This is a genomic window from Maribacter orientalis (genome assembly GCF_900109345.1).
Taxonomy (GTDB): domain Bacteria; phylum Bacteroidota; class Bacteroidia; order Flavobacteriales; family Flavobacteriaceae; genus Maribacter; species Maribacter orientalis.
The window spans coordinates 584599-699941 of record NZ_FNZN01000001.1 but is presented as its reverse complement, the minus strand read 5'-3'; the positions used below and the strand labels follow the sequence as shown (position 1 = coordinate 699941).

Annotated in this window: 113 protein-coding genes and 1 other RNA gene (2 of these 114 only partly in view); 67 read left to right on the top strand and 47 right to left on the bottom strand. The window is 33.8% G+C overall.

Annotated features, from left to right (window positions below):
* Positions 1-85: the 3' portion of an endonuclease MutS2 gene (locus tag BMY56_RS03080; protein WP_091620073.1), read on the top strand. It extends 2087 nt beyond the left edge of the window; 85 of the gene's 2172 nt are visible here — the last part of the coding sequence; its start codon lies beyond the left edge, outside the window; its stop codon occupies positions 83-85.
* Positions 86-269: 184 nt separating this feature from the next.
* Here BMY56_RS03080 and BMY56_RS03075 read toward each other — a convergent pair whose 3' ends face one another.
* Positions 270-1823, bottom strand: coding sequence for a thiol-activated cytolysin family protein (locus BMY56_RS03075; protein ID WP_091619690.1), 1554 nt, complete (start codon positions 1821-1823; stop codon positions 270-272).
* A gap of 480 nt (positions 1824-2303) precedes the next feature.
* Here BMY56_RS03075 and BMY56_RS03070 point away from each other — a divergent pair, with 480 nt between their 5' ends.
* The 3 genes from BMY56_RS03070 (at position 2304) to BMY56_RS03060 (ending at position 5412) form a co-directional block, all read left to right on the top strand.
* Entirely contained in the window at positions 2304-4037 is a 1734-nt protein-coding gene (locus tag BMY56_RS03070) for a tetratricopeptide repeat protein (protein ID WP_177170912.1), read from the top strand.
* A gap of 40 nt (positions 4038-4077) precedes the next feature.
* Positions 4078-4482 (top strand): thiol-disulfide oxidoreductase DCC family protein, encoded by a 405-nt coding sequence (locus BMY56_RS03065; RefSeq protein ID WP_091619685.1) that lies wholly within the window; start codon positions 4078-4080, stop codon positions 4480-4482.
* Positions 4483-4617: 135 nt separating this feature from the next.
* On the top strand, positions 4618-5412 hold the full coding sequence (locus BMY56_RS03060; protein WP_177170911.1) for a DUF1206 domain-containing protein: 795 nt from the start codon (positions 4618-4620) through the stop codon (positions 5410-5412).
* An 84-nt stretch (positions 5413-5496) separates the two neighbouring features.
* Here the strand turns inward: BMY56_RS03060 and BMY56_RS03055 are convergent, their stop codons facing one another.
* Together BMY56_RS03055 and aroC are read right to left on the bottom strand one after the other, a co-directional pair.
* Entirely contained in the window at positions 5497-6804 is a 1308-nt protein-coding gene (locus BMY56_RS03055; protein ID WP_091619678.1) for a dicarboxylate/amino acid:cation symporter, read from the bottom strand.
* A gap of 61 nt (positions 6805-6865) precedes the next feature.
* Positions 6866-7930, bottom strand: coding sequence for a chorismate synthase (aroC, locus tag BMY56_RS03050; protein ID WP_091619675.1), 1065 nt, complete (start codon positions 7928-7930; stop codon positions 6866-6868).
* 228 nt (positions 7931-8158) lie between these two features.
* Here aroC and BMY56_RS03045 point away from each other — a divergent pair, with 228 nt between their 5' ends.
* Positions 8159-9031, top strand: coding sequence for a UDP-2,3-diacylglucosamine diphosphatase (locus tag BMY56_RS03045; RefSeq protein WP_091620070.1), 873 nt, complete (start codon positions 8159-8161; stop codon positions 9029-9031).
* Here BMY56_RS03045 and BMY56_RS03040 read toward each other — a convergent pair.
* Positions 9028-11946 carry an FAD-binding and (Fe-S)-binding domain-containing protein gene (locus tag BMY56_RS03040; RefSeq protein WP_091619672.1) on the bottom strand — a complete coding sequence of 973 codons (2919 nt, stop codon included), beginning with the start codon at positions 11944-11946 and terminating at the stop codon, positions 9028-9030. The two genes, BMY56_RS03045 and BMY56_RS03040, sit on opposite strands and share 4 nt — an antisense overlap.
* Positions 11947-12035: 89 nt before the next feature.
* Between BMY56_RS03040 and BMY56_RS03035 the strand changes: the two genes are divergently transcribed.
* Positions 12036-12530 carry a hypothetical protein gene (locus BMY56_RS03035; protein WP_091619669.1) on the top strand — a complete coding sequence of 165 codons (495 nt, stop codon included), beginning with the start codon at positions 12036-12038 and terminating at the stop codon, positions 12528-12530.
* A 103-nt stretch (positions 12531-12633) separates the two neighbouring features.
* A complete protein-coding gene (locus tag BMY56_RS03030; protein ID WP_091619665.1) occupies positions 12634-13752 on the top strand; it encodes a TlpA disulfide reductase family protein in 1119 nt (372 codons plus the stop codon).
* A 69-nt stretch (positions 13753-13821) separates the two neighbouring features.
* Here the strand turns inward: BMY56_RS03030 and BMY56_RS03025 are convergent, their stop codons facing one another.
* Both BMY56_RS03025 and BMY56_RS03020 read right to left on the bottom strand, forming a co-directional pair.
* A complete protein-coding gene (locus BMY56_RS03025) occupies positions 13822-15480 on the bottom strand; it encodes an LVIVD repeat-containing protein (protein ID WP_091619662.1) in 1659 nt (552 codons plus the stop codon).
* Between the two features lie 127 nt (positions 15481-15607).
* Positions 15608-16258, bottom strand: a complete 651-nt coding sequence (locus BMY56_RS03020; protein WP_091619660.1) for a rhomboid family intramembrane serine protease — start codon at positions 16256-16258, stop codon at positions 15608-15610.
* Between BMY56_RS03020 and BMY56_RS03015 the strand changes: the two genes are divergently transcribed.
* Positions 16201-17208, top strand: coding sequence for a lysophospholipid acyltransferase family protein (locus BMY56_RS03015; RefSeq protein WP_317040589.1), 1008 nt, complete (start codon positions 16201-16203; stop codon positions 17206-17208). The genes BMY56_RS03020 and BMY56_RS03015 overlap by 58 nt on opposite strands.
* Before the next feature lie 95 nt (positions 17209-17303).
* A complete protein-coding gene (locus BMY56_RS03010) occupies positions 17304-18293 on the top strand; it encodes a sterol desaturase family protein (RefSeq protein WP_091619654.1) in 990 nt (329 codons plus the stop codon).
* Here BMY56_RS03010 and glmM read toward each other — a convergent pair.
* Entirely contained in the window at positions 18290-19678 is a 1389-nt protein-coding gene (gene glmM, locus BMY56_RS03005) for a phosphoglucosamine mutase (RefSeq protein ID WP_091619651.1), read from the bottom strand. The two genes, BMY56_RS03010 and glmM, sit on opposite strands and share 4 nt — an antisense overlap.
* A gap of 94 nt (positions 19679-19772) precedes the next feature.
* Here glmM and BMY56_RS03000 point away from each other — a divergent pair, with 94 nt between their 5' ends.
* The 5 genes from BMY56_RS03000 (at position 19773) to BMY56_RS02980 (ending at position 24121) form a co-directional block, all read left to right on the top strand.
* A complete protein-coding gene (locus BMY56_RS03000; protein WP_091619648.1) occupies positions 19773-20369 on the top strand; it encodes an acyl carrier protein phosphodiesterase in 597 nt (198 codons plus the stop codon).
* Between the two features lie 62 nt (positions 20370-20431).
* Positions 20432-22123, top strand: coding sequence for a gamma-glutamyltransferase (gene ggt, locus BMY56_RS02995; RefSeq protein WP_091619645.1), 1692 nt, complete (start codon positions 20432-20434; stop codon positions 22121-22123).
* Between the two features lie 74 nt (positions 22124-22197).
* On the top strand, positions 22198-22899 hold the full coding sequence (locus tag BMY56_RS02990) for a hypothetical protein (protein ID WP_091619642.1): 702 nt from the start codon (positions 22198-22200) through the stop codon (positions 22897-22899).
* A gap of 157 nt (positions 22900-23056) precedes the next feature.
* Complete coding sequence (locus tag BMY56_RS02985) at positions 23057-23653, top strand: LURP-one-related family protein (RefSeq protein ID WP_091619639.1); 597 nt, start codon at positions 23057-23059, stop codon at positions 23651-23653.
* A gap of 39 nt (positions 23654-23692) precedes the next feature.
* Positions 23693-24121, top strand: a complete 429-nt coding sequence (locus BMY56_RS02980) for a GNAT family N-acetyltransferase (RefSeq protein ID WP_091619636.1) — start codon at positions 23693-23695, stop codon at positions 24119-24121.
* 4 nt (positions 24122-24125) lie between these two features.
* Here BMY56_RS02980 and BMY56_RS02975 read toward each other — a convergent pair whose 3' ends face one another.
* The gene (locus BMY56_RS02975) at positions 24126-24893 is read right to left on the bottom strand and encodes an XRE family transcriptional regulator (RefSeq protein ID WP_091619633.1); all 768 of its coding nucleotides are present in this window, start codon (positions 24891-24893) and stop codon (positions 24126-24128) included.
* A 140-nt stretch (positions 24894-25033) separates the two neighbouring features.
* Here BMY56_RS02975 and BMY56_RS02970 point away from each other — a divergent pair, with 140 nt between their 5' ends.
* Positions 25034-26293, top strand: coding sequence for a putative DNA modification/repair radical SAM protein (locus BMY56_RS02970; RefSeq protein ID WP_091619630.1), 1260 nt, complete (start codon positions 25034-25036; stop codon positions 26291-26293).
* 208 nt (positions 26294-26501) lie between these two features.
* On the top strand, positions 26502-27278 hold the full coding sequence (locus BMY56_RS02965) for a TIGR03915 family putative DNA repair protein (RefSeq protein WP_091619627.1): 777 nt from the start codon (positions 26502-26504) through the stop codon (positions 27276-27278).
* 301 nt (positions 27279-27579) lie between these two features.
* Here BMY56_RS02965 and BMY56_RS02960 read toward each other — a convergent pair whose 3' ends face one another.
* A complete protein-coding gene (locus BMY56_RS02960; RefSeq protein ID WP_091619624.1) occupies positions 27580-28227 on the bottom strand; it encodes a helix-hairpin-helix domain-containing protein in 648 nt (215 codons plus the stop codon).
* Positions 28228-28518: 291 nt separating this feature from the next.
* Between BMY56_RS02960 and BMY56_RS02955 the strand changes: the two genes are divergently transcribed.
* The gene (locus BMY56_RS02955; RefSeq protein ID WP_091619620.1) at positions 28519-29256 is read left to right on the top strand and encodes a YoaK family protein; all 738 of its coding nucleotides are present in this window, start codon (positions 28519-28521) and stop codon (positions 29254-29256) included.
* 218 nt (positions 29257-29474) lie between these two features.
* Complete coding sequence (locus BMY56_RS02950; protein ID WP_091619617.1) at positions 29475-30515, top strand: alpha/beta fold hydrolase; 1041 nt, start codon at positions 29475-29477, stop codon at positions 30513-30515.
* 34 nt (positions 30516-30549) lie between these two features.
* On the opposite strand, the gene BMY56_RS02945 is transcribed toward BMY56_RS02950, so the two are convergent.
* The gene (locus BMY56_RS02945) at positions 30550-31074 is read right to left on the bottom strand and encodes a hypothetical protein (RefSeq protein ID WP_091620069.1); all 525 of its coding nucleotides are present in this window, start codon (positions 31072-31074) and stop codon (positions 30550-30552) included.
* 169 nt (positions 31075-31243) lie between these two features.
* Here BMY56_RS02945 and BMY56_RS02940 point away from each other — a divergent pair, with 169 nt between their 5' ends.
* Positions 31244-32281: a ThuA domain-containing protein gene (locus BMY56_RS02940; RefSeq protein ID WP_177170910.1), complete on the top strand. Its 1038-nt coding sequence runs from the start codon at positions 31244-31246 to the stop codon at positions 32279-32281.
* 17 nt (positions 32282-32298) lie between these two features.
* On the opposite strand, the gene BMY56_RS02935 is transcribed toward BMY56_RS02940, so the two are convergent.
* Entirely contained in the window at positions 32299-32763 is a 465-nt protein-coding gene (locus tag BMY56_RS02935) for a 3-methyl-2-oxobutanoate hydroxymethyltransferase (RefSeq protein WP_091619614.1), read from the bottom strand.
* A 129-nt stretch (positions 32764-32892) separates the two neighbouring features.
* On the opposite strand from BMY56_RS02935, the gene panB reads away from it, so the two are divergent.
* Genes panB through BMY56_RS02915 form a run of 4 tightly spaced genes read left to right on the top strand, consistent with a single transcriptional unit; the run spans position 32893 to position 35527 of the window.
* Entirely contained in the window at positions 32893-33711 is an 819-nt protein-coding gene (gene panB / locus BMY56_RS02930) for a 3-methyl-2-oxobutanoate hydroxymethyltransferase (protein WP_091619610.1), read from the top strand.
* A gap of 11 nt (positions 33712-33722) precedes the next feature.
* On the top strand, positions 33723-34220 hold the full coding sequence (gene lspA / locus BMY56_RS02925) for a signal peptidase II (protein ID WP_091619607.1): 498 nt from the start codon (positions 33723-33725) through the stop codon (positions 34218-34220).
* 42 nt (positions 34221-34262) lie between these two features.
* Positions 34263-34961, top strand: a complete 699-nt coding sequence (locus BMY56_RS02920; protein WP_091619604.1) for an RluA family pseudouridine synthase — start codon at positions 34263-34265, stop codon at positions 34959-34961.
* A gap of 35 nt (positions 34962-34996) precedes the next feature.
* Entirely contained in the window at positions 34997-35527 is a 531-nt protein-coding gene (locus BMY56_RS02915; protein ID WP_245737124.1) for a DUF4252 domain-containing protein, read from the top strand.
* Here BMY56_RS02915 and BMY56_RS02910 read toward each other — a convergent pair whose 3' ends face one another.
* Positions 35528-36397, bottom strand: coding sequence for a DMT family transporter (locus tag BMY56_RS02910; RefSeq protein WP_245737123.1), 870 nt, complete (start codon positions 36395-36397; stop codon positions 35528-35530).
* A gap of 15 nt (positions 36398-36412) precedes the next feature.
* The gene (locus BMY56_RS02905) at positions 36413-37957 is read right to left on the bottom strand and encodes a hypothetical protein (RefSeq protein WP_091619600.1); all 1545 of its coding nucleotides are present in this window, start codon (positions 37955-37957) and stop codon (positions 36413-36415) included.
* A gap of 145 nt (positions 37958-38102) precedes the next feature.
* Here BMY56_RS02905 and BMY56_RS02900 point away from each other — a divergent pair, with 145 nt between their 5' ends.
* Together BMY56_RS02900 and leuB are read left to right on the top strand one after the other, a co-directional pair.
* The gene (locus BMY56_RS02900; RefSeq protein WP_394332492.1) at positions 38103-39272 is read left to right on the top strand and encodes a 2-isopropylmalate synthase; all 1170 of its coding nucleotides are present in this window, start codon (positions 38103-38105) and stop codon (positions 39270-39272) included.
* 7 nt (positions 39273-39279) lie between these two features.
* Complete coding sequence (gene leuB, locus BMY56_RS02895; RefSeq protein WP_091619594.1) at positions 39280-40398, top strand: 3-isopropylmalate dehydrogenase; 1119 nt, start codon at positions 39280-39282, stop codon at positions 40396-40398.
* A gap of 5 nt (positions 40399-40403) precedes the next feature.
* Here the strand turns inward: leuB and BMY56_RS02890 are convergent, their stop codons facing one another.
* A complete protein-coding gene (locus tag BMY56_RS02890; protein WP_394332491.1) occupies positions 40404-41636 on the bottom strand; it encodes a peroxiredoxin family protein in 1233 nt (410 codons plus the stop codon).
* 120 nt (positions 41637-41756) lie between these two features.
* Here BMY56_RS02890 and pheT point away from each other — a divergent pair, with 120 nt between their 5' ends.
* On the top strand, positions 41757-44186 hold the full coding sequence (gene pheT, locus BMY56_RS02885) for a phenylalanine--tRNA ligase subunit beta (protein ID WP_091619587.1): 2430 nt from the start codon (positions 41757-41759) through the stop codon (positions 44184-44186).
* On the opposite strand, the gene BMY56_RS02880 is transcribed toward pheT, so the two are convergent.
* Positions 44187-44759: a fasciclin domain-containing protein gene (locus tag BMY56_RS02880; protein WP_091619583.1), complete on the bottom strand. Its 573-nt coding sequence runs from the start codon at positions 44757-44759 to the stop codon at positions 44187-44189.
* Between the two features lie 205 nt (positions 44760-44964).
* On the opposite strand from BMY56_RS02880, the gene BMY56_RS02875 reads away from it, so the two are divergent.
* Positions 44965-45687 carry a hypothetical protein gene (locus BMY56_RS02875; RefSeq protein ID WP_091619581.1) on the top strand — a complete coding sequence of 241 codons (723 nt, stop codon included), beginning with the start codon at positions 44965-44967 and terminating at the stop codon, positions 45685-45687.
* 14 nt (positions 45688-45701) lie between these two features.
* Here BMY56_RS02875 and BMY56_RS02870 read toward each other — a convergent pair whose 3' ends face one another.
* Together BMY56_RS02870 and BMY56_RS02865 are read right to left on the bottom strand one after the other, a co-directional pair.
* The gene (locus tag BMY56_RS02870; RefSeq protein WP_091619578.1) at positions 45702-46826 is read right to left on the bottom strand and encodes a hypothetical protein; all 1125 of its coding nucleotides are present in this window, start codon (positions 46824-46826) and stop codon (positions 45702-45704) included.
* Between the two features lie 26 nt (positions 46827-46852).
* Positions 46853-48481: an ABC-F family ATP-binding cassette domain-containing protein gene (locus tag BMY56_RS02865; protein ID WP_091619575.1), complete on the bottom strand. Its 1629-nt coding sequence runs from the start codon at positions 48479-48481 to the stop codon at positions 46853-46855.
* Positions 48482-48660: 179 nt separating this feature from the next.
* Between BMY56_RS02865 and BMY56_RS02860 the strand changes: the two genes are divergently transcribed.
* Positions 48661-50043, top strand: coding sequence for a transaldolase (locus BMY56_RS02860; RefSeq protein WP_091619572.1), 1383 nt, complete (start codon positions 48661-48663; stop codon positions 50041-50043).
* 36 nt (positions 50044-50079) lie between these two features.
* Here BMY56_RS02860 and BMY56_RS02855 read toward each other — a convergent pair whose 3' ends face one another.
* Together BMY56_RS02855 and ffs are read right to left on the bottom strand one after the other, a co-directional pair.
* On the bottom strand, positions 50080-50886 hold the full coding sequence (locus BMY56_RS02855; RefSeq protein WP_091619570.1) for an SDR family oxidoreductase: 807 nt from the start codon (positions 50884-50886) through the stop codon (positions 50080-50082).
* Between the two features lie 90 nt (positions 50887-50976).
* An RNA gene (gene ffs, locus BMY56_RS02850) (signal recognition particle sRNA small type) lies at positions 50977-51075 on the bottom strand.
* Between the two features lie 133 nt (positions 51076-51208).
* On the opposite strand from ffs, the gene BMY56_RS02845 reads away from it, so the two are divergent.
* From BMY56_RS02845 to BMY56_RS02815, 8 genes are all read left to right on the top strand, one after another.
* A complete protein-coding gene (locus BMY56_RS02845; RefSeq protein WP_091619567.1) occupies positions 51209-52264 on the top strand; it encodes a glutaminyl-peptide cyclotransferase in 1056 nt (351 codons plus the stop codon).
* A 1-nt stretch (position 52265) separates the two neighbouring features.
* Complete coding sequence (locus BMY56_RS02840) at positions 52266-52655, top strand: acyl-CoA thioesterase (RefSeq protein WP_091619564.1); 390 nt, start codon at positions 52266-52268, stop codon at positions 52653-52655.
* A 25-nt stretch (positions 52656-52680) separates the two neighbouring features.
* Complete coding sequence (locus BMY56_RS02835) at positions 52681-54213, top strand: hypothetical protein (RefSeq protein ID WP_091619562.1); 1533 nt, start codon at positions 52681-52683, stop codon at positions 54211-54213.
* Positions 54214-54360: 147 nt separating this feature from the next.
* Complete coding sequence (locus tag BMY56_RS02830) at positions 54361-55092, top strand: LytR/AlgR family response regulator transcription factor (RefSeq protein ID WP_091619559.1); 732 nt, start codon at positions 54361-54363, stop codon at positions 55090-55092.
* Positions 55093-55230: 138 nt separating this feature from the next.
* Positions 55231-55398, top strand: coding sequence for a hypothetical protein (locus BMY56_RS18565; RefSeq protein ID WP_177170909.1), 168 nt, complete (start codon positions 55231-55233; stop codon positions 55396-55398).
* 92 nt (positions 55399-55490) lie between these two features.
* Entirely contained in the window at positions 55491-57581 is a 2091-nt protein-coding gene (locus BMY56_RS02825) for a tetratricopeptide repeat-containing sensor histidine kinase (RefSeq protein WP_091619557.1), read from the top strand.
* Between the two features lie 29 nt (positions 57582-57610).
* Entirely contained in the window at positions 57611-58279 is a 669-nt protein-coding gene (locus BMY56_RS02820) for a response regulator (protein ID WP_091619554.1), read from the top strand.
* A gap of 156 nt (positions 58280-58435) precedes the next feature.
* The gene (locus tag BMY56_RS02815) at positions 58436-59080 is read left to right on the top strand and encodes a hypothetical protein (protein WP_091619551.1); all 645 of its coding nucleotides are present in this window, start codon (positions 58436-58438) and stop codon (positions 59078-59080) included.
* A gap of 15 nt (positions 59081-59095) precedes the next feature.
* On the opposite strand, the gene glyA is transcribed toward BMY56_RS02815, so the two are convergent.
* Complete coding sequence (gene glyA, locus BMY56_RS02810) at positions 59096-60370, bottom strand: serine hydroxymethyltransferase (RefSeq protein WP_091619549.1); 1275 nt, start codon at positions 60368-60370, stop codon at positions 59096-59098.
* Positions 60371-60617: 247 nt separating this feature from the next.
* Between glyA and BMY56_RS02805 the strand changes: the two genes are divergently transcribed.
* Complete coding sequence (locus tag BMY56_RS02805; protein ID WP_091619546.1) at positions 60618-61802, top strand: hypothetical protein; 1185 nt, start codon at positions 60618-60620, stop codon at positions 61800-61802.
* A 30-nt stretch (positions 61803-61832) separates the two neighbouring features.
* On the opposite strand, the gene ytxJ is transcribed toward BMY56_RS02805, so the two are convergent.
* A complete protein-coding gene (ytxJ, locus tag BMY56_RS02800) occupies positions 61833-62228 on the bottom strand; it encodes a bacillithiol system redox-active protein YtxJ (RefSeq protein WP_091619543.1) in 396 nt (131 codons plus the stop codon).
* A gap of 159 nt (positions 62229-62387) precedes the next feature.
* Here ytxJ and clpB point away from each other — a divergent pair, with 159 nt between their 5' ends.
* Positions 62388-64988, top strand: a complete 2601-nt coding sequence (gene clpB, locus BMY56_RS02795) for an ATP-dependent chaperone ClpB (RefSeq protein WP_091619540.1) — start codon at positions 62388-62390, stop codon at positions 64986-64988.
* Between the two features lie 110 nt (positions 64989-65098).
* Complete coding sequence (locus tag BMY56_RS02790) at positions 65099-65692, top strand: TetR/AcrR family transcriptional regulator (protein ID WP_091619537.1); 594 nt, start codon at positions 65099-65101, stop codon at positions 65690-65692.
* A gap of 59 nt (positions 65693-65751) precedes the next feature.
* Here BMY56_RS02790 and BMY56_RS02785 read toward each other — a convergent pair whose 3' ends face one another.
* Entirely contained in the window at positions 65752-67428 is a 1677-nt protein-coding gene (locus BMY56_RS02785) for a PorP/SprF family type IX secretion system membrane protein (RefSeq protein ID WP_091619535.1), read from the bottom strand.
* A gap of 84 nt (positions 67429-67512) precedes the next feature.
* Here BMY56_RS02785 and BMY56_RS02780 point away from each other — a divergent pair, with 84 nt between their 5' ends.
* Both BMY56_RS02780 and smpB read left to right on the top strand, forming a co-directional pair.
* On the top strand, positions 67513-68055 hold the full coding sequence (locus BMY56_RS02780) for a SixA phosphatase family protein (RefSeq protein ID WP_091619532.1): 543 nt from the start codon (positions 67513-67515) through the stop codon (positions 68053-68055).
* Between the two features lie 80 nt (positions 68056-68135).
* The gene (smpB, locus tag BMY56_RS02775; protein ID WP_091619529.1) at positions 68136-68597 is read left to right on the top strand and encodes an SsrA-binding protein SmpB; all 462 of its coding nucleotides are present in this window, start codon (positions 68136-68138) and stop codon (positions 68595-68597) included.
* On the opposite strand, the gene BMY56_RS02770 is transcribed toward smpB, so the two are convergent.
* On the bottom strand, positions 68598-69239 hold the full coding sequence (locus BMY56_RS02770; RefSeq protein WP_091619526.1) for a protein-L-isoaspartate(D-aspartate) O-methyltransferase: 642 nt from the start codon (positions 69237-69239) through the stop codon (positions 68598-68600).
* 147 nt (positions 69240-69386) lie between these two features.
* Here BMY56_RS02770 and BMY56_RS02765 point away from each other — a divergent pair, with 147 nt between their 5' ends.
* Genes BMY56_RS02765 through BMY56_RS02735 form a run of 7 tightly spaced genes read left to right on the top strand, consistent with a single transcriptional unit; the run spans position 69387 to position 75592 of the window.
* Positions 69387-70361: a Gfo/Idh/MocA family protein gene (locus BMY56_RS02765; RefSeq protein WP_091619525.1), complete on the top strand. Its 975-nt coding sequence runs from the start codon at positions 69387-69389 to the stop codon at positions 70359-70361.
* Positions 70358-71248, top strand: a complete 891-nt coding sequence (locus BMY56_RS02760) for a 3-hydroxyacyl-CoA dehydrogenase family protein (RefSeq protein ID WP_091619522.1) — start codon at positions 70358-70360, stop codon at positions 71246-71248. The genes BMY56_RS02765 and BMY56_RS02760 overlap by 4 nt, the downstream gene beginning before the upstream one ends.
* 24 nt (positions 71249-71272) lie before the next feature.
* Positions 71273-71926: a YggS family pyridoxal phosphate-dependent enzyme gene (locus BMY56_RS02755; protein ID WP_091619520.1), complete on the top strand. Its 654-nt coding sequence runs from the start codon at positions 71273-71275 to the stop codon at positions 71924-71926.
* 42 nt (positions 71927-71968) lie between these two features.
* Positions 71969-73339, top strand: coding sequence for a 3'-5' exonuclease family protein (locus BMY56_RS02750; RefSeq protein ID WP_091619517.1), 1371 nt, complete (start codon positions 71969-71971; stop codon positions 73337-73339).
* A 1-nt stretch (position 73340) separates the two neighbouring features.
* The gene (locus tag BMY56_RS02745; protein WP_245737122.1) at positions 73341-74198 is read left to right on the top strand and encodes an ion transporter; all 858 of its coding nucleotides are present in this window, start codon (positions 73341-73343) and stop codon (positions 74196-74198) included.
* On the top strand, positions 74191-75111 hold the full coding sequence (gene miaA, locus BMY56_RS02740) for a tRNA (adenosine(37)-N6)-dimethylallyltransferase MiaA (RefSeq protein WP_091619515.1): 921 nt from the start codon (positions 74191-74193) through the stop codon (positions 75109-75111). The genes BMY56_RS02745 and miaA overlap by 8 nt, the downstream gene beginning before the upstream one ends.
* A complete protein-coding gene (locus BMY56_RS02735) occupies positions 75104-75592 on the top strand; it encodes a gluconokinase (RefSeq protein ID WP_091619512.1) in 489 nt (162 codons plus the stop codon). The genes miaA and BMY56_RS02735 overlap by 8 nt, the downstream gene beginning before the upstream one ends.
* Before the next feature lie 54 nt (positions 75593-75646).
* On the opposite strand, the gene BMY56_RS02730 is transcribed toward BMY56_RS02735, so the two are convergent.
* From BMY56_RS02730 to BMY56_RS02670, 13 genes are all read right to left on the bottom strand, one after another.
* Positions 75647-76360: a response regulator transcription factor gene (locus tag BMY56_RS02730; protein WP_091619509.1), complete on the bottom strand. Its 714-nt coding sequence runs from the start codon at positions 76358-76360 to the stop codon at positions 75647-75649.
* A gap of 5 nt (positions 76361-76365) precedes the next feature.
* Positions 76366-77946 carry a sensor histidine kinase gene (locus BMY56_RS02725; protein WP_091619507.1) on the bottom strand — a complete coding sequence of 527 codons (1581 nt, stop codon included), beginning with the start codon at positions 77944-77946 and terminating at the stop codon, positions 76366-76368.
* An 83-nt stretch (positions 77947-78029) separates the two neighbouring features.
* Positions 78030-78614, bottom strand: a complete 585-nt coding sequence (gene coaE, locus BMY56_RS02720) for a dephospho-CoA kinase (RefSeq protein WP_091619504.1) — start codon at positions 78612-78614, stop codon at positions 78030-78032.
* Positions 78611-79576, bottom strand: a complete 966-nt coding sequence (locus BMY56_RS02715; protein WP_091619501.1) for a CdaR family protein — start codon at positions 79574-79576, stop codon at positions 78611-78613. Before BMY56_RS02715 ends, coaE begins: the two co-directional genes overlap by 4 nt.
* Entirely contained in the window at positions 79576-80583 is a 1008-nt protein-coding gene (locus BMY56_RS02710) for a glycosyltransferase family 2 protein (RefSeq protein ID WP_091619497.1), read from the bottom strand. The genes BMY56_RS02715 and BMY56_RS02710 overlap by 1 nt, the downstream gene beginning before the upstream one ends.
* A gap of 54 nt (positions 80584-80637) precedes the next feature.
* Entirely contained in the window at positions 80638-81444 is an 807-nt protein-coding gene (locus BMY56_RS02705) for an enoyl-ACP reductase FabI (RefSeq protein ID WP_091619492.1), read from the bottom strand.
* A gap of 163 nt (positions 81445-81607) precedes the next feature.
* Positions 81608-83275, bottom strand: a complete 1668-nt coding sequence (gene recN / locus BMY56_RS02700; RefSeq protein WP_091619489.1) for a DNA repair protein RecN — start codon at positions 83273-83275, stop codon at positions 81608-81610.
* 54 nt (positions 83276-83329) lie between these two features.
* Positions 83330-84223 carry a type IX secretion system protein PorD gene (gene porD / locus BMY56_RS02695; protein ID WP_091620058.1) on the bottom strand — a complete coding sequence of 298 codons (894 nt, stop codon included), beginning with the start codon at positions 84221-84223 and terminating at the stop codon, positions 83330-83332.
* On the bottom strand, positions 84216-85421 hold the full coding sequence (coaBC, locus tag BMY56_RS02690) for a bifunctional phosphopantothenoylcysteine decarboxylase/phosphopantothenate--cysteine ligase CoaBC (RefSeq protein ID WP_091619487.1): 1206 nt from the start codon (positions 85419-85421) through the stop codon (positions 84216-84218). The genes porD and coaBC overlap by 8 nt, the downstream gene beginning before the upstream one ends.
* A 5-nt stretch (positions 85422-85426) precedes the next feature.
* Positions 85427-85759, bottom strand: coding sequence for a DNA-directed RNA polymerase subunit omega (locus BMY56_RS02685; RefSeq protein WP_171017225.1), 333 nt, complete (start codon positions 85757-85759; stop codon positions 85427-85429).
* An 11-nt stretch (positions 85760-85770) separates the two neighbouring features.
* Positions 85771-86598 carry an outer membrane protein assembly factor BamD gene (locus BMY56_RS02680; RefSeq protein WP_245737121.1) on the bottom strand — a complete coding sequence of 276 codons (828 nt, stop codon included), beginning with the start codon at positions 86596-86598 and terminating at the stop codon, positions 85771-85773.
* A gap of 118 nt (positions 86599-86716) precedes the next feature.
* Positions 86717-87607, bottom strand: a complete 891-nt coding sequence (gene dapA / locus BMY56_RS02675) for a 4-hydroxy-tetrahydrodipicolinate synthase (RefSeq protein WP_091619482.1) — start codon at positions 87605-87607, stop codon at positions 86717-86719.
* A 2-nt stretch (positions 87608-87609) separates the two neighbouring features.
* Entirely contained in the window at positions 87610-88143 is a 534-nt protein-coding gene (locus tag BMY56_RS02670; RefSeq protein ID WP_091619480.1) for a DUF6913 domain-containing protein, read from the bottom strand.
* Positions 88144-88188: 45 nt separating this feature from the next.
* Between BMY56_RS02670 and BMY56_RS02665 the strand changes: the two genes are divergently transcribed.
* The 8 genes from BMY56_RS02665 (at position 88189) to BMY56_RS02630 (ending at position 96066) form a co-directional block, all read left to right on the top strand.
* Entirely contained in the window at positions 88189-88974 is a 786-nt protein-coding gene (locus BMY56_RS02665) for a 5'-nucleotidase C-terminal domain-containing protein (protein WP_091619477.1), read from the top strand.
* 1 nt (position 88975) lies between these two features.
* A complete protein-coding gene (locus tag BMY56_RS02660) occupies positions 88976-89884 on the top strand; it encodes a bifunctional metallophosphatase/5'-nucleotidase (RefSeq protein WP_091619475.1) in 909 nt (302 codons plus the stop codon).
* A 15-nt stretch (positions 89885-89899) separates the two neighbouring features.
* Positions 89900-90349: a GNAT family N-acetyltransferase gene (locus BMY56_RS02655; RefSeq protein WP_091619472.1), complete on the top strand. Its 450-nt coding sequence runs from the start codon at positions 89900-89902 to the stop codon at positions 90347-90349.
* A 437-nt stretch (positions 90350-90786) separates the two neighbouring features.
* Positions 90787-91911 (top strand): DUF6920 family protein, encoded by a 1125-nt coding sequence (locus tag BMY56_RS02650; protein WP_091619469.1) that lies wholly within the window; start codon positions 90787-90789, stop codon positions 91909-91911.
* Between the two features lie 413 nt (positions 91912-92324).
* Positions 92325-92840, top strand: a complete 516-nt coding sequence (locus tag BMY56_RS02645) for a type 1 glutamine amidotransferase family protein (protein ID WP_245737120.1) — start codon at positions 92325-92327, stop codon at positions 92838-92840.
* A 134-nt stretch (positions 92841-92974) separates the two neighbouring features.
* Positions 92975-93328 (top strand): hypothetical protein, encoded by a 354-nt coding sequence (locus BMY56_RS02640; protein ID WP_091619466.1) that lies wholly within the window; start codon positions 92975-92977, stop codon positions 93326-93328.
* 13 nt (positions 93329-93341) lie between these two features.
* Entirely contained in the window at positions 93342-94475 is a 1134-nt protein-coding gene (locus BMY56_RS02635) for a ligand-binding sensor domain-containing protein (protein ID WP_091619463.1), read from the top strand.
* Between the two features lie 325 nt (positions 94476-94800).
* Complete coding sequence (locus tag BMY56_RS02630; protein WP_091619461.1) at positions 94801-96066, top strand: TraB/GumN family protein; 1266 nt, start codon at positions 94801-94803, stop codon at positions 96064-96066.
* Between the two features lie 49 nt (positions 96067-96115).
* On the opposite strand, the gene BMY56_RS02625 is transcribed toward BMY56_RS02630, so the two are convergent.
* From BMY56_RS02625 to BMY56_RS02600, 6 genes are read right to left on the bottom strand one after another with little or no spacing between them, the layout of a single operon-like run.
* Positions 96116-96418: a hypothetical protein gene (locus tag BMY56_RS02625; RefSeq protein WP_091619458.1), complete on the bottom strand. Its 303-nt coding sequence runs from the start codon at positions 96416-96418 to the stop codon at positions 96116-96118.
* Complete coding sequence (locus tag BMY56_RS02620; RefSeq protein ID WP_091619455.1) at positions 96415-97653, bottom strand: cation:proton antiporter; 1239 nt, start codon at positions 97651-97653, stop codon at positions 96415-96417. The genes BMY56_RS02625 and BMY56_RS02620 overlap by 4 nt, the downstream gene beginning before the upstream one ends.
* Positions 97654-97659: 6 nt before the next feature.
* Positions 97660-99681, bottom strand: a complete 2022-nt coding sequence (gene ligA, locus BMY56_RS02615; RefSeq protein ID WP_394332490.1) for an NAD-dependent DNA ligase LigA — start codon at positions 99679-99681, stop codon at positions 97660-97662.
* Complete coding sequence (locus BMY56_RS02610) at positions 99657-100238, bottom strand: LOG family protein (protein WP_091619453.1); 582 nt, start codon at positions 100236-100238, stop codon at positions 99657-99659. The genes ligA and BMY56_RS02610 overlap by 25 nt, the downstream gene beginning before the upstream one ends.
* Complete coding sequence (gene prmC, locus BMY56_RS02605) at positions 100235-101083, bottom strand: peptide chain release factor N(5)-glutamine methyltransferase (RefSeq protein WP_091619450.1); 849 nt, start codon at positions 101081-101083, stop codon at positions 100235-100237. The genes BMY56_RS02610 and prmC overlap by 4 nt, the downstream gene beginning before the upstream one ends.
* 2 nt (positions 101084-101085) lie before the next feature.
* Positions 101086-101571 carry a GNAT family N-acetyltransferase gene (locus BMY56_RS02600; RefSeq protein ID WP_091619448.1) on the bottom strand — a complete coding sequence of 162 codons (486 nt, stop codon included), beginning with the start codon at positions 101569-101571 and terminating at the stop codon, positions 101086-101088.
* Between the two features lie 77 nt (positions 101572-101648).
* On the opposite strand from BMY56_RS02600, the gene ribD reads away from it, so the two are divergent.
* From ribD to BMY56_RS02580, 4 genes are read left to right on the top strand one after another with little or no spacing between them, the layout of a single operon-like run.
* On the top strand, positions 101649-102752 hold the full coding sequence (gene ribD, locus BMY56_RS02595; RefSeq protein WP_262493766.1) for a bifunctional diaminohydroxyphosphoribosylaminopyrimidine deaminase/5-amino-6-(5-phosphoribosylamino)uracil reductase RibD: 1104 nt from the start codon (positions 101649-101651) through the stop codon (positions 102750-102752).
* Complete coding sequence (locus BMY56_RS02590) at positions 102749-103351, top strand: HAD hydrolase-like protein (RefSeq protein ID WP_091619444.1); 603 nt, start codon at positions 102749-102751, stop codon at positions 103349-103351. The genes ribD and BMY56_RS02590 overlap by 4 nt, the downstream gene beginning before the upstream one ends.
* 3 nt (positions 103352-103354) lie before the next feature.
* A complete protein-coding gene (locus tag BMY56_RS02585; protein WP_317040587.1) occupies positions 103355-104236 on the top strand; it encodes an EamA family transporter in 882 nt (293 codons plus the stop codon).
* Between the two features lie 20 nt (positions 104237-104256).
* The gene (locus tag BMY56_RS02580; protein ID WP_091619440.1) at positions 104257-104859 is read left to right on the top strand and encodes an IMPACT family protein; all 603 of its coding nucleotides are present in this window, start codon (positions 104257-104259) and stop codon (positions 104857-104859) included.
* A 20-nt stretch (positions 104860-104879) separates the two neighbouring features.
* Here BMY56_RS02580 and BMY56_RS02575 read toward each other — a convergent pair whose 3' ends face one another.
* Complete coding sequence (locus BMY56_RS02575) at positions 104880-105278, bottom strand: acyl-CoA thioesterase (protein WP_091619437.1); 399 nt, start codon at positions 105276-105278, stop codon at positions 104880-104882.
* Between the two features lie 201 nt (positions 105279-105479).
* Between BMY56_RS02575 and dnaA the strand changes: the two genes are divergently transcribed.
* From dnaA to BMY56_RS02560, 3 genes are read left to right on the top strand one after another with little or no spacing between them, the layout of a single operon-like run.
* Positions 105480-106904: a chromosomal replication initiator protein DnaA gene (gene dnaA, locus BMY56_RS02570; protein WP_068484623.1), complete on the top strand. Its 1425-nt coding sequence runs from the start codon at positions 105480-105482 to the stop codon at positions 106902-106904.
* A 13-nt stretch (positions 106905-106917) separates the two neighbouring features.
* A complete protein-coding gene (locus BMY56_RS02565) occupies positions 106918-107370 on the top strand; it encodes a low molecular weight protein-tyrosine-phosphatase (RefSeq protein ID WP_091619435.1) in 453 nt (150 codons plus the stop codon).
* The gene (locus BMY56_RS02560; protein WP_091619432.1) at positions 107371-108093 is read left to right on the top strand and encodes an SAM-dependent methyltransferase; all 723 of its coding nucleotides are present in this window, start codon (positions 107371-107373) and stop codon (positions 108091-108093) included.
* Between the two features lie 55 nt (positions 108094-108148).
* Here BMY56_RS02560 and BMY56_RS02555 read toward each other — a convergent pair whose 3' ends face one another.
* The 4 genes from BMY56_RS02555 to dapF form a co-directional block, all read right to left on the bottom strand.
* A complete protein-coding gene (locus BMY56_RS02555) occupies positions 108149-108778 on the bottom strand; it encodes a hypothetical protein (RefSeq protein WP_091619429.1) in 630 nt (209 codons plus the stop codon).
* A 148-nt stretch (positions 108779-108926) separates the two neighbouring features.
* Positions 108927-109970 (bottom strand): endolytic transglycosylase MltG, encoded by a 1044-nt coding sequence (mltG, locus tag BMY56_RS02550; protein WP_091619426.1) that lies wholly within the window; start codon positions 109968-109970, stop codon positions 108927-108929.
* Positions 109970-110494: a GNAT family N-acetyltransferase gene (locus BMY56_RS02545; RefSeq protein ID WP_091619424.1), complete on the bottom strand. Its 525-nt coding sequence runs from the start codon at positions 110492-110494 to the stop codon at positions 109970-109972. Before BMY56_RS02545 ends, mltG begins: the two co-directional genes overlap by 1 nt.
* Complete coding sequence (gene dapF / locus BMY56_RS02540) at positions 110488-111264, bottom strand: diaminopimelate epimerase (RefSeq protein ID WP_091619421.1); 777 nt, start codon at positions 111262-111264, stop codon at positions 110488-110490. Before dapF ends, BMY56_RS02545 begins: the two co-directional genes overlap by 7 nt.
* Positions 111265-111392: 128 nt before the next feature.
* Here dapF and BMY56_RS02535 point away from each other — a divergent pair, with 128 nt between their 5' ends.
* The 4 genes from BMY56_RS02535 to BMY56_RS02520 all read left to right on the top strand — a co-directional run.
* Positions 111393-112790 carry a S1C family serine protease gene (locus tag BMY56_RS02535; RefSeq protein WP_091619419.1) on the top strand — a complete coding sequence of 466 codons (1398 nt, stop codon included), beginning with the start codon at positions 111393-111395 and terminating at the stop codon, positions 112788-112790.
* A 115-nt stretch (positions 112791-112905) separates the two neighbouring features.
* On the top strand, positions 112906-114354 hold the full coding sequence (locus BMY56_RS02530; RefSeq protein WP_091619417.1) for a glyceraldehyde-3-phosphate dehydrogenase: 1449 nt from the start codon (positions 112906-112908) through the stop codon (positions 114352-114354).
* Positions 114355-114499: 145 nt separating this feature from the next.
* The gene (locus BMY56_RS02525; RefSeq protein WP_091619416.1) at positions 114500-115123 is read left to right on the top strand and encodes a tRNA (guanine-N1)-methyltransferase; all 624 of its coding nucleotides are present in this window, start codon (positions 114500-114502) and stop codon (positions 115121-115123) included.
* A gap of 32 nt (positions 115124-115155) precedes the next feature.
* On the top strand, positions 115156-115343 hold the 5' portion of the coding sequence (locus BMY56_RS02520; RefSeq protein WP_091619414.1) for a GNAT family N-acetyltransferase. Its footprint extends 259 nt past the window's final position; only the first 188 of its 447 coding nucleotides appear in the window; its start codon is at positions 115156-115158; its stop codon lies off the right edge, out of view.

Genomic DNA, 115343 nt, shown 5'->3' with positions numbered 1-115343 from the left:
AAAAGGTAAAGCAATTGTTAATTATGGAATCTTTACAACCAATGTAAGTGTGGATCAATTAGAAATGGTAGAAAAAAAGAAATAAGCTATACAAGATTTTAATAAACAGCAAGTTACGATTAATCGTATACGATAATTATTGGTTTTAAAACTTTATATTTATACTATTTTGTTTATTTATTTATAATTTTTTTTAAAACAGCCGGCATCAAGTTGTTGAACCTAACCTGAGCGGCCAGCTGCCATGCACTAACTCCTACGCTATCTTTTTAATTACAAGTGACTGGGGTCAAATAAATGCGGAATCCTTGCAAAATGCCATCATTGGTAATTTCAAAACATTTCTGTGAGCTTATATATCCGTAACTTTTTGTATCTCCAAATTTGGTCCATACAAAAGCATCTTGAAACTGAAATTCCACCTTTACATCATGAGCTCCGTTTGGTGGGCTTATCACCTTTCGTTGTCCATTGTTCACGGTTGTATACCCTCCAACGGTAGTATTATTGCCGTCTCGGCTTTTGTAGATAAATCTAAATCTAATGTCAAAAATAGAATTATTATCTACATCTAAACTTTCATGATCGTAAGCATAGGTATTACAAGTTTCCAATCTGTAATCGGTATTATACCCCATCTTCGCAATTCTATTGTCCTTCAAATATTTAACGGTATATGCTATGGGTGCACCAGGGTTTTCTCGACTATACAAAGCTCCTTCTGATATAACATAATTGAGTCCCCCAGATTCAGCAACATCACTGCCGGTAATCACTTTTGAAGCGATTTCGGCATTGCCACCAATAGTAACTACGTTTATCGTCGATTTCTCTAAGATCGATTTATACTTCGCTTCAACAGATGCGTCAACATCTTTGCCAATACTTGCATATTCTAGGGCCGCATCTAATTCTACACTAGTTTCTGTGCTAGTGGTTTCCATACGTACCATGATAATTCTTCCATATTGTACGGAACTTACGTAGGCAGGTGGTGTCGATGAGTTCATAGCAGATTTCACTTTGGCTAAATCTACCTGTGCTCCAAAAACTTCTGCAGGTGTTTCTGGGGTTTCCATAACTATTTCGTAAAAAACTTGACGATATAAAATAGCGGCGACTCTTTTGGTTGTAGTATTATCATAACTGAACTGAGATTCGAAAGAGGAACCTGATGCCCATTCTACTCCCACTCCTAAATCCAAACTCATTTGCTGTGAAGAATAGGCTGTAGTAGATTCATAAAATGCATTGGAGGCTATTTCATATCCCTGTGGAGCTATTTCTTGGTTCCAATATTCCAAACCATCATCTATTGCCGTTTGTACATTAGTGAATGTAGGATTTTCTACCATCAAGGTTCCTCTTTCGCCAATTCCTGGAAGGTCTAAACGTAATTTCATCGGTGCCCTTTGAATCTGTAATGGTTCTGGAGCACCATCTAACATTTCCGTATTTCCAATTACTAAAGCCCCAGGGTAGACAACTCCCAAAGTTGGATCAAAAATTGCCACATCTTCAAAATTCGAACGGATACTATAATTATTTGTTCTACATTCCTCAACAGATCCCATATCTGTTTCTTTCACAGGATTTCCTTCATTAACATTTTTACCTGTATTTGTTTGAACGTTCAAGAGATTATCAGGATCGTAGGAAAGGCTGGTCAAATAGACATTAATACTATCTGCCTCTACCCCATTTACCGATTCGTTTTCTAAAACAGGTTCAATACTATCCTTTCCACAGGAAGCAATGAGTAGTGCGATGAGAAGGCCGTAACCAGTTTTAGATAATTTAAATTTTTCCATAATTGTTTTCATAATTTCTTGGTGTTATAGATTCAACACTATAAAACTATCTAGTAATCAGATGTTTATCTAATTTCATCTATGGACAAACTATGGACAAGTGCATCAAAACCCCTAACGTTTAGTACTGGACAATACTATTATTTATAAATACACCAAATCTTGGTTAGACCAAATGGAATGGGGCTTCCCTTCATTTTTATATAGACAAAAATGTTAAACATGTTATGGACTTGGTATGGACAAGAAGATTTTTGTTCATTTCTTACCTTTTTTAAAAAACGTATTATCATTAACTTGAATTAGATATCTAAATCAAATTTTATGAAACTAACCGAATTCACCATAGTATTACTATTATTTTCCGGTATATGTTTACAAGCTCAGGATAGACAAAAAGAGCTAGATAGTTTAATTCAACATGCCGCATCGTTACCCGATAATATTTTAAAAGCCAAAGTACTATCTAGAATTCATGAAAGAATGATGTTTATGGATAATGAAAAAGCTTTCATTTACGCCAAACAAGCTCAAAATCTATCGCGAAAAATCGGATATGAAAAAGGAGTAGCTAATGGTTACTTACAGTTCGGAAATTATTACTACAACCAATCTAAAAATGATTCAGCATCATTTTATCACAACTTAGCACTTAAAGAATTTAAGAAATTAAATTCTGTCAAAGGCCAAATATTTGCACTACACTCTCTGGGTACCATTGAAAGGGAAAAAGGTGAATTTGATAATGCTATTCACCTAACTAATTCCATTTTGGAAATGTATACCGATGAAAATCGAAAAAATTCAGATTTGGGAGATTTTGACTTAAGAGGCTCTGAGTATGAAGTATTGGGAGGTATATATTTTGAAAAAGGAAATTATAGGATTTCCCTAGAAAATACCTTAAAAGCTTTGCGCTTTTTTGAAGATGTTGGCGATATGGTTAGAAAGGGAGATGCATTAAAGCAATTGGCCGATATTGAATATCAATTAGGAAATTATAAAACGAGTCTCGATTATGCTCAGGAGGCTATCGCAATTTATAAGGATAATAAAGACAAAATCTATCATAGTTATGCCGCCAACGTGGCCGGTTTAGCTGCTGAGCAAATGAACAATTTAGCTCTTGCTCGCAAATTGTTACAAGAATCGATTCAATTAGCAAGAGAAATGAATATCCGTTCTATGATTTCCCAAAACCTTAATGGATTAGCCAGACTTGATTATAACGAAAAAAAATTTAAAAGGGCAGAAACCTATTTGGTTGAGTCTATACAAATAGCCAAAACGGAGAACATAAAGTTTAATTTAACCGAAGCTCTTAAGGAAATGGCAAACCTGAATATAGCCAAAAACAAGTTAATTGTTGCATTGAAGAATATTAATGAAGTCATCCAAATTGCAAGAAAAATAAAGGCTTTGCCAACATTGAGGGATGCTCTGATGATTAGAGCAACCATTAGAAATAAGTTAAATTATAGTGAATTAGCTTATCAGGATTTAAAGGAATTTCAAACACTTAACGACAGTTTATTTAATGAGAAAAAGACACAACAAATTGAAGAACTAAAAACAATCTACGAAATTGAAAAAAAAGAAGCTGAAATTGCACTTCAAGAAGAAGAAATCAAAACTTTAAATGAAAAGGCGAAAGTAGACAAATTGAAAAAAGGGCTGTATGCTGGCGGCATGGCCTCAGCCCTTGCATTGTTTGGACTTTCTATTTTTGGATTTCGGCAACGAATGAAAAAAAATCGGATCGCTAGGGAAAAACAAGAAGAGATTTACAAACAGGAAATTGAACATAAACAAAAGGAACTGGCTAGTCAGACACTCCATCTTGTCCAGAAAAATACCTTTATCCAAGAATTGATGGAAAATTTGGAAAACATTAAAAACTCTCCAGAGAAATTTAAAATGGAATTTCGTCGTATTGTAATGCTATTAAAAAAAGAAAATGCCTCAGATAAGGATTGGGAAATTTTTAAAACATACTTTGCCGATGTTCATAACGACTTTGATCAAAAATTAAAAACGATGTATGCAGATATCTCGGAAAAAGAGATAAGGTTAGCGGCTTTTTTACGTATGCATTTAACAACCAAAGAGATAGCTTCGACATTAAATGTTTTACCTGATAGCATTCTTAAATCTAAATATCGACTAAAGAAGAAATTAGGTTTAGATAAAGAGACTGATTTAACAAGTTTCTTAAATACACTATAAAGTTGCACGTTTTAATATAGACTCATTGTATCTTTAATCCGTGGAAAATTATAAGAAAATAATCCTTTTTGATGGTGTTTGTAATCTGTGTAACACTACTGTTCAATTTGTCATTAAAAATGATAAAGAAGATAGATTTAGATTTACTCCGTTACAGAGTGACACTGGTAAAAAGCTACTCACTGAAAGAAATATTGACACAGAAGATATTGATTCCATAATTTTGATAGAGCCCAATGTAGCGTATTACACTAAATCTACCGCTGCACTTGAAATAGGTAAATATTTGAAAGGGCTAAGTACAATTTCCTCTATTTTACTATGGTTACCTGAGCCTTTAAGAGATATCGTATACGATTTTTTCGCTAAGAATCGCTATAAATGGTACGGAAAAAAAGAATCTTGCATGATTCCTACCGAAGAATTAAAAAATAAATTTATTTAAGATTCGAAACTTTGTATGAATGTTAATTCATTTTAACACAATACATAATACTTTTATTCCTAAGCATTATTACACCGTTTAACACCAAATTATTGATATATATTATCAACTAATTACTCATTAATGTTAAATAATATGGACCTAAAATTTAAGAGGGTTGCTGTTTTGGGATTTATTTCTAAAGGGATAGTATATTCTTTAACCGGTTTATTAGCCTTGTTCAGTGCCTTTAATATGGGTGGACAAAAAGCTGGAAAATTAGCGGTAATTGACTATTTAGAAAATAAACCTTTAGGCAATGTTCTGATTTTTATTTTAGGTCTTGGGCTTATCTGTTATTCGATTTGGAGAATATTTGAGAGCTTAAACGACCCAGAAAAGATTGGCAATGACATAAAAGGCATAATTAAAAGAATCGGATTTTTCATTAGCGGATGTATTTATGGCAGTATAGGATTAATGTCTATTATCGATGCCTTGAACCTAATTTCATTATTAAAGTCAAACAGCAGCTCTACTAATTCTTTATTGACAGGTACTACAGGAGTTTTTATAGTTATGGTAATTGGTGCCGGACTACTTGGTAAAGGAATTTATCAATTTGTAAAAGTCTACAAAAGCAACTTTCTTCATAAGTTCGATATGAAGTCTATACCAGCAATGGCTAAAAGAGAGTACATTAAAAAAATAGGTTATGTAGGTTTAATTTCACGAGGCGTTGTGACTTTAATTATTTCATTCTTTTTCCTGAAAGCAGGGCTAACATTACATGACGCGTCCTCCGAAAACGTGAAAGGTACAGCAGAAGCTTTTTCATTCATTCAGGAACAACCATTTGGCAAATGGCTATTAGGAGCAGTAGCCATTGGTATGGTTTGTTATGGAATATTTATGTTCTCAACGGCTGCGTACCGAAAATTTGACACTTAGGATTGATTGTATTTTGAATTAAGCATAAAGCTCTAATTTCAATTCATTGCGAATAAATAATCGATAAAGTTCAAACTACTATTACTACGCTTTCTTATTATAATTATCATCCCAATTTTTTACTTTGGGTTTCCCCAATTTACCCACAGATTTTGCTACCATCATTGATACTGCAGCATCGCCAGAAACGTTAATTACCGTACGGCACATGTCTAATGGTCTATCAACCGCAAAAATTAAAGCTAATCCGGCCTCCGGTATTCCTGCTTGTGCAAGTACTATTACCAACATAACCATTCCTGCACCTGGCACTGCCGCACTTCCAATTGAAGCTAAGGTTGCAGTTACTATTATCCCCAATTGAGCAGATAAACTTAAGTCCATACCAAAAGCTTGGGCTATAAAAACTGCTGCAATCGCTTGATACAGACTGGTACCATCCATATTTATAGTTGCACCAATAGGAAGTACAAAACTTGTCACCTCTTCGTCTACCCCTAAATGCTCTTCTACCCTCTCCATAGTAACAGGTAGCGTAGCGGCACTTGAACTTGTTGAAAAAGCTAGTAATTGAGCAGGAGACATCCCTTTCATAAATGTACTCGGAGACGTTTTTGTAACTACCCAAACCAATAGCAGATAAACACCTAACATTAAAGTCAAGCCAAGAACTACGCAGAAAGCATACCATGCCAACGCTTTAAATAAATCTAAACTTGGAGATTCTACCACCAATGCCGCTAATAAAGCAAAAACACCAAAAGGAGCGGCCAACATGATAAGGTCAATGAGTTTTAGAATAACTTCATTAAAACCATCAAAGAATTTCTTAACTGGCGAAGCTTGTTCTTCAGGTATAAGAATTAGGCCAATACCAAAGAATATTGCGAAAAAGATAACCTGCAACATATTCCCATTATCTGAAGCTGCCTGAAAAATATTACTTGGCACTAAATCTTCTAATGCCTGCAATGGACCTGCTTCTTTCTGTTTATCTGCTTTAGACTTTATAGCCTCTGCATCGCCTTTGTAATTTTCTACCAATTCGGTTCGGGTTGCCTCTGTAATTGATGAACCTGGTTTCACAATGTTTACAACTCCTAACCCTATGGTAACAGCAACTACTGTTGTGGCAATGTATATACCAATGGTACGGCCACCCATTTGAGAAAGTTTGGAAATATCTTTTAAATCGGATACTCCCTTAATTAAAGAAGCCAATATCAAAGGAACGGCAATAAGTTTCAATGAATTGATGAAAATATTCCCAAAAGGCTTTATCCAATCCGAAATAAATTTCGGACCCCATTCTAGTTGAACCATTGCAAAAGCAAATAGAACACCCGCCAACATACCAATTAGAATTTGCCAATGCAACTCAAGCTTCCTCATATAACATATAGTTTAGGGAAGTAAGATAGTATTTTGATAGGAAAAGTACTAGGAAGGAACCCTATAATTTAATGGTTCTATTAAGTAAGGAATAATCTGCTAAAACCATTGCGGTCATTGCTTCAACTATTGGCACTGCTCTAGGCACAACACAAGGATCATGTCTTCCCTTTCCTTGAGCCTGAACTTTATTACCCTCTTTATCTATAGTTTCATACCCTTGTATTACAGTGGCTACTGGTTTGAACGCAACATTGAAATAGATATCCATTCCATTACTAATACCGCCTTGTATACCTCCACTGTAATTGGTTTTAGTAGAACCATCACTATTAAATTGGTCATTATGATCGCTACCTTTCATTTTTACTCCCTCAAAACCACTGCCATATTCAAAACCTTTGACTGCATTAATAGAAAGCATTGCTTTACCCAATTCTGCATGAAGTTTATCGAATACTGGTTCGCCTAAACCAATTGGTACATTTTTGGCGACACAGGTAATAATACCTCCTATGGTATCTCCTTCTTTTTTGATTGACTTAATATAGTCCTCCATCTTCATTGCCATTTCTGGGTCGGGACACCTGACCGCATTTGATTCCGTTAAGCTTAAATCTAAATCTTTATAGTCTTTATCTAGCCTCATATCTCCAACTTGAGATACAAAGGCATGTATTTCTATTCCTTTTAAAAACTGCTTTGCAATGGCACCGGCTACTACCCTACTAGCTGTTTCCCTAGCTGAACTTCTACCTCCACCACGATAATCTCTAAAGCCATATTTTTTATCATAAACATAATCGGCATGAGATGGTCTATAAGAATCTTTAATATGACCATAATCCTTAGATTTTTGATTGGTATTATGTATGGCAAAACCAATGGGAGTACCCGTTGTTTTACCTTCAAAGATTCCAGAGAAAAATTCTACTTCATCTGGCTCCTTCCGTTGTGTAACTATTGCAGATTGACCTGGCTTTCGACGATCTAAATCACGTTGAATAGCCTCTAAATCCAGTTCAATTCCTGATGGGCATCCATCAATAACTCCTCCTATTGCTTTTCCGTGAGATTCTCCAAAAGTGCTTACCCTAAATATGGTTCCAAAGGTATTTCCGGCCATAATATGTACTTTCTAAATTAGTTGATACTGCTTGCAATGCTTACTTCATCGCAGGCTTCAAAGGTAAATGTTAAATGCATGAAAGAAAAATTTTAAAAGTGCTTAATATTAGGTTAACCTACAACAATTGTGATAATGATAATTTAACCTTATCATTAAGGATTGTTGACCTATATTATAGCAGGTCAACATACCAATAGGTTTAATTTTGTCTTCAAAATTACGTCTTTGAAAAAACGTCGTCTTGAAATAGCTGTACTTTCAGATGTACACTTAGGCTCTTATGCATGTCATGCAGAAGAGCTTCTTACCTATTTATCTAGTATCGATCCCAAGATTTTAATTCTAAATGGAGACCTATTTGACGCAAAGAAGATGCGTAATAATTACTTTCCTCCATCTCACTTAAAAGTAATCAAGAAAATATTTACCATAGCTTCAAAAGGTACCGTAATTCATTTTATTACGGGTAATCGTGATGAACCTTTTCGTAAAATAGATGGCATCTATATGGGAGCAATTAAAGTTTCCAATCGCCTTACCTTAAAATTAAACGGAAAGAACACCTTATTTTTTCATGGTGATATTTTTGATTTCTCATTTAGACACTCACATTGGATTTTAAATTTTGGTGGGTTCGGATTCGATGTCTTACTTAAACTTTCTAAACTGAAGACAAAAACGCTTCGTTTATTCGGAAAGAAAAACAAACCTTTTGAAAATCCTGAATTAGAGTTTGGAGAACGTGACCCGGTTCAGATTGCTCGATTTGAACATAATGTTGCCAAAATGGCTATTGAACAGCATTACGACCATGTCGTATGCGGACACAGCCATTCCCCAAACAAACAAGTTATTGCAACCAGAAAAGGCGAATGCCTTTATTTAAACTCTGGTGATTGGGTAGAACATATGACGGCTTTAGAATATTCTTTTAAACGTTGGAAGTTATATCGTTACGAAAATGATAAGTTAGCTTCATTTTATATGGATGAGGAACTTAAATCAATGGATATGAATGAACTCATAGCCACAATTACCCAGAATAAAGCAAGTAAAGTTCAAGACAAAAAAAAACGTGATGGTCTAGACAAAAATTAATTTACCAAGGCTTCTTTCAATATACTCACTGGGTGTTTTGCAATTCTTTTAGTACCGTCAAATATTTGATGTCTACAACTTGTACCATTTGCGGCAATTATGGTCTCTGGTGCAGATTTATTAACTGATGGAAATAATTTCAACCCTCCTATCTTCATACTCGTTTCATAATGCTCTTCTTCATAACCAAAAGAACCAGCCATACCACAACACCCAGAGGGAATTATGGTTACTTTATAATTTATAGGAAGATTCAATACATCGAAAGTCACTTTTTGGTTACTTAATGCTTTTTGATGGCAGTGATTATGAATTTTAACATTTTTAGCTTCTTCTGTAAAATCGGTAACTTTCAATCGTCCATCTGAAATTTCCTTTGCCAAAAACTCTTCAATTAAAAATGAATGATCGGCAATTTTTTGAGCTACCTCTTTATCGGCTGCCATACGTTTGTATTCATCCCTAAAAGAAAGAATTGCTGAAGGTTCTAAACCTAAAATTGGTAATCCCAAGTCAGCAAATTTCTTTAATTCTTTTGTGTTTTTCACAGCCAGCTTCTGTGCTTGTTTTAAAAACCCCTTAGAAAGAAAGGTTCGCCCACTTTCAGCGAAATATAATTCCACATTATATCCCAAACGAACTAGTAATTCTATTGCATCTTTACCAACTTCTACATCTAAGTACCTTGTAAATTCATCAATAAACAAGATTACTTTATTTTTAGTCGTAGTATGTTGACCTACAATATTTTGTAAGTGATTATTAAAATTAAAACTATAAACTTTTGGCAAGCTCCTTTCTTTGGCTACTCCACTTGCTTTTTTAAGTAGGCCACCCAATAATTTTGACTCATAAACAACGTTGGTTAAACCAGCAACTTTACTCCCAAAACCATTAAGTTTGGTGTTATAAGCAAACAATTTACCTCGTAATGGGTATCCGTTCGTTTCTTGGTATTGATATAAAAATTCAGCTTTTAAGGTTGATATATCCACATTACTAGGACATTCGCTAGCACAGGCTTTACAACTAAGACATAAATCAAACGCCTCCTTTATTTCCGGACTGTCGAATTCGTTTTTCGAGACACTCTTTGGGTTTGTTAAAAATTCTCGTAATGCATTCGCTCGACCACGTGTGGTATCCTTTTCATTTTTTGTGACATGATAACTTGGACACATACCACCGCTCATATGGTGTGTTTTTCTACAATCGCCACTACCATTGCACTTTTCAGCTGCTTTTAAAATTCCTTCACTATCAGAAAAATCTAATAACGTTTTAATTTCAGGCTCTACACGATCAACTTCGTATCGAAATGATTTATCCATCGGATAAGCATCTACAATTTTTCCTGGATTAAAAATACCCTGTGGGTCAAAATAAGATTTTATCCTTCTTAGAAGCTCATAGTTTTTATCCCCAATCATTAATGGAATAAATTCTGCCCGAACAATACCATCTCCATGCTCACCACTAAAAGAACCCCTATATTTTTTTGTAAGCTTAGCTACATCAGTGGTAATGTTCCTAAATAAAGCTACATCAGAAGACTTTTTTAGATTAAGTATGGGCCTCAAATGCAATTCACCAGCACCAGCGTGCGCATAATACACTGCCTTTTGGTTATACCCTTTCATAATTAAAGTGAACTCGGCAATAAACTCCTTTAAATCGCTCAATGCCACAGCTGTATCCTCAATACATGCGACTGCTTTCATATCACCAACAATATTACCTAAGAGTCCCAATCCGGCTTTACGAAGTTCAATTGCTTTAGCAATGTTATCACCTACCAAAGTTGCATTCGCATAGCTTAAACCAGAATCTTCAACTGTTTTAATCAGTGAAACGATCTCCTTTTCCAGTTCCTCCTCGGTATGCGCATTAATCTGTAGCATTAACAATGCTTCTGGATCACCTTCTACAAAAAAGCGATTGGCCAGTTGCGCTCGATTATTTTTGGTACAATCAAGAATTACCTTATCCATCATTTCACACAATTGCAGAGGATGCTCCATTACAGGCACAACATCCATTAAACAATCTTCTAACGAAGTATAATGAGTGACTACCATTGCCGAATATGCAGGTGGTAATTCATCTAATTGTATTGTAATTTCTGTGGTGAATGCCAAAGTTCCTTCACTACCACACAGTAATTCTGCCATGTTAAAATACGGTTGCTGCCCCCCAAACACATCAGCTTTTAACAATTCGTCAACCGCATAACCCGTATTCCTTCTATGTATTTCGGGCTTAGGGAAATTATCAATAATTTCTTTAGATACTTCTTTATTAATCAATTCTTTATAAATACTATTATAAAGTGATGCTTCAAATGTATTATTTTGTTGTTTTTGATGAAACTGCGCTTCTGAAACTCGCCCAAATTCAGCCTCACTCCCATCTGCCAAAATTGTTTTAAGAGAAACAACCTTATCTCTTGTTACCCCATATTGAATTGAAGTGGTACCTGAAGAATTGTTACCCACCATACCACCAATCATACATCTATTTGAAGTTGACGTATTAGGACCGAAAAATAATCCGAAAGGTTTTAAATACAGATTAAGTTCATCTCTAATAACACCTGGCTGAACAGTTACTTGCTTTTTAATTTCATCTAATCTTACAATTTCAGTAAAGTTTTTAGAAACATCCACTACCAAACCGTCGCCAACACATTGCCCTGCCAATGAAGTACCAGCAGTTCTTGGAATTAATCCTATTTTATGCTCTTTAGCAAATACTACAATTTTTTTTATATCAGATACTGTTTTAGGAAAAGCAACGCCAACGGGTATTTTTCGATAAACGGAAGCATCTGTAGCATAGAGTCCTTTCGTTAAATCATCGTATTGTAAATCCCCTTCTAAATCTTGTTGTAACTTTGACAGTAAATTATTTTTCAACGTAGCACAATTTTGACCGCTAAATTAAGTTTTATTGTGTGAGCTACATTACAAAAAGCTCATTTTTCATCACAAAAATTATGAACTATATGAAGATTTTAAAAGGTATTTCAGTATTATTATTTATGGCCACCTGCTCTCTATCAGCACAGGAAATTGCCGATCATGCATTAGGTTTACGTTTAGGGGATAGTGACGGATTTGGCGCTGAAATCAGCTATCAAAAATCACTTAGCCAGAGTAATAGGTTAGAATTTGACCTAGGCTGGCGTGATAGTAGAAATTTCAATGCCTTTAAAATTGCCGGCCTATACCAATGGGTACGTACTATTGAAGGTGACTTTCAATGGTATTACGGTATCGGCGGTGGCTTAGGCAGTGTAGATTTTCCAAATAACCCAAACAGCAATAATGATGGAGGTTTATTTGTTTTTGCCGCTGGTGATATAGGAATTGAATATAATTTTGACATTCCTTTACTTCTTTCGTTGGATTTTAGACCAGAATTAGGTGTTGTTGGTTATGACGGATTTTCTGATAATTTCGATTTTGATATAGGTCTTGGTATTCGTTACCAGTTCTGATCACTAGCTTAAAACTAATTTAAAGACCTCTGACCAATGCGTTAGGGGTCTTTTTTTATATCTCATATATAAGTACATTTGTAACTTAAACTAAGTGAATTTTATGAAAAATAGCATTGTAATTTTACTAACTGGAATTTTAATGTTCAGTTGCAACTCCACCCCTGAAGGCTTTACCTTAAATGGAAAATTAAGAGGTGAAATACCTGATGGCACAAAAGTATTCCTTAAAAAAATAAGTGAAAACAATCAACCTATAGAGGTAGACACAGCAATAACTACCAATGGTGATTTTAAATTTACCGGAAAAGCTGATATACCTGAACTGCATTATATTTTTGTTGAACAATTACCAGGCTATACTGCTGTGATATTAGAAAACGGAGATATTCAATTCAATGCTGAAAGAGATAGTATGGGCTTTGCTGAGATTAGCGGGACTTTTCAAAACGATGCTTTTGCTGATTATATGGAGCAATCAAGAGAAATTTCATTGCAGGCTCAATCTATTCAAAAAGATATGCAAGCTGCCACTGGCGAAGCGGCATTGGCATTGCAAGATGAGTTCAAAGAATTACAAGAAAAGTATAAGACTTTCGAGTTGGATTATGTAAGAGCCAACCCAAATGCTCTAATATCAGCGCTTGTTCTTGATAGAGCAATTGCAACAAAAGCTGTTTCATTATCGGAAATTGAAGGTCTTTACGATACCATGTCTGAGGAAATTAAAAACTCGCCATCTGGCAAAAAGGTTTTAGAAGGCATTGAGAAACTAAAAAAATCTGAAGAAGCTGGTAAGAACTCAAGTATCGGTGCAGTTGCCCCAGATTTTTCAGGTCCAAATCCTGAGGGTGAAGTAATAGCTTTAAAAGAGGTAATGGGCAAGGTTACTTTAATCGACTTTTGGGCAGGATGGTGCAGACCATGTAGAGCTGAAAACCCTAATATTGTTGCTGTATACAATAAATACCATGACAAAGGATTAAACGTTTTAGGTGTTTCTTTAGACAGAACAGAAGAAGCTTGGAAGAAAGCAATTACTGAAGATGGTTTAGAATGGAACCATATTTCTAACATTGCATATTTCGACGATCAAATTGCAAAATTATATAATGTAGAAGCAATTCCTGCGGCATTCCTATTAGATGAAAACGGAGTAATCGTGGCTAAAAACTTAAGAGGTACGGCACTTGAAGAGAAAGTTGCTGAGCTTTTAAATTAACACCCTATTTTAAAAAGTAAAAGCCCCAAGGAAATCACCTTGGGGCTTTTTTATTTATAGCTTGAGATATTAAAACTTATTGAAATAATCGTTAAACGTACCTGTTACAGTAGCACTACCTGCTTTGACAACAGAGCCCCAAATTACAGCTATGGTACTATCTCCTAAGAATTCTACAGTAGCACCATCTTCAAGTATTAAATCGCCATAAATTGACACACTACCTTCGATACGAAGCGTAGCCCCAGCTTTTACGACAATATCTCGCGATCTATTTGTTCTACCAACAACAATGGTTCCGTTCATTTCAAAAACACCATTCTCATTAATAGTGATATCATCTTTAACTGTCCAAGAACCACAAAGTAATAGAGTACCCTCAACAGTCAATGAATTGAAACGTTTTGATCCAGAATACGCTTGTTCTTCCCCAGCTGGAACAGAATAACGCGAATCTCCGTTGAATGAAGCCAAATTTTCACAACTACTCACCAAACTTTGGGTAGGTCTATTCAACTTAATGATTTGAAATCCGGATTTACCTGAAGCTGCAAAAATGTAATCTCCTTTAGATGCTACATAATTAATAGAACCAGTAAGCTCTATAACACCAACACCTTGAGTATTATCAGTTGTATTTTCATTAAGACTAAGTCCTCCTGCTCCATTTGCCATAAGCAAAACATTTTCATTCACAGCAACACCATTCGTTACAATATCACCTTGTTCAGCGTTTTCAGGGCTTGTTAGAATAGGCAAATATTCAACAAAACTACCAGAATTTGCATTATATATACCCGCTCCTTTAGAGCCTTCCGCAACAACAATGTTATCATTAGAAAAATCTAAGGTACGCTTAGCGTCTATTCCAAAATCTGATTCAATACCTATAGTTCTAGTTACATTAAGACTTTGATCTAAGAAACTAACACCTTGGGCAGCATCTAGAACAGCTATTTCATTTCCATTATAAGCTACGGAACGTAAATCGGCAAAGGAAGCCTCATTCAAAATACTCATGTCATTCTTATCATAAATAACAACAAAACCGTCTTGACCACTTGTAGCGATAACATTATTGTTCATAATACTAACATCTGTTGCGTTAAAACCTTCTTGAAATCCGAAAGTTATATCTGAGGTGTTAAGTCTACCTCCACTTACCGCTATTTTAACCACTACCGAGTTTGCGGTAGCAGTAACAGATTTTTCAGAATCTACACCACCAGCTGCATAAACGTAACCAGCGTCATAAGCTATCGAATTTAGGTCTGCATTTGTAAAATACACTCTAGATGTAACTCTTGGATTATTTGGGTCGCTAATATCAATAACATCGACAGCACCTACATAATCTTGGCCAACTGTATTATAAGATACGTAACCATAATCACCATTTAAGGCTACATGCGTAGCAGTTAAATTTTCTCCATTTTCAAATGAAGGAGGTGCAATTTGTGCAACCAAAGTAAGAGGGTAATCACCAGCTTGTTCAGCCTTACCAGTCGCATTGTACCTTTTTGCGCTTGAAATAGGATCCTCATAAATATCTAGAACACCAGCACGTTCGAAACTTACACTATTGTCTAATTTTAACTGATTGGTTTCCTTTACTAAATTATCTTCAGGATTTTCAAAAATTGTAGTTTCATCACTACAACTTGCTACTAAAAACGTAACAGATATGGCTATTGACCATACTTTTCTAATAGATAGGTTTGAATTCATTTTTAATTCGGGTTTTTTCAATAACGACTTGTTGTACCCGAATGTTGTATATACACAGAAAAATCCGATGAAATGCAGCCCTTATTAATCCAAACAATGAAAAGGAATAAATAAAACACAAAATCTGTTAAATCTTACCCATCTTCTCAAGAGCGAAGAGTAAGATAATTGGGAGAGCCAACAAGCCAACCATTAGAGTTTCAGTTTGTAACAAACTTGGCATAAACAATAAAGTACAAGCGTAGCCGCCTATCGCACCACCGAAATGTGCCGTATGACCAATATTACCCAAACGTTTTTTCATTCCGTATATAGAATACAGTAGATACCCTATACCTACTACATAAGCTGGCACAGGTATAGGAATGAACATAATACCTAATTGCATAGTTGGTTGCAAAAGTATTGCAGCATACAAAATACCTGTAACCGCACCACTTGCACCAACAGCAGAATAATAGGGTTCATCTTTATGAAAGCTTAGCGCCAATAGACTACCCGCCATAAGACTTACCGCATAGATTATAAAAAATTGTACAGGACCGAACCAATTGATAACCACACCAGCAAAAAAATAAAGGGTGAGCATGTTAAACAATAAATGCGAAATATCTACATGTAAAAACCCAGAAGTCGCCATACGTTCTTTCTGTCCTGCTTTTATAGCCCCAATACTGAATTTATATCGCTCAAAGAAAGAGGTGTCATTAAAACCTTTAAGTGAAACCAATACGTTTGCCGCAATTATTGCTATTGTCGCTATATCAATGTTGTACATTATCTACCATTTATTTGGCGTCAAATATAACTATATTTGCCCATAATTTTTTGAGAATGCAGCTATTGGCCTTTGTTTTGATCTACCCATTTATGTGGGTAATTTCCATTTTGCCACATCGATTATTTTATGGTTTTTCTGATATTGCTTTTTTCTTTGTGTACCATGTGTTTGGCTATCGACGTGAAGTTGTTCAAAACAACTTGAATTTGGTATTTCCAGATAAGCCGAAGGAAGAAATAAATCGCATTGAAAAAGAATTTTACAAACATCTTTGCGATACTTTTTTAGAGATGGTAAAAACCATGAACCTGAGTAAAAAGGCGGTAGCCAAAAAATACCGAGTTGTAAATCCTGAAGTTTTACTTGAAATTGAAAAAGAAAAAAGTATTATAATACTTTGTGCACATTATGCCAATTGGGAATGGAATGTAAGCATCAACAATTATGTAAACTCTAAAGGATACGCCGTCTATCAACAAGTAAACAATTCTTATTTTGATAAATTCATTAGAAAAACAAGAGCTCGATGGAATACTACCTTAATTACACAAGGCCAGACAGCAAAAACAGTCATTCAAAATTTCAGAAATAATGTTCGGGCCACCTACGGTATGGTGAGCGACCAATCACCACAAGCACATAGAGCACACTACTGGACCAACTTTATGGGTATTAAAGTTCCCATTTTTAATGGCGGTGAAGCATTGGCTCGTAAAACAGGACTAGCTACGGTATTTTTAAAGGTTAGTAAGGTAAAACGAGGTCATTATAAAGCAGAGCTTATACCTATAGCCCTAAATGGTAAAGAAACTGAAGAACATGAAATAACGAATACGTTTCTTCGATTGACAGAAGAGCAAATCAGAGAAAAACCTGAATACTATTTATGGACGCATAAACGCTGGAAACACAGGGATAAGAAACCCGCTGCCTTCGCTAAAACCTGAAGATAGCTTCAATTTGTTGCTCTACACACCAAATTGCCTCTATTTCTGTATTTTTAGAATTCATTACTACATTTGATGAGACAAATACAAAGGACATGGAGATTTTAGATACTATATATAATGAAGTTTTTGGTTTCTTAGGTATTTCGCAGGCATGGGAGATAATTAAAAGTGGAGATTATAGTGCTTTTAGGACCTATGACGGAATCAAAAGTCTAATTTATCCTATTATTCCTTTATTGGTATTATTAGAACTTATACTTGGTTTAGCCTATAAAAAGCCCCAAACAAAGGTTTACAAGGTAAACTTCTTAATTTATGTTTTCAATAGATTTGTTGGTCGATTTATTGCCATTGCAATGGTCACACTATTAATTGGCTGGCTAGAACCTTATGCACTAATTAAAACAGAATCTAACTGGTATTGGTTTATTTACGGTTATATAGTTTGGGAGTTAGGTCATTTTATTTATCATTATCTAGGCCACAAAGTACGATTGTTTTGGTGCTTGCATTCTACACACCATGCACCCGAAGACATGAATTTATCTGTGACTTATGCACACTTTTTTCTAGAAGCACCTTATGCAGATATTATTAGGACAACAGTATGCCTACTTTTAGGAGTAGAACCTGTAATGCTCTTTTTAATAATGTTTATTGATGGTACTTATGGTGCATTTATTCATGTAGGAGAAAATATGATTAAGGATGCACGGTTTGGATTTTTGAATAAAATAATGCTTACCCCCTCTCACCACAGAGTACACCACGCCAAGAATCCACTTTATTTAGATACTAATTTCTGTAATTTATTAAATATATGGGATAGAGTATTTCATACCTACCAAGAAGAACAAACAGAAATTAAACCGGAATATGGTATTACACGAAAAGTAAATAGCGGAAATTTTTTCGATGTTTACTTCGGCGAAATAATTGCTCTGGCTAAGGATATTGCCCAAGCTCCTGGATTTAAAAACAAATTATTCTATGTTTTTATGCCCCCTGGATGGAACCATACAGGGGAGCACAAAACTTCTAAAATTGTTAGAACAACCTATTTAGAGAATAAATTAACTTAGATACCTGCAATCTCCTTAATCTCTCCAATTATTCTATTCGCTAAACCATCTGCCTCAGTTTGGCTCTTAGCTTCGGTATATATTCTAATGATTGGTTCTGTGTTCGACTTTCGAAGATGAACCCAATTCTCGGCAAAATCTATTTTCACACCATCAATGGTAGACAATTCCTCTTTGGCATATTTTTCAGCCATTGATTTCAAAATACCGTCTACATCTAAACCTGGTGTCAATTCAATTTTCTTCTTACTCATGAAGTAGCTAGGGTAACTTGCTCTAAGTTCTGCAACCGTACCTCCTTTTTCTGCCATCAACATTAAAAATAATGCAGTACCTACTAAAGAATCACGACCATAATGACTTTCTGGGTAGATGATTCCTCCATTACCCTCACCACCAATAATAGCTTTATTAGCTTTCATTTTAGCCACCACATTTACTTCACCAACTGCGGCAGCTTCATACGTACCACCATGCTTTTGAGTAATATCACGTAATGCACGTGAAGAAGAAAGATTAGACACTGTATTACCTTTTGTTTTACCAAGCACATAGTCTGCACAAGCCACCAAAGTGTATTCCTCACCGAACATCTCACCATCATTACTTATAAATGCTAAACGGTCTACATCTGGATCAACTACGATTCCGAAATCAGCCTTCTCTTTTACTACCAGTTCGCTGATATCGGTTAAATGCTCTTTTAAAGGTTCTGGGTTATGAGGAAAATGCCCTGTTGGTTTACAATACAATTCCACCACTTCTACTCCGAATTCCTTCAAAAGTTTAGGAATAGCGATTCCACCCGTAGAGTTTACACCATCTACAACAACTTTAAATTTGGCTTTTTTCACAACTTCAGCATCAACCAAAGAAAGGTTTAAAACTTCATCAATATGAATATCAATATAACTATCGTTCCTAGTAATTTCGCCTAAATCATCAACATCAGAAAAATCAAAATCTTCCTTTTCTGCAATTTCTAATATTTTTGCACCTTGCGCCGCATCTAAAAATTCACCTTTTTCATTTAATAATTTAAGTGCATTCCACTGTTTTGGATTATGGCTTGCTGTCAATATTATTCCACCATCAGCTTTTTCCATAGGCACAGCTATTTCCACTGTTGGTGTTGTAGAAAGGTCTAAATCAATAACATCGATACCCAAACCTATTAAGGTAGAAACCACAAGGTTCTGAATCATTTCTCCAGATAATCTTGCATCACGACCTATGACCACTTTCAATTTATCCTTTTTAGAATAGTCCTTTAGCCAAATACCATAAGATGCCGCAAACTTAACAGCATCTATAGGGGTTAGATTATCCCCTGGCTTTCCTCCAATTGTTCCACGTATTCCTGAAATAGATTTTATTAGTGTCATATATTCTTAATAAGTTTTTGCAAATATAAAGGGTTCGTTCTTACCACTATGGTCCTTCTTTGTAAATTCGATTTAAGAAGCATAAATTAGGCGAATGAACTTTTTAGCGCATATATATCTATCTTTTAATGATAAAGAAATTACAATAGGCAATTTCATAGCCGACAGTATTCGCGGTAATAAATTTGACCATCTACCCAAAAGAGTTCAAAAAGGAATAAAATTGCATCGTTTTATTGACACGTATACCGACACCCACGATATACCTAAAATTAGTAGTAAACGATTACATGCCAACTATAGTCATTATAGTAGGGTAATCGTGGATATTTACTATGATCATTTTCTAGCTAAAAATTGGTCAAAATATTCTGATATTCCTTTGAATGTTTTTGTTGATGATTTTTATGACCTTTTAGAGGACAACTATGAAATTTTACCAGATGGCGTAAAACGAATGATGCCTTATATGATAGCCGATAATTGGATATTCAATTATTCTAAAATGGATGGTATTGCACGTGTACTCAATGGCATGAACCGTAGAACAGAAAACAAGTCTAAAATGAATTTTGCCATTTTAGATCTCGAACAACATTATGATGCCTTCGAAGAAGAATTTACCGATTTTTTTGAAGAGCTAATCACTTTTTCCAAACATAAATTCATTTCATTAGCAACAAAAAAATAATATTATAATACTTTATATCAATAATTTAGACATAATTATATATACTAATAAGTTAACTAACTATGAACCGGATTAAATTTATATTAACGCTGACGATATTCGTGATATTTTGCAGTTGCAAAGACAATCCTGCCAGCCCAACAGGTATCGTAACCGATAAAGCCATGGTCGTTTCTGCACGTGAAGAAGCCTCAAAAATTGGTAGTGATATCATGCAAAAAGGAGGTAATGCCTTTGATGCCATGGTTGGTACGCAATTAGCACTTGCTGTATCATACCCGCGAGCAGGAAATATTAGCGGTGGTGGATTTATGGTGTACAGAAATGCAAATGGTGAAATAGGCTCTTTAGATTTTAGGGAAAAAGCACCTAAATCTGCCTATAGAGATATGTATTTAGATTCTTTGGGAAATGTGATTCCTAACATGAGCACATTAGGAGCTACCTCTGTTGGCGTGCCTGGTTCGGTTGCAGGAATAATAGAAGTACATAAAAAATTCGGAAAACTACCTTTAAAAGATATTTTCGAGCCTGTAATTGTCATGGCAGAAAATGGTGTTATAGTTACAGCTAAGCAAGCCGAAATGCTTGATAATTATCGCGAAGTTTTCATTAAAGTAAATGGTGATAGTACAAAATTCGCATCAGTTTATAAAGAGGGTGAAGTTATAAAATACCCTAAACTCGCACAAACACTTCGTACGATAGCTGAAAAGGGAAGAGATGGATTTTACAAAGGCGAAGTTGCTCAAAAACTAGCAAGTTTTATTCAGGCAAATGGTGGATTTGTAACCGAAGAAGATTTAGCTAATTACCAAGCTGTTTGGAGAAAACCAATTACGTTTAAATATAGAGATTTAAACATAATTTCTATGGGACCACCGAGTAGCGGTGGTGTTACCATGAATCAGATTTTTGAAATGATTGAGCCTTATGATATATCCTCATACGGGCATAATTCTGAGAAAACCATTCAATTATTCACTGAAGCTTCGCGCCGTGCCTATGCTGACAGAAATTTCTATTTAGGCGATCCTGATTTTGTTGAAATTCCTTTAGATGTATTGCTTGAAGACAATTACATGAAACAACGTATGTCTGATTTTTCATTTGAGAAAGCTACAAAGTCAGAGGATGTTTCTCACGGTGAAGTAGAAATTGTAGAAAGTATGGAAACAACCCACTACTCTATAGTTGATACAGATGGTAATGCGGTTTCAGTGACCACAACCTTAAATGGTAATTTTGGCTCTAAACTATATTCTGATGAACTTGGTTTCTTCTTAAATAATGAAATGGATGATTTCAGTTCTAAAGCAGGTGTGCCTAATATGTTCGGACTAGTTGGCGCAGAAGCTAATAGTATAGAAGCTGAAAAAAGAATGCTTAGTAGTATGACTCCTACTATTGTTGAGCGCGATGGCAATCTATGGATGGTCGTTGGAACCCCAGGTGGTTCAACTATTATTACCGCAGTAGCACAAACTATTTTAAATGGATATGAATTTAAAATGAGTATGCAAGATGCCGTTAATGCTCCGCGTTTTCATCATCAATGGTTGCCTGATATGGTTATCTTTGAACCTGACGGATTTTCACCAACATTAATTGAAGATTTAAAATCTAAGGGCTATATAATTAATGAAGAGCGTACTCCCATTATAGGTAAAGTTGATGCGATTAGGGTTTTATCAAACGGTAAATTAGAAGGTGGGGCAGATAAGCGTGGAGATGATGCTGCAGTTGGGTTTTAGATGAGTCTAAACTTTTAAATTCACCTTTATAAGATTTCGTTTAAAAAATTATCAATGAATTATTTAAATACTTTATGTTAAAGAAATTATTTAAGATTTTAATATTTCTGATTTTGTTCGTTGCCATAGGTTTTGGCGTACTGTATTATCTCTATAACAAGCCCTTACCAACTGGAGAATCAGGACCAGAAGCTGATGCTTTAGCCTATAGAATGCTTGATGCCTTACACTATAAAAAATTTAATAACACAAAGATAATTGAGTGGTCTTTTAGAGGTGACCACTCTTATGAATGGAACCGAAAAAAAGCTATTGTAAAAGTTTCTTGGAGAGATAATGTTGTTGAACTAGATTTAATTACCCCACACTCCAGCACGGCATATGTAAACAATAAAACTGTCTCGTATGAAGCTGCCCAAAACCTTATTGAAAATGCACAGCACTACTTCAACAATGATTCTTTTTGGCTAGTTGCTCCTTATAAGGTTTTCGACCGAGGTGCAGAACGTTATTTAGTAGATATGGAAGATGGTTCTGAAGCTCTACTGGTAACCTATAGACAAGGTGGTGACACACCCGGGGATTCTTATTTATGGATTATTGAACCTAGCGGTATGCCGAAGAGTTTTAGAATGTGGACAAAAATAATACCTATTGGTGGTTTAGAAGCAACCTGGGAAGGTTGGATAGAAACTGAAAGTGGTGCTTTACTACCTACCAATCATAAATTTGGGCCTATGTCAATTTCTATGGGAGAAGTAAAAGGGTTTAATTAATAAAATGGCTACTCTGCTTATTATTTGAATTTAAGAAATCAAATTTAAACTAGATTCCTATCATTTTCTATTTCAGAAATCGGTTTTAATTTGATGTTCATTATTGAAATCAATTGTTAACAGCGAGTTCTATAGTAAACAATCTAACTAATCAAACATGCAAGATTATATTTTTCCAATAGATTTCACCTTTCACATAGGTACCTTATCCAATGATTTTACTGCTGTTGATGCTGATAAAAAAACAGTGGCGTATGTAAAACAAAAGCTTTTTAAATTTAAAGAAGATGTTGGCGTTTATGAAAACGAAAGTAAAACCAAGCTGCTTTATAATATAAAAGCAGATAGATGGATTGATTTCTCTGCATGTTATTCGTTTTCAGATCCAAATGGAAACGAATTCGGTAAAATAGGCCGAAAAGGTTGGGCGTCTTTATGGAAAGCACATTATGAGATTTTTGACAAGAATAAACAGTTAAAGTATACTATTCGTGAAGAAAATGCTTGGGTGAAAGTTCTTGATGGTTTGGTAGGGCAAATTCCTATTATCAATCTATTTACAGGCCTCTTCTTAAATCCTGCTTACCTTGTTATGAACGGCAATAATGAAACTGTAGTTCGTCTATCTAAGGAAAAATCTTTGGTTGGTCGTCGTTTTAAGGTTAGTGAATTAAAAAAAATGAAAGGAAACGATGATGATATTATCATTTTAAGTTTAATGATGATGGTTTTATTAGAAAGGCGTAAAGGCTAGTGAGTAACAATTAATACTATATAAATTACATTTCTATTTATGACTATTCAACTACTATCTAAAAATGAAGTAACAGATACATTGCAATTGCAGCTTACTGAACTATACAAGCAACTTAATGCAGAGTTGACCCAGTTGGACTTAGCCACTGTTTTATCGAATCACACAACCGATGTAGTAATTTGCAGGGATGGTGACGTATTAGTAGGAATAGCCATGATGGCAAAATATAAAGTGGTTTCAGGCTACAAGGGAATGATAGAAGATGTAGTTGTATCTTCTGAATACCGTGGAAAAGGTATTGGAAGAAAGCTAATGGTAAAACTTTTAGAACAAGCTGAAAAAGAAAAATTAAACGACGTTCTCTTGTTTAGTGGACATCATAGAACTGCTGCAATCGCTCTTTATAAAAGTTTAGGATTTAAGCTAAAAGATAGTGGATTATACGTTAAGAAATATGTTAAGTAATACTTTAATTAACCTTCTTAACGTGCTGTAATTGATTCTTTAGCTCTTGCATTGACTCTTGTAATTGACGAAGTAAACCACTATCTGTAGTAGCATCTACATTAAACGTAATTTTACTACTGACTTCCCATATTTCTTGAATCTGAAAAGGTTTAATATCGTAAGGTGGATAAGTTTCATTCAACGAAATCAAAGTAATATCATTAGAATTAGGACGCTTCTCTATTTTCTTAACCATAATAGAATCTTGCAATACCACGACATACATTTTATTTGCACTTACATGATCTATATGTTCAATTGCTCTCGCCAACACCCATTCACCAGGATGTAAATTAGGCAACATACTATCCCCTTCTACCTGAAATCCCCTATAAGTTGCATTTCTAAATTCAGGAATGGGTAAATCAAAGGCAGGTAATTGCTGATACCAACTAGTATCTGAAATATTTTGAGGATACCCAGCGGCAGCTTTTGCATTTACCAGCACCATGTTATCCCTATTCGCAGAATCAACCGTCACAACTTTTGGAATTACACTAGTTCTGGAAGTTTCTAAATACTGTTCCTCACTTTCCCCAAAAAGCCAAAGCGGATTAATTTTAAACTGTTTTAATAACTCTAAGACCACTTTACCAGAGAGTTTAGTTCGTCCTCGTTCTATATCAGCAGTTGTATTAGATACACCTATACGTGCCGCAAAATCTGCTTGTGTATAACCTAGTTCTCTCCGTAAGTCAATAAATCGTTTTAAAGTAAGTTCGTTTTCCATGGTCTCTTGTTAATCTGAAGAGATATTCCATATCCCATTCTTCATCAAATATAGTCATTATGGATTATTTCCAAAAAATAAATTGGATTATCTCCATATTTAGGAATATATCCATATTTTTGGATTAATTACACATTACTATGGATTTTAATCGAATTAAAGAAAAACTAAACATATTGGCAGATGCAGCCAAGTACGATGTATCGTGCTCGAGTAGCGGTAGTAATCGTAAAAACAAGGATAATGGCCTCGGCGATACCGGTAATGGTATTTGCCATACCTATACCGAAGATGGGCGTTGTGTTTCTCTATTAAAAATACTACTGACCAATCATTGCATATTTGATTGCGCCTATTGCGTAACACGTAAAAGCAATGATATAAAAAGAGCTGCTTTCAAAATTCAGGAGGTTGTTGATTTAACCATAAACTTTTATAGAAGAAATTATATTGAAGGGCTTTTTTTAAGTTCTGGGATATTTAAGAGTGCAGATTATACCATGGAGCGTTTGATTGCCGTTGCAAAGAAACTGCGTGAAGAAGAGAATTTTAACGGATACATTCATTTAAAATCTATACCTGGTGCCAGTGATGAGTTAATGTATGAGGCCGGATTATATGCAGACCGTTTATCTGTAAATATAGAAATCCCCACAATCTCCGGCCTTAAATTATTGGCTCCAGATAAAAAACATGAAGATTTCATAAAACCAATGCTTAAGGTTAAAAATGAAATTATACGATATAATGAAGAACGTAAAATAATAAGAAGCACGGCTAAATACGCCCCTGCAGGACAAAGTACCCAAATGATTATAGGTACAACTGGTGAAAGCGATAAGGACATTATGTATTCTGCTACCCATTTTTACAAGAATTATAACATGAAGCGAGTGTATTATTCTGGCTATGTTCCCATTTCCACAGATAGTAGATTACCTTGTTTAGGCTCAGAGGTTCCTATGTTACGTGAAAATAGATTATACCAAACCGATTGGCTTCTCCGCTTCTATGGTTTCAGTGTGAATGAAATTTTAGATGCTGACCATCCAAATCTTGAAATGGATATTGACCCCAAATTAATGTGGGCCTTACGGAACTTAAACCATTTTCCTGTAGATATAAATAAAGCAGAAAGCCGCATGTTAGCACGTATACCAGGCATTGGTATGGGCTCTGTTCAAAAAATTATAAATGGGAGAAAATTTAGAAACTTAAGTTGGGACCATTTAAAAAAAATGGGAGTAGCTCTTAATAGAGCAAAGTATTTCATCATTTGTAATTCTAATGATTGGGAAAGAAGAGATTTGGATGCATCCAAAATAAAAGGAATGATATTACAATCACAGAATGGTAAATTCAAAAACCACTATAACAATCAATTATCCTTATTCAATTAAAGTTAAACTATATTAAAAATTAATCTTATGGAAAACCTAAATACTGCTCTACATGCACCTAAATTTAATTTTTATATTTCCATTATAGAACGAAGTCAGGTTAAAATATTGGCTTTAGGCTACCAAGTGGTTATGCTAAAAAGCAAATTTAAAAAACAACTTAATTTTTTTGTCAGCGCCATATTATTCAACTTCTAAATTTGTTCAAATGAATACTACAAAAACCTTAATTTATGATGGTAGCTTTAATGGTTTTCTAACTGCAGTTTTTATCGGATTCGAACAAAAAATAACTCATGCCGATATTCAACGGCAAGGTCAAATACAAAGTGGTCTATTTACCGAAACAGAAATAATTTTTACTAATGTTGAAAAAGCACAACGGGTTTGGAACGGTATACGTAAAAAAAGCAATTCAGCCATAAAAAATGTTTACTTCGCTTTCTTAAGCGAACAGAATACTATAGAAGCACTACTCTACCATTATATTCAAAAATTAATGGGAAGCAAATATAATGGAGCAATGGACTTTGGAGATGATTGTGTTTTAAAAATTAATCAACTAACCCATAAAGTAGGTAGAGAAAAACACCGTATGGAAGCGTTTGTTCGATTTCAATTAACCAAAGACGAGGTTTATTTTTCAAATATTGAACCAGATTTTGATGTTCTTCCTCTAATATCTAAGCATTTTAGAAACCGTTATGCGGACCAACAATGGATTATTTATGACCTGAAGCGTAAATACGGACTTTACTACGACATGAATACTGTAGAAATGATATCACTTGATTTAACAGATATTCATGCGAATAATCTTGAAAAAAATTCCGTGTTTACCGATGCAGAATATGAATACCAAGAACTTTGGAACAATTACTTTAAAAGTACCACCATTAAATCTCGGATAAATACCAAGCTCCATGTTCAGCATGTACCCAAAAGATATTGGAAATATCTGTCTGAAAAAAAAGAGACCATATAAATCCCTTGTTCTTTGAAAGTAACCTGGTTCATTACATGCCCATTTCTAAAATGATTAGAACAAAAATTAGGGTAGGTTTTAAAATACCAATAATTTCCAATTAATTCACTGTAACCGTATCTAATTAGGTGAATAAAAACTCAATACCAGTAAACATTGCTTAAATCGAATTCCAGAAAATTATAATACAATTTTCTGTAGCTCTATTATAATTCTACAGATGAACATCCTACAAATAAATCAATAGCCGGTTACCGATTACGGAAATCTTGACACCTCTTGTTCTTACAAATTTTGGTAATTACTTGCCGCCATCTAATTTATCTTGCAGTTTTTTTAATTCGTCCCACTTGTCAGCATTAGCCAATTTTGCTTGTTTTGGCCAAGAACCTGGTTTATGCATTGCATAACGTGGACCAGCTTCTTTAAGAATGCCTTCTAACACTTTTACAGAAACTTTACTTAATTTTTCAAAATCTCCAATTCCTTTTTCAGTTAAAATAGAGGCTATTTTAGGCCCTATTCCCTCAATTTTTTTCAAATCGTCCTTTTTAGCTTTCTTAACCGTTTTCGTCACCGCTTTTGCAGTTGTTTTCTTAATCGTTTTCTTTACCGGTTTCTCATTTTGTGGTATTACCCTTAAATCGACAACACTATTTTGAATACCCGAATATGGTGAAGGCACATAATCATCAGCTGCATGGTCATTGAACCATCCTTTATCATCACTTAAATAGCGAAACTCATACCTTTTTCCATTTTCAAGCTTTATACTTTTCGAATAGGCACTACCTTTCTTTTCCATTTGAAAAGTCCTGTCATTACTCTGCCAATTATTAAAATCACCCAACAATAAAACATTTGATGAACTTGGGGCTTCATTTTCTCTAATTGTAAAGGTTACTAATGTATTTGCCCCTTTGTCTTTTATTTGTTTTTTTAGTGCCATGTCTATAGATTTTATTAAGGTTATATATCTAAATTAGAATTTACTCATTTTCAATGAGTTTACCTTAAAAAAATATTAACAATAATTAATTATCGAAAAAAACTAGCTTTCCTCTGTTTAATAATGCTTTTTAAATAAACCGAATTAAATGTGATTATTAAAATCGCATTTAATCTTACTATAATTTTCCACAAAGGTTATATTAGTTTTGATAAAAAGTAATCATCTTGCATTCCTTGGCTAAACCAGGTCATTAGTCTACATTTAAACATTGTTCAAACTAAAAAATATATGTTTAGACATCAAGGCAAAAGCAGGACTTTAAAACACAACCTGAAAATTGCCACTGTTTTGTCTTTTGTGGCTGGTATTGTAAATATTACAGGGTTTTTAGCGTTTTCTCAATTAACAACAAATGTAACTGGTCACTTTGCATTATTCATAAGTGATGTTGCTAATTTTGAGTTTTGGAATGGAACAATTTATTTACTCTATATTTTTTCATTTCTCTTTGGTTCTTTTTCCTCAAGCTTTTTAATAGAGACCTTTAGAAAAAACAAAAAACTAAACATATTTGTTTTACCTACACTAATAGAATGTTTCATTCTAGCTTCTGTTGGTTTTTTGGGTAGTGCTGTTGTAATAAAATATCCTGATGTAATTATTTGTTTACTTCTTTATGCAATGGGACTACAAAACTCTTTCGTTACAAAAATTTCAAATGCAGTTGTCAGAACAACTCATTTAACAGGACTATTTACAGATTTAGGAATTGAACTATCTCAATTATTATTTCATAAATCTCATCTTAAAACTGAAAAAATAAAAGAGACTATTAAATTACGTATATACATAATTTGTTTCTTTTTTCTCGGGGGAATTATTGGAGGACTACTTTATTCACGTCTTAACTTAAAACTGAACACATTGACTATTGCTTCTTTAATTTTATTAGTTAGTTTATTTTATGATGATTTTAAATATAAAATTATTAAGGTTAAAAGAAGGTATAATCAAAGAAGACAGTAAACAAATCTTGACCATTTCAGAATTTCTTGCTGTAATGACAAGCTTTCAATCTTAGATCATTTGTTATTTAAATTTAAGATACTGATAGGTTGTTATAAGTTTACCAATAATATAAACTCATGTTAACATAGCTGAAGTTGCCAACCGAATTAAAATAGATAAATATCTTTGTAAATTATTCATTTATCGAATTAGCTAATAGAATCCATAATAGCCACATGAAAGTTAAACCCCTGTTATTGATATATTTTGTATTGCCCATGTTTATGTCATTTGGCCAAAGCAAAATTATGGAAGAACGATTTTTGCCCATTGGTGATATTGAACAATGGATTACTATTAAAGGAGAAGATATTACAAACCCTGTAATTCTTTTTATTCATGGCGGGCCGGGTAGCACTATGAGTCAGTATAAAGAAGATATTTATGGTAGTTGGACAAAGGAATTTACACTTGTTCATTGGGATCAAAGGGGAGCTGGCAAAACCTTTGGCAGCAATGCTCCTAAAGAAATAACTGATTTTTTTTTGGCAAACAATCCTTTAAGTGTTGAAGAAATGACCGATGACGGTATTGAACTTACCCAATACCTTCTTAAATATTTAAATAAAAGAAAGGTAATTATTGTTGGTACTTCTTGGGGTTCAATTTTGGCAACTAAAATGGTTTTAAAACAACCAGATTTGTTTCATGCATATGTAGGTCATGCACAATTTATAAATTTTTCTAGCAACATTAAAAATGCTTATGCAGAAATTTACAAAATGGCAAGTGATAGGAAAGATGAAGTAGTCATTGAAAAATTAGAAACCATAGGACCACCACCATATAGTATGGCTAAAAATTATGGGCAACTGTTACGCATTGTAAAGCAATTTGAAAAGGAAAATTCAACCCCCGCTCCTTCTTCATGGTGGAAAATAGCCCCAATTTATGATAACATTAAAGACCAAAATGATAGATATAATGGTGATGATTATTCATTCTTAAATTTAGTTGGTGATAAAAACATTGGGGTAAAGTCGATGGTAAATGATATCAATTTTGAGAAAAACGGATTAATTTTTCATTTACCTGTGTACATGATACAAGGTTCGAATGATATACTAACTTCAAAATATATTAATAAGCCTTATTTTGACAAAATAAGGGCGCCTAAAAAAGAGTACTTTTTAGTTTCGGATGCTGCTCATGGTTTCAATCAATCCATAGTCAATAAACAATACGAAGTAATAAAATCTCTTCGAGTTCAAAAATAACTTAGCTTTTTAAACCCTTGCCATTTATTTACTTCTAACTCTTCTCCCCTACAAAATGGTCGCTTTTATTTTTAAAAAGTACATTAAAGGTAGTCAAGCTGCCATATATTCGAGTTACATACTGTTGTAAATCGACCTTTTCTTGGTCATCTAAATTCTTACTAGAATTTATTTTTTGTTCCATTACTCGAATGCGGTCTCTTACCATCACTATTTTATGAAAAAAAGTATTGATAGGAATTTCCTTATTGCTCATACCCACTTCCCCAGGTTCTAAAACAAGATTACCACCTTTCCATTTATCAGCAATGGCTACTCGCTGAGTTGCATCGCTCCATTTTTGAAGAATTGCGACCAAAGAACTTTCAACATCAAAAAAACTGACCGTATCAACTTCATTGCTTATTGCTTCTATAACTTCAAAATCAGCATCCATTTCAATTGTTTCCAACCCCTTATCCATGAAAGTTACCCAATATTGATTTGAAGACACATTGGTAACCACCCCTTTGCCGAAATCTGCATGTAAAATTCTTGAACCTATTCCTAGTACTCGCATAATATTCATAATTATTTAAGTTGCTAATTTATATCCAACTTTAATCATCCACAAAAAGTTTTGCGTTTATTCATTGGTAAATTATAGAGCGGTAATGGTTTTGCAATCTTATTTAGTACATTTAAAGTCAAGAATTCTTTTAATCCTTTTCAACTATAATATTATCCTCATGAAAAAACTAATGGCATTTTCAATATTTTGTTTAGTACTAATTTCTTGTGGACAGAAAAAAAAGGAAGTCGTAGAACAACCACCAACTAAGCTTAAAGCATTAATTATCGATGGTCAAAACAATCACTATGTTTGGCCTAAGACGACTATGATGATGAAAGATTATCTAGAAGAAACTAATCTCTTCACGGTAGATATTCAACGAATGGATTCTGTTTGGCTAGGTATAAAGTATAATCAAACAAGACCTGAAGCCTATACCTCGTTTATTGAGACGTATCCATTATCCGATAAAACCTATTACATATCTGATAGCCCGATAAAAACTTCTGATTTCACCTTTAATTTTGATGATTACGATGTGATTATTTCAAATTTAGGGGCTGAATCACCTCTTTGGCCAGAAAAAACCAGAAAAGATTTTGAATCTTATATGGCCAATGGTGGCGGTTTTGTGGTTATTCATGCCGCGAATAATGCATGGGGAGAATGGGAAGAATTCAATAAAATGATTGGTTTAGGAGCATGGGGTGGTCGCGACGAAAAATCAGGCCCTTATGTTTATTATAACGATGCTGGTGAAATCATAAAAGATTCTTCAGAAGGAGTTTGTGGTTCTCACGGTCCTGAATATGAATTTCAATTAACTACAAGAGCACCAGAACATCCAATAATGAAAGGCTTACCCAGCAAGTGGTTACATACACCAGATGAATTGTACGAGCGTATGAGAGGGCCTTTTGAAAATGCAACAATATTATCAACTGCCTTTGCCGATGTAGAGAAGAATGCACCGCCATGGGACCCGAATATTAAAGGTTTAGGTCAAAATGTTCCTCAATTAATGGCTATCAATTATGGTAAAGGCCGAGTCTTTCATTCAACTTTAGGCCATTTTGATTATTCGATGGAGTGTGCAGGATTTATTACGACCTTACAACGTGGTGCAGAATGGGCTGCTACTGGAAAGGTAACACAAGAAGTACCAGAAGATTTTCCAACTGCCGATAATACTGCTTCAAGAGGGTGGAAATAAAAAAAGTCACTTTCTTATTATGGCAAAACTGAACAATCACTTTTTCTACGGGTATCTATTAAGTAAATTATTTTCCACGCATTTTCTTCCCTAAAAAGTTGAAAAGAATTTACTCCACAATGATGGAATTTATCGTTAATCCAAAACTCGTAGGGTGTCCAGGCATTTGCCATATTTCCGTCAATTTGAATAGAATAACTTAGTATTCTTTCTTCAAAATTTGTAGAATCTGGTATGCTAATGATAGATTTCACTAAGTCCTCAAAATTTTCAGTTTTTAAAACAGATTTCCCTTCATTGTTAACTCCAATTGTTTGTAGTAGTATTGATGGGTAAACTGTTTTCTTCATGGCAATAGAATCTTTTGCATGAAATGCATCAAAAAATTCAATGATGTTTTGCTTCACCTGTATTTCCTCTTCGGTCTGAGCTAAAGCAACTAAATTCATTAATCCAAAAATGAAAAACAATGGTAGTTTCATGTTAGTAGTTTTTAATACATACGTAATTTAATATAATTTGATCATAAACTAGCTTGAACCGTTATTTGTAATTCAACAATATTCTCATTAAAACTCCTTACTTTTATGGCGCTTAAACGAAAAACAACTATGTCTACTGCTAAAAAAGAATATAAAAGAGTTACGGTAAAATCATTGGTAGAAATGAAGAAGAACGGAGAAAAAATCTCTATGCTTACCTCATATGACTACTCTATGGCCAAAATTGTAGATGCTGCTAAAGTAGATGTCATTTTAGTAGGTGATTCTGCGAGTAATGTAATGGCAGGTCATGAAACGACATTACCAATTACTTTAGACCAAATGATATACCATGCCTCGTCTGTCATAAGAGCGGTAGAACGTGCATTGGTGGTGGTTGATTTACCTTTCGGTAGTTACCAAAGTGACCCAAAGGAAGCTTTGCGATCTGCAATTCGTATTATGAAGGAAAGTGGCGCACATGCTGTAAAGTTAGAGGGTGGAGCAGAAATAAAAGAATCGGTTAAAAGAATTTTAGCTGCAGGTATACCAGTAATGGGTCATTTAGGATTAACACCACAATCTATTTATAAATTTGGAACTTATACGGTTAGGGCTAAAGAAGATGAAGAAGCCGAACAATTAATGGAAGATGCCCTATTACTTGAGAAATTAGGCTGTTTTAGTTTGGTACTAGAAAAAATACCTGCTGAATTGACTAAAACAGTTTCTGAAAGTTTAACTATACCGACTATTGGTATCGGTGGTGGAAAATATGCCGACGGACAAGTGTTGGTAGTTCATGACCTTTTAGGGATGACCCATGAATTTAATCCGCGTTTCTTGCGTAGGTACATGAATCTTTATGAAGAAATGGGCAATGCTATTTCAAATTATGTAAGTGATGTAAAGAGTCAAGATTTTCCTAATGACGAAGAGCAATACTAATTTCTACATGTATGAAAGGTACTAGAAACTTTTCTAAATTTTTGATTTTAATTATTGTTCTACTAACCGTAGGTTGTGACCAAGTTTCGAAAGAATTAACACGAACAAAAGTTGAGCCTAAAGAATACATTCAAGTAATTGGAGAGCATTTTATACTAACCAATGTAGAAAATACTGGCGCAATGTTAGGCTTTGGGCAGCACTTCCCTCCTATTGTAAAACGCTTATTTTTACAAGGATTACCATTACTGGTATTACTAGTATTGCTATATAGAATCTTAACAAAACCAAATTTGAATTTGCTATTACTAATAGCCTTTGCATTAGTAATTGGTGGTGGTATCGGAAATCTAATAGACCGTATAGTACATGGTTCTGTTACCGATTTTTTTCAGATTAGATTAGGTTTCTTTCGTACAGGAATTTTTAATATCGCAGATGTAGCTGTAACTACTGGAATTTTTATGCTACTATTTTTAATTGCAAAAGGAAAAAAGTTAGTATTCTAGACATTTACAATCCATACAACAATCAGATAACAAGAAAATATATTGTCAAAAAAAGAACATTCTACTATAGCTAATTTACAGGTACTTTTTGAGGACAATCATTTGATAGTCATCAATAAAAGGCCTGGAGATATTGTACAGGGCGACAAAACCGGCGATAAACCACTTAGCGATACCGTAAAGGCTTATTTAAAAAAGAAATACAACAAACCAGGCAATGTTTATTTAGGTGTCGTACACCGTCTAGATCGCCCAACATCAGGTATTGTAGTATTTGCAAAGACTTCCAAAGCTTTGCCTAGATTAAATAAAATGTTTGCTGAGAAAGATGCTAAGAAAACCTACTGGGCGGTTGTTAAAAATAGGCCAGATGAGCCCGAGAAAAAGCTGTTACATTGGATGACACGTAATACCAAACAAAACAAGTCTTATGCAAACAGTAAGGAAGTTACTGACAGTAAAAAAGCTATTTTAAGCTACAGGTTAATTAAGAAACTCGATAATTATTATCTTTTAGAAATAGACCTTGAAACAGGAAGACACCATCAAATTCGATCTCAATTAACCGCAATAGGTAGCCCTATTAAAGGTGATCTTAAATACGGATTCAATAGAAGCAACGAAAATGGCAGTATTCATTTACATGCCCGTAAATTAAAATTAATGCATCCTGTTAAGAAAGAATTGCTTGAAATTATTGCTCCTTTACCAAATGACCCTATATGGAACGCATGTCTTTAATTTCACTATTATTAAACACACAAAACACTATGACGATGATACGAAATTTTATTGCTCTGACACTTTTACTAGTTCTTAGTTCTTGTGGAGGTTACAATTCTATTGATACATTTTATAACGCACATAAGAACGATAACCAAGTTACCGCGGTTAGGGTACCTCAATTTATGCTGAGCATGATTAGTGAAATTTCACCTGAAATGCAGTCTTTGGTCGGTACTACTAAAGATTTAAGATACATGCAGTTTCCAAGTGCAACTGCAAGTAGAACTCAATTTTTAAACCAACAGATGAATGGTATAACCGGAAATTCATTCATTGAAGTTTTTAGAAAAAATGACGAATTAAAACGAAATGTGGTTTCTATTCGCGAGAAAAAGAATTCCGTAAAAGAAATATTGATTTACAACAATGACAATCAAACAGGTTCCTTTTTATATTTTAATGGTGATTTTGACCCTATGAAAGTGCGTGAAATGGCTAAAAATGAGCAATTTACTAAATTCGGAAATAACATAATATCTCAATTTGGTGCAAGCACACCAGAAATTAAAACCCCACAATAATTACAATAATTTAGGCTGCTTTTTAGAGCGAATACTTTCTATAACAACGGAACTTAAAATTAGTATCCCTCCTAAAATCGTAGTCCCTTTGGGTATCTCAGAAAGAAATACAGCTCCTATCAGAATACCATAAACTGGTTGAACACTACTTAATATACTTACGGTGGTAATATTGAAATGTTTGAAAGTCATTAAGAACAGCGTATGCCCGATAACTGTAGTCAAAACCGCCAAAGCTACTAAGGCTTGCCATTGGCTGAAAATTTGTTCGGGTGCTATGGTAAATAAAAATGGAAACAACAAGACGCCTACAATAGCTGTTTGATATGTCATTAATATAGATCCGTTATACTTAGCAACTTTTCGTTTTAAAAGAATATTCCTTAAAGCGTAGGCTAATGCAGACAATACTCCAAACCCTATCGCAATGGTATACGAATTTTCAAAATCTAACGACGGACTAAGAAAAAACATACCAGCAAGTACTAAAAATGCTAGAAGCAAGTGAACAAGTTGAAATTTAGTTTTTAAAAGTAATGGCTCTAGAAAAGCAGTAATTACTGGATATGTAAACATGGAGAGCATGCCAATTGCAACATTTGATAGTTTTAATGCATAGAAATAGGTAATCCAATGTACTCCCATCAATACTCCGCTAAGTAAAATTGCTAGGATATCTTTTTTGTAAATGTTAAATGAAAAATTTTTCCATTTACAAAAGAGAAATAATACTAGAAAAGCTAAAATAGCTCGTGCACCAATAGTTACGGGCACAGACAACTGAACATATCTACCTAGTGCACCAGATGTGGCTATAAAAAGCATAGCCAAATTAATTTCTAATAAGTGTTGAATATGATTGTTTTTCATTAAAATGAACTTTCCTTAGCGCGATTTTGCTAAAGCTTTTTCCCTCATAATCTGAGAAACTGGTTTGTTTTGCAAATGACTTTCTAACCAAGAAATAATATCTAAATACAAAAATGCTCTTTTCTCATAAGGATGATCTTCATATTTTTTCAATTCAATATATAACTTTTGAAATTCTGCCTTTAATTGATTCGGATAAATTCCACCAAGACCTCTTAAAAACTTAATCATTTCTTTTTGAACGGCATGCATATCGTTCATTTTCAAAAGAAATTTATACGTGCTTTTCAATTGAACTTCCAAATGATAATCCATACCTGCCTCATAATGGGCTACAAGGCTTAAAACTCGCGCAAAACACATTAGGTCTTCACGCATTTTCAAGTTTTTATTCTCAATAATTTTCTTTAAATATTGTATACAGGTTTTGTTATCACCAACACCAAAATACAAACAGGCAATCTTATAATATAGCACCATTACATGATGAACATCAATTCTATCTCGATGCTTGTTTATACCGTATTCGATAATCTTGACCAAATACAATCCCTTTTCAAAAGTCCCTTCTAGAAAATGCAAATTCAGTTTATTTGCATTGATATACATAAAGACTAATGAATTGATATTGTCATTATCAGGAAATTCCTTCTCTTTAATCGTATTTTCTAATCGCTCTAAAACTTCTTTAAATTGAGAACTATATTGTACATAGAATAAAGATTCTAATAAGTAATGATTTCCCTTTAAAAAAAACACAGGATTAAGGTATATCATATCCTTATGTTCATAAAATAGGTCTACCCATTTACTAGCGTACTTATAACAAGACAGAAAATCTTGGGTTAAAAAACTGTACCACAAATATGCTTTATATAACCATAGTTTCTCACGGAAGCCTAAATCTTCTATATTGTAGAGTGGCAAATGGTCGTTAAAGTAGGTTTTTACTTTTTGATAATCTTCATCGCTACGCACATAACCAACCTTCAACATCATTCCGTATAACTGTAAAGAAAGATTAGAAAGCTTACTTGTCATAACATTATGACCAGAAAGTTCTTTCGCTTGTACGGCAAGTTCATTTGCCCGATCAGGAATACTCCTTGTTATGAACTGAGTTTCAATTACTTTTTCTAGCTCAACAATCTCATAAGCAATATTCTTTTCTTCATTTTCAATAGCCGTGGTTTTTACCTTATCAAGAATTTTCAAACTTTGCTTGTATAATCCTTTCTGATAAAGAATTGTCGCAAAATCAAGTTGTTCCCTAATTTGAACACGAATATTTTGGTTTACCGGATTCAAGCGTAAGCTCACTAAAATCTGCTTATAAAGGTGTGCTTTTAAGTTAGAAAGTTGAGCTTTCTTAACTATCCCACTTTCTAGTATTATTTTCTCATCATAATGCTTAATTTTATCCAATAAATTGAAAAGGGCCAAAAACTTGGCATCGGTATTCACCCCTAATCTGCCAACGTATAGTTTAAATTGACGCTTCTCAGATTTTGATAGTGATTTAACCAAAACGAATAAAGAATCTTTATGCGCATTTGTCATCGTAAAAAAAAGAGTTTAAATAATTGCAAATCAGTGTTTTATATACCTAAAAAAGTGTATTAACGTTGTAAATGACATAACGAAATTTATGAATAGTGTTAATTAGGTAATATATTCGTTCGACGAGTAAAACTACGCAAATATAATGAGTGATATAGTACAAATATTTGATACGACCTTAAGAGATGGAGAGCAAGTTCCTGGCTGTAAATTAGACATGGAACAAAAATTAGTAATTGCTGAACGTCTAGATCTGCTGGGTGTAAATATCATTGAGGCTGGCTTTCCTGTTTCTAGTCCTGGTGACTTCAAATCTGTCGAAGCCATTGCTAAACTCGTTAAAAATGCTACAGTTTGTGGATTAACCCGTGCAGTGAGAAAAGATATAGAAGTTGCTGCTGAAGCATTGAAATATGCTAAAATGCCTAGAATACATACAGGTATTGGCACTTCAGACTCTCATATAAAGTATAAATTCAATTCTAACAGAGATGCAATAATTGAACGAGCAGTTGCTGCAGTGAGTTATGCTAAAACATTTGTAGAAGATGTTGAATTTTACGCTGAGGATGCCGGCCGTACAGATAATGAATTTTTGGCCCGTGTATGCGAAGCTGTCATTAAAGCAGGTGCAACGGTCTTAAATATTCCAGATACTACAGGATACTGCCTACCAGATGAGTATGGAGCTAAAATGAAGTATTTACGTGAAAATGTAAAAGGAATTGATAAAGCAATACTTTCTTGTCATTGTCACAATGATTTAGGATTAGCAACCGCAAATTCTATTGCAGGTGTTTTAAATGGTGCCAGACAAATAGAATGTACTATAAACGGTATCGGTGAACGTGCAGGAAATACTTCTTTAGAAGAAGTGGTCATGATTTTGCGCCAACACCCAGACTTAAACTTAGATACTACCATTAATAGCAAACTACTTTATGATACGAGTCAAATGGTTTCTCGTAAAATGGGTATGATGGTACAGCCTAACAAAGCTATTGTTGGTGCAAATGCATTCGCACATAGTTCTGGCATACATCAAGATGGTGTTATAAAAAATAGAGAAACCTATGAAATTATAGACCCAGCTGATGTTGGTGTTACCGAATCATCGATTGTCCTTACAGCACGTAGCGGAAGAGCTGCATTAGCATACCGAGCAAAAATTGTTGGTTATGAGCTTACCAAAACACAATTAGATTTGGTTTATGAAGAGTTTTTAAAGTATGCAGATTCTAGAAAAGAAGTGAAGGACGATGATATTCATCAAATTATTGAAGCATCGCACATCGATATACAAAGTATTAGCTAATTAAATTATGCATTTAAACATTGCTATATTAGAAGGAGACGGAATCGGACCAGAAGTCGTTGCACAATCAATTAAGTGCCTACGCTCTGTAGAGGAAACCTTTGGTCATAGCTTTACCTTTAAAAAAGGCTTAATTGGTGCTTCAGCTATAAAAAAAACTGGAAATCCTCTTCCTAAAGAAACATTAGATCTTTGCAAAAAAACGGACGCAACACTATTTGGTGCTTTAGGACTACCAGAATTTGATGACAACCCAAAAGCTAAGGTTTGGCCTGAACAAGGATTATTAAGATTACGGAAAGAGCTAGGCCTGTTTGCAAATATTAGACCCGTAAAAGTATTTCCATCATTAGTAAAGCAATCTCCTTTACCCAAAGCTAATGTTCAAAACACAGATTTGGTGATTTTTAGAGAATTGTCAGGTGGTATTTATTATGGTGATAAATCTATTAGTGAAGACCAAAGCTCCGCTACAGATACATGTACTTATACGGAAGCAGAAATAAGTAGAATTACTCACTTGGCTTTTAAATCGGCCCGTTCTAGAAAGAAGAAGGTTACTCTGGTCGATAAGGCGAATGTTCTTGAAACATCACGCCTATGGAGACGTGTTGTACGTTCTATTTCTGAGAGTTATCCAGATGTTGAATTAGATTGTCTTTTCATAGATAATGCAGCCGTACAAATGATTTTAAATCCTTCGCAATTCGATGTTATTTTAACAGACAATATGTTCGGTGATATTCTGTCTGATCAAGGCAGTGTAATCGCAGGATCTATTGGATTACTCCCATCTGCTTCGGTAGGATTAGAACATGCAATGTTTGAACCTATACATGGTTCTTATCCAGATGCAAAAGGGAAAAACATTGCAAACCCTGTTGCTTCAATATTAAGTATGGCAATGCTATTGCAACATTTTAAAATGAATGAAGAATCTGATGCAGTTGTAGCCGCAGTCTTAAAATCATTCTCCAAAAAAATTGTTACTCCAGATATTTTAGGAAGTTCTAAGTATGGAACTAATTATGTTGGTGATTTTATCGCAGATAACATTATGGAATTAGATGGTGCCTTTACTATGAATGATGAAAATATTGGATTAGGAAAGTCAACAATTATTTAAAATTTCTATTTTTCATTTAATAGTTCAGTAACTATTTGGTTAAAATCTTTTCTAAACTCAATAAATTTATCTCCTGTTGCCGGTCCATTAAATCCGGTATGAATTTTTCTCACCGCGCCTTTTTTATCAATAAATATTGTGGTAGGAAATGATAAAACATGGTTCAACATCGGTAGTTTTTGCTGTGCTTCAACTTTATCTACTGAACCAAATTGGGCTAATAAGATTGGATATGAAAGTCCTATCCTGTCCTTTAAACGCTCAATACCTTTAAATGCCTTTTCCTCTGTTTTTGCAGATTCGAATGCCAAACCAATGACTTTTAGGTTTTCATTTTTATTCAGATAGTTCACTAAAAATTTACTTTCATCTAAACAATTAGGACACCAAGTACCCATTAACTGCACAATGACTACTTTTTCATAATATTCTTCATCATTAAGCGAAATCATTTTTCCATTAAAATCTGGGAATGTAAAGGCTAGCTTATCGTAACCCTCATTTATAAAAGTTAATGAATCGGGATCGGGTAATTCATAACCATCATTTCTGGTCGATACAAATGGTTCTTTAAAATGATTGCCCGAATAAAAAATTCCTGTCATGCTAGAATCTGTAACTTTTGCTGTGAATAAAAAAGCATGGGCACCATCGAATGCAGATAATTTTAATGAATCACCATCCATAAGACCCTCTAAATAGCGGTAGTCACCTGTAGTTGTTCTAAATGTTCCCGTTACCCGGTTATCCTCTTGAAGAAAAATTCCTTTACCTATATATTCTTCATCAGAATCAGGACTAAAATAGGTCTCCCATATACCTGATACATCTTTGTCGGTATTTTTATTTTCAGAATCAAATCTATCTTCAATTCCAAATATTGCTTTAAAAGGAACAATTCTATCCAAGCTTTCCTTTATGAACTGCCCTTTTATTTCTTTATCAGTAAACGTACCTGCTAAATACCCTTCAAATACTGGTGTTTGTATGACAATAGAATCTCCATTAATGACTATTTCATCAACCTCTATAACTTCTTCTGCATTTATTATTTGCATGGTATATAAACCATTTTTCTCTTTATTAACCCGAAGTTTAAAGGGTAAAACTTGATGATCCATCACATCGAGTTCAACGCGCCAAACACCTTCATTTAAATTATGTTTTTTATTTTTTTCTTTACAGGAAACAAAAAGCATAAAAATCATAAGCACTGTAATACCTAATCTCATATTCATTCAGAATTTAACTTTCAATAAACGATTTAAATACTACAATTAAAAATTTAAATAAAGACTTCGTAGCTTATTGAATGTATACGGGCATTGTTTTATCTTTGCGCCCTATAAAAGATTTGAATGAAAATATCATATAACTGGTTAAAACAGTTCATACAAATAGATTGGGATTCCCAAAAAACAGGTGAACTATTAACTGATTTAGGATTAGAAGTAGAAGGTGTTGAAAAATTTGAATCTGTAAAAGGCGGATTGAAAGGTATTGTTGTTGGTCATGTTTTAAGTTGTGAAAAACATACCAATGCCGATAAATTGAATGTTACCACAGTAGATATAGGTTCTGGTACTCCACTTCAAATTGTTTGTGGAGCTAAAAACGTTGCTGCAGGTCAAAAAGTTCCTGTCGCCACAATAGGTACCACACTTTATACGGCAGAAGGCGAAGCCTGGAAGATTAAAAAAGGTAAAATTCGAGGTGAAGAAAGCCATGGTATGATTTGCGCCGAAGATGAAATTGGTCTAGGAACAAGCCATGATGGCATTATGGTTTTAGACAACGATTTAGTTGCTGGTACGCCTTGTGCAGAGATTTTTGATATTGAAGAGGATGAAGTTTTTGAAATAGGACTTACCCCTAACCGAGCAGATGCCATGAGTCATTTTGGTGTGGCAAGAGATTTAAAAGCCGGGCTAAAACAAAAAGAAATTTCAAAGGAGTTGATAACACCCTCAACAAGTCATTTTAATATCAATGACCGTTCGTTGAAAATAGATGTAGACGTTAAAAATACTGCGTTGGCACCCCGTTATTGTGGTGTTACGCTAAGTAATTTAATAGTACAACCCTCTCCTACTTGGCTTAAGAATAGACTAAAAGCAATTGGTATAACTCCAAAGAACAATGTTGTTGATGCCACTAATTATGTGTTACACGAATTAGGCCAACCTTTGCATGCCTTCGATGCAGCTAAAATAAAAGGAAATAAAATTATTGTTCAAACCTTACCAAAAGGAACCAAATTTGTAACTCTAGATGGTGTTGAAAGAACATTACATGAAGATGATTTAATGATTTGTGATGCCGAAAAACCCATGTGTTTAGCAGGAATATTTGGCGGACTTGGCTCAGGAGTGACAGAGGAGACAACTTCTATATTTTTAGAAAGTGCTTATTTCAATCCAGTTTCTATAAGGAAATCAGCTAAAAGACATGCCTTAAATACCGATGCCTCTTTTAGGTTTGAACGTGGCATCGATATTGAAAATGTTGAGTATAGCCTAAAACGTGCTGCTTTATTGATTAAAGAGATTGCTGGTGGTGAAATTACTTCAGATGTTATTGACCTTTATCCAAATAAAACCTCAAATTTTGAAGTGTTTCTAGGTTTTGAGAAGATAAATAAGCTAATAGGTCAAGAGATTCCTCAAGATACTATTAAATCGATATTGGCGTCACTTGATATTAAAGTTAAAAATGTAACAGAAGCAGGTATGGGTCTTGAAGTGCCTTCTTATCGTGTTGATGTGCAAAGACAAGTTGATGTTATAGAAGAAATTTTGCGAGTTTATGGGTATAACAATATAGCCTTTAGTGAAAAATTAAATGCTTCTGTATCTACAACTGCAGCTACTGAAGACCATAAAATTCAATCAACTATTGGTAATGTTTTGGCAGCGAAAGGTTATTATGAAATTTTAACCAATAGCCTTACGAATCCTGATTATGATAAACTTTTAGGGTCTGAAGAAGACGAGAATAAATCAATTGAAATCATAAATCCCTTAAGTGGAGATTTATCTGTATTACGTAGAGCTTCATTGTTTTCTGCTTTAGAATCAGCCAGTTATAATATAAATAGAAAAAGAGCGAATCTTAAATTATTTGAATTCGGAAAAACATATCATGTAAAAGATGGTAAAAGAATTGAACCAAAATACTTAAGTATTTTATTATCAGGTGATTCTATTCAAGATAGCTGGACGAATAAAGCGGTAGCGACTAATTTCTTCGAATTAAAATCAATAGTGAAAACTATTTTAATTCGATTAGGTCTAGAAAACATAAAAAGCGAACCTTCTTCTTCTACTCTATTTTCAGAAGGTTTGAGCTTTACATATCAAAAAAACAACTTGGTTTCATTCGGATTGATTAAAAAATCAATCCTGAAAAAATTCGATATAAAACAAGATATTTTATATGCTGATTTCAATTGGGATGTAATTTTGAAACAACTAAAGAACGCTCCAATCCTTTTCAAGGAAATTCCGAAATACCCTGAAGTAAAAAGGGATTTTGCATTATTGTTAGACGAAAAATCTACTTATCGAGAACTCTACGAATTAGCCTATAGCGCGGAACGTAAGTTTTTAAAGGATATGACTCTTTTTGATGTATATGAAGGTAAAAATTTGCCTGAAGGCAAAAAATCATATGCTGTTAGTTTCACCTTACAAGATGATAATAGCACGTTGACCGAAAAGCAAATAGAAAAGATAATGTCTAAATTACAAACGACGTACGAAACTCATCTAGGCGCTAAACTGCGATAATTAAAACATTGTAACAGGCATAAAAACAGTATCAATTTCATGGATTACACCGTTAGATTGGTTCGAATCTGCCGTAACAATAACCGCATGATTTCCAGATTTATCGGTTAATACGATATCTATACCGTTCATGGTAGCTGTTATCTTCTCCCCTTGAATGGTAGTAAATTTAGCAATACCATTACCTCGACACATTGCCTTCAAAATGTTCGAGGCAGATAATTTACCAGCTATAATATGGTATGAAAGCATAGACCTTAAAGCTTTCTTATTCATTGGATCATATAGCTTGTCTATAGTTACTTGTGAAAGTTTCTCAAATGCAAGATTGGAAGGTGCAAATACTGTAAATTCACCATTATAAGCCAACACCTTATCTAAGTTGGTTGCTTTCAAAACACTCATTAAAATTGAATGACTTTCAAAAGATGCTGTTCTTTCTATTATTGATTTTTCTGATGTAGAAAATTGTGAAACAGTATTTTTTATCTGGGTTACTTTATTATCCTGTGCATAAGATAAAAACCCTAATAAAAGGATACACAAGGACACGAGGGTTGTCCATTTTTTCATATAGTTAATTCTAAAGCGGAAAAATTCTAAAATGTCGTTAAACGGTTCGATTTCATCGTCAAGATACAATTTGAAGCAATATACAGCTATACCAGATTAGTTAATAAAGCAATTTTAACATTTTATTAACTTTTAATTAAGTTAAACAAGATTTAATCAAATTTTATAAATAGTTAACTTTGAGAGTATTGCTAAAAAAGGAAACATGTTGCTACCTAAAACTAATATTGAAAAAAAACTATCTAAGGCGAAATTATCTAGCGCTATTTCAGAAAAAGATAGACTTAAAGAGGTATATACCATATTATCAAACTTAGATAAAGAACTTGAACGAATTTCAGAAAATATTACCACAAGTAACGGTACACCAAGCAATAACTTTAATATTGATTTATTAGAGAGTTCTAGAATATATCATTTAGACGACATTAAGAAAATTTGTATCGATTATCGCTTACGTTTTTTAGACTCTAAATATTTTAAAGGAGATATACCAGCCGAGGCATTATCAAAAATTAAAACCTTAGAAAAAGAACACGATTTAAAAATGAAAGGTTTTAAAATAATTGCACCTTCTAAACTTTTTAAATTAGAGGATAAAGATGACCCATTACTTTTTGCACCAATTGGTAATGGATATCACTACCTAATCCATCAATGGGGAAATGACCTGCATCCACTAAGAAAAATGCTCATGTGGCCATTTAAAGGTATGGTAAACTTATGTGCCTTAATCTTATTACTTAGTTTTTTGGTTACACTTTTAATTCCCGATGGACTCTTCTCTAAATCAAATTCTACAACAGAGTTCTGGATTATAAATTTCTTTATGTTCAAGTGTATTGCTTCGGTAGTAATATTTTATGGCTTTGCGCTAGGTAAGAATTTCAATCCTGCTATTTGGAACAGTAAGTATTTCAATAGTTAAACAACTAAATTCTTTCAATTCACAAAAATAGTCTGTGGAATCCCATCTAAATCAATATTGTCTATAATATTGAAATCTGGGTCAGGTGTTATTCTTAGGATTCCTCCTTTGTCCACTTCGCCTTTTTTTTGATAACCAATGAGCATATAATTATTCTGCTCATCGTAACCAATAGAGGTTGCAGTAGCAATTTTATATTTAACACTCATATCAGATTCGGTTATAAAATTTTCAAATAAATAAACAATCGTATTATTTGTTTCAAAATTATAAATAGCCGGTACCATATTTATATCAGAGTTTGGCATAGACTTTTGATAATACATTTTACCACTAGAATCTAGAAATACATCGTTAGTGGTTGTAAAATCAGGCTCAGTATTGTCACCATAAGTAGTATAGGTTTTTTCTAAAGAAATTGGATCTAAAGTAGTATGCAATTCTTGGTAGCTAATTATTACTTGTTCAGAACTGTTCTTAAAAAGCTTCATAGCGTTATATCCTAAATCTAACTCAATAATTTGTTGATTCGTAATTATATCGAACACCGAAAGATGATACTCATCTGTAACATATTCATTTAAGGTTAAAACAAATAATCTGTTTGAAGAGGTGATTAAGTCCACTGGTTTTTTATCTAATGTGATCTCTATATAATTATCTGTGTTGGCACTTAAAGAAATTATCCTCACCACGTTTTGTTTATCTTTTCCCTCAAGCTCTCTTTCGTATGCTATAAAGACTAACTCGGCTGTGTGTGTAATTGCAGTAACTTCTATGGAGCAAGGGTCTAAATCTTTAAAAATTTCTTTTGAAATAGCGGTATTACTCATAGCATTATATAACTGTATGCTAGCCTCACAATTGTTTTTAAAATAAAAACTAATTTCGTTTGAATTTCGAAATTTCAAATAATTGGAAGGTATATCGATGAAAGATGCAACTGAATTTTTGATAACTAATTCATCATCCGAAGTACCAAGAACTACAGCGTTCAATTTATTGCTACTACTTAAAAATACGGTATAATTTGTAGGTACTTCAATCGCAATTTCTTCAGAGCTTTCTTCTGTAGATTTTTCGCATGCCACGAAACTTAGGGCCATAATAAAAAAGGCCGCAATATTGTAGGTTTTCATAAAACATCGATTTGGGTTAATCTATTCTATGCTTTTTCAGCGTACATCTTATTACGCTGGTCTTTTAATGCCTTGTCAGACATATACTCATCAAACGTTGAATACCTGTCAATGTTGCCTTTAGGAGTTAATTCTATGATTCTATTTGCCACTGTTTGTGCAAACTCATGATCATGTGTTGTTAGCATTACTGTTCCCTTAAAATTCTTAAGAGAATTATTAAATGCGGTAATACTTTCTAAGTCTAAATGGTTTGTTGGTTCATCTAACATTAATACGTTAGCACGTATTAACATCATTCTACTTAACATACAGCGAACTTTTTCACCTCCTGAAAGTACGGTACACTTTTTAAGTGCCTCTTCGCCACTAAATAGCATTTTACCTAAAAATCCTCTTATGTAAACCTCTTCACGCTCTTCTTCTGTTTTCGCATATTGACGCAACCAGTCTACCAAGTTGATATTATCTGTAAAGAAATCAGCGTTATCTGCAGGCAAATAAGATTGTGTTGTGGTTACACCCCATTGAAAAGTACCCTTATCAGCCTTTCTATTTCCGTTGATAATTTCATAGAAAGCCGAAGTCGCCCTAGAATCTCTAGAAATCATAGCGATTTTATCTCCTTTAGCTAAATTGATATTAACATTATCAAAAAGAACCTCGCCATCATCAGTTGAAGCTGATAGTCCTTCTACATTTAATATTTGATCACCTGCTTCACGGTCCCTATCAAAAATTATTGCAGGATACCTACGGCTAGATGGTTTAATATCATCAACTTTTAATTTAGAAAGCATTTTTTTACGAGATGTCGCTTGCTTACTTTTTGCAACGTTAGCGCTAAAACGTGCAATAAATTCTTGTAGCTCCTTAGCTTTTTCTTCTGACTTTTTATTCTGTTGGGCACGTTGACGGGCAGCTAACTGGCTACTTTCATACCAAAATGTATAGTTACCTGAATACAGGTTCAACTTACCAAAATCAATATCGCCTATATCAGTACAAACGGTATCTAAAAAGTGACGGTCATGACTTACAACAATTACAGTATTCTCGTAATCTGCTAAAAAGTTCTCTAACCAACTAATTGTTTCGTAATCCAAATCGTTGGTAGGCTCATCCATAATCAAAACATCAGGATTACCGAATAACGCTTGAGCTAGTAGCACACGTACCTTTAATTTAGAATCAACTTCAGACATAAGTGTAAAATGCAAGTCCGCATTAATACCAAGATTAGAAAGCAAGGCTGCAGCACTACTATCTGCATTCCAACCATTCATTTCTTCGAATTTTACCTGCAACTCCCCTATTCTATCAGCATTTTTGTCATCATAATCTGCATAAAGGGCGTCTATTTCCTTTTTAATTTCATAAAGAGGCTTGTTCCCCATAACTACTGTTTCTAGCACAGTAAAGGAATCTGCCGAATTATGATTCTGCTCCAATATGGACATTCTTTTACCAGGTTCTAAATGAACATGACCAGAAGTTGGGTCTATTTGACCAGCAAGTATTTTCAAGAATGTAGATTTACCAGCACCATTGGCACCAATAATACCATAACAATTGCCTTGCGTGAAAGCAACATTCACTTCATCGAATAAAACTCTTTTTCCAAATTGAACAGATAAATTAGATACAGATAACATAGTAACAAAATTTTAAAAATCCGTGCAAAAATACTGAATTTATAAGCTCCTACTACCTTGTTTACCATCAATTTCACACAATGATTTTTAAGACTGTTCTAAATAACATTTAACTAGCTATTAACAACAACTGGAGAGTAGGTTTGCTATTTTTGAAAGGTATCAGTGCATCATATTATATGACAAGAATTCTACTCTCAACATTCATAATACTTTTATTAGGTTGTTCGACAGCTAAAAAAGATTCCGATACGGTGCTCTTTGCTGGTGAAATTGTTAACCCTACGAGCACTCAAGTCATCTTAATGAAAGGCAGACAAAAAATTGATTCTGCACAAATAGATGAAAATAATCGTTTCAAATTCAATTTACATTATTTAGAAAATGGACTTTACCACTTTAATTTATCTCCCGAATACCAATATGTTTATTTAGAAAAGGGTGATAGCTTAATGGTAAGACTTAATACCAGTTATTTCGATGAATCATTAGTTTTTTCTGGAAGTAATGAGGAAATCAATAATTTTCTATTAGAATTATTTCTTGCAGCCGAAGAAGAAGATTTAGCTATGTATGCTGAAAATTATGAATTAGAGCCCAATGATTTTTTAGATAAAATAAAATCTCTTAGAGATGACAAGCTTAATCGGCTTAATGAATTAAAGGTAGAAACCACAATGTCTGATGGTGGTTATGAATTACTTAAAGGAAGTATTGACTATACCTATAACCGATACAAGGAGATATATCCTTTTCAGCATAAGAGAAAAACTACCGAAGAAAATTTACACGATTTACCTAAAGATTTTTATTCTTACAGAAAAAATCTTGATTTTGACAATCAAAATTTAACATATCTAAGACCCTATTATGATTTTATGAAGGCCCATTTTGGGAATCTATCATACATGTCTTGTATGAATGAATGTATAGATGGAAATTCAGGTGCAGGCAAGCAACTACATTTTAATAAGCACAAATTACATTTAATTGATAGTTTGGTTGTCGACAAAGAGTTGAGGGATAATTTATTTAGAAATGTTGCCTTCGATTATCTACTTAAAAGAAAAGACGCATCAGAAAACACAGAAATTTTCTTAAAAGAATTTAAGAATGTATCTAAAAATAATATGCATATTGAAGAAATTGAGAACCTTTATCAAGGCATTCTAAATCTTCAACCTTCTAAAATGTTACCGAACTTAACTGTAGTATCATTTGATAATGAAAACAAAACATTAAACGAAATTGCAATAGGCAAAAAAGTGATGTTCTACTTTTGGTCGGGATCTAACAAAAAGCAATATCAAGAAATTTTTAAAAGGATAGCTGAATTAAAAGAGAAAAAACCAGATTACGAATTAATCGGTATTAATATTAAGACCGATCATAATGATTGGAAAGTAATATTAAAAACCCTTCAGGTCGACACTTCCCTGCAGTATCAAAGCAATAATTTTAAAGAACTAACGGAGAAACTTGTCTTATACCCTTTGAATAAAGCGATAATTACCGATAATGCTATGATCGTAGATGGTTTTTCTAATATCTATTATAATTAGTAGGATAAAATTAACTCTTCTTTAAAAGTAGATTCATTAAGAACTGTGGTTTTCTAACATCTTCTCGAACCAAAGACCTGGCAGTATATTTTTTAGTGTTAACGAAAATTTTTGAATAAAAGAACCAACCTGATAGTGAGGTTTTGGGTTTTTAGTTTCAATAATCTTAGCTATTTTTTTACCCACTTCTCTAGGATCTCCTCCACTATCAACATCAGAATCAATAGCATCTAGCGTATTTTTGTACATTTTCTTGTAAGGAGAATTCTCATAAACAGGAGTGTGATATCTACGAGACGCAATATTGGTCGCAAAATCACCTGGTGCTAACGTAGTGAATTTTATCCCAAAAGATTTGGTTTCCATCCTATAACTCTCTGTTACTAATTCAAGGGCAGCTTTCGAAGCTGAATATATTCCTCTATAAGGTAATCCCATATAACCCGCTATAGAAGTTATATTAATTATTAACCCGTCTTTCTGCTTTCGCATAATAGGTAGCACTTCGTTTATTACACATAAAGGTCCATTAAAATTGGTTGCGAATGCTTTAAGCACCTCTTCATGTGGTGTTTCTTCCATAGGCCCCGTAATGCCAATACCTGCATTGTTCACTAGAACATCTATCCGAGATTCTTTTTCGAGTAAAGCTGCAATACAAGATTTTATAGTCTCTATATTACGAACATCCATTTCTAAAAGTGGGAAATCTAAAAATGAAGGATATTTCAATGTACTACGCGTAGTACCGTAAACTTTATACCCTTTTTCTTTAAGATGTAAGCCTATTGCTTTTCCAATACCCGAAGACCCACCTGTAATTAGAACTACTTTTGTTTTCATTTTATAGAAAAATAAGCGATGCTAAACTATACATTGAACTGGTTATGAATATGTTACCTTAATTTGGATAATCTCAATTTAAGGCACAAAAAAAGGCAAGCTACCTACATCGCACCGCTACGACCGTATACCCTTGCTGCGTTCCCGCCCTGGGGGATTCTACAGGAGCTGGTCGTGTAGGACTTGCCAGATGCAAATATACAATCTTTTAAATCTTTCCCAATCCTTTTACTTTCTAATTTTTATGAATTAAATTGCCTGTCAAGAACGACGAATACTTCTTGTTCATAATCACTACATAAACTTAAATACCCTTTTCTTAATGAGAATAGTTAAATTAATTTGTATTGTTCTAATTCCCAGCATTTTCATAGCTTGCGGTAGCGGAAACCAAAAAGCTTCTTCCCTCTTTGAAATCAATTTAGCTGAAAATGCAAAAAAGGTAAATCAAAATAATGAAGTTGGTATTAAAATCAATAATAAAAAGCAAAAAGAGATTGAAAGTGTAATTTATAGCATTGATGGTATAGAAATTCCGCTAAATAATAATAAACTACTCATTAACGTGCCAACATTGGGCAATAAAGTTTTAACTGCTAAAATTACTTTCGAAGGAGAAACAGTTGAAATCAACAAGAACTTAAAGGTTTTATCAGAGAAAGCTCCAGAAATATATACCTACACGATTATTAATGAATACCCTCATGATACCGCAGCTTATACACAAGGTTTAGAATTTCATAATGATACCTTATATGAAAGTACCGGGAAAAATGGACAATCCTTTTTAAGAAAATTAAACTATAAAACTGGGGAAGTATACAAACAGATAGATTTGGACAAAAGCTATTTTGGCGAAGGTATTACCATTCTCAACAATAAAATATACCAGCTTACTTGGAAAAGCGGATTGGGTTTTATCTACGACTTAAATACATTTAAAAAGCTAGATAATTTTCAATATGGCAAAAGTCGTGAAGGATGGGGCTTAACTAATGACGGTAAAAAAATATTTAAAAGTGATGGTACTGAAAAAATATGGTTTTTAAATCCAGATACGATGACGGAAGAAGGTTACATAGAAACCGTTACTAACTCTTCTGTATTTAATTCAGCAAATGAACTTGAATATGTGGAGGGAAAATTATATGCCAATGTATACCAAAAGCCCAGTGTAATGATAATTGACATTAAAACTGGGGCAATTGAAGGTGTTATTAATTTTAGCGGATTAAGTGATTTAATTACTAAAACAGCAAATTGGGATAAGTTAAATTACGTGTTGAACGGAATTGCCTACCATAAGGAGCGTCAGACATTCTTTGTTACTGGAAAGTTTTGGAATAAAATGTTTGAAGTGCAAATCCGGAAAAAATAGAATGAACCAATTTAAAAAAGAAATTATAGTTTCTGCTGACGATCTTGATGATTTAAACCATGTAAATAATGTGCGTTATGTACAATGGATTCAAGATATATCCAAAGAACATTGGCAAGCGAAAGCATCTTTAAAAATGCAAGAGGAAGTAATTTGGGTTGTTCTTTGTCATCATATAGAATATAAATATGCAGCAGTTTTAAACGACCCGATTACGATTAGCACTTTTATTGAGTCAAGCTCTGGGGCAAAATCTGTTAGAGTTGTTGAAATGCATCATGCTAGTACAAAAAAACTATTAGTGCGCTCAAGTACCGAATGGTGTCTTTTAAATAGCGAAAGCTTTAGACCTGTTCGAATACCAGAAGAAATCAAAGAAATATTTCTTTAATCGATTTTATTAAAACAACGTATACGTGCGAAATCGAATACTAATCGCCTTTTCCATTCTCCTCTGTATTTTATGGAGTACTTCTTGTAGAAAAAATTTTGAATACGCACCTAGCGATGGTAATCTGTCTTTTTCAAAAGACACGGTTTATCTAGATACTGTTTTCTCTTCAATAGGTAGTAGCACTTATACCCTCAAGGTATTTAATGATACAAAAGATGATATCATCATTCCCAATATATCGCTTAAGAATGGCCAAGAAAGTTTTTATAGATTAAATGTTGATGGTGTTGCTGGTAAAGAATTTAATGACATTCCAATTTATGCCCAGGATAGCTTATATATTTTAATAGAAACAACCATAAATATCAGTGATGATACCGTGAAAGAATTGCTTTATACCGATGCTATTCAATTTGATAAGGAACCATTTCAGCAATCGGTAGAGTTGGTTACGCTGGCTAAAGATGCTATTTTTCTTTACCAAAAAGGTAATTCGGAAGTAGAAACTGAAGCCATTAATCTATATACAGATGATGCAGGAAACCTTATAACTATATCTGGTTTTGAACTTATGGATGAAGAGCTAAACTTGACCAATAGTAAACCTTATGTCATATACGGTTACGCAATTATACCTGATACGAAAGAATTGAAAATTGATGCAGGAACACGAATTTATTTTCATAAAAATTCAGGTTTATTAGTTCAAAATGGCGCTAAATTAATAGTGAATGGTACACTAAGTGAAGATAATATGGCATTAGAAGGAGAAGTTATTTTTGAAGGAGACCGACTTGAACCTGAATTTGCAGAAATCCCTGGTCAATGGGGAGGTTTATGGATTAGCGACGGCAGCTCAAACAATTCCATTAACCATCTAACCATTAAAAATGCAGAAATAGGTTTATTTGTTGAAGGGCTTTCAAATGACACTGAAACTACTTTAAATCTTGCAAATAGCAAGATTTATAACAATACCAGATATAATTTATGGGCAAAAAATACCAAATTAGAAGCAACAAATATAGTCCTAGGCAATGCAGGTAGTTCATCCTTATTGATAGAAAATGGAGGTAATTATACTTTTATACACTCAACGATCGCTAACTACTGGAATAAAGGATTTAGGTATGCTACTGCATTAGAAATAAAGAATGACAGTCAAGAAATTGGTTTTGACCTTGTTAAAGCTGACTTCAAGAATTGTATTATTGATGGTAACCGCCAAAATGAGATAAGCTTAATATCAGATAATCAGAATAGTTTCAATTTTAATTTTTTAAACTGTTTTATCAAATACACCCAAAACGATTTGTCTTCACCGATGAACAATCTATATAATTTTACAAATCCAGAATTATATTCAGACATCATACTGAAAGGCGAATTAGACTATTTTCTAACAACAAAAAATGATTTTAGAATTGGTTTAGACTCAGATATTATCAATAAGGGAGATTTAGCTGCTGCTAATTATAGCCCTCTGGATATCCTAGGAACACAAAGAATACCTGCCCCAGATTTAGGTGCTTTTCAAGCTATTGAAAAAGAATAATGGCAATATAGTGATATAAATTGAGAGAATTTTCTCTCACAAGCCCTATAAACAGGCATTTTAATAAAGAGTCCTCCATTTTTATAAGGACATTCTTGGTGAGAGTTGTTTGGTCTATATCTAATTTCGTATTAGACACTATATCTTTTGAATTATACGTACACCATAATTGATTCTGATGCAGTTTCAAATTTGCAGTTACATGCTTTTTTGGATGAGTATGGTGACTTTGAATGTATAAACACGACGACCAACCCTTCTGATGGATTAAACGATATTTTGAAATACACTCCAGATATTGTTTTCATAAATCTTAATAATGACTATTCTTCCATTTTTTTAATGGTGATGGAGATTCATCAATATACGAACCAACTTCCTATATTAATTGGCATAGCTTCTACTAAAGATTATGCCTATGATGCCATTAAAAATGGTTTTTTTGATTATTGGCTTCAGCCTTATAATGAATTCGATATACGTAAGTCTTTATTAAAGCTTAAAAAAAGGGTGCCAAAAGAAAAAGCACCGGTTACGCTATGCTTAAAATCTTACAACGACTTCCAATATCTGAATACCAATGATATTCTTTACTTGAAGGCTGACAATAATACCACCGAATTTTTTATGAAAGATGGTACAATTACGAATGCCTTTAAAACGTTAAAGACCTTTGAGAATGCACTGCCTAATAATTTTATGCGCATACACCAGAGTTATATTGTAAATACTACGTATGTCTCTAGAATAAATTTTGGGAAATCGATATGCGCTTTAAAAATGGTAAATGAACATATACCATTTTCAAAAACCTACCGAGAAAACATGGATAATCTTAAAAACATCCTCTCAAAGAATACACTTTCTTCACAAAATTAAAGAATTCTCTCACAATCGGTTCATATACTAGCAGAACTAGGTCACTTACTTAAAGTAAATCAATTTACTTTAACTACTCGCGTATCGGTATTACTTTGGCAGTATAATTAATCAAAAACCCCCTTAAACACAGAGAACATGAAAAAAGTAACAAGTATTTTAGCAGTAGCAGTAATGGCATTAGGAATGGCAACGTACGTTGTAGAAAACACTGCAAGTGAGTTTGATTTCATGAATGATATCTCTAAAGCATTAGCCTGTGATGATTGTTCATACCCAACTGACCCAAGAGGTAAAACTGCCTAGATTAAAATATTACTATATAAAAAGCCTTCAACATATTTGTTAAAGGCTTTTTTTATACCTTGGTTTTTTATAAAGTTTAAAAAAATCAGTTTTTGATTAAAAGATATTTCACCTTATTAATACTAGTACACTTATTTAGTAGTTGTTCTGAGACGAATACTAAACAATTAGCAATATTAAAAAATACGGCCAAAAACGATAGTATTCTTATATGGATTGAAGAGATTAAAAATCCCAAATCTAGTGAACTTCAAAAAACAACGATTTTAAAAAAGGCCTATCAATATGCACTGAATGCTAATTCAGATTCTTTAAAATCAAAATATTTTTCCACGCTTTCAGAAAATTTATATTTAACGGGAGACAGTACCTTATTTCGAAAAATCAATAAACTAGCTATCTCCCTTAACCAAAAACAAAACGACTCCTTATCGATAGGAAATCGATATTGGGATTTAGCACTTTTTTTTAATAAATATTTTGTAAAGGATAGTGCCTACTATTCCTATTCAGAAGCACAAAAAGTTTTTGAAAATAGCAAGGAGATACAACTTTCTGGCAGAATGTACTTGTCAATGGCTAATATACAGGCACAAATTAAGGATTACGTCGGTAGTGAGAGCACCATAACTAGGGCAATTGAACGTTTTAAGTCAATAAATGATAATAACTATCTATATAAGAGTTATAATGCTCTTGGTATCTCTTTAGGTGGTTTGGGTGACACTGAAAAATCTCAAGCCTATTACAATGAGGCGTTATATTATTTAAAACAAGAAACTTTTGACAAAGAACAAGAAGCAACAATTATAAATAACATTGGAGTTATCTTTAGAAATAATAAGCAATATAAAAAAGCAATAGAAAATTTTAGAGTTGTTCTAAAAACAGACAGTATAGAAATAAAAAATCCAGATCTTTATGCCAAAGCATTAAGCAACTTGGCATCCAGTAAATTATATGATAGAGATACTTTAGGTGTAAGAAAGTTATTATTAGAAGCTATTAAGTTAAAAAGTAGTATGAATAATACCAGCAGCTTAGCAGGATCTTATTTTAATTATGCGGAATACAAAGCCTTTGCACATGATACGTTAGCCGCTATTACCAATGCAAAAATTGCCGAGGAGTTATCATTAAAGAGTGATAATAATGAACGTTTATTAGAAGTTTGGCCTTTTTTAGCAATAGTAGAGAAAAAAAATGCGCCTAACTACTTTCAAAAATATATTCAACTAGACGACAGTCTTCAAAAAGAAGAGCGAAAAATACAAAATAAATTTGCCCGTATTCGTTTTGAAACTGATGAATTCATTGCTGAGAATGTAGAGCTAGAGACTGAAAAAGAAGTTTTATCCAAACAAAAACAAATTTGGATAGGTATTGCAGTTGGTTTCTTTTTACTTGGGCTATCAGTTTATATCATTATTAATCAACGCGCTAAAAACCAAAAACTTCGTTTCGACCAACAACAACAAGCCAATAATCAAGAAATTTTCAATTTAATGTTGATGCAAAAACAGAAAGTTGATGAGGTAAAACGTTTAGAACAGAAAAGAATATCAGAAGAACTACACGACGGTGTTTTGGGTAAAATGTTAGGCGCGCGTATGGTTTTGACCGGTCTAAATAAAAGAGCTACCGAAGAAGCCATTCAAGAGAAGTCAAAGGCTCTTGGTTCTTTACAAGAAATAGAACACGAAATACGCTCCATTTCGCATGAGCTAAGCCACAGTGCATATCAAAAAATCAACAATTTCACTGATTCAATCGAATCATTACTATCTGGTGGGAACAAAAATATTAAAACCATATTTAATTATAATGAAGATGAAAGCTGGGATAGTTTAGAGGGTACTATCAAAATTAATGTGTATCGTATTATTCAAGAAACATTTCAAAATGCCATAAAACACGCGAATTGTACTATTTTCGAGATAACATTCTATAGAACTGATGATGTATTTAATGTAATCATGAATGATAATGGGCGTGGTTTTAATATAAATAAAGGTAAAAAAGGAATTGGTATAAGAAATATTACCTCTAGAATAAATAAACTAAATGGTACGTATAACGTAGATTCAGTTGAAGGCAAAGGCACTACCATTTCACTACAAATACCAGTTAATAAGAATTTGAATAATACTACTGATAATAATACTCAATATAAAAACGTTTAGTAAATTACAATAGAATCTAAATCTAGTATATGAATACTGTACGAATCTTAGCGGTAGATGATCATGAAATGACCACTTTGGGGTATAAATATATTCTTGAGGATTCTGATTTTACTGATTTTAATGTAAAAGTTGAAATAGCAAAAAGTTTTGAAAAAGGTAAAAGTAAGATTGAAATATCTAAACGTGCCATACCCTATGACATTATCCTATTAGATATTCAGTTATTTTCGCCAGAGTCTAAAGACCCAAGAACAGGTATCGATTTAGGTATTGTGGCTAGAAATGAAGTGCCTAACTCAAAGGTTGTTTTCATGTCTTCTTACAGCGATAATTATAGAATTAATAATATTTTTAAAACAGTGAATCCTGATGGATATATGGTAAAATCTGAGATAGATGAAATGTCTCTAAAAACCATGGTAGAAACCATCATGAGTAAATCACCGTACTATACCGCTAGTGCCTTAGCGGCTATTAGACGTAGAATGGCCAGTGATATTGTAATAGATGATCAAGATCAAAAGATTCTGTATCATCTTTCACAAGGTATACATACTAGAGATATTGCACCATTAATAGGCTCAGCCAATACCACAGTTGAGGCAAGAAAAAGACAACTAAAGGCACTTTTCGACATCAAAAATGGAAATGATTTAGCCCTAATTAATGAGGCCAAAACCCGTGGATTTCTTTAAAATCCACTAATTTTTCAACTTATTGATTATCAATTAGTTAAAAATATTTCTATTATTTTATAATAATATCCTCCAAATTTATAAGGTTTTCCTGATGTGAAATAAATAAGGTTAAAAGTATCTTTATAAAAAGAAAAATTTAAATACTAGCCTTACATGCCTTTTAATATCGACGATTTTATAAAAAAGTCATTAATCAATTTAGATTACACTAAAGAGATTATTGGCATAGATGAATTTCTAAAATCTTTAGAGTTTCATTATTTTTCTAATATCAAATTAAAACGAAAAAGCTGCACTCTAAATTCTGTTCAGCTGGTATTAGAAGTGAACTGCAATATAGAATTACTAGAATTATTCACTAATTTCAATACTGGTAGATGGGGCACAAGTATTAAAAATGGTTCGCCACTACAGTATAATTTAGAAATCTTAAATTCTAGAAACAACTGTAATGTTGATATCGAAGAGCTCACCATATTCTTGAATGATACCAGCATTGTAATAAAACGTATTTACAATAATAGTATAGCATCACAATTCAATGACATATTAAAGCAAATTGCTTGCAACTATATCTTCTTAACCAAGGGTCTTACTCAAAAACCTTATGAAATCTTTGTCCCCATATTTGAGGATAGTATAGATAATTTTGAGTTAGAAGATGATCAGTCGAATATACTTCCGAAATCGTACAGCGAGTTTTGGGGTATTTACTTAGACAAAGAAGATGAAGCTTCTATTTTTGATGTACAAAGAAATACCTACATTACAGGTAATCTAGAATTTTTATCTGAATAAAAAATCAAATAAATACTAGGCGTTAAAAATTGGCCTAGTATTCATCATTGCATTTACTTTACCTTTTACTTCTGATATAACAGCCTCATTTTCTGGGTTAGTTATAACCTGATCAATAAGATCAACTACTTTTTCCATATCACGTTCAACCAAACCTCTTGTTGTAATTGCGGCAGTTCCGAAACGAATTCCTGACGTCACAAATGGAGATTTATCATCAAAAGGTACCATATTCTTATTTGCAGTAATATCTGCAAGCACCAACGCTTTCTCAGCATCTTTACCTGAAATATCTTTATTTCGTAGGTCAATAAGCATCATATGATTATCGGTGCCGCCAGATATAATATCATATCCTCTTTTTACAAATGCTTTTGCCATAGCATCAGCATTCTTTTTCACTTGTACTATATATGAGCCATAAGCGTCAGTTAACGCTTCACCAAAAGCAATTGCTTTACCCGCTATAACATGTTCTAAAGGACCGCCTTGGTTACCAGGAAAAACAGCCAAATCTAATAAAGCTGACATTTTTCTAAGATTTCCATTTTTTAATTTAATACCAAACGGGTTCTCAAAATCAGACCCCATCAATATTAATCCCCCTCTAGGTCCTCTTAAAGTTTTATGTGTCGTCGTCGTTACTATATGACAATGAGGAATAGGATTATTAAGTAGACCTTTTGCAATTAACCCTGCTGGATGAGAAATATCAGCAAGTAAAATAGCATTTACACTATCTGCAATTTTACGAAAACGTTCAAAATCCATATCTCGCGAATACGCTGAGGCACCGGCAATTATCAACTTAGGTTGTTCTTTGGTCGCTATTTCTTGAATCTTATCATAATCTAATCTACCTGTTGCTTTATCCACTCCATAAAACACAGGGTTATATAATCTACCAGAAAAATTTACTGGAGAACCATGAGTTAAGTGTCCACCATGCGACAAATCGAAACCTAAAATCTTGTCTCCAGGCTGTAAACATGCATGATAAACAGCAGCATTTGCTTGCGAACCAGAATGTGGCTGAACATTCGCATATGCAGCCCCGAAAAGTTCCTTAGCTCTATCAATGGCCAATTGCTCAACTTTATCCACAACCTCGCAACCACCATAATAACGCTTACCAGGGTAACCTTCAGCATATTTATTGGTAAGCACAGAACCCTGGGCTTCCATTACCTGCGGACTAGTAAAGTTTTCAGAAGCGATTAATTCAATTCCATTAATCTGACGTTGTCTCTCTTCTTCAATAAGATTAAAAATTGTGGTGTCGCGTTGCATGTTGTTATTTATTTTAAATAAGATGCAAAAATACAAATAAGAGTACTTAATGAAATAAAAAAATGAATAAACCCATAACTTATTTATTAAAATTAGTTAATAACTATACCCTATTTATATACATGATAAAGCAATCGATTGTACAGCTTAACGAAAATATACTATTACTCATCCCTTTGCGTTATGATAAAAGCCTTTTATGGCACGGCTGTTGAAATAGCTTAATTAAATTCTAAAAATATTAGACATGAAAAAATTTCTACTATTTGGTTTTATAGGCCTACTACTATCTTGTAGCGGGGTTAAGAAAACACAGGAAGCTCTGAACTCTGGTAATTATATGGCAGCTATTAATAAAGCTGTTGTAAATATTGCAGAGAATAAGACCAAGAAAAGTAATCAGACATACATTGTACTTCTTGAAGAAGGTTATCGCAAGCATACCGAAAGGGAGCTTCAGCACATTAAATTTCTTAAAAAGGATGGTAATCCTGCAAATTTTGAAGAGATATTTAATACATATGACCGACTTAAATCGGTTCAGGAAAGTATTCGACCGTTATTACCATTATATATTCAAGATGAAAATAGAAAGGCGCAATTCAGCTTTAAAAATTATGACGATGAGTTAATTGCTGCAAAGCTAAATTTATCTGAATACCTTTATAACAAGGCAACGACCTTATTAGATAACGCAAATTATAAAACTGATTATAGGATTGCTTATAGTGATTTAAATTATTTACAAGAACTAAACCCAAATTATAAAAACGTTGTTGCTAAAATTGATGAAGCTTATCAGAAGGGGTTGGATTATGTTATTGTAGAAATGACAAACAATACCGATAAAGTAATACCAAGAAGATTAGAAGATGAACTTTTAAATTTGAATACCTACGGATTAAATAATCAATGGACGGAATATCATACGAATAGAATTCAAAATCAAATCTATGATTATCAAATGGAGGTTTCTTTTCAAGACATCAACATTTCTCCTGAACAAATTAGTGAGAAGCAGATAAGTAAAGAGCGTCAAATTAAAGATGGATATGCATTTGTTGAAGACCGAAATGGTAATGTTGTTTCCGATAGTTTAGGTAACAGTGTAAAAGTTGATAAGTTTAAAACTGTAAAATGTGACTTCTATCAGTTCACTCAATTTAAAAGTGCTCAAGTTACAGGAGTAGTAAATTTTATAGACTTAAAAAAACAACAGAAAATAAATCAATATCCATTATCCAGTCAATTTGTATTTGAGCATATTTATGCCAACTACAATGGCGACAAAAGAGCTTTAGATAATGATTTGGTTTCACTTTTACAGTTGGCAAGGGTTCCATTCCCCAGTAATGAACAAATGGTATATGATGCCGGCGAAGATTTAAAGAACAATCTTAAGAATATTTTGAACAAACAAAGTTTCAACTAACAAAAAAGCCCCGTGAAAACAGGGCTTTTTTTATATGTATTGTTCTAATTTTATATCAGATATCGATCCGTGAGAATCATGTACTACCACTACCCCATTTTTAACTATCAATAATTGGGGCGATTGGTGCATCACTCCAAATACAGAAGCCACTTCGTGTGACACATCTCTATTTGCAAGCAAATCTAAAAAATAAAAATCCATTTGACCTTCCTCTAATCCATAGCCGCTTTTAAACATATTTAGTACCATTCTACTAATACCACAAGAAGTAGAATGTTTAAAAATAACCTGAGGCCTTGCATTTGATTGTTTCTTAATATCTTCTAACTGTGCTATCGTATTCAAAGGTTTCCACGGAATCTCAGAAACTTCCTTTCCATCCTCATCCTTAGACCCTCCAAATATTCCACTAAATATTCCCATAAATTTCTTAATTTAAATTGACCATTTTAAGCAAAGTTACATCTGACTAATTGTCACTTAACTTGCTCAAATCCAAGACACTTTGTCTTGCTATTATAATTGGTAAGATTCTTGAACATTATATTTCAAAAGTATTACAAATAACTAAAACTATAGAAAATGAATATAAATAATTTCACCATAAAGTCACAAGAGGCAATTCAACTAGCCCAGCAGATTGCCCAAGAAATGGGTCATCAGCAAATAGAAAATGAACATGTTTTTAAAGCACTTACCGAAGTTGAAGAAAATGTAATGCCTTTTTTACTTAAAAAATTAGGCGTCAATTTTAATTTGGTACAACAAATATTAGAAAAGGAACTTACTAGTTTCCCAAAAGTGGAAGGCGGTGAGTTGCAATTTTCAAGAGAAGCGGGCAAAACTCTCAATGATGCTAGTATAATCGCCAAAGATATGGGCGATGAGTTTGTTTCTTTAGAGCATTTATTCTTGGCAATATTAAAATCTAAGAGTAAAATAGCTCAAATATTAAAAGACCAAGGAGTTACAGAAAAACACCTTAAAACAGCTATAGAAGAATTACGAAAAGGTGATAAGGTTACTTCACAAAGTGCCGAAGAAACGTATAATTCTCTACAGAAATACGCTAAAAATCTAAATGAGCTAGCGGATAGCGGTAAATTAGACCCTGTAATTGGTCGCGATGAAGAAATTAGAAGAATACTTCAGATATTATCTAGAAGAACCAAAAACAATCCAATTTTAGTTGGTGAACCTGGTGTAGGTAAAACTGCAATCGTCGAAGGTCTTGCCCATAGAATCATACAAGGCGATATTCCTGAAAACCTAAAAGACAAGGTTATCTATTCTTTAGATATGGGTGCTCTGATTGCAGGCGCGAAATATAAAGGCGAATTTGAAGAACGTTTAAAATCGGTCATTAAAGAGGTTGTCAGTGCTGACGGAAACATTATACTCTTTATAGATGAAATTCATACGTTAATTGGTGCCGGTGGCGGTCAAGGTGCTATGGATGCCGCTAATATTCTAAAACCAGCATTAGCGAGAGGAGAATTAAGATCTATTGGGGCTACAACTTTAGATGAATACCAAAAGTATTTTGAGAAGGATAAGGCATTGGAAAGAAGATTCCAAAAAGTCCAAGTTGACCAACCGGATACTGAAAGTTCTATTTCTATCCTTAGAGGTATTAAAGAGAAATATGAAGCTCATCATAAGGTGAGAATCAAAGATGAAGCTGTTATAGCTGCTGTAGAGTTATCTCAACGATATATTACCAATAGGTTTTTACCCGATAAGGCAATTGACCTAATGGATGAGGCTGCATCTAAACTTAGAATGGAAATCAACTCTAAGCCTGAGGAATTGGATGTTCTTGACCGAAAAATCATGCAATTGGAAATTGAGATTGAAGCAATCAAAAGAGAAGATGATAAGCAAAAACTTAAAATCTTAAACTTAGATCTTGCTAATGTAAAAGAAGAGCGTAATGAAATTTATGCTCAATGGGAAAGTGAAAAAACAGTTGTTGATAACATTCAACAAACCAAGTTAGATATCGAAAACTTTAAAGCTGAAGCTGAAAGGGCCGAACGTAATGGCGACTATGGTACGGTAGCTGAAATTAGGTATGGAAAAATTAAAGAAGCGCAAGAAAATTTAACAAAATTACAAGATGATTTAGCCGCTCAGCAACACTCCGGAACCTTAATTAAAGAAGAGGTTACTAGCGAGGACATCGCAGAGGTAGTAGCAAAATGGACTGGTATTCCAGTGACCAAAATGTTACAAAGTGAACGCGAGAAATTATTGAAACTTGAAGAAGTACTTCATAAGCGTGTGGTTGGACAGGAAGAAGCTATTCAAGCTGTTTCTGATGCTATTCGAAGAAGTAGAGCTGGATTACAGGACGCAAAAAAACCAATAGGCTCCTTCCTATTTCTTGGTACTACCGGTGTTGGTAAGACTGAACTAGCAAAAACGCTTGCATCCTATTTGTTTGATGATGAAAATGCCATGACTCGTATAGATATGAGTGAGTATCAAGAGAGGCATGCTGTGAGTAGATTAGTAGGTGCGCCTCCTGGATATATTGGTTACGATGAAGGTGGTCAATTGACTGAAGCTGTAAGAAGAAGACCATATTCAGTTGTACTTTTAGATGAAATAGAAAAGGCTCACCCTGACACATTCAACATTTTGTTGCAGGTTTTGGACGAAGGCAGATTAACTGATAATAAAGGTAGGGTTGCCGACTTCAAAAATACGATCATAATCATGACCAGTAACATGGGTAGCCAGATTATACAGGATACTTTTGAAAATTCAAAAAATATACCAAGCGCAACTGAATCAGCAAGGGAAGAAGTTCTTGGCTTATTGAAGAAAACTGTACGACCAGAGTTTATTAATAGAATAGATGATATTGTAATGTTTACTCCATTAACTAAAAACAATATTAAGGAAATCGTTAAACTTCAATTAGAATCTCTAAAGAAAATGTTGCTTAAGCAACAGATTACATTAGAGGCTACCGAAGAAGCTATAGATTATTTGGCTGAAAAAGGATATGACCCGCAATTTGGGGCTAGACCTGTAAAACGAACTATTCAAAAAGAAGTCTTAAACAATATGTCTAAATCACTTTTAAGTGGCGAGATAAAAGCCGATAGTGTTGTCTTACTAGATGCCTTTGACAATGCTTTGGTTTTCAGAAATCAAGAAGATATTGTGGTTTAATGGCTTAAAAATGCAAAAAAGCGTCCTTATTTTTAATAAGGACGCTTTTTTTTATCAACAATATATACCATGCAGTATAGATTTTTTATATTCGCATAAAACAGTCCTACATGTCGACCAAAGCCGAAAGAACTACCGCTTATATTATTGAGACTGTTGCCCCTGTTTTTAATAAGTATGGCTATGTTGGCACAAGCATGAGCGATTTAACGGAAGCGACCAATTTAACTAAGGGTGCGCTTTATGGCAATTTCGAAAACAAAGAGGCTCTTGCTTTATCTGCATTCGAATATAATCGCAATCTATTACTTACAGCTATTGACGAACATTTATCAATAGAAGGAAAAGCAATGGATAAGATTGAAAATCTTATTGAATTTTATAAGAAATACGACATATTTACAATGAACATGGGTGGTTGCCCTATTTTGAATGTAGGCATAGATGCCCAACATAACAATCGCTTGTTAGCTGCAGCGGCTAGAGAAACTATTAAAGAAATTGAAGGTAAAATAGCTTTGGTTTTTGAAAGTGGAATAAATAAGGGAGAGTTTAAACTTCCGGTCACGCCATTACAATTCTCAAAGCAATTATTTACAATTATACAAGGTTCTATTGCGATGGCTACCCTTACAAAAGACCGTAAATACCTTTTAAATACAGTTACCTATTTAGATGTTCTTATTAAAAGAGAACTCAAATAAATTTACGTGCACTTTCTTATTTAAAGAGTGCAAATGAAATAATTGGGATTTATCAATTATTATTCACCAGTTACTCTAAATATCCAAATCTTTTCTTTGTATTTTCCACCTAGGTTAGAATCCCTAGCCTCTCTTGCTTCTTTTATAGAGTTGTATTTAGCAAGATATACATAGTTATATTTATTCAAATCTCTATAGAAAGATTTTGCGTCAATACCTTTTTTCTTCATATCGACCATAAATGCATCGAAGTACTTCTTAGTTCCGAATACATTTGCAATCAAATAATACCCTGGCGATAATGACCCTTCTTTTGCAACCTCTTCATATTTCTCTCCAGCTTTAGGCTTAACAATCTCATTTCTTGTAACAAATTCTGCTTTCTGTTTCTCAGCTTCAGCTAAAAGGGCCTCGCTCTGAGCGATAGAATCTTGTCTTTGTTTTTGAACAAGTGCAACTGCTTCTGCTTCATTCCTCATGACCAATGCTATAGAATCTTGCTTTCTTTGTTGCTGTAAAGCTCTAGAAGCCGCCAATGCTTGCTCTGCTTTTGCATTAGCAATAGAATCACGTTTGATTCGAAGATTTCTCTTAGACTCTTTTACAGTAAGGTCTGTTTGTCTTGAAGCTTCAATTATGGAATCATTTATTCTTTTAGATTCTATAAGCGCTAAACGTTCTTGTTTTTTGGCCTCACGTTTTAAGGCCATTTCTTCTTCTTTAGTTAATTCTTGAGATACTAACCCTTCCTCTACCTCTGGTTTAGCAATTAAACTTTCTTCTTTTATTTTTTCCTCTTCAGCTATTAATTGTTCTTCAAGCTTTTCTTCAGGAGTCTCTAATGCCCCTAATTTGTATGAGGTAACTAATTCAAAAGAAGGGTCTTGTCCCTTTAAATCAGAACTAGTACCTACTTCAATCAATGCTCCTATAGATAATCGTTTAAAGAAACGGCCACCTGCTCCACCTGAAAATCCGTAAAAACTATTGTAGCCTGCTTGTGCCCAATATTTATTGGTAGTCAGCAAGGATGTTAATCCCACTTGATTATCTAATCCAGGAATAGTTTTATAATATATCGTAGGCCTTAAAATTGAACTATCGTCTGTACTTAGGATAGATATTGGAAAATCATAACTAGCCAATGCTAAAAACAAACGTTCATCGGGACTAGAATTTCGCTCGTTCGTGCTGAAGTTATAATCAAATAAATTTTCTGAAACCAAACCAAGGTTAAACCTATCAACGCTCAAATTTATACCTGGTGCCATTTGCACGATAAAATCATTAGGAATAGAAGTTTGAATGGGGTTCGGAACAAAAAAACGTTCGTCAGCAAGCTTTTGTTGAAAAGCAAATAAATTTAGTCCGACACCTAAAAACACCTTTTCACTTAATTCAATGTTATATGCATAATTTAAAGCTGCACCTGTATTTAAAAAAATACCGGTATTATGCTGAAAAAAACCTGCTCCTGCGGCAGAAACCTCATTTAATCTAGTAGTATAATTTAAAAACAATGAAGTTGGGTCGGCATCGTATGTTTGCCATTGCCATCTTGCCCATAAAGCAACAGAAGATGGATTATTGCGATCTAAACTATAGGCAGGGTTTATAAGACTACTATTATATTCGGTAAGATTTTGCTGTCTAAAATCACTAGGCAGTACAACTTCTTGAGCCTTAAGACCTAGAACTACAAAACCAATAAGAAGTGCCCCACAAAATTTTTTCATATGCAAAAAAACAAAAAATAGACTATTTATAGTACTATTTTAAAGTAATTTTAGTTATTAATTTAATACATCAAACAAATTTTCATGAAAGTCATAAAATTTCTTCTTTTCACATGCCTATTATTCAGTCTTTCTTGTAAAGATGAGGTTGTAATAGATACCTCGCAAGATCAAACATCTGTTTCAACATTTTACCTAATTAGACATGCAGAAAAGGTTAGAAGTAATCCTGACGATGCTGACCCCGAACTTAATCAAAAAGGATTAGGTAGAGCAATGCATTGGGCCGAAATTCTCGCAGATGTTGATTTAGATGCCATATATTCTACTGACTATAATAGAACTTCTATGACTGCAGCACCAACATCGGTAAAGAAAAATATTGATATTCGGTATTACGACCCAAGCACTCTAGACATTACCCAATTCAAAACAGATAATCTAAATAAAAATGTGTTGATAGTTGGGCATAGCAATACAACTCCAGAATTTGTAAATAAATTGATAGATGAAGAACGCTATTCTAATATCGATGATAGCGAAAATGGAATTTTGTTTATTGTACAAATTGTAAATGGAAGACCTACGGTTAATAAACTTATTTTCAACTGTAACTGCCCCGATTAGTATTCTGTGCTACTTAAGCCATTTGTAAATAGTTATAAAAGATTAAGACATTCCTTGAATTGTTCTTACTTTTGCCATAGATGCAGAATACAATTAACATAAAGAATAAGAAAGCTCATTTTGAATATGAGCTGATGGATAAATTTACGGCCGGTATAGTTTTAGCCGGTACTGAAATTAAGGCCATAAGAGAAGGTCGTGCATCTATTACTGAGAGTTTTTGTGAGTTTAATGAGAGAGATGAGCTTTTTGTAATTAATATGCAAATCGACGAATACTCACATGCATCTCACTTCAACCACAAACCAAAAGCTGAACGAAAATTACTTCTACAAAAAAGAGAACTCAAAAAATTAAGTAAGGAAGTAAAAACTTCAGGTTTAACTATTGTTCCCCTTCGCGTATTCTTAAACGATAGAGGTCTTGCTAAAATGCAAATAGCTTTGGCAAAAGGTAAAAAGCTTTACGATAAAAGAGATTCTATTAAAGATCGTGACAATAAGCGTGACCTAGCTCGTGTAAAAAAGAATTTCAATAACTAGTTAGTTCTTATTTTCTAATAAAGGTACAAATCGAAACGACCCATATTCAGACTTAGAAAATTCCTTTTCAGTAGTTCGAACAAACAACGTCATAATTTGTTCATCGAAGCCTATAGGAATTACTAACCTACCCCCTACTTTTAACTGTGAAAGCAACGCTTTTGGCACTTCAGGAGCACCTGCCGTAACAATAATACGATCAAATGGTGCCTGTTCTGGTAACCCCTTATAACCATCTCCAAAAATAAGTTTCTTAGGTCGGTAACCCATTTTCTTGAAAAATATATTTGTTTTTTTAAAAAGCTCAAGCTGTCTTTCTATAGTATAGACCTTAACTTTCAACGTTAAAAGTATAGCAGTCTGATAGCCACTACCTGTACCTATCTCCAAAACTTTTTGGCCTTCTTCTAATTGCAGCAATTCAGTTTGAAAAGCAACAGTAAATGGATGCGATATAGTTTGATTAGCGGCTATAGGAAATGCTTTATTTTGGTAAGCATGGCCCTCAAAACTACTATCCATAAACAAATGACGTGGAATTTCACGAACAGCGTCGAGTACCTTTTTATCAGCTATTCCCTTTTCCTCTAATAATTGCGCTAAATGGTTGCGCATGCCCCTATGCTTGAAGGTATCTTTCAATGGTAGTTGGTTTGACTTTCAAAGTTAGCAAAGATCTGCTAACGATGGAAGAACCTGTTTAAAACTTAAGTCAATAAATGATAAAATTGAAATAGCCCATAGGATAAAACTACCTAACTATGTGTATTTTTGAACAAAACAAAACAAATGCTAAAAGTTGGTGTTTTAGGAGCTGGGCATCTTGGTAAAATCCACCTCAGACTTCTAAATGAATCTAAAAAATACGAACTCATAGGGTTTTATGATGCAGATAGCTCTAATGGAGAAAAGGTAAGTGCCGATTTTGGGTACACCTATTTTAATAATCTTGATAATCTAATTGACGCCGTAGATGTTATAGACATTGTAACCCCTACGCTGTCCCATTATGACTGCGCGAAAAAATCTATTGAAAAAGGAAAGCATATTTTCATTGAAAAACCGATTACCCATACTTTAGAAGAAGCTAATTCACTTTTAGCCTTAGAAGCTAAATACGGCGTAAAAGGTCAGGTTGGTCATGTTGAACGATTTAACCCTGCATTTACCGCAGTAAAGAATGCTATAAAACAACCCATGTTCATAGAAAGTCATCGTTTAGCCGAGTTTAATCCGAGAGGTACCGATGTGCCTGTGGTATTAGATTTAATGATCCATGACATCGATGCTATTTTAAGTGTAGTCAATTCTGAGGTAAAGCAAATAAATGCAAGTGGCGTATCGGTAATTAGTCAATCACCAGATATTGCCAATGCTAGATTAGAATTTGAAAATGGATGCGTTGCGAATTTAACTGCAAGTAGAATCTCATTGAAAAATATGAGAAAATCTCGTTTCTTTCAAAAAGATGCTTACATCTCTGTCGATTTTCTTGAGAAGAAAGTAGAAGTCGTTAAAATGAAAGATGCGCCAAGAGAACCTGGTGATTTTGATATGATTCTACAAAATGCAGAAGGAATCAAAAAACAGATTTACTTTGAAAATCCTACTATTGAAACCAATAATGCCATTTTAGATGAGCTTGAATCATTTGCAGACGCCATAAATAACAATACTACACCAATTGTCAGCTTAACACAAGGCACTCAAGCCCTTAAAGTAGCTTTACAAATTATTGCTGCATTTAATCCAAAAAAAATATGAAAAAAATTGCTGTAATAGGTGCGGGTACTATGGGTAATGGTATCGCCCATGTATTCGCCCAAAACGGATTTCAAGTACATTTAATTGATGTTTCTCAAGATGCTCTTGATAAGGGACTTGCCATCATAGCAAATAATTTGGACCGAATGTTGGCTAAGGATAAAATATCAATTTCAGATAAAGATAATACGCTTTCGAACATAATAAAGTTTATTGATTTAAAATCAGGTGTTTCAGGTACAGACGTAGTAATTGAAGCTGCCACTGAAAATTTAGCAATTAAACTGAAAATTTTTAAAGATTTGGACGCCATATGTGATTCAAATACAATTTTAGCCTCCAATACGTCCTCGATTTCTATAACGCAAATAGCAGCAGCTACCAAAAGACCAGATAAGGTTATCGGTATGCATTTCATGAACCCTGTACCTATTATGACCTTGGTTGAAATTATACGTGGTTACAGCACTTCAAACGTTACGACCAAAACGATAATGGAGCTTTCCGAAAAATTAGGAAAAACTCCTACCGAGGTTAATGATTATCCAGGTTTTGTTGCCAATAGAATATTAATGCCCATGATTAATGAGGCCATAGAAACCTTACATCATGGGGTTGCCGGTGTTCAAGAAATAGATACGGTAATGAAACTGGGTATGGCTCACCCTATGGGACCATTACAATTGGCAGATTTCATAGGTTTAGATGTTTGTCTTTCTATTTTAAACGTAATGCATGACGGATTTAAAAATGCAAAGTATGCGCCTTCACCCCTATTGGTGAATATGGTTATGGCTGGCAAAAAAGGCGTTAAATCAGGAGAAGGTTTTTATGATTATTCCGAAAGCAAAAAAGCCGAAAAAATATCAAGTCAATTCGAAAATTAAACTTTTCCCATAAAAGAATATACTATGTCGATAAAGGAAAATCTTTCCTCCATTTTAAATACACTGCCCGAATCGGTAACCCTTGTTGCCGTTTCAAAGACTAAACCAATATCAGACCTTCAACAAGTTTATGATGAAGGCCATCGCATATTTGGCGAAAATAGGGTTCAAGAAATGACAGAAAAATGGGAAAATATGCCTAAAGACATAGAATGGCATATGATTGGTCATCTGCAAAGAAATAAGGTCAAATACATGGCTGAATATGTTTCTTTGATACATGGCGTTGACAGTCCTAGATTATTGGCAGAAATAAATAAGCAAGCTAAAAAATGCAAGAGAACCATTTCTTGCCTTTTACAAGTGCATATAGCAGAGGAAGACACTAAGTTTGGTTTTAATGAAAAAGAACTACTTGCACTGCTGGAGAATGAAGAATTCAAGACATACAAGCACGTAAAAATTATTGGTTTAATGGGTATGGCTACATTTACAGAGGATATGAATCAGGTTAGAAGAGAATTCAAAAGCCTTAAATCATTATTCTCCAAATTAGAAAACAACTATCCAAATTTCACTACATTATCTATGGGTATGAGTGGAGATTATAAAATTGCCATAGAAGAAGGAAGTACTATGGTACGTATTGGAAGTAGTATCTTTGGAAAGCGAAATTAAATCAAACGATTTCCACTACTTGAATAAATCAGATTTTACTAGATGTACGCGATTTTAGATATTGAAACCACAGGCGGAAAATTTAATGAAGAAGGTATCACCGAAATTGCTATTCATAAGTTTGATGGTCAAAAAGTAGTTGATAAATTCATCAGTTTGGTAAATCCTGAAAAAGAAATTCAACCATTTGTGGTTAAACTTACTGGTATCAATAGTAAAATGCTACAGACCGCACCAAAATTTTACGAGGTAGCAAAGCGAATTATTGAAATTACTGAAGATACTGTATTAGTTGCTCACAATGCTCAATTCGATTACCGGATATTAAGAACAGAATTTAGACGTCTAGGCTATAATTTTGAACGCAAAACCTTATGCACTGTAGACCTTTCCAAATTATTATTACCAGATGCAGAATCTTATAGCCTCGGCAAGTTAGTTAGATCATTAGGCATACCTGTAAGTGATCGACACAGAGCGAATGGAGATGCATTAGCGACCATAAAGTTATTTAAGCTTTTACTGGCAAAAGATTCTGAAAAAATAATTGTCAAGGATACTATTAGAAAAGAAACCCAAGGCGAACTCTCTGAAAAACAATTAGATATCGTAAGAGAATTACCTAATAAGACTGGGATTTTTTATATGCATAATAAAGATGGTGATATTATCTACCTTAGTAAAAGCACAGATATTAAAAAAAAGGTTAACCAACTATTTACCAAAAGTGGTGACAAATCTAGAAAACTAGCCAAGGATACTAAAAAAGTAACTTATGAGCTAACAGGCAATGAACTTGTAGCAATTCTAAAAGAGCACGAAGAGCTATTAAAACTAAGGCCTAAATATAGCACCATTCCTAGAAAGAGAATGTTCAGTCATTCGCTATGTAAAACTGAAAATGAAAACGGTTATTTTGCTTTAGAAATTAAAGCTTATCGTGAATGCAAAGAACCTTTAGCCCTATTCAACGGCATATTCAGTGCTAAAAATTACTTATATAAAATCACAAAAGAGTTAGCGCTTTGTGCAAAAGTGAATGGTATAAGTGAAGCTAAAAACAATTGCTCAGGATATGATAATGGTACTTGTAAAGGCGCTTGTATTAGCAAGGAAGATCAAAAGGAATATAACGAACGTGTAGTTGCCGCAATATCAAAGAATAGTATTCATAAAGATGCAAATATCATATTGCTTGATAAGGGACGTGAAATTGGCGAACAAAGTGCAATTTTAATTAAAAATGGTTCACTTGTTGGTTTTGGATTTTACGACCTAAATTATCAAATAAATAATATTCATATCTTGGAAAGCTTAATCACCCCTATGAACGGTACAAGAGACGCTAATTTTCTAATAGAATCTTATCTTAGGAAAAAAAGAGTTCATAAAATTGTAGAATTAAAGGCTTAAGTTGAAAGAGGAAGACAAATTATCACCGTGGAAAAATAAACTTCATGAAATTATTTATGAAGCAGATACTCCCATGGGTAAATTGTTCGATTTAATTTTATTCGTAATCATCATTTTCAGCGTGATTCTTATAATGCTTGAAAGTGTAAAAGCAATTGACGCAGAGTACCATGAAATATTATTTGTGCTTGAATGGGTAGTTACCATTTTCTTTACAGTTGAATATATCGCTCGAATTATTTGTATTAAAAAACCTAGTCACTATATTTTTAGTTTTTATGGAATTATAGACTTCTTATCGACGATACCTCTTTATATATCATACATTTTTGCAGGATCACAAGTTTTATTAGCTGTTCGTGCCTTCAGATTGTTACGTGTATTTCGAATATTAAAATTAGCTCGGTTTTTAGGAGAGGCTTCACAATTAAAAAGAGCCCTAAAAGCTAGTAGGGCAAAAATTACAGTCTTCCTTTTCGCTGTACTAATTGCTTCCGTGATGATGGGAACACTCATGTATTTAATTGAAGGTGATGAAGCTGGCTTTACCAGTATACCTACAAGTATTTACTGGACCATTGTAACTCTTACCACAGTAGGCTACGGCGATATAGCCCCCATAACTCCACAAGGACAAGCTATTGCCACAATCATTATGCTATTAGGATACGGAATTATTGCCGTACCAACCGGTATGGTCACTGCTGAATTTACTAGGCAAAACAAAGACAAATCTAATGATGACGAGCCTGGTAGGTATGTTCATATCAACACGCAATGTTGCCCTACATGTAGTAAAGAAGGCCATAGAGATGATGCTACCCATTGTTATAACTGTGGATCACTGTTGAATGAATAAAATTCTTATATCCGTTGTAGGACCTACCGCTATTGGTAAAACTAAACTGGCAATTTTATTGGCTCAGCATTATAATACTGAAATAATATCAGCCGATTCTCGACAGTTTTTCAAAGAAATGAATATTGGTACAGCTGTACCATCGAGCGAAGAATTAAAACTAGCAAAGCATCATTTCATTCAACACAAAAGCATAACTGAATCTTATTCTGTTGGAGATTTTGAGCGTGATGCTATTAAAAAATTATCTTCCTTATTTAAAACGAATGAAGTTGTAATCATGGTTGGTGGTAGCGGACTCTATGTAAACGCCGTTACAGACGGATTAAATTCGTTTCCAACAATTAAGGCAGATGTTAGAGAAGTCCTGAATTTGGAACTTAAGGAGTTTGGGATTGAATTTTTACAAAAAAAATTAGAAAGTTTAGACCCCCTTTATTTTAATAAGGTAGATATTCATAATCCCCAACGTGTAATTAGAGCTCTTGAAGTAACTATTGGTTGTGGAAAGCCTTATTCTTCATTTATAGACAAACCTAAAGCAAAAAGAGGTTTTAAAGTTTTGACAGTCGGCATTAAAGCTGACAGAGCTATTATCTATGAGCGTATTAACCAAAGAGTTGATCTAATGATAGCGGCAGGCCTTCTTGAAGAAGCTAAAGAGTTATTACCATATAGAAATTTTAATGCATTGCAAACAGTTGGCTATAAAGAGCTTTTCAATTACTTTGATGACGAGTGGACCTTAGAATTCGCTATTTCAGAAATTAAGAAAAATACCAGAAGATTTGCCAAAAGACAACTTACATGGTTTCTTAAAAATGAAAACACCAAATGGTTTGATTATGACTATGACCAAAACCGTATAGTAAACATAATAAATAATGAAATTTTAAAATTTAAGAATGGCTAAATCACAGATTTTATTTGTCATGGGAGTTTCTGGTAGTGGAAAATCAACTATTGGTCAACTATTGGCTGAAAAGCTGAATATTCCTTTCTTTGATGGAGATAGTTTTCATCCTGAGGCAAATGTCAAGAAAATGAGTGAAGGAAAACCTTTGAATGATGATGACCGCCAAGGTTGGTTAGAGCGACTAAATGAAGTTGCACTAGAAAACATATCAACTGGCGCTGTAATTGTTTGTTCAGCACTAAAAGAAAAGTATAGGACTATTTTGGGCCAAAATTTAGAAAGTCAATATAAAATCATCTATTTAAACGGAAGCTTTGAAATGATCAACAAGCGTTTGAATGAACGTAAGAATCACTTTATGCCTAAAGGTCTATTACAGTCACAGTTCGACACCTTAGAAGTGCCTACAGAGGCACTCCACATTTCAATTGATCAAACACCTAGCGAAATCGTAACAGAAATTATTAAAAAGCTTTAAAATCAAAAAGCATCCCTAATAGGATGCTTTTTTTAATATAAATTTTATTGGAATTTACTCTCCTTCCGTCTTAACAACCAAACGGAAACCTTCCCCATGAATATTTAATATTTCAACCGTATCATCAACTTTTAAATACTTACGTAATTTGGCGATATATACATCCATACTACGTGAAGTAAAGTAATTATCATCTCTCCAAATCTTGGTCAATGCAAGTTCACGTGGCATCAAATCATTTTCATGTAATGCCAATAATCGTAACAATTCATTCTCTTTAGGTGATAACTTGATAGCTTCGTTATCCTTGTATTTAAGGAACCTTAATTTAGAATTCAAGTGAAACCCACCAATTGTGAATTCAAATTTTTTGCTGTCAGCTAAACCATTAGAAGCTTTTCTTTGAAGAATAGCTTTCAATTTCATTAATAACACCTCAGAATCAAAAGGCTTATTCAGATAATCATCTGCACCAGCTTTATATCCTTTTAGAACATCTTCCTTCATCGTCTTTGCCGTTAGAAAAACAATAGGAACATTCTCGTTCTTTTCGCGAATCTCTTTTGCTAAGGTAAAACCATCCTTATAAGGCATCATGACATCTAAAATACAGATATCAAAATTATCTTTTTTGAACTTTTCAAAACCTTCCATCCCATTTTTAGCCAATGTGACATCGAAGTCATTCATTGACAAATAATCTTTTAATACGATTCCAAAATTTGGGTCGTCCTCAACTAAAAGTATCTTCTTATTTATTGTTTCCATAATATTTATATTAACGGCAGTTTGATGTAAAATGTACTTCCTTTTCCTTTTTCACTTTCGGCATAAACTTCACCTTGGTGGTCTTCAACTATTTTTTTAACGTAGGAAAGTCCTAAACCATGTCCCTTAACGTTATGTATATCTCCTGTGTGTTCTCTATAGAATTTTTCAAAAACTTTTTTGAGAACACCTTTGCTCATACCAGTACCTTGATCTTGAATCTTAATAATGATATAATTCTTCGCTCTTTCTGTAAAAACATCAATTTTTGGTGCCTCTTCAGAATACTTAATTGCGTTATCGAGCATGTTTACTATTACATTGGTAAAATGCATTTCGTTAGCTAATACTTCTGATCGTTCCGCATCTAGATGTGTATGTATATAACCCCCTCTATCATCGACTATAAGCTCAACATGCGTAATTGCATCCTCTATTATGTCGTGAATATCGACCCTATCCTTACTTATATCAAGTTGATTCTTCTCTAGCTTCGATATACGTAATACATTTTCTACTTGAGCGTGCATTCTTTTGTTTTCATCCCGAATCATTTGCAAGTATCGCAACACCTTTTCTTGATCCCCTATAATTTTAGGGTTTTTAATAGCCTCAACCGCTAAGTTTATTGTCGCTATCGGTGTTTTAAATTCATGAGTCATGTTGTTAATGAAATCTGTTTTTATTTCAGATATCTGTTTTTGACGTATCAATTGATAAATTGCCCCAGAATAAGCTACTACAATGATTATTGTGAACAATAAAGAAAGTAAAGCCAAACCTAAAATGGACTGAACCAAGAAACGCTTTTTCTTCGGAAACGATATTAACAAATCGAAATTTGATACCCCTTCAAAGTCAACAAACATGGGTGATTTATAAATATTGGCTTCAGCATACTTAAACTTGTTCGATTTAATTTTAGTCGGCAATCCATTACTGTAAACACCGTATTCAAATGCAATGTCTATACCTCTGTTTTCTAATTCACGTTGCAATAACAATTCAATTTCCTGCTTAGAAACTCTTTTATGAATTGGTACGCGTTTCGCAGCAACCATAAACATTTCATCCATGGCAGCCTTTTCCATTTTGTTTAGTCCACCAATTTTTTCAATACGTTGAATTGGATTTAAACGAAAGGCATTTCCTTCTAAATCGAAATCCTCTTTAAAAATAGAGGTTGTTCGTTTACTAGTATAATTTTTTATAGTGGTGGTATCTGCACCATCTGAACTATCAAAGAACGTGGACGAAATACCATAATCCTCTTCCAAAATACCGTGTTCATACAGCAAAATTTCATTAGAATTGACATCCCTATCAATGAAGAAAAAATTTGTTAGTTGTGCTCCTTTAAGTTCACCTATACTATCCTTAGCTTCTAAATATCTATCGAAGTAATTTTTAGTTTCTCTTTCAGAAATTTTATTGGTGACACTGTTCAATGCTTCAGAAACACTACTAGAGAATTGCTCTTCACTGCTATCAATAGATTTTTTAATCCAGAAGCTTTGAACGAAAATCAGACCAATAAGTGAAAGGCTCATTAAAACTACTAAGAGCACAAATAACTTTTTGTTCATTGGTCGATAAAATTAAAGATTTAACAGGTAGACAATAGTACGTTTAACCTAACCTTAACAAAAATGTTAAAATTGCTAAGAAACTAACAATCATTAAGAATAGCTTCATGTACTTCAAGAACTTTTAATGCCGTAGTCTTTAGGTCAATATTTTCTATTACAAAATCGGCTAATTCTAACTTAGTTTGATCATCCAATTGATTATTCATTCTAGCGATAATCTGCTCCTTTGTAGATTCGTCACGCGATAAAACTCTCTCAATTCTTAATTCTTTTGGTGCGGTAATTAGAATTACCGAATCATATAATTCTTGAGCATTATTTTCAAATAGCAGTGCCGTTTCTTGAATTACGTATGAGGCATTTTGCTTTTTTGTCCATTTAAGAAAATCTTTTCGAACCACAGGATGCACTATTTGATTAAGTTGCTCTAACAAATCAGTATCATTAAAAACCTTTTTTGCGATATACGTTCTATTTAAATTACCTTCTAAATAAGCTTTTTTACCAAAAAGTTCAATAAGCTGTTTCCGAATTTTTTTAGAGGTATTCATTAAATGCTTAGCCCTTTCATCTGAATTATAAACGGGCACGCCAAGCTCACGAAACATGGCTGCTATGGTAGACTTACCACTTCCTATACCTCCGGTTAGTCCTACTACAATCATTCCCTTCTTAAAATAAATTCAATCTCATTGGTATCTATCATTGCATTGTTCAAAGTCTTAGGGTATTTTATTAATCTTACCGATAAACGATTACCTGTTTCTGAAGAGACGTTTGTATAATCTGCAACAACTTCAAAATCAATAACTTCTAGTTCTTTTAAGTGTTCTAATGTACCTTGGCAACGTACTTCTACAATTTCAGGAAAGGTTCGCACTTTTACATCTGGCGGTAAATTAATTACCGTTACCGGCACTTGAATAACGAGCTCTGAGAATTTAACCACATTACCTGTAATACGAACAAAATCATTAGAATATGTAGTACCATTCAGTTGCTTAGGCAACTTTAAAGCAACATCTTTCGAAAATGAATTATCTAAATCATCAATTTTAAGTAGTTCTGTTTCAATAACGCTAATAGTGTCAATCTGACTTTTAGGACCTGATATTTGAATAGAATCTGGCTGCACTACTATTTTTCCCTCTAAAATATGATTGGCAGCATAGGTCAATTCTAACATTGCCTTTACAGGAACTTTTTTAGTTTCCAAGGATGTAAAATCAAAATAGATAATATCACTATCAAAATCAGTTAACATGCTGTAATTATTAAGTTGGGCTTCTAACTGTATTCTAATCTGATCCGACGTCAAGTAGTAACTATCATCTTTGTGCATTACTTTACTCACATCTAATTGAATCTCTTTTGGCTTTAAATGATATCCTAAAAATTGAAACCCTACTGCTTTCAATCTTACCTGAAGTTCATTCTTAGGAGTATTCGCCAATAAAAATTCTGAAGGTATATTTATATAAGTTACGTTAAAAGTAGTATTACTCGTATAAGTTTGCGAAAGCTTATTAATTAACCAAGCGAGCGAAGCACACAATAGAAATATAAGAAAGACTTTCACCTTTCTTTTTTTTAATCCTGTTCTTATCCATTCTATTAGTCTTACCATCAATTTACTCTAAAAAATAATTTAGGAAAAATCTCCTCTGGTTTTTTATTACTTAAATTAATATACAGGGTTGATTTTAAAAATCCATATCCATATCCAAAAAATTGTATCACAGTTGCCATTAATGACAGAAAGGCAACCTTTAAACTTCTAGTTTTACTCAGGGCATCGATGAATAAAATTAAAATATAGGTTGCATAGAAATACAATGGAATTTTAAGACCAATTATGGCCAATAAGATTGAAATCAATAGACCTATACAGAATACCGTAGGAAACCAATAGGTTATTTTTTTAGTTTCAGGATGCCATAAATTTAAAATGGGTCTTACCATACCAAACTTATTCACTTGTATGTAAAACTTATTCCAATCTATACGTCTTTTATGAAACACAAAGGCTGTTGAAATCAACTTGGTTCTATAACCTTTGTTCCAGATGCGTATGGTGAGGTCTGGGTCTTCTCCTGGGTGCATATTTCCATACCCGCCAACATTCTCAAAGGCTTCTTTAGAAATACCCATGTTAAAACTTCTGGGTTGAAATTTATTTACCGCTTTTTTACCACCACGAATTCCACCAGTCGTCAAAAATGAAGTCATGGAATAATTAATCGCTTTTTGTACGACTGTAAAAGATTCGTGTGCAGCGTCTGGACCACCATAGCAGTGTACAAAATCTTCTTTTAAACTCTCCTCTACTTCTTTTAAATATTCAGGAGGAAGAATACAATCAGAGTCTAGTACGATAAAATAATTACCCTTAGCCCTAGCCATACCATAATTACGTGAATCTCCAGGGCCTGAATTCGGTTTTTTGTAATAGGATATGGAAACTGAATCTAGATATTCACCTATAACATCCTCTGAAGAAATAGTAGAACCATCTTCTACAATGACCACCTCAAAAGTTTTGCCATAGGTTTGTAACCGTAGACTGTTCAACAACTCCTTAATTTCGTTGGGTCTATTGTATACGGGAATAATAAAAGAAAACGATAAGTCCATTATAACTCTCCTTTTATGAATAGGCTCCAAAAAATTGGATAATTGTAAACCTGATTAAAATTTCTCTATAACTTCTTGACTAACCCCTGTGTTAGAGAAACCACCATCATGAAACAAATTCTGCATGGTTACCTTTTTAGTGTAATCTGAGAACAATGTCACCGTATATTCTGCACAATCTTGGGCCGTTGCATTACCTAGTGGAGACATTTTTTCTGCATAACTAATAAAACCACCAAAACCTTTAACACCTTGACCAGCTGTAGTTGCTGTAGGAGATTGTGAAATCGTATTTACTCTAACTTTTTTCTCTTTTCCGAAGAAATATCCAAAACTACGTGCAATAGATTCTAAATATGCCTTGTTATCGGCCATATCATTATAATCTGGGAACGTTCGTTGTGCCGCCATATAGGTCAACGCAACAATACTACCCCACTCGTTCATGGCATCGGCCTTATATAATGATTGCATTACTTTATGAAAAGAAAGGGCTGAAACATCCCATCCCTTTGCAGTGAAATCATATTTTTCGTCGGTGTAAGCACGCCCTTTTCGAACATTTACAGACATACCGATAGAATGCAATACAAAGTCAATCTTACCTCCTAAAATCTCAACGGCCTTAGCTACTAAATTGTCTAAATCTTCAACACTTGTAGCATCTGCTGGAATAATCTGAGAACCTGTTTTTTTAGCCAATTCATCAATCTGACCCATTCTCATTGCAATTGGGGCGTTCGTCAAAACAAAAGTACCGCCTTCATCGTGTACAGTTTGTGCCGTTTTCCATGCAATAGAATTTTCATCTAATGCTCCAAAAATAATTCCCCTTTTTCCTTTTAATAAGTTATATCCCATGATAGTTGATTCTATAGTTAAAGTTATAATTCAAAGATATCTAAAATATGTTAAAACCGAATTGAAGTGCTCAGTAAATACCCTATTCAGCTACATAAAGTCTTGGGCATTCGAAATGACATTAATACATAAAATTACAACTGTCAGGATAAGTGTGTCTAAATCAAACTTTTAATGACGGACTCAATAATTGCCTTGCATGAGCCAATGCCGAGTCTGATAGGTCTTTACCACCTAACATATGTGCTAATTCGACTACCCTTTCGTCAGTCGTTAATTTTTTCATGTTGGTCATCGTACGTTCAGCACCTTCCGTTTTAAACACTTTAAAATGATTACTACCTTTTGAGGCAACTTGCGGTAAATGAGTTATTGAAAACACTTGTAAATCAGCACTCATATCTTTCATGATATCAGCCATTCTGTTAGATATTTCACCCGACACACCCGTGTCTATTTCATCGAACATAATAGTTGGCAATTTTTCATACTTAGCAAGTATCGCCTTAATTACCAGCATTATTCTTGACAACTCACCACCGGACGCTACTTTTTTTAATTCTCCATAACTACCACCTCTGTTAGCTGTAAACAGAAATGAAAGTTCATCCATTCCTGTTGTAGTGAAGGTATCGATTGCATTTAAAACAATTTCAAAAGATGCACTTGGCATTCCCAATAACGCTAAATCTGCTTCTAACTGCGATTTCAGTTTTGGTATTATAGCATTACGTTTTTTACGCAATACAACAGATTGCCCCTCTAATACAGATTCCATATCCAGCAACTCTCGGGTCTTCAATGAAATTTTTTCATCTAAATGAGCCGTCTCAAATACTTTGTCAGCAAGGTCATTTTTTATTGTAATCAACTCTGAAATCTCACTTACATTATGCTTTTTCAACAAGTTATAAAGAAGCTGCAATTTCCCATTCACCTCTTCAAGCATTTTAGGGTCAGCTTCAACACCTTCTTGCAACCGTTGTAATTCTGAGCTTATATCATCTAATTCTATAAATACTGATTGTACACGTTGATACAACTCTTTATAGTTCGACCCAAAATCGACCAATTTCGATAAGGATTGTCTCATTTCTGTTGTCAAAGACAAAACTCCAATTTGCTCGTCATTAAACAATTGGTCTCCTTTTGACAATTGCTCCATGATCAACTCAACATTGTTTAATTGCTCGTACTCCTCTTCCAACTCTTCAATTACCCCAACTTTTAACGGTGCCTTTTCAAGCTCCTCCAATAAAAATGAGTTATAATCTTGCTCTTTATTGGCAGTACTCTGCACATCTATTAAACTTTGAAGCTCTTTTTCTGCTTTCCGGTACGTTTTTAAATCTTTTCTATATTCCGCTAATCGTTTTTGATTGTTTGCCAATGCATCGACCAATTTCAATTGAAAGTCATTTTCAGTAAGCTGCATGGTCTGATGCTGAGAGTGAATATCGATTAAATTTTCACCAAGTTTAGTAAGCACATCTAAAGTTACCGGAGTATCATTTATAAAAGCTCGTGATTTACCGCTAGGCAAAATCTCTCTCCTAATTACCGTATTAACATCATAATCTAAATCGTTCTCTTCAAAGAAATTCTGAAGTCCGTAAGTATCAATTTTAAAAATTCCCTCAATAATACATTTCTCATCCTTTACGCGTAAAGAAGATAAATCTGCACGTTTACCAAGCACAAGAGACAAACCACCAAGTAATATAGATTTACCTGCACCTGTCTCACCCGTAATTACGGTAAAACCTTTATCGAAGTCTACTTCAAGACTATCAATTAATGCATAATTAGTAATGGAAAGGGTTGAAAGCACGTTTCAGAATTTTAGATTAACAAAGGTAATCTATATTCCGTTTTTAAAAAAGGTTCAATATTTAATATCGTTCCAAGTAGTAGCGTATAATGGAGCAATTTTATTCAAGGTCTCCTTCAACTTAACAATATCTACCTTTGGCCCGTCAGAAAAAATATTTTGTATCTCTTCAGATTTTGCATCAAAAAACGTAGAAATCAAAAACGCATTAGGCCTTCTATTGATCATTGTCTGAAAAAGATTCATCGTCCCAGCAATTACTTGTTTTCCCGTACTATTATTATCAGACATGATGTCTAACCCCTTTCTATGGTAATTATACATTGCAATACGATATTCCCTATACGTGTTTGATAACAGGTTATCTACCAATTCGAACCTACTTCTATTAGAGTCTGCAGATTGGCTCCATCCAGCAAAATTACTTCCTTGCGCCATGGTCACAATATTCTGTGCCTTTCTATAAAAATCAGTACCGCCTTCTAAAGAAAAGGTATCAGCATCAAGACCTAATATAATATATGCGTAGTATGATAGTACACTTACCAAATTAGATTCGAATTGATTTTCGTTGAATATTAATGGTTGAAATTCTATGTATTGAAAACTAAACTGATTGTCTTTGTAATTAAAAACAGGAGTGGAATATGATGTGTTGTATACTGGTCTTGAAGATTGTATTTGAACAGTGCCTTTAAATCTGTTCGATTCGTACTCGGTAATCGTAATGAACATCTGTGCATTTATACGCTCATTCTCTTTGTAAACCCTATTAGTCCATTTTGACTTGTTCACAAAATCATTCAGCGAACGCTCTAATGTCTTAAACACCTGAAGGTCACCTTGCGATAACTGATCAGAATTAACCGTAACTGTACAGGTTAACTCCTGTGCCTTAACAGTGAAACTTACTAAACATAACATTAGTAGAAAAAGAATCTTACGCATAACGTCTTTTAATAATTTCATTAAAGATGTCCACAGCAACGTCTGCCTTGGTCTTTAGTTCAAACGTAGTTATGCTAGAATTGGTATCTATAAATGAAATTTTATTGGTAGCACCGCCAAAGCCAGCACCTTTATCTCGCATTGAATTCAATACTATAGCATCTAAATTCTTATGCTTAAGCTTACCCAATGCATTCTCTACTTCATTTTCGGTCTCTAAGGCAAAACCAACCAAGTATTGATTTTTTTTGTGATCACCGAACGTTTTTAGAATATCTTTATTCTTGACCAATTCTATTGTGAAGTTCTGGTCAGACTTTTTGATTTTCTGTTCAGCTACCGATTTAGGTCTATAATCAGCTACTGCTGCGGCACAAATTACGATATCTGAATTGTCGTAATACATCAGTGCACTGTGATGCATGTCTTCTGCAGAAACAACTTTTATCACATGAATATTATCATGTGTTATCGACAAATGTGTCGGACCCGTTACCAAATAAACTTCGGCTCCTAAATTAGCTGCTGTTTTAGCAAGCTCAAAACCCATTAAACCTGAAGAGTGATTTCCTATAAAACGCACAGGATCTATAGCTTCATAGGTAGGCCCTGCAGTAATCAATACTTTTTTTCCTGACAAAGGCAAACCTTGAGAAAGTCGATTTTTAATAAAATCTACGATAGCTTCTGGTTCCGCCATTCTACCTTCACCATGTAGGCCACTCGCGAGCTCACCACTGGTTGCAGGTATAATCATATTACCATATGATATGAGCGCATCCATTGAGTTTTTTGTACTCGGGTGCTTATACATATCTAAATCCATAGCGGGGGCTACAAATACCGGACATTTAGCCGATAAATAGGTTGCCAATAATATATTATCGCAACTACCAGAAGCCATTTTAGCCATGGTATTTGCGGTTGCCGGCGCAATTATCATTAGGTCTGCCCAAATCCCTAATTCTACATGATTGTTCCAATCTATGGTATTTGCTTCGGATTTAATAAAATCCATAACCACAGGGTTTTTAGCCAAAGTGGATAATGTAAGAGGGGATACAAAAGAGCTGGCGCTATCGGTAAGTATGACCTTAACGTTAGCGCCAGCTTTTATAAATAAACGAACTAAGAATGTTGTTTTATAAGCAGCAATTCCTCCGGTAATTCCTAAAAGGATGTTTTTGCCGTTTAACATGTTTCTTAAGCGTCTTTTTCAGTATTTCTATGATAGATTTTATCCATCAACCACTCCTCTACTGCCATAGCATGAGGCTTAGGTAGTTTTTCATAAAATTTAGAAACTTCAATCTGCTCTTTATTTTCGAAAACCTCCTCTAAACTATCACTATAAGTAGCAAATTCTTCTAATTTCTCCAAAAGTTCTTTTTTAATTTCAGAATTAATCTGAACAGCACGTTTTGCAGTAATTGAAATAGCCTCGTAAATATTTTCAGTTGGCTTATCGAACTCGTTACGGTTAATAGTAACAGTAGATACCGCTGCTTTTGAGTTTTTTAAATCGTTCATATTCATAATTAAATTATTTATTTTGATTCAACGGTCTGTGGTTGCAAACGTTGTAATTCTTTATTTATTTTCTCGAGAAGACTATTAGCTTCTTTATCGAATTTTGATTCTGGAAATTGTTTCTTAAGTGAAGTGTAGGCAGCTTTTGCAGATTTTAAACGCTCTTCTTTTAAATTCTCAAAACTGTTCATTGCCATATGCGTCAAAGCTTCCAATTTAACGAACATTGCGTCTTCCCTAAATATAGAACCAGGATTATCTGAAACAAAGTTATCACTTGCTGCTACGGCAGATTTGAGCATATCATAGTTAAACTCACCTAACTTATTATATTGTTTCAATATTTGAAAAGCTTTCTCTTCTTTCTTAACAGTTAGCTCTTGTGCCATTGCATTTGCTTCTGCAAAATATTCAGATTCAGAATATGTATTAATGAAGTTTTGCAACTTCAATAAAGCCTTATCTGTTTCAGTTTGATCTAAGGAATATTCAGGCGACAACTCATAATAGCTTTTAGCACCTAAGAATGATGCTTCAATAACCTTATCACTTTTAGGATACGATTTAATGAAACGTTCAAATTGATAGCCGGCCATATTAAAATCGCCACGCTTAAAATAACTATTGGATAAAAAGAACATTACACGCTCACCTTGTGGCTTACCAACATATTTTGGCGCTATCTGCTCATACAAACGATTGGCCCTTTTGAAATCTCCTTCTTCATAGTATTTTTCAGCCAAATCATATTTAACCTTTACATCATCGTTCTTAAGCGCCTTTTGGTACTCGCTACACGATTGTAAAGCAATGGCAATCAATAGAATCGGGAATATTCGCCTCATTTTAAAAAACATTTTGCAAAATTAGTGATTATCAATGGATTTAAAAAACATTTTAAACCAATAAAAATACAGGCTTTATGCGGCACAAAACTACCTTTTGGGGAAGTTTTAACGAAATTTATGCAGGTATACGAATCACCGATTCCATAAATGAAACAATTCTATGTTTCAATGAATCGGTTGCTGCTATTAATGGTAGTCGAACAAAAGGCTTGGCTATACCTAGGTATTCAAAAATTACTTTGATACCAGCTGGGTTACCTTCCTCGAAAATAAGCTTCATACCTTCTTGCATCTTATAATGATACTTATAGGCCTCATCGGTATTTCCATTTAAACCGTCATGAACCATTTTAGAGAATTCTACGGGTAAACCTTGACCGATAACAGAAATTACGCCGTCACCACCAGCAACTATGGTAGGTAAAGCCGTTATATCGTCACCTGAAAGTACTAAAAAGCCCTCTGGTCTTTTAGAGATTAGTTCTAAAACTTGTGACATATCTCCACAAGCTTCCTTAACCGCAACAATATTCTCGAAGTTCTTTGCCAAACGTACTACAGTTTCTGGCAGCATATTACTTCCTGTTCGGCCTGGCACGTTATATACAATAATAGGTAATGGAGATACTTCTGAAAGTGCTTTAAAATGCTGAAAAATTCCTTCTTGTGTAGGTCTGTTATAATATGGAGAAACCGATAAAATTGCAGTATATGCAGATAAATCTAAGGTTTGCAATTCCTCTACAAGACCCGTAGTATTATTACCGCCTACGCCAATGACCAGAGGTAGAATACCTGCATTGGCTTCCTCAACAGTACGCATGACCAATAGCTTTTCGGCTTTTGTAAGCGTTACAGATTCCGCAGTTGTACCTAGCACTACTAAATAATCGATACCACCTTCGATATTGTAGGCCACCACCTTTTTAAGGGCAAGAACATCTACCGAACCATCTTCTTTAAAAGGCGTAATTAACGCAACTCCTGCACCCTGTAATTCTTTCATAATTAAATCTCTTTAAAAATACCCAAGTACTTTTTCAATTCTTTTTTAAACAACTGAAAGTCCTTTAACGGCGTATCTAATATTAAATCGTTATAAGTAGGCCCAACTTCTTTAAAACCTACTTTTAAACGCGCTTTTGTCTTTGCTGACATTAAATTCAACAAAAGACTATCCTCGTCATAATAATTTACTAATAGGTCGTATTCCCTACCTAAAAACTCAAGAGCATAACTATTTTGTATTTCACCGTTCCACCCTAAATCTTTATCAGAAAATACAGGTGTTGAATAGGGCGAATTCTTATCATAAAAACGCTTATATCCTATAATTTTTACCGCATTTGGTTGCAACGAAAACTCTTCTTGAAACTGAAAAAACAGCTCTGATTTATCGAATTTATCCAAATCTACAATACAACCTAATGAACGTATACCCTTACTCTCACGCGTTACAGGTGGTGGAGTTACCACCAATTGTTTTAATAGCGTACGGCCAGATTTTCGTTTAAACTTGTCCTTAATTCCTTTTAAAAACATGTATTTTTACATTTACACAAATGTAAATAATATCCCTGCAACTCTATGGCGAAGTTAAAACACTTTGGTATTTTAAAAATAAAACATTTTGTTATATTTACAACATTATTGATTTTAGGCTCCTGTAAGAAAGAAGCAAAACACCTAACCGAATTAACTGGCAAACAAATAGCTATCGATAGCAATTATACTCTTGTCGATAGTATTAAAGTTTTTATTACCCCTTATCATGATCGTGTAGAACAAGTTCTTGATAGTACTATAGCCTATGCCCCATATACTATTTCAAAAATAGATGGTAAATTGAATACAACGGCGGGCAATCTTATGGCCGATATTGTCATGAGTGAAACGAATCCTATATTCGAAAAGCGAACGGGCAATACAATTGACTTTGTTTTACTAAACCATGGTGGTATACGTGCTATCATATCTACAGGAGACGTTACAGCAAGAACCGCATACGAGGTTATGCCCTTTGAAAATTCTGTGGTTGTAGTAGAATTAAAAGCTGAATCTCTTTTAAAAATGGTTGAATATCTTATAAAAGCAAAGCGAGCACACCCAGTATCTGGTATACAATTAATCTTGAACAAAGACAATACCGTAAACACTTTTACTATTGGCGGCAAGCCGATAGATATGAATAAAACCTATTTTGTAGCTACCTCAGATTACTTGGTAACCGGTGGCGATAATATGGACTTTTTTAAAGAGGCTGTTTCTAAAACCGAGACCGATTATAAGATTCGAAATGCAATGATAGATTTCTTTTCTAAAGTAGATACCCTATCACCTAAAGTAGACCTAAGATATTATCAACTGCAATAATATGGAAAGAAGAAAATTTATACGAAATACCGCAGCATCTTCAAGTTTATTGACCCTTGGCGGATTAAGTCTTAATTCGTGTGCGGCACAGGCTAAGAAACATATCACTATTTTACATACCAATGATGTTCATAGCCATATAGATGCCTTCCCAAATGATCATGCCGATTTTCCTGGTTTAGGCGGTTTGGCCAGAAGAGCTGGTTTGGTAGATAGTATTCGAAAAGAGAATCCCCATACCCTACTTTTTGATGCCGGTGATATTTTTCAAGGTACGCCGTATTTCAATTTTTATGGTGGTGAACTAGAATTTAAGCTTATGAGTATGCTCAATTATGATGCAACTACACTTGGCAATCATGATTTTGACAATGGTTTGGACGGACTCCTAGCCCAAATGCCTTATGCTAAATTTAATTTCTTAAGCGCTAATTACGATTTTACCAATACTGATTTAAATGGCTTTACACAACCGTATAAGATTTATTACAAAGATGGAGTAAAAATCGGCGTTTATGGTTTAGGTATTCAACTACACGGATTGGTTACAAAAAAACTCTATAAAGAAACCCAATATCTTGACCCTTTCGAAATGGCCACCGATATGGAAACCAAGCTAAAAGAAGTAGAAAAATGTGATTTGGTTATTTGCCTCTCACATTTAGGATACGAATATGATTTTGCTGAAAAACCGGACGATTTAAAACTAGCCAAAAAAACCAAGTATACCGATTTAATTATTGGTGGTCACACACATACATTTTTAGAAAAACCAACAGTGGTTACCAATTCGACCGGCCGCGAAGTTTTGGTAAACCAAGTAGGTTGTTATGGTGTGAATTTAGGCAGAATCGATTTTTACTTCGATAATACAGGCAACTCCTCTCATGGTTATACAATAAAAGTCTAACTTTTAGACTAGTGTATGGAGCTACTAAAAAGAACTACAAGTACTGATAAAGATTTTAAAGCTTTGGTCGTTTTGCTAGATGAGAATTTAGCGCAACGTGATGGGGAGGATAATGCGTTTTACGCTCAATTTAATGGCATTATACAGCTCAAACATTGTGTGGTATATTACTTAGATGACATACCTGTGGCATGTGGCGCTTTTAAAGCTTTTGATGAAACTACCATTGAAGTAAAACGGATGTTTGTACTACCAGGCCATCGTGGGAAAAGTATTGCCTCTAAAATTTTAAATGAACTTGAGGTATGGGCCAAGGAATTAAGTTATTCCTCTAGTGTGTTAGAAACCGGATTACGGCAACCTGAAGCTATTGCCCTGTATAAAAAGAATAGATATACGATTATATCGAACTACCCACCTTATGAGTATGTAGAAAATAGCGTGTGTTTTAAAAAATTACTTTAAGTCTACGCTCAATAACTTTACACTTCATTTTGTATATCATTTTCCATTTTAAGCCTTGGTGGAAAGAATATGATAATTTTAGAATAAAGCATTTCTCGGATTTGATAAAGGACGATGAAAACAGTAGAATTATCTTGTTACTAAAATACAGTCACGGCATATGTTATCAAAACCCAGAATTGTTGGCCAATCTGATTATTGAAATTTATAATAGCAATATCAAAGAAAAATAAAAAACTACAGCTAACAATACCCATAGCAATTAGGGTAAAAAGAGCTAAATTTAATGGTCTGGGTTTGTTAACTAAGTGCCCCACCCCGATAATTATCGGGATGGGATTTGGGTTTTAAAATGAAAAAGATAAAAACAAAACCCTCCCTTACCGAAAAGAAACTTTAGGCCAAAAAAATAAGCTTTAGCCACAATCAGAAAAACAATGCGAATAGCTTTAACCATATTGATAGGAATACACGGGATTATCCATTTATTCGGATTTTTCAAAGCATTTGATATTTCTGAATTTAATGCTATTTCACAACCGATTTCAAAAATTTACGGAATACTTTGGTTCTTCACATTTCTACTTTTTGCTATTACAATCATTTTTATTCTTGTTCATTCCGATTATTGGTGGTTAAACGGTTTTTTAGCTGTGATAATTTCGCAGATGCTGATTTTTAACTATTGGTCTGACGCAAAATTTGGTACAATAGCAAACGTAATTATTCTATTAGCGACAATTATTGGATATTCAAGTTTCAACTTTAAGGATAAAATCAAACGAGAAAGAATAACTCTATTTGAAAATTCACAGCTCAAAAACCAAAAAATTGTAACCGAAAAAGAATTGCTTGACTTACCACCAATTGTTCAAAAATGGTTGACTAATAGTGGAATAATCGGTAAACAATTGATTTCTAATGTGTATTTGATCCAAGAAATACAGCTCAAAATGAAACCTGAACAAACAAGTTGGAATAATGGTACAGCAGAACAATATTTTACTATTCAACCGCCAACGTTCAATTGGAATATTAATATTGAAATGGGCTCAATATTGAGTATAGTAGGAAGAGACAAATTTGAAGATGGTAAAGGAGAAATGATAATTAAACTTCTCTCTCTTTTTCCTATTGTAAATTCAAAAAACGACGAAAAGACAAACCAAGCCACTTTACAACGATATTTGGCGGAAATAGTTTGGTTTCCTTCAGCATCTTTGAGTAAATACATAACGTGGAAAACCATAGACGACTATTCTGCCATAGCAACAATGGAATATAAAGGAACTAAAGGTTCAGGCGTATTTCATTTTGATAAAGACGGAAATTTTGAAAAATTCGTGGCAATGCGTTACCTAGATTCAAATGCAATCAAACCTACTGAATGGACTGTGTTTGTAACAAAATTAGAAGAACGGAATGGAATAAAAATACCTGTTGAATGTGAAGCAAGTTGGGAATTGGAGACTGGTACATGGACTTGGTTAAAATTAAAAATAACAGACATTCAGTACAATGTGAAAGAAATGCCAGTAGCCAACACTGCATATGAAAAATAAGCGAAACATCAGTAAAATAAAAGATTTTGGTTGGCATAATACTTATCGACCTTCGAAATCGCCAACGTTATATACTAACCAATGTAATTCATCTCGATATCTATCAGGACCAACCCCTAACCAATGATGTAATTCTTTTAAAAAATTCGATTACCGAATTAATCAAATCAGACAAAATTATCGGTGAGATGGTCTAGTTTCCTACGAAATGGAAAAGTCTGAAAAATAAATAAAACATATGAAGAACAGCCTATATACATGACTGATTTTATAAGTAGTACAATTAGTTACAATACCGACAAAAAAATACAACAAATGAAACGATTATAGTTAATCAAAATGAAATTGTATCTGACACATTAACAAAGTACAAAAAGCCTTTTAATTCAGACTTACCTACGATTGGCCTTTTAATGGATAACGGAGTGTTACAAAGCGAAGTTATCGCAACATCTGATGTATTTTCAAAACCTTCAGAACAGGGGAAACAACTTTTCAATGTAGTGTCGATAGCTGAAACTAAAAATGCCACCTCCACAGAGGAAGGAATGCATTTTGTTCAGGATTACACTTTTGATAATTGCCCAAAATTAAACGCCTTATTTGCACCCAGTGCTTACGATATGTATGCACAAGTTCATAATGAAAGGATTGTTGATTTTATAAAGAATGAGGAAACCATATATACCGTAAGTAATTGCGCCAGAGCTCAATTAATAGGAAAATCTGGTATCGCAGATGAATATAAAATTGTTACGTGGATTGGAGGTGGAACGCAATTACAAAAAGATTATCCAAATTTAAAAGTACAAAACGATAGTTTAGTGACTTTTGTGGAAGATGGTAAATTCAGCTCTTCGAACGGAAATTTAGCAAGCAACATTTTCGGCATTGAATTTATTAGAAAAAATGACCAATACCGAACATAGGAAATTTGTTGAAAGCTATTTATATCTCGACAGACTTCAAAATTGGAAGGATTAAAGTGCTTCGATTTACAATTTGTAAAACATAGCGTCTTTAGCACTATTTTTAGTGTACAAATAGCTATTAGAAATAACCTATGGCAGTTATTGAAGAGGATTTAGAAAAGGTTTTTCATTTTTTGGTAGATGAATTCAGGTTTGAAAAAATGCCTGAATATTCTCATGTTAGGGAAGTTTATAACGACTATTGGAAAAATAATCTAGTAGTTAAATTTATCTACGACGGTACGCTCCGAATTAATATTTCAAAGCAAATATTTTACAAACAAGAGGTTTATTTTTCTGAGAAGAATCATAATAGTATCATGTCCCTTCAAAATAAAATCAGTGCTGCGGAGCTAAATACTCTTTACAACAATCCTGGGAATTTCGAGGGTCAAGCCAAACTGATTGAGGACATATTAAAAAGTAATAAGAACATTTTGGATTAAAAAACTCTAAAAAATGTACAACACCAAAATAACGACAGCAAAAAAAGGAATTCAAATAAGTTTTAGAATTTATTTGCTTCTCTTTATTTTTATTATTTCATGTAGTGGTCAAAATAAAAAGAGTAAGACCTCAGAAAATGCTATAGATCTTAAAGAAATTAAAAGCGAAACCTCTGATTCAGCTATTACAAATTCAAACTATACCTACCAATTTCCTTATATAGATTCCATTCCAGACCCAGCTTTGCAAGTAAGTCAATTCGTGCGAAGAATATTTCAAGCTAAAAATGGACATCTTTGGTTTGGAACCAATGGAGATGGTGTTGCCCGATATAATGGAGAAAAGCTTGAGTATTTCTCAATAAATGACGGTTTTGGCGGTGTTGCAGTTCGTGGTATTATTCAAGATGAAAATGAAAATCTATGGTTTGGCACCAATAGCGGATTAACAAAGTATGACGGGGAATCTTTCACTAATTATACTGAAAAAAATGGTCTTTTAAATAATGATATTTGGAGTATGACGATAGACAATGCGGGTTTACTATGGATTGGCACTTTGCAAGGTGTTAGTCTTTTCGATGGTAAAAAATTCACCCCATTTATACTACCAGAGTCTAAACCCGATTTCAATAGAGGAGTAACAAGCTCAAAAATTGTACATAGCATTATGCAAGACCGAAAAGGTAATATGTGGTTTGGCACTAATGGTGGAGCATATATTTATAATGGAAAATCATTAACCAATTTATCAGAAAAAGATGGATTATGTAATAATGCCGTGAATGATATTTTAGAAGATAAGATTGGTAATATTTGGTTTGCCACACATTATAATGGTGTTTGTTTTTGGAATGGAAAAACCTTCACTCGCCTGGCAACAAAAGAAAGAGAAAGTGGCACTGAAGTTTGGAGCTTGTATGAAGATAAGGCTGGTCAAATATGGTTCCCTATCGAGAATTTCGGAATATATTGTTATAATAGTAATTCACTAACTAATTTTGATGAAAAAGATGGTCTTACCAGCGGTGCAATACAAGACATTTTTGAAGATAGACAAGGAAATTTATGGTTAGGAGGGTACATGGGGCTCTTTCGTTATAAAGGTGATTCCTTTTATAGCATTTCCAAAAATGGACCTTGGTAAAGTTGTTTTTTATTGAAATCTATATGGTTTACCTACACTTATATACAAAACCCTTCCGGTAAAAAAACGTAGATACAACTACCATTTAATTTCATTGAAAATACTTTTTATCATTCGTTAAATTCTTATTTTAACATCTTAAACGAGATTCATTACTAATGAAAATAATAGAAATAGGTGAAAATCATTTTGAGTATAAAACAGAAATAAGTGGTCTAAAAAATTACACACAGCTAATATTCACGAAACCAGATTGGTTATTAGTTACCGGTAATAAAGTATGTAACATTTATAAAAATGTTTAATCTTTAGGTAAACGTATAAAATGAAAAATATCTTTATTCTATTATTTACATTTTTTAGTTTTAGCGGCTACACTCAAAACAAACTTGAATATTTAAAAAATAATCGATTCGATTTAAATTCTTCAAAATTTGATTTTCCTGAAAAAAAATTCAAAATTATAGGTTTTGGTGGTTACCACGGAAGTTCTAAAATTGAAGATGTTGAAATTGAATTACTAACCTCTCTGACCAAAAACAAATCTATTAAATACTATTTACCAGAGACAGATTATAGTATCGCACATTACTTAAATCAATATTTAAAAACAGGAGACACTATTTTACTTAAAGATTTGGTCACCGTTTATGGAATTCGTGTACCACAAGAAAGAACGATTGAAGTCTATGAAAAATGGAAAAATCTAAAAAAACTAAATGATAAGCTTCCAAAAAAAGAGAAAATAAATGTCGTTGGTATTGATATACAGGTCAATTACAAGTATGTGTCAAAGCACATTTTAGAAACAGTAAAAGAATCGAAAAGTGAACCTAAAGCTATTAAAGCAATACGCAAAATGGTTAGTATTGATACGACCAGTTATGACCTAGGCGATTTAAGTTACGCCTATAAAATTTTAAAGAGCTTTGTAACTGACTATGAAAACAACAGAAGTCTTTATGAAAAATACATCATCAAAAAGACTGACTTCAAACATATAATAAGCAACTTAAACATATCGTTTGATTTTTCTAATGAATATAGAGATAGGGATAATGTGATGTATGAGAATTACCTTTCTTTAGATTCTGTCTACAATTTTAAAGCCCAACCTCAATTTTTAAGAATGGGCTTTTCACACATCGAAAAATCGAGAGAAGGACAAGATGGCTACCCCTATTTTTTTACTCGATTAATTGAAAACAAAATTTATGATAAGAACAAGGTTATATCTATCATAGGGTATTTTACAGATAGTAAGGTAGTGTGGGACGAACTTTATGACCACCAAGGGAATTATGCCGGGTACACGGTTGAAGAAGGTTTTGGAATAGGAGATTATGATAAGGAATATTTTAGAGGTATTCAAAACTTAAAAGACGCGAAGCTATCTGATAGAACTCTCTTTAGATTAAATAAAATGAATTCGCCTTACCTAATAAAAGAACCAGATTTAATTGAGGTAATTATGAAAGATGAAAAGTCGAATGGTGATGCCGTAAAAGGAATGTCAACGTTTGATTTTTTAGATTATGCTTTACTCATATCTAATTCTAAGGAGAGTATTCCCATCTTTGAAATGAAGTAAAATACTTGTAGGTATGGTCGCAAAAAACAATGGCAACCAATAGGTCTTTCTAAGCAGATTCTATTATATAAGTTACGATCTCCTCTAATTCTTCCTCTAAAGTTTTATTCGAAAAAGACTTATCTGCCAACCGGTACCAATAGCCCGCATTAAAGTGGTCACCTTCTTTTCGGTGTAAATACGCATGTAACCAACTACCCAGTTCACTATGCATATCTTGGGCAATATTGTGCGAAGATTCCCAATCTCCCTTCGCATCATGCCACATAGATTTTAAGGCATTAGGCCATTGATTTGGGGGCTCGTTCAACATTAAAGTATTTTCAAATTCTGTATAGGATTTAGGCATCATTGAACTACACGTTTAATTAATTTCTCAACAGTTAAACCTTGTCCTATTATCGAGAATACGACCACGATATAGGTGATTACCAAAAATACATCTCTAAACATATCATCTGACAATCCTAATGCCAAGGCAATTGAGATACCCCCACGCAATCCGCCCCAGGTCATTATCAAATTAGTTCTTGGTACGAAATCAAGTTTCTTCTCAAAGAATTTGATAGGAAGCAACAAAGACAGGTATCGACATATCAAAACTAATGGAATAGCCAATAATCCGGCAATTACATATTCCGTCTTAAATGAGAGTACCAGCATTTCCATCCCTATAAGTACAAATAATAAAGTATTCAGTAAAATATCTAACAACTCCCAAAATTTATCAACATAGGTTTCGGTAGTTTCGGACATTGCAGAATTTCGAACCGTATCATTACCAACGACCAAACCTGCAGCCACCATTGCCAATGGGGCTGATAAGTGAAATTTCTGTGCAATTAAAGTACCTACCATAACAGTTGCCAATGTAATAATTACCTCGATGTCATAATCATCAATGGACTTCATTAATTTATAAGTACCCCAGCCTAATGCCAACCCAAGTGCTAATCCGCCTATGACCTCAACTCCAAAAAGTTCTAGAATTTCTAAAGGCTCCACAGTTGCTTCACCAGCAGAAGCCAGTTGAAAAATAGTCAAGAATATGACAACCCCTACTCCATCATTAAATAGCGATTCGCCTACAATCTTAGTTTCTAACTGTTTTGGAGCTCCAGCTTTTTTCAGTATCCCCAAAACCGCTATGGGGTCTGTGGGTGATATTAGTGAACCAAAAAGAAGACAGTAAATAAAAGAGATTTCCATTCCCATTAGCTGCAATAAATAATACATGCTGGTACCTACCAAAAAAGTGGAAACCAAGACACCAAGGGTAGAAAATACCATAATAGGCCAACGCTGCACTTTTAATTGCTCAAAATTGGTATGAAGCGCCCCTGCAAATAGTAAAAAACTCAACATTATATCGAGCAAAACAGATTTAAAATCTATTTGGTCAATAATATAGCGCTCAGCATTTATAAGGGTATCGTCAACATAACCTATACCAAAGATTACCAATGTAAATACAATAGTGATGAGCATAAGCCCAATACTATTTGGAAGTTTTAAAAACCGAGCATTTAAATAACCGAAAATGGCGGATAGAAATACTAATACTGAAATAATCGTAAAAACATCCATAATAATTTATGCTATCATATTTATAAAATCGTGTTCACTGATAATGGGTATTCCTAAGTTTTCTGCTTTTGTTCGTTTACTTGGTCCCATCTTATCACCTGCTACTAAATAGCTTGTCTTAGAAGATATAGAAGAGCCAACCTTGCCCCCATTATCCTCTATTTTCTTTTTGAGTTCATCTCTACTCAATATTTCAAAAACTCCAGAAACTACAAAAGTTTTTCCTGCCAAGGTATCGGTCAGGTTTTCTAACTTATCTGCGGAAAGCTCTAATTGCACACCATAACTTCGTAATCTCTCTATTGCATCAATATTCTTTTCATTGGCAAAAAAGTCGATTACACTCTGTGCGATTCGCTCACCAATTTCATCTACTGCCGTCAAATGTTCTAAAGATGCTTCTTTTAAGGCATCTATATTCTTATAGGCCTTTGCTAATTTCTTAGCGACAGTTTCACCTACAAATCGAATACCTAAAGCAAATAAAACCCTTTCAAACGGAACATTTACTGATTCGGCTATACCTTTAACCAAATTTTCGGCAGATTTTTCGGCCATACGTTCTAACGGTAAAACATCTTCCTTGGTCAATCGATACAAATCAGCGTAATCTTTAATAAGCCCTTCTTTATAAAGCAATTCTACCGTCTCACCTCCTAAGCCTTCAATATCCATCGCCTTTCTCGAAATAAAATGCTGGATTCGACCAGTTATCTGTGGTGGGCAACCATATTCATTAGGGCAATAATGCTTTGCATCACCCTCATTTCTAGTAAGTTCTGTTCCGCACTCAGGACAATGGGTTATGTACTTTGTGGGGACTGAATCTACTGGTCTTTTAGATAAATCAACTGAGATTATCTTAGGAATAATTTCACCGCCCTTTTCAACAATCACAGTATCTCCCAGTCGTATATCTAATTTCTCTATCTGATCCGCATTATGTAATGAGGCCCTTTTTACGGTTGTACCAGCCAATAATACCGGTTCTAGGTTCGCTACAGGCGTAATGGCTCCTGTACGCCCTACTTGATACGTTATTTCGTTTAAGACGGTAAAGACCTGCTCCGCTTTAAATTTATAGGCCATGGCCCAACGGGGAGATTTTGCGGTATACCCTAGCTCCTCTTGATACTGCAGGCTATTTACTTTAATAACAACCCCATCGGTTTCGTAAGGTAACTCATGACGTTTAACATCCCACTCTTCTACGAATGCCATTACTTCATCTGTCGTTTTACAAAGTTTGGCAACGGTAGGCACTTTAAATCCCCACTCCCGAGCTTTCTCTAACATTTGAAACTGGGTGTCAATCCCCAAATCTCTGCCAATGATACCGTACAACAAGCACTCTAAAGGTCGTTGTGCAACCAAACTGCTATCCTGTAATTTTAAACTACCTGATGCTGTATTTCTCGGGTTCATATATGGCTCTTCACCATTATTAACTCGTTCTTCATTCATCTTTAAAAAACCATCAATTGGCAATACTATTTCACCTCGTATATCAAACTTTGGAGGATAATCACCTTTCAATTGAAGCGGTACTGATTTAATCGTTTTGATATTGTTCGTCACGTCATCTCCCTGAATACCATCACCTCGGGTAACTGCTTTCATCAACTTACCATTTTCATACGTTATACTTATGGAGGCCCCGTCATATTTTAATTCACACGTAAAGGCAACGGGAACATCTCCCAAATTACGCTGAATCCGTTTTTCCCAATCTTCTATATCTTCTTTTGAATATGAATTTTCTAAGGAATACATACGATGCTCATGTACTACCGTTGCAAAATTCTTGGTAATCATTCCGCCAACACGTAAAGAAGGTGAACTAGGATCATAAAACTCTGGATACTTTGCTTCCAACTCCTGTAACTCCTTAAGTTTCATATCAAACTCAAAATCGGAAATGGTCGGATTATCCAAAACATAGTAATTGTAATTATGCTCTCGTAATTCTTTTCTTAGTTCTTGTATTCTCGCCTCCATAGTCATTATAGTTGCTCTTTTTTTATCCATTTTGGAGTTGGTAATGGATTGTATTGCTCCATTTTCTCCAATAAATCTTCAATATTTGTGTCTACTAGAATAGTATTCAAGTGGTCATTTTTTACAAAACCTTCGAATACCATTTGTTTCATCATAGTTAGTAAGGGGTCATAAAAACCATTGGTGTTCAATATTCCTATCGGGTACTGGTGCAAACCCAATTGTGACCATGTCAACATTTCAAAAAATTCTTCAAGCGTACCAAAACCACCAGGCAACATAATAATACCATCAGATAAATCATGCATTTTCAATTTACGTTCTTGCATGTTTTGGGTAACAATTAGTTTAGTTAAACCCTCATGAAATACCTCTTTTAGTTTTAAAAATTCAGGAATTACGCCAATTACTTTGCCTCCATTATTTAAAGTTCCTTCTGCTACTTTACCCATAATGCCAATTTTGGCTCCACCGTAAACCAATTGAATATTCCTCATTGCAAAGGTCGCTCCCAATTGATAACCATTCGATGCATAAACAGCATTGGCTCCTTCACTGCTGCCACAAAAAACAACTATACTTTTCATCTTATTATTCCTTTAAGCATTCGGTCATTACCGTACATATCTTGTTTCAATTCAATAGTGTGAAATTCATACTTTTTAAGAAGCTCTTTCATTTCTTTACCTAAGTATTGATTGATTTCTAAATATAAACTGCCTTTATCATTTAAATGTTTAGCTGCGAAATTAACAATTGCCCTATAAAACTTTAAAGGATCTTCATCGGGCACAAATAATGCAATACCTGGTTCATGGTCAATGACATTCTTTTGCATATCAGCCTTTTCTAATTCTCTTACATAAGGCGGGTTCGATACAATTATATCATAAGTATATTTAAGATTTAGATTAAGTATATCCGCTTGAAAAAATTCAACCTTTGTTCTATGGGTTATGTTATTCTCCTGAGCAACCTCAATTGCATCTAAAGAAACATCTAATGCGAATACATTTGAATTAGGTAAGTATTTTGAAAGAGAAATAGGTATACATCCGCTACCTGTGCCCATATCTAAAATGGACAATGCCCGTTCAGTTTTCTCCTTGTCTTCTAAAATCCAACGCACCAATTCTTCGGTTTCAGGCCTCGGAATTAATACGTATGAATTAACCTTAAAATCCATATCCATAAAATGACTTGACCCAATAATATGTTGAATAGGATGTTCTAGCTTTAATTCAGATAATGCATTAAAAATGATAGTTTCTTGTTTTTTATCTATACCTAGTTCTGGTTGAATTGCTAATACGAAGCGCTCTAAATCAAAATAGTGTTCAATTAATAGGTAGAAAAAACTTGAGACTTCTTCCTTTCCATAAAGTACATCTAATTCTGAATGAAATATATTTTTAATTTCCCTTAAAAGCACAGTTATAATGTTTTAAGCATCCAAACCGGACAAGAATAATGACCTGTATCACCCATTGGTGCATCTATATATTCGAAGCCCATTCTCTTATACAGTTTTTGCGCAGCTTCCATATAGGGCATCGTTTCTAAGTAACATCCTTCGAAGCCGTATTCTTTGGCACGTTCTAAACAGGTGTTTATCATTTTGTTCCCTATACCTTTACCTCTAGCAGCTTCAAGGAAATACATTTTCTGTAGTTCACAAATATTGCCCTCATAGTTATCTAATTGAGCAATCCCTGCACAGCCTAATATAACTCCATTTTCTTCGACAACAAAGTACGCAGCCTTTGGCTTATCGTAGTGTTCAAACATTTGATCTAAGGCAGTATCGGCATAGGCAGTACCCACTTTCGGCACTCCTAAATCTACCAACACCTTTCTTATGACTGATGCCACTTGAGGATTATCTTCCTTTCTAATTTCACGAATTACTACATTTTCCATATCAATAATGCAATAGGTTTTAAAGTGCTATTTTTGAGGTGTGAAGATACGTGATATGCGTATAAAGGTAAAGTTTGATGTCCAATAATAATCTTGATTCCCATAAAACCGCAGCTATAAAATTAGATTCCTTTTCAACGGATGAAAAATATATGCTGCGTTGCATTCAAATTGCAAAAAACGGACTAGGAACTACAGCTCCTAACCCGATGGTGGGTGCCGTTATAGTATATAACGACCAAATAATAGGAGAAGGCTACACTAGTGCCTATGGTGGCGCTCATGCTGAGGTGAATGCCATTAATTCGGTAAAGGACATTACATTGTTAAAATCAGCAACCCTATATGTTACCCTAGAGCCTTGCTCCCATTTTGGAAAAACTCCACCATGTGCTGATTTAATTGTAAAAATGGGCATACCTAAGGTTGTAATAGGATTAAAAGACCCACATGAAAAAGTTGCAGGTAATGGTATAAAAAAACTAGAACAAGCTGGTTGTAACGTTCAAGTAGGTATTCTTAAAAGAGAATGTGAAGAACACCACAAACGATTCCTTACTTTTTACACCAAAAAACGCCCTTATATTATTTTAAAATGGGCAGAGACAACCGATGGATTTATAGCACCCGAACCCACACTTAGAGGTGAAAAGAAAAAGCCTTATTGGATTACCAATACTAGGTCTAGACAATTAGTGCATAAATGGCGTAGCGAAGAACCTGGTATTTTGGTTGGAACGAACACTGTGCTGGCCGACAATCCTCAATTAAACTTAAGAGATTGGACAGGAAAACCTCCCACACGAATTATTATAGATAGAACCTTAAAAATACCTAATGAGTTTCATGTTTTTGATGGAAAACAAAAAACAATTATCTGTACCGAAGTTGAAGATGCTGGCCAATATCTAGATAATATTACCTACAAGGTTCTAAATTTTGAAACATCATTACCCCAACAATTATGTTCATTGCTTAACGAAGAACAGATACAAAGTGTAATAATCGAAGGTGGGCGTAAAACCATAGAAAGCTTTATTGAAAGTAATTTATGGGATGAAGCTCGAATTTTTAAAGGAGCAGCAATATTTAAAAAAGGTATTAAAGCACCTAAAATAAAAGGAGTTATTAAAGAACAGGTACAAATTTCAACTGACCAACTAACCATATTAACACCATGATTAAAAATATCATATTTGATTTTGGTGATATTTTCATCAACCTAGATAAGCAAGCACCATTAATTGAAATGTCAAAATTTGGACTCACACAAATGACGCCAGAACTTGACACTATCTTTAAAAATTATGAAATGGGGTTGATGAAGTCTGTTGATTTTATCAATGTTTTACAATCCATTTTCAGTGATGCAAGTAGAGAACAAATTATAACTGCTTGGAACTCCATTATTTTAGATTTCCCAGAAGAACGGCTAACCTTCATTGAACAACTTAAAAAGGAAAACAAGTATCGATTGTTTTTACTGAGTAATACCAATGACCTTCACATAGAGAAAGTTAAAATATCGATGGGCTTAGAACGTTTTAAAAGATTTAAAAATTGCTTTGAACAATTTTATCTATCGCAAGAAATGAAGATGCGTAAACCAAATTCAAATATTTATGAGTTTGTTCTTCTTGAAAATAAACTCATAGCAAACGAAACCTTATTCATTGATGACACTAAAGAAAATACCGTAAGTGCTTCAGAATTAGGCATACTATGTTGGAATTTACTAGTTGGCAAGGAAGATGTTATTGAAACCTTAAACCATTTATAGGTGATGTATTTAGTTCTTAGCATACTGTTTTCTAGCCTAATCTTTGTGATTTTCAAACTGTTTGCTAAATGCCAAGTTCAAACTATTTACGCAATTATTCTGAACTATTTTATCGCATGTTCGGTTGGACTTTTATATAACAAAGAACCCTTTAATTTTACAGTAATACCCCAGAAGAGCTGGTTTTGGGGTAGTATTGCCCTAGGTTTATTGTTTATTCTGATTTTTAATCTAATGGCAGCAACCTCTCAAAAGCTCGGAGTATCTGTAGCATCGGTAGCAACCAAAATGTCTCTCACTATACCTGTACTCTTCGGAGTTTTCTTTTATAAGGAGGCACTTGGTATTTTAGAAATTATAGGCATAATCTTGGCTCTTTTTGCTGTGTATCTTACATCGTTAAAAGAGCATAAAATAAAAGTTGAGAAATGGGCCTTCGTATTGCCGGTATTGGTTTTTTTAGGTTCTGGAATTATAGACACCAGTATTAAGTATTTTCAAGAAGTACATATGCCAGAAAAAGAATATGCCTTATTCTCTGCTTGTGTTTTTGCTTCTGCCGGAATCTTTGGTGTTTTATTTATAGGCTTTAAATCAATAAACCAACCTTTTAAGGTCAATTTAAAAAATGTTATTGGAGGTATCTGTTTAGGTGTTCCCAACTATTTTTCTATTTACTTTTTATTAAAAGCGTTACAGAACCCTACTTGGAACAGCGCTTCTGTATTCACCATTAATAACGTTGCTATAGTTATGTTTTCAACTTTACTAGGCATTCTCCTATTTAAAGAACAGCTTACGGTTAAAAATTGGTTTGGTATTGGCATGGCTGTATTGAGTATTGTTTTTGTTGCATTTGGTCAACAATTAATGAATTTTCTTTAAAACTTGACAAACTATCTAAAATGGGAACGTATCGAACTATTTCAAAACCATCGGAACCTATATTATATAAGGAACGAAAAAGTAAGTTTTATGGATATTGCTTTCCTGTAACCAATGAAGATGAAGTAAAAGAATATATAGAAGGCTTAAAGAAAGAATATCCTACAGCGAACCACGTCTGTTACGCTTGGCAAATGGGTATTGAAAGCTTATCGTACCGTGCAAATGATGATGGAGAACCAAATAATTCAGCCGGAATGCCCATTTATGGTCAATTACAATCTTTTGATGTTACCAATACCCTAGTTGCTGTTGTTCGAGTTTTCGGTGGAACCAAATTAGGTGTTGGTGGGTTAATAAGTGCTTATAAGGAAGCTGCGAAGTTAGCTTTAGAAAACGCCACCATTATAAAAAAAGTATTACAACAGCATTTAAGTGTTTCATTCGAATATTCAGAAATGGATATTGTTATGCGTTTGGTTAAAAAACATCAACTTGAAGTTATTTCACAAGAATTACATCTTAAATGCAAAATAATTCTTTCAATTCCGAAAAGTGAATTCATGAAAATGTTCAAACTTTTAAAGGCGCATCACAAACTGGATATCACACTAATTGAATAATGATAAATTATGCAATTATTTTAATAGTTTAATTTATCTAATAGAATTTTCGGACATTTTGTAGGTCTTTTTCTTTTCATATCCATAAAGACCAAAACCGTATTTGCAGTTGCTAATAATTCCCCTGATTCATTAGTAATCTCATAATCAAACTCAATTCGAACCGCAGGCTTTTTGGTTAATATTACCTTGACAGTTATTAAATCATCATACAAAGCGGGCTTTAAATAATTGATTGATAAACTTATTACAGGAAGCATAATTCCACCTTCCTCCATACTTTTGTAAGAAATTCCTAACGACCTTAGCCATTCGACTCTTGCCAATTCTAGATATTGAGCATAATTACCATGATAGACTACACCCATTTGGTCGGTTTCACTATATCTTATTCGAAAAGAAATTTCGTTTGTACGCATTTATTAAAAGTAAAAAGTATATATTTAAAAGCTGACCTTTCGGCAAGCGAACATGAGAAAAAAAAAGGGTAAATTCAATGCTAATCGATTTTTTTTTTAAATAATTTGTTCACATATTTGCCCAAGTTGAATAAGAGACCTAATTGAAGTTTTTCGATTAAATTTAGCTAAACGCTAACCATTAAAAGTTTAGAATTGATTATGAGTGTTACTGCAAATTCCGTCTGGAAAAACTGTTTGGTGTTTATTAAGGATAATATCCAACCGCAGGCATTCAAAACCTGGTTTGAACCTATTAAGCCAGTCAAATTATCTGAAAACGCTTTAAGCATACAAGTTCCAAGTAAATTTTTCTATGAATGGCTAGAAGAGCACTATGTAAAACTTTTAAAAGTTGCCTTAACTAAGGAATTAGGAGAAACTGCAAAACTGGTCTACATCATTCGTATGGAAAACACCTACGGAAATAAAGAGCCTTTTACAGAAAAAATCCCTAGCTCTAATAGAGGCGCTATGGCCGCTCAAGAAATGGATGTGCCAATCAAATCTAAAAATCCTGAATTAAGAAACCCGTTTGTTATACCAGGAATTAGGAATATAAAGATAGAGTCACAGCTAAATCCGAATTATAATTTTGATAATTTCTTAGAAGGTGATTCAAACCGTTTGGCACGTTCTGCTGGTATGGCGGTCGCAAACAAACCTGGAGGAACTTCATTTAATCCATTATTAGTATTTGGTGGTGTCGGTTTAGGAAAAACACATTTAGCTCATGCCATTGGTGTGGAGATAAAGGATAAATATCCTGAACGAACTGTACTTTACATATCTGCAGAGAAATTTACACAACAGTATATTGAATCTGTAAAGAAGAACACTAGAAATGATTTCATTCATTTCTATCAGTTAATAGATGTGCTTATTATTGATGATGTACAGTTTTTATCTGGAAAATCTGGTACTCAAGACGTTTTCTTCCATATTTTCAACCATTTACATCAAAATGGAAAACAAGTAATACTTACTTCAGATAAAGCTCCTGTAGACATGCAGGATATTGAACAACGGCTTTTGTCTCGTTTTAAATGGGGACTATCTGCAGAATTGCAAAGTCCTGATTACGAAACAAGAATATCAATTTTAAAGAACAAGCTTTATAGAGACGGTGTTGAAATACCTGAAGATATTATCGAGTACGTTGCAAAACATATTAAAACTAATATTAGAGAATTAGAAGGTGCTATCATTTCTTTGATCGCCCAGTCTACCCTAAACAAAAGAGAAGTAACTATCGAGCTGGCACAACAGGTTGTTGAGAAGTTCGTAAAAAACACTAAAAGGGAAGTCTCTATTGATTATATACAAAAAGTGGTTTCTGACTATTTTGAAATGGATGTTGCCACTTTACAGTCCAAAACTAGAAAAAGGCACATTGTTCAAGCAAGACAATTAGCCATGTTCTTTGCGAAAAAATTCACCAAAGCATCTTTGGCCAGTATAGGTTCGCAAATTGGAAAAAGAGATCACGCTACAGTTCTGCATGCTTGTAAAACAGTCGATAATTTGGCAGAAACTGATAAACAGTTTCGTAAGTATATCGACGACCTAACCAAGAAATTTTCTTAATACCCAACGCCCCATGAATGTGTTGATGGTTTGCCTAGGTAATATCTGTAGGTCTCCATTGGCAGAGGGTATTCTTAAAAACAAAGTCAATTCTAAATATACATTTGTAGATTCGGCTGGCACTGCAGGGTATCATGTTGGTAATGCTCCAGATCCAAGATCTATAAAAGTGGCTAACGACCACAGCATAGATATAAGCACCCAACGCTGCAGAAAGTTCTCCGTTTCAGATTTCGATTCTTTTGATGTTATATATGCTATGGACAAAAGCAATTATAATAATATTATAGGATTAGCAAGAAATAAGATGGATGTTGAAAAGGTGAAGTTACTTTTAAATGAAATTAATTTGAACAACGAGGAGGTCCCCGATCCTTATCATGATTCTGATGATGGTTTTGAAAAAGTTTTTATAATGATTGATAAAGCCTGCTCTTTAATAGCAGCTAGATTAGAAAATAGATAAATGAGCGCACAAAACGGGAAAACAGGAAATTTGTATTTAATACCTTCTACATTAGGCGATATTGCTCCATTAGAGGTTTTACCTATATCAATCAAGCAAACTATTGAACGATTAGATCATTATATAGTTGAAAATGAAAAAACAGCTCGTCATTTTATAAAGAAAATAAGTCCAAGAAAATCTCAACCTTCCTTAAAGCTATCTGTACTGAACAAGTTTACTGAACCACAGGAAATACCAAGCTTTTTAAACGCTTGTTTAGAAGGTTTTGATGTAGGCATACTTTCGGAAGCTGGTTGTCCTGGTATCGCTGACCCTGGTGCTGCCGTTGTTAAAATAGCTCATGAAAAGAATATTCAGGTAATACCTTTGGTTGGCCCCTCCTCTATTTTATTAGCGTTAATGGCTAGCGGAATGAACGGTCAAAATTTTGCCTTTAACGGCTACCTCCCTATTGATAGTGCTGAGCGTAAAAAATACATCAAAAATTTAGAGCGAAAATCAAAGGAAGACAATCAGTCCCAAATATTCATTGAAACTCCATACCGTAATAATAAAATGCTTGAGGAACTTATAAAATCTTTAGCACCAAGTACGCGAATTTGTGTTGCAGCAGATATTACCTTACCGACAGAATATATTAAAACCAAAACTGCAATCAATTGGAAAAATGAAAATGTCGACCTTCATAAAAGGCCTGCAATTTTTATTATTCATGCATAAAAAATCCTTGGCAATTTACTGCAAAGGATTCCTATATTCATATCTACTTAAACTTTTAAATTCTTGGATTGCGTTTCGGTAAAATCATAGAAATATCATATCCTGAGAACTTATTCATGTAGTGGGAAATACTAGTACCGTAACCATCCATAATTTCCATACGGCCTTGTGAGCGTAAATATAATTTCACGTTACCCGGACCAGCAAGATGTGCTGCTGCTAATATACCTGATTCGGTAATTTCTATTCCGCGCATGTACACCCCTACATATCGTTTAATATCCTTTCTTAATATCCATTTGTTTCGAGAGATATTTACATTAAATACTTTCTCTTGAAGAATTGGATCATTTAAAAAATGATTTCCGTCGTAAACACCAACTAATTCTAGGGTACCTAGGCCAAATTGATATTTTCCTAAATAACCATAGCTATTTATGGCAAAATAATTGCCTTGAGACTCTTTAAAGGCCAATGCCTCTTTAAAGCCTATATACTGACTACCAAGAAAGGGGGGAGCAATTTGATAATTCGATAAAAAAGAATCGTCTTGAGGAAACGAAACTAAAGTAGGTTCTTTTACTTTAAGCAACTCCGGTACTTCAACCTTAAAGGGCTTGAAACCGAAACCAGATAAAATAAACATCATAATTAGAGGACAACAAATTAATATCCATCTTCTCATACTTGTTATTTCTTAAGACTAATGGCGAACACGCTTTGCCTGCTTAAATTTCTTTGACAAAGGTATAAGGGAAATTATAGTAGTTTAAGAAGGTTCTGTTAAAAGAATACAGTTTTAGTTAACAAGTGCTAAAATTCGGACAATAAACCTATCTATTGATTTTTTGTGCATTTATCCATCGGATGTATTGCTCTTTATTTCGGTTGTGTTGCGTTAAGTTCTCTGCAAACATGTGATATCCGAATTTTTCTACATTCGCGACAAAATAATAATAATTATGTTTTTTAGGATTCAATACCGCATCTATAGCCGTAATATCGGGCATAGCAATCGGTCCAGGGGGTAAACCTGCATTTTTATACGTATTATAAGGAGAATCCATTTCTAAATCTTTATATAATACTCGCTTAATTATGGTATCAAAATTACCCGTCTCCTTTTTTATAGCATAAATAACCGTTGGATCTGCCTGCAATAACATTCCTTTTTTCAATCTATTTAGATATACCCCTGCTACTGTTGGCCGCTCATCAACCTTTGCAGTTTCTTTATGTACTATTGATGCTAAAGCGATTACTTCGTTCGGTTGTAAACCTAATGCTTCTGCTTTTTCAATTCTAGCATTGTTCCAAAATCGATTATACTCTTTTAACATTCTATCTCTAAAGGCTGTCGCAGATGTATTCCAGAAAAACTCATAGCTATTTGGAATATAAAGTGATATCATATTAGCTTCATTAAATCCATTAGATTTTAAAAAATCTGTGTCCTTAAAAGCAGCAACCAAAGAACTACTATCTGCCTCTATCTGACTTGCAATCCTTCCTGCTAAATCATTTACACTCTCTTGATTATTGAAAGAAACTTTTACTGGTAAATTACCGCTTCGCAATGAATTAACAATCTCGTTATTATTCATGCCCTTGGCAATCTTATACCTACCTGCTTTAATACTGCTTAAGTAGCTCTTTCTGTTCGCCGCAGATTTGAAGGCATCAAAATCTTTAAGTAATGGTGACAATTCTTTTTCTAAGTCCCTCTCTGAGGCATTGGTTGGTATAAAAACAAATTCTTCATCACTATTGAAACTTGTATTGGGCGTAAAAAATATACCATAGGCAATGTATGCGAAAATACCGCCACCAATTAAACTTGCTAGAACTACACCTAGTAAAATACGTTTGAAACTCATCAGTTATTTAATTTTTGTAACAAAACCTCATTCTTAAAGGTATTCTTGACCCGAACCCAATCTTTCTTAATACCAACTTCATTGAAACCTAACTTTCTAAACAAATGCATGCTCGCTGAGTTCTCTTCTAAAATATTGGCATAAATTTGTCTTAACCCTAGCACATCAAAAGCGTAATTGCATAATAAGGTAATTGACTCAGCCCCAATTCCTTTATTTCTTTGTTCTGTATCCAGAATAATTATACCTATACCTGCTCGTTTATGATTTGGTTCAAAATCAAATATATCTATCAATCCAATTGCTTTATGCTTCAAATCACAAATTACCAGTCGTAATTGTTTTACGTCAAAAATATCTCGGTGGGCATTATCTAAATAGAGTTGTAGCACACTTTTAGAGTACGGTGCAATTGTACCGCTAACCTCCCAAACATCGGTATTATTCTCAAGTTCATATAGAAAATCTAGATCCTCTTGTTCTAAGGCCCTTAAATAAATCTGCTCTCCTTTTAATTTTACCACGTTAATTCACCTTTAAATACTTGTTTTGCCTCTCCTCTTAAATAGATATTACTATATAAACCATTCTGTTCCTCAAAAGAAACTTCCAGATCACCACCTATTGCTTTTACCGCAACTATCTTTTCCTTCGTTTTTCCCAAATGATACATACCTAAAGCAACAGCTGTTACACCTGTACCACAAGATAATGTCTCATCTTCAACACCACGTTCATAGGTACGAATATCAAAACCTCCTGATTTGTTAAACTCTACAAAATTGATATTACTACCCTTTTCACCATAAACGCCATAGCGCAAACGCGCACCCTCCTTAACAACATTAAAGGATTTCAATTCTTTAACCATTTGTACGTGATGTGGAGATCCTGTATTTAAATAAAGGGCATTTTGCTTTTCTTTTATTTCTTGAACATCTAGCATTTTCAAACTCACTACATCGCCTTTTATATTAGCCTCGTGCAAACCATCTACAGCTGTAAAAATTGTTTTCTTCTTAATTACACCCAGAAAATGGGCGAACGCAACAATACATCTTCCACCATTGCCACACATGCTTCCTTCTTTTCCATCTGCATTAAAATACACCATTTTAAAATCTGTATTCTCATCATCTTCCAATAGAATCAATCCATCAGACCCTACACCAAATCTACGATGACAGATGCTCGCAACTAACCTCACATCGTCTTTCGGAAAATGATTTTTGCGATTATCGAACATCACAAAATCATTTCCTGTTCCTTGATATTTATAAAAAGTATATTTCATGTTGGCTTATATACACAAAGATAGAACATAATTAAGTTTTTAATAGTAGTTAAAAAGTAGTTAAACGCTTATCAAAGAGCATAAAATCAAGTAATTTTACTGCGCATACGTTAAACTATTTAAAGATTATGAAAAGATTAGCAAGTCTTCTATTTGTATCTGTTTTTGCAGGCGCAATCACGTTGGGCGCTTATAAACTCTTTTTCGAAAAAGATAATTTTACCATTATTTCACAAGATAATGGTAGTAGCAATAGTGTTTTCAACACCAACTATACCCCTACTTCTGCAAGTGGTTCTGGTATTAATGAAGTAGATTTTACCATGGCGGCAGAAAATACCGTTAATGCGGTTGTTCACGTAATGAATATCACACTTAGTAAAGGCCCTACCAGTATATTTGATTTTTTCTACGGGTCAAGCGCTAGCGCTGTACCTCAGGTAGGAACCGGCTCTGGAGTAATTATTTCCTCTGACGGGTATATTGTCACCAATAACCATGTTATAAGTAGAGCAAATCAACTTCAAGTCACATTAAACAACAATAAAACTTACAATGCCGAATTAATAGGGGCTGATCCCAATTCAGATATTGCTTTAATTAAAATAGATACAGATGAAAAATTACCGTATTTGGCATTTGGTGATTCTGACCAAACAAAAATTGGAGAATGGGTTTTAGCAGTAGGCAATCCATTTAACTTAACCTCTACTGTAACCGCAGGTATTATTAGTGCAAAAGCACGTAATCTCGGAAAAAACCAGTCTTTTATACAAACAGATGCCGCTGTTAATCCAGGAAATTCGGGTGGTGCTTTAGTAAATACAAATGGAGATTTAGTGGGCATTAATACCGCGATAACCTCTCAAACAGGTTCTTATGTAGGTTATTCTTTTGCCGTTCCTAGCAATATTGCGAAAAAGGTTATACAAGATATTTTGGAGTACGGAAATGTACAGAAAGGATTTATGGGAATTAGACCAGCCCCTGTAAACACAAGAGATGCAATAGAGAAAGGAATCAATAATATAGATGGCGTATATATAGAATTCATTGAAGACGAATCTGCTGCTCAAGAAGCAGGTATTGAAATCGGAGATATTATTAAAAAGGTCGATGAAATAGTAGTTCATAAATACCCAGATTTAACAGGTTACCTTTCTACCAAAAGACCTGGCGATACCTTAGACTTTGTGATAGATAGAAAAAATGAAATATTGCATATCCCGTTAACATTAAAGGAAAGACAAACATTAGTAGTTCCAGAAATGGGCTTAGAAGTAAAGAACCTTACCGCACATGACAAAAAGGTATACAAAACTAAAACTGGTGTTAAGATAATAGGAGTACCTGAAAGATATAGAGGTTACGGATTATCTGAAAAAGTGATTGTTAAAATTGATGATATTGAGATTGGAAATATCGATGATGCATATAATGCTTTCGGAGGCATCTCTAAATATAGTAAGACAGTCATTACTATGTTAGGTTCAAATGGTGAAAGAGATCGACTCATCTTTCAGTAAAAATTCAATAAAAAATACAGCCTTCGTAATAACGGAGGCTTTTTTTTGAAAATCACTTAATTAAGGCGTTTAAATTTTCTAGTTTTGTGCGAATTCTAAAAATCAATCAATTATTATGGGTCCACAAACCACATTTGAAAAAGAGCTAGCATTTCAAGCGGATCGAAGAAAAGCTACTACTGAATTCATCAAAATTGTAAGTGATCTTTGGTACGATAAATCTATTGAAATTGTTCTTTTCAAAAATCAAGTTATTGATAAAAATGTAAGTGACATTATACATTTACATGAATACGCAGGTGAATTTGTTCAAAAGCCAATTTCAATTTTCGATTCGGTAGAAATTTTACGTTCAATAAGTGATATTTCTTTACCCCCTTCTAAACTCGATATTGGTAAATTAACTTATGAATACCATTCTGATAAAAACATTTTAAACAATGTAAAGTCGTTTGTAATAGATAAACTTAAAAGCGCACAAGATTTTATAAGTATTGAACCTAAGGATGTTGTTCTTTATGGTTTTGGAAGAATTGGCCGCTTGGTAGCTAGAGAATTAATGTCTAAGACAGGAAAAGGAAATCAATTACGGCTTAGAGCAATCGTTGTTCGCGGCAAACCAACTATTGAAAACCTTGAAAAAAGAGCAAGCCTATTAAGAACCGATTCTGTTCATGGTATTTTCAGCGGCACAGTAAAAGTAGACTATAATAACCAAAAACTTATTATAAATGGTACAACGGTACACGTTATCTATGCCAATATGCCCGAAGAAATTGATTACACCGAATACGGAATCAAAAATGCTTTGATTATCGACAATACCGGTGCATTTCGAAATAAGGAACAATTGGAAAGACATCTTAAAGCGAATGGTGCCTCAAAAGTCCTATTAACAGCACCTGGTAATGAGATTGCGAATATTGTTCATGGTGTAAATCATTTAGAATATAGTCCTGATAATACTGAATTATTTTCTGCCGCATCTTGCACTACAAATGCTATAACCCCAATTTTAAAGGCTGTAGAAGAGACATTTGGTATAGAAAAAGGTCATCTAGAAACCATACATGCATATACTAATGACCAAAACCTTGTTGATAATATGCATGGCAAATATCGAAGAGGTCGAGCAGCTGCCTTAAATATGGTCATTACCGAAACAGGTGCTGGTGAAGCTGTTGCCAAGGCGTTGCCCTCTTTAAAAGGTAAGTTGACATCGAATGCTATTAGGGTACCCGTACCGAATGGATCATTGGCTATTCTAAATCTAGAAATAAATCAAAAAACTTCGTTAGATGGTGTAAACTCGATGATCAAGAAATACGCCCTTGAAGGTGATTTGGTAGAACAAATAAAATATTCGCTAGATAAAGAACTTGTATCATCAGATATTATGGGTACCTCTGCCCCATCAATTTATGATAGTATGGCGACTATAGTTTCTAGCACTGGTAAAAATATAATACTATATATATGGTATGATAATGAATATGGTTATTCACACCAGGTCATTAGATTAGCAAAATATATTGCCAAAGTCCGCCGTTATACATATTACTAAACTATTAAGGAGAACATCTATTTTATGAAAGCGAACGTAGTTAAATAAACAGTGATAACGTTTTTTCATTTTTTTTTATAATTTGACTTTAATGAAGTACTTTAGTCATCTCTAAATCATTTATTTTAACCTAAGAATCTATTTCATGAAATTCTATAGAATACTATTAATAGTGGCGTTTCTTTTCGTCACTAACCATCAATTTGCACAAGATGCAGAGGGAGAAGACGATAAGTTATCGTTAGATGAAGGGCCAATCAGTAATCAATTTGACTATATAGCAAAGCGTTCAGGTAATTATAGAGCTGATGGTGTTAGGTATGAAGTAGTAAAAGAAACAAACCTTTTTAAGATACGCAAGAATGTATTGGACTCTATTGCTGCTATGAATAAAAAGACTAGTGAGTTAAAGTCTACTATAGCAGAACATGAAACCACTATAACTTCATTAAATAAAAAATTAGAAGAGACAACTACCAATCTTAGCTCGGTAACTGAAGAAAAAGATAGCATGTCATTTATTGGTATTCCTGTTTCTAAAGGAACATACAATTTTATCCTTTGGACAATAATTGGAGGTTTATTTCTTTTATTAGGCTTGTTTATCTATAGGTTTAGAAACAGCAATATACTTACCCAAGAAGCGAAGCAAAATCTTTCTGAACTTGAGATTGAATATGAAGACCATAGAAGAAGAGCACTAGAACGTGAGCAGAAGATAAGTAGGCAGCTACAAGATGAAATCAACAAACAGAAGAAAACTAAATAATTAAAAGCTCCGTTTTGGAGCTTTTTTTTGATATGAAAAATTTAAAAAGAATTACTCATATACAAATAGAAGATATCGCACCCCTTTTCGATAACTACCGAGTATTTTACAAAATGGAGTCTGATATTGAAGCCGCCAAAGCCTTTCTGAATAATAGAATCTTTAATGAAGAATCTGTAATATTTGCTGCTTATGAAGGTGAAAATGCCATTGGTTTTGT

What these genes read in the sequence shown, in the direction of transcription:
- BMY56_RS03075 (WP_091619690.1), bottom strand. Translation starts at nt 1,823, where the DNA reads ATGAAAACAATTATGGAAAAATTTAAATTATCTAAAACTGGTTACGGC.
- BMY56_RS03070 (WP_177170912.1), top strand. Translation starts at nt 2,304, where the DNA reads ATGGATAATGAAAAAGCTTTCATTTACGCCAAACAAGCTCAAAATCTA.
- BMY56_RS03060 (WP_177170911.1), top strand. Translation starts at nt 4,618, where the DNA reads ATGGACCTAAAATTTAAGAGGGTTGCTGTTTTGGGATTTATTTCTAAA.
- BMY56_RS03055 (WP_091619678.1), bottom strand. Translation starts at nt 6,804, where the DNA reads ATGAGGAAGCTTGAGTTGCATTGGCAAATTCTAATTGGTATGTTGGCG.
- aroC (WP_091619675.1), bottom strand. Translation starts at nt 7,930, where the DNA reads ATGGCCGGAAATACCTTTGGAACCATATTTAGGGTAAGCACTTTTGGA.
- BMY56_RS03035 (WP_091619669.1), top strand. Translation starts at nt 12,036, where the DNA reads ATGAAGATTTTAAAAGGTATTTCAGTATTATTATTTATGGCCACCTGC.
- BMY56_RS03030 (WP_091619665.1), top strand. Translation starts at nt 12,634, where the DNA reads ATGAAAAATAGCATTGTAATTTTACTAACTGGAATTTTAATGTTCAGT.
- BMY56_RS03025 (WP_091619662.1), bottom strand. Translation starts at nt 15,480, where the DNA reads ATGAATTCAAACCTATCTATTAGAAAAGTATGGTCAATAGCCATATCT.
- BMY56_RS03020 (WP_091619660.1), bottom strand. Translation starts at nt 16,258, where the DNA reads ATGTACAACATTGATATAGCGACAATAGCAATAATTGCGGCAAACGTA.
- BMY56_RS03010 (WP_091619654.1), top strand. Translation starts at nt 17,304, where the DNA reads ATGGAGATTTTAGATACTATATATAATGAAGTTTTTGGTTTCTTAGGT.
- glmM (WP_091619651.1), bottom strand. Translation starts at nt 19,678, where the DNA reads ATGACACTAATAAAATCTATTTCAGGAATACGTGGAACAATTGGAGGA.
- BMY56_RS03000 (WP_091619648.1), top strand. Translation starts at nt 19,773, where the DNA reads ATGAACTTTTTAGCGCATATATATCTATCTTTTAATGATAAAGAAATT.
- ggt (WP_091619645.1), top strand. Translation starts at nt 20,432, where the DNA reads ATGAACCGGATTAAATTTATATTAACGCTGACGATATTCGTGATATTT.
- BMY56_RS02990 (WP_091619642.1), top strand. Translation starts at nt 22,198, where the DNA reads ATGTTAAAGAAATTATTTAAGATTTTAATATTTCTGATTTTGTTCGTT.
- BMY56_RS02985 (WP_091619639.1), top strand. Translation starts at nt 23,057, where the DNA reads ATGCAAGATTATATTTTTCCAATAGATTTCACCTTTCACATAGGTACC.
- BMY56_RS02980 (WP_091619636.1), top strand. Translation starts at nt 23,693, where the DNA reads ATGACTATTCAACTACTATCTAAAAATGAAGTAACAGATACATTGCAA.
- BMY56_RS02975 (WP_091619633.1), bottom strand. Translation starts at nt 24,893, where the DNA reads ATGGAAAACGAACTTACTTTAAAACGATTTATTGACTTACGGAGAGAA.
- BMY56_RS02970 (WP_091619630.1), top strand. Translation starts at nt 25,034, where the DNA reads ATGGATTTTAATCGAATTAAAGAAAAACTAAACATATTGGCAGATGCA.
- BMY56_RS02965 (WP_091619627.1), top strand. Translation starts at nt 26,502, where the DNA reads ATGAATACTACAAAAACCTTAATTTATGATGGTAGCTTTAATGGTTTT.
- BMY56_RS02960 (WP_091619624.1), bottom strand. Translation starts at nt 28,227, where the DNA reads ATGGCACTAAAAAAACAAATAAAAGACAAAGGGGCAAATACATTAGTA.
- BMY56_RS02955 (WP_091619620.1), top strand. Translation starts at nt 28,519, where the DNA reads ATGTTTAGACATCAAGGCAAAAGCAGGACTTTAAAACACAACCTGAAA.
- BMY56_RS02950 (WP_091619617.1), top strand. Translation starts at nt 29,475, where the DNA reads ATGAAAGTTAAACCCCTGTTATTGATATATTTTGTATTGCCCATGTTT.
- BMY56_RS02945 (WP_091620069.1), bottom strand. Translation starts at nt 31,074, where the DNA reads ATGCGAGTACTAGGAATAGGTTCAAGAATTTTACATGCAGATTTCGGC.
- BMY56_RS02940 (WP_177170910.1), top strand. Translation starts at nt 31,244, where the DNA reads ATGAAAAAACTAATGGCATTTTCAATATTTTGTTTAGTACTAATTTCT.
- BMY56_RS02935 (WP_091619614.1), bottom strand. Translation starts at nt 32,763, where the DNA reads ATGAAACTACCATTGTTTTTCATTTTTGGATTAATGAATTTAGTTGCT.
- panB (WP_091619610.1), top strand. Translation starts at nt 32,893, where the DNA reads ATGTCTACTGCTAAAAAAGAATATAAAAGAGTTACGGTAAAATCATTG.
- lspA (WP_091619607.1), top strand. Translation starts at nt 33,723, where the DNA reads ATGAAAGGTACTAGAAACTTTTCTAAATTTTTGATTTTAATTATTGTT.
- BMY56_RS02915 (WP_245737124.1), top strand. Translation starts at nt 34,997, where the DNA reads ATGATACGAAATTTTATTGCTCTGACACTTTTACTAGTTCTTAGTTCT.
- BMY56_RS02910 (WP_245737123.1), bottom strand. Translation starts at nt 36,397, where the DNA reads ATGAAAAACAATCATATTCAACACTTATTAGAAATTAATTTGGCTATG.
- BMY56_RS02905 (WP_091619600.1), bottom strand. Translation starts at nt 37,957, where the DNA reads ATGACAAATGCGCATAAAGATTCTTTATTCGTTTTGGTTAAATCACTA.
- BMY56_RS02900 (WP_394332492.1), top strand. Translation starts at nt 38,103, where the DNA reads ATGAGTGATATAGTACAAATATTTGATACGACCTTAAGAGATGGAGAG.
- leuB (WP_091619594.1), top strand. Translation starts at nt 39,280, where the DNA reads ATGCATTTAAACATTGCTATATTAGAAGGAGACGGAATCGGACCAGAA.
- BMY56_RS02890 (WP_394332491.1), bottom strand. Translation starts at nt 41,636, where the DNA reads ATGAATATGAGATTAGGTATTACAGTGCTTATGATTTTTATGCTTTTT.
- pheT (WP_091619587.1), top strand. Translation starts at nt 41,757, where the DNA reads ATGAAAATATCATATAACTGGTTAAAACAGTTCATACAAATAGATTGG.
- BMY56_RS02880 (WP_091619583.1), bottom strand. Translation starts at nt 44,759, where the DNA reads ATGAAAAAATGGACAACCCTCGTGTCCTTGTGTATCCTTTTATTAGGG.
- BMY56_RS02875 (WP_091619581.1), top strand. Translation starts at nt 44,965, where the DNA reads ATGTTGCTACCTAAAACTAATATTGAAAAAAAACTATCTAAGGCGAAA.
- BMY56_RS02870 (WP_091619578.1), bottom strand. Translation starts at nt 46,826, where the DNA reads ATGAAAACCTACAATATTGCGGCCTTTTTTATTATGGCCCTAAGTTTC.
- BMY56_RS02865 (WP_091619575.1), bottom strand. Translation starts at nt 48,481, where the DNA reads ATGTTATCTGTATCTAATTTATCTGTTCAATTTGGAAAAAGAGTTTTA.
- BMY56_RS02860 (WP_091619572.1), top strand. Translation starts at nt 48,661, where the DNA reads ATGACAAGAATTCTACTCTCAACATTCATAATACTTTTATTAGGTTGT.
- BMY56_RS02855 (WP_091619570.1), bottom strand. Translation starts at nt 50,886, where the DNA reads ATGAAAACAAAAGTAGTTCTAATTACAGGTGGGTCTTCGGGTATTGGA.
- BMY56_RS02845 (WP_091619567.1), top strand. Translation starts at nt 51,209, where the DNA reads ATGAGAATAGTTAAATTAATTTGTATTGTTCTAATTCCCAGCATTTTC.
- BMY56_RS02840 (WP_091619564.1), top strand. Translation starts at nt 52,266, where the DNA reads ATGAACCAATTTAAAAAAGAAATTATAGTTTCTGCTGACGATCTTGAT.
- BMY56_RS18565 (WP_177170909.1), top strand. Translation starts at nt 55,231, where the DNA reads ATGAAAAAAGTAACAAGTATTTTAGCAGTAGCAGTAATGGCATTAGGA.
- BMY56_RS02820 (WP_091619554.1), top strand. Translation starts at nt 57,611, where the DNA reads ATGAATACTGTACGAATCTTAGCGGTAGATGATCATGAAATGACCACT.
- BMY56_RS02815 (WP_091619551.1), top strand. Translation starts at nt 58,436, where the DNA reads ATGCCTTTTAATATCGACGATTTTATAAAAAAGTCATTAATCAATTTA.
- glyA (WP_091619549.1), bottom strand. Translation starts at nt 60,370, where the DNA reads ATGCAACGCGACACCACAATTTTTAATCTTATTGAAGAAGAGAGACAA.
- BMY56_RS02805 (WP_091619546.1), top strand. Translation starts at nt 60,618, where the DNA reads ATGAAAAAATTTCTACTATTTGGTTTTATAGGCCTACTACTATCTTGT.
- ytxJ (WP_091619543.1), bottom strand. Translation starts at nt 62,228, where the DNA reads ATGGGAATATTTAGTGGAATATTTGGAGGGTCTAAGGATGAGGATGGA.
- clpB (WP_091619540.1), top strand. Translation starts at nt 62,388, where the DNA reads ATGAATATAAATAATTTCACCATAAAGTCACAAGAGGCAATTCAACTA.
- BMY56_RS02790 (WP_091619537.1), top strand. Translation starts at nt 65,099, where the DNA reads ATGTCGACCAAAGCCGAAAGAACTACCGCTTATATTATTGAGACTGTT.
- BMY56_RS02785 (WP_091619535.1), bottom strand. Translation starts at nt 67,428, where the DNA reads ATGAAAAAATTTTGTGGGGCACTTCTTATTGGTTTTGTAGTTCTAGGT.
- BMY56_RS02780 (WP_091619532.1), top strand. Translation starts at nt 67,513, where the DNA reads ATGAAAGTCATAAAATTTCTTCTTTTCACATGCCTATTATTCAGTCTT.
- smpB (WP_091619529.1), top strand. Translation starts at nt 68,136, where the DNA reads ATGCAGAATACAATTAACATAAAGAATAAGAAAGCTCATTTTGAATAT.
- BMY56_RS02765 (WP_091619525.1), top strand. Translation starts at nt 69,387, where the DNA reads ATGCTAAAAGTTGGTGTTTTAGGAGCTGGGCATCTTGGTAAAATCCAC.
- BMY56_RS02760 (WP_091619522.1), top strand. Translation starts at nt 70,358, where the DNA reads ATGAAAAAAATTGCTGTAATAGGTGCGGGTACTATGGGTAATGGTATC.
- BMY56_RS02755 (WP_091619520.1), top strand. Translation starts at nt 71,273, where the DNA reads ATGTCGATAAAGGAAAATCTTTCCTCCATTTTAAATACACTGCCCGAA.
- BMY56_RS02750 (WP_091619517.1), top strand. Translation starts at nt 71,969, where the DNA reads ATGTACGCGATTTTAGATATTGAAACCACAGGCGGAAAATTTAATGAA.
- miaA (WP_091619515.1), top strand. Translation starts at nt 74,191, where the DNA reads ATGAATAAAATTCTTATATCCGTTGTAGGACCTACCGCTATTGGTAAA.
- BMY56_RS02735 (WP_091619512.1), top strand. Translation starts at nt 75,104, where the DNA reads ATGGCTAAATCACAGATTTTATTTGTCATGGGAGTTTCTGGTAGTGGA.
- BMY56_RS02730 (WP_091619509.1), bottom strand. Translation starts at nt 76,360, where the DNA reads ATGGAAACAATAAATAAGAAGATACTTTTAGTTGAGGACGACCCAAAT.
- BMY56_RS02725 (WP_091619507.1), bottom strand. Translation starts at nt 77,946, where the DNA reads ATGAACAAAAAGTTATTTGTGCTCTTAGTAGTTTTAATGAGCCTTTCA.
- coaE (WP_091619504.1), bottom strand. Translation starts at nt 78,614, where the DNA reads ATGATTGTAGTAGGACTAACCGGAGGTATAGGAAGTGGTAAGTCTACC.
- BMY56_RS02715 (WP_091619501.1), bottom strand. Translation starts at nt 79,576, where the DNA reads ATGGTAAGACTAATAGAATGGATAAGAACAGGATTAAAAAAAAGAAAG.
- BMY56_RS02710 (WP_091619497.1), bottom strand. Translation starts at nt 80,583, where the DNA reads ATGGACTTATCGTTTTCTTTTATTATTCCCGTATACAATAGACCCAAC.
- BMY56_RS02705 (WP_091619492.1), bottom strand. Translation starts at nt 81,444, where the DNA reads ATGGGATATAACTTATTAAAAGGAAAAAGGGGAATTATTTTTGGAGCA.
- porD (WP_091620058.1), bottom strand. Translation starts at nt 84,223, where the DNA reads ATGCGTAAGATTCTTTTTCTACTAATGTTATGTTTAGTAAGTTTCACT.
- coaBC (WP_091619487.1), bottom strand. Translation starts at nt 85,421, where the DNA reads ATGTTAAACGGCAAAAACATCCTTTTAGGAATTACCGGAGGAATTGCT.
- BMY56_RS02685 (WP_171017225.1), bottom strand. Translation starts at nt 85,759, where the DNA reads ATGAATATGAACGATTTAAAAAACTCAAAAGCAGCGGTATCTACTGTT.
- BMY56_RS02680 (WP_245737121.1), bottom strand. Translation starts at nt 86,598, where the DNA reads ATGAGGCGAATATTCCCGATTCTATTGATTGCCATTGCTTTACAATCG.
- dapA (WP_091619482.1), bottom strand. Translation starts at nt 87,607, where the DNA reads ATGAAAGAATTACAGGGTGCAGGAGTTGCGTTAATTACGCCTTTTAAA.
- BMY56_RS02670 (WP_091619480.1), bottom strand. Translation starts at nt 88,143, where the DNA reads ATGTTTTTAAAAGGAATTAAGGACAAGTTTAAACGAAAATCTGGCCGT.
- BMY56_RS02665 (WP_091619477.1), top strand. Translation starts at nt 88,189, where the DNA reads ATGGCGAAGTTAAAACACTTTGGTATTTTAAAAATAAAACATTTTGTT.
- BMY56_RS02660 (WP_091619475.1), top strand. Translation starts at nt 88,976, where the DNA reads ATGGAAAGAAGAAAATTTATACGAAATACCGCAGCATCTTCAAGTTTA.
- BMY56_RS02655 (WP_091619472.1), top strand. Translation starts at nt 89,900, where the DNA reads ATGGAGCTACTAAAAAGAACTACAAGTACTGATAAAGATTTTAAAGCT.
- BMY56_RS02650 (WP_091619469.1), top strand. Translation starts at nt 90,787, where the DNA reads ATGCGAATAGCTTTAACCATATTGATAGGAATACACGGGATTATCCAT.
- BMY56_RS02645 (WP_245737120.1), top strand. Translation starts at nt 92,325, where the DNA reads ATGGATAACGGAGTGTTACAAAGCGAAGTTATCGCAACATCTGATGTA.
- BMY56_RS02640 (WP_091619466.1), top strand. Translation starts at nt 92,975, where the DNA reads ATGGCAGTTATTGAAGAGGATTTAGAAAAGGTTTTTCATTTTTTGGTA.
- BMY56_RS02635 (WP_091619463.1), top strand. Translation starts at nt 93,342, where the DNA reads ATGTACAACACCAAAATAACGACAGCAAAAAAAGGAATTCAAATAAGT.
- BMY56_RS02630 (WP_091619461.1), top strand. Translation starts at nt 94,801, where the DNA reads ATGAAAAATATCTTTATTCTATTATTTACATTTTTTAGTTTTAGCGGC.
- BMY56_RS02625 (WP_091619458.1), bottom strand. Translation starts at nt 96,418, where the DNA reads ATGATGCCTAAATCCTATACAGAATTTGAAAATACTTTAATGTTGAAC.
- BMY56_RS02620 (WP_091619455.1), bottom strand. Translation starts at nt 97,653, where the DNA reads ATGGATGTTTTTACGATTATTTCAGTATTAGTATTTCTATCCGCCATT.
- ligA (WP_394332490.1), bottom strand. Translation starts at nt 99,681, where the DNA reads ATGGATAAAAAAAGAGCAACTATAATGACTATGGAGGCGAGAATACAA.
- BMY56_RS02610 (WP_091619453.1), bottom strand. Translation starts at nt 100,238, where the DNA reads ATGAAAAGTATAGTTGTTTTTTGTGGCAGCAGTGAAGGAGCCAATGCT.
- BMY56_RS02600 (WP_091619448.1), bottom strand. Translation starts at nt 101,571, where the DNA reads ATGGAAAATGTAGTAATTCGTGAAATTAGAAAGGAAGATAATCCTCAA.
- ribD (WP_262493766.1), top strand. Translation starts at nt 101,649, where the DNA reads ATGTCCAATAATAATCTTGATTCCCATAAAACCGCAGCTATAAAATTA.
- BMY56_RS02590 (WP_091619444.1), top strand. Translation starts at nt 102,749, where the DNA reads ATGATTAAAAATATCATATTTGATTTTGGTGATATTTTCATCAACCTA.
- BMY56_RS02585 (WP_317040587.1), top strand. Translation starts at nt 103,355, where the DNA reads ATGTATTTAGTTCTTAGCATACTGTTTTCTAGCCTAATCTTTGTGATT.
- BMY56_RS02580 (WP_091619440.1), top strand. Translation starts at nt 104,257, where the DNA reads ATGGGAACGTATCGAACTATTTCAAAACCATCGGAACCTATATTATAT.
- BMY56_RS02575 (WP_091619437.1), bottom strand. Translation starts at nt 105,278, where the DNA reads ATGCGTACAAACGAAATTTCTTTTCGAATAAGATATAGTGAAACCGAC.
- dnaA (WP_068484623.1), top strand. Translation starts at nt 105,480, where the DNA reads ATGAGTGTTACTGCAAATTCCGTCTGGAAAAACTGTTTGGTGTTTATT.
- BMY56_RS02565 (WP_091619435.1), top strand. Translation starts at nt 106,918, where the DNA reads ATGAATGTGTTGATGGTTTGCCTAGGTAATATCTGTAGGTCTCCATTG.
- BMY56_RS02560 (WP_091619432.1), top strand. Translation starts at nt 107,371, where the DNA reads ATGAGCGCACAAAACGGGAAAACAGGAAATTTGTATTTAATACCTTCT.
- BMY56_RS02555 (WP_091619429.1), bottom strand. Translation starts at nt 108,778, where the DNA reads ATGAGAAGATGGATATTAATTTGTTGTCCTCTAATTATGATGTTTATT.
- mltG (WP_091619426.1), bottom strand. Translation starts at nt 109,970, where the DNA reads ATGAGTTTCAAACGTATTTTACTAGGTGTAGTTCTAGCAAGTTTAATT.
- dapF (WP_091619421.1), bottom strand. Translation starts at nt 111,264, where the DNA reads ATGAAATATACTTTTTATAAATATCAAGGAACAGGAAATGATTTTGTG.
- BMY56_RS02535 (WP_091619419.1), top strand. Translation starts at nt 111,393, where the DNA reads ATGAAAAGATTAGCAAGTCTTCTATTTGTATCTGTTTTTGCAGGCGCA.
- BMY56_RS02530 (WP_091619417.1), top strand. Translation starts at nt 112,906, where the DNA reads ATGGGTCCACAAACCACATTTGAAAAAGAGCTAGCATTTCAAGCGGAT.
- BMY56_RS02525 (WP_091619416.1), top strand. Translation starts at nt 114,500, where the DNA reads ATGAAATTCTATAGAATACTATTAATAGTGGCGTTTCTTTTCGTCACT.